Origin of the sequence: Rhodopseudomonas infernalis, from assembly GCF_022271405.1 — a bacterium.
GTDB classification, from domain to species: Bacteria; Pseudomonadota; Alphaproteobacteria; order Rhizobiales; family Xanthobacteraceae; genus Rhodopseudomonas; species Rhodopseudomonas infernalis.
The window spans coordinates 1-112,483 of record NZ_JAJNAL010000009.1 but is presented as its reverse complement, the minus strand read 5'-3'; the positions used below and the strand labels follow the sequence as shown (position 1 = coordinate 112,483).

The 112,483-nt window shown below is 66.9% G+C and carries 106 protein-coding genes, 1 tRNA gene and 2 riboswitches (1 of these 109 cut by a window edge); of the genes, 43 read left to right on the top strand and 64 right to left on the bottom strand.

Going from position 1 to position 112,483, the window contains the following annotated elements; translation table 11 throughout:
* Positions 1-1,697, bottom strand: the 5' portion of a protein-coding gene (gene ggt / locus LPW26_RS08770; protein ID WP_238734313.1) for a gamma-glutamyltransferase. 37 nt of this gene lie to the left of the window's left edge; only the first 1,697 of its 1,734 coding nucleotides appear in the window; its start codon is at positions 1,695-1,697; the stop codon falls past the left edge of the window.
* A gap of 109 nt (positions 1,698-1,806) precedes the next feature.
* Between ggt and LPW26_RS08765 the strand changes: the two genes are divergently transcribed.
* Together LPW26_RS08765 and LPW26_RS08760 are read left to right on the top strand one after the other, a co-directional pair.
* Positions 1,807-3,207: an MFS transporter gene (locus LPW26_RS08765; RefSeq protein WP_238734311.1), complete on the top strand. Its 1,401-nt coding sequence runs from the start codon at positions 1,807-1,809 to the stop codon at positions 3,205-3,207.
* Between the two features lie 214 nt (positions 3,208-3,421).
* Positions 3,422-4,516, top strand: coding sequence for a 3-deoxy-7-phosphoheptulonate synthase (locus tag LPW26_RS08760; protein WP_238734309.1), 1,095 nt, complete (start codon positions 3,422-3,424; stop codon positions 4,514-4,516).
* Between the two features lie 60 nt (positions 4,517-4,576).
* Here LPW26_RS08760 and purH read toward each other — a convergent pair whose 3' ends face one another.
* From purH to LPW26_RS08740, 4 genes are all read right to left on the bottom strand, one after another.
* A complete protein-coding gene (gene purH / locus LPW26_RS08755; RefSeq protein WP_238734307.1) occupies positions 4,577-6,169 on the bottom strand; it encodes a bifunctional phosphoribosylaminoimidazolecarboxamide formyltransferase/IMP cyclohydrolase in 1,593 nt (530 codons plus the stop codon).
* Positions 6,170-6,193: 24 nt separating this feature from the next.
* A riboswitch (ZMP/ZTP riboswitch) is annotated at positions 6,194-6,275 on the bottom strand.
* Between the two features lie 91 nt (positions 6,276-6,366).
* A complete protein-coding gene (locus LPW26_RS08750) occupies positions 6,367-7,536 on the bottom strand; it encodes a GAF domain-containing sensor histidine kinase (RefSeq protein ID WP_238734306.1) in 1,170 nt (389 codons plus the stop codon).
* A 79-nt stretch (positions 7,537-7,615) separates the two neighbouring features.
* Positions 7,616-9,370, bottom strand: coding sequence for a heparinase II/III family protein (locus LPW26_RS08745; protein ID WP_238734305.1), 1,755 nt, complete (start codon positions 9,368-9,370; stop codon positions 7,616-7,618).
* Between the two features lie 321 nt (positions 9,371-9,691).
* Positions 9,692-11,044 (bottom strand): RsmB/NOP family class I SAM-dependent RNA methyltransferase, encoded by a 1,353-nt coding sequence (locus LPW26_RS08740; protein ID WP_238734304.1) that lies wholly within the window; start codon positions 11,042-11,044, stop codon positions 9,692-9,694.
* Between the two features lie 162 nt (positions 11,045-11,206).
* Between LPW26_RS08740 and LPW26_RS08735 the strand changes: the two genes are divergently transcribed.
* The 3 genes from LPW26_RS08735 to LPW26_RS08725 all read left to right on the top strand — a co-directional run bounded on the left by LPW26_RS08735 (position 11,207) and on the right by LPW26_RS08725 (position 12,915).
* A complete protein-coding gene (locus LPW26_RS08735) occupies positions 11,207-11,419 on the top strand; it encodes a DUF1674 domain-containing protein (protein ID WP_238734303.1) in 213 nt (70 codons plus the stop codon).
* 231 nt (positions 11,420-11,650) lie between these two features.
* Positions 11,651-12,289 carry an Abi family protein gene (locus LPW26_RS08730; protein ID WP_238734302.1) on the top strand — a complete coding sequence of 213 codons (639 nt, stop codon included), beginning with the start codon at positions 11,651-11,653 and terminating at the stop codon, positions 12,287-12,289.
* A gap of 125 nt (positions 12,290-12,414) precedes the next feature.
* Positions 12,415-12,915, top strand: coding sequence for a thermonuclease family protein (locus LPW26_RS08725; RefSeq protein WP_406677255.1), 501 nt, complete (start codon positions 12,415-12,417; stop codon positions 12,913-12,915).
* A gap of 278 nt (positions 12,916-13,193) precedes the next feature.
* On the opposite strand, the gene LPW26_RS08720 is transcribed toward LPW26_RS08725, so the two are convergent.
* From LPW26_RS08720 to LPW26_RS08670, 11 genes are all read right to left on the bottom strand, one after another.
* Entirely contained in the window at positions 13,194-14,504 is a 1,311-nt protein-coding gene (locus tag LPW26_RS08720) for an MFS transporter (RefSeq protein ID WP_406677272.1), read from the bottom strand.
* Positions 14,505-14,592: 88 nt separating this feature from the next.
* Positions 14,593-15,543 (bottom strand): PDR/VanB family oxidoreductase, encoded by a 951-nt coding sequence (locus LPW26_RS08715; protein WP_238734299.1) that lies wholly within the window; start codon positions 15,541-15,543, stop codon positions 14,593-14,595.
* A gap of 7 nt (positions 15,544-15,550) precedes the next feature.
* Positions 15,551-16,045, bottom strand: coding sequence for an MOSC domain-containing protein (locus LPW26_RS08710; protein ID WP_238734297.1), 495 nt, complete (start codon positions 16,043-16,045; stop codon positions 15,551-15,553).
* Positions 16,046-16,055: 10 nt separating this feature from the next.
* Positions 16,056-16,442 carry a Rid family detoxifying hydrolase gene (locus LPW26_RS08705; RefSeq protein WP_238734295.1) on the bottom strand — a complete coding sequence of 129 codons (387 nt, stop codon included), beginning with the start codon at positions 16,440-16,442 and terminating at the stop codon, positions 16,056-16,058.
* A 64-nt stretch (positions 16,443-16,506) separates the two neighbouring features.
* Complete coding sequence (locus LPW26_RS08700) at positions 16,507-17,118, bottom strand: helix-turn-helix domain-containing protein (RefSeq protein WP_238734293.1); 612 nt, start codon at positions 17,116-17,118, stop codon at positions 16,507-16,509.
* A 134-nt stretch (positions 17,119-17,252) separates the two neighbouring features.
* Positions 17,253-18,590: an argininosuccinate synthase gene (gene argG, locus LPW26_RS08695; protein WP_238734291.1), complete on the bottom strand. Its 1,338-nt coding sequence runs from the start codon at positions 18,588-18,590 to the stop codon at positions 17,253-17,255.
* Positions 18,591-18,673: 83 nt separating this feature from the next.
* Positions 18,674-19,453: a phosphatase PAP2 family protein gene (locus LPW26_RS08690; RefSeq protein ID WP_238734289.1), complete on the bottom strand. Its 780-nt coding sequence runs from the start codon at positions 19,451-19,453 to the stop codon at positions 18,674-18,676.
* Positions 19,454-19,500: 47 nt separating this feature from the next.
* The gene (locus LPW26_RS08685; protein ID WP_238734286.1) at positions 19,501-20,016 is read right to left on the bottom strand and encodes a hypothetical protein; all 516 of its coding nucleotides are present in this window, start codon (positions 20,014-20,016) and stop codon (positions 19,501-19,503) included.
* An 82-nt stretch (positions 20,017-20,098) separates the two neighbouring features.
* Positions 20,099-21,289: a 23S rRNA (adenine(2503)-C(2))-methyltransferase RlmN gene (gene rlmN, locus LPW26_RS08680; protein WP_238734284.1), complete on the bottom strand. Its 1,191-nt coding sequence runs from the start codon at positions 21,287-21,289 to the stop codon at positions 20,099-20,101.
* Between the two features lie 247 nt (positions 21,290-21,536).
* On the bottom strand, positions 21,537-22,118 hold the full coding sequence (locus tag LPW26_RS08675; RefSeq protein WP_238734283.1) for an invasion associated locus B family protein: 582 nt from the start codon (positions 22,116-22,118) through the stop codon (positions 21,537-21,539).
* A 155-nt stretch (positions 22,119-22,273) separates the two neighbouring features.
* A complete protein-coding gene (locus tag LPW26_RS08670) occupies positions 22,274-23,110 on the bottom strand; it encodes an SDR family oxidoreductase (protein WP_238734282.1) in 837 nt (278 codons plus the stop codon).
* A 227-nt stretch (positions 23,111-23,337) separates the two neighbouring features.
* Here LPW26_RS08670 and LPW26_RS08665 point away from each other — a divergent pair, with 227 nt between their 5' ends.
* A complete protein-coding gene (locus tag LPW26_RS08665) occupies positions 23,338-24,312 on the top strand; it encodes an NADPH:quinone oxidoreductase family protein (RefSeq protein WP_238734281.1) in 975 nt (324 codons plus the stop codon).
* A 213-nt stretch (positions 24,313-24,525) separates the two neighbouring features.
* Here LPW26_RS08665 and LPW26_RS08660 read toward each other — a convergent pair whose 3' ends face one another.
* Complete coding sequence (locus LPW26_RS08660) at positions 24,526-26,694, bottom strand: phytoene desaturase family protein (RefSeq protein WP_238734280.1); 2,169 nt, start codon at positions 26,692-26,694, stop codon at positions 24,526-24,528.
* 152 nt (positions 26,695-26,846) lie between these two features.
* On the opposite strand from LPW26_RS08660, the gene LPW26_RS08655 reads away from it, so the two are divergent.
* Positions 26,847-27,467, top strand: a complete 621-nt coding sequence (locus tag LPW26_RS08655) for a TetR/AcrR family transcriptional regulator (protein WP_238734279.1) — start codon at positions 26,847-26,849, stop codon at positions 27,465-27,467.
* An 83-nt stretch (positions 27,468-27,550) separates the two neighbouring features.
* Here LPW26_RS08655 and LPW26_RS08650 read toward each other — a convergent pair whose 3' ends face one another.
* Positions 27,551-27,925, bottom strand: coding sequence for a YkvA family protein (locus tag LPW26_RS08650; protein ID WP_238734278.1), 375 nt, complete (start codon positions 27,923-27,925; stop codon positions 27,551-27,553).
* Between the two features lie 76 nt (positions 27,926-28,001).
* Positions 28,002-28,304, bottom strand: coding sequence for a 4a-hydroxytetrahydrobiopterin dehydratase (locus tag LPW26_RS08645; RefSeq protein WP_238734277.1), 303 nt, complete (start codon positions 28,302-28,304; stop codon positions 28,002-28,004).
* A 255-nt stretch (positions 28,305-28,559) separates the two neighbouring features.
* Between LPW26_RS08645 and LPW26_RS08640 the strand changes: the two genes are divergently transcribed.
* Entirely contained in the window at positions 28,560-29,900 is a 1,341-nt protein-coding gene (locus LPW26_RS08640) for a TAXI family TRAP transporter solute-binding subunit (protein WP_319942171.1), read from the top strand.
* A 12-nt stretch (positions 29,901-29,912) separates the two neighbouring features.
* On the opposite strand, the gene LPW26_RS08635 is transcribed toward LPW26_RS08640, so the two are convergent.
* The 4 genes from LPW26_RS08635 to LPW26_RS08620 all read right to left on the bottom strand — a co-directional run bounded on the left by LPW26_RS08635 (position 29,913) and on the right by LPW26_RS08620 (position 34,877).
* Positions 29,913-31,358, bottom strand: a complete 1,446-nt coding sequence (locus tag LPW26_RS08635) for a PepSY domain-containing protein (RefSeq protein ID WP_238734273.1) — start codon at positions 31,356-31,358, stop codon at positions 29,913-29,915.
* Between the two features lie 2 nt (positions 31,359-31,360).
* Entirely contained in the window at positions 31,361-33,631 is a 2,271-nt protein-coding gene (locus tag LPW26_RS08630; protein WP_238734271.1) for a TonB-dependent receptor, read from the bottom strand.
* Between the two features lie 110 nt (positions 33,632-33,741).
* A riboswitch (cobalamin riboswitch) is annotated at positions 33,742-33,939 on the bottom strand.
* Positions 33,940-34,242: 303 nt separating this feature from the next.
* A complete protein-coding gene (locus LPW26_RS08625) occupies positions 34,243-34,674 on the bottom strand; it encodes a DUF4440 domain-containing protein (protein ID WP_238734269.1) in 432 nt (143 codons plus the stop codon).
* Positions 34,671-34,877 (bottom strand): ParD-like family protein, encoded by a 207-nt coding sequence (locus LPW26_RS08620; RefSeq protein WP_238734382.1) that lies wholly within the window; start codon positions 34,875-34,877, stop codon positions 34,671-34,673. The genes LPW26_RS08625 and LPW26_RS08620 overlap by 4 nt, the downstream gene beginning before the upstream one ends.
* Positions 34,878-35,273: 396 nt before the next feature.
* Here LPW26_RS08620 and typA point away from each other — a divergent pair, with 396 nt between their 5' ends.
* From typA to LPW26_RS08595, 5 genes are all read left to right on the top strand, one after another.
* Positions 35,274-37,097 carry a translational GTPase TypA gene (gene typA, locus LPW26_RS08615; RefSeq protein WP_238734268.1) on the top strand — a complete coding sequence of 608 codons (1,824 nt, stop codon included), beginning with the start codon at positions 35,274-35,276 and terminating at the stop codon, positions 37,095-37,097.
* Positions 37,098-37,206: 109 nt separating this feature from the next.
* Positions 37,207-38,439, top strand: coding sequence for a flavin monoamine oxidase family protein (locus LPW26_RS08610; protein ID WP_238734266.1), 1,233 nt, complete (start codon positions 37,207-37,209; stop codon positions 38,437-38,439).
* A 174-nt stretch (positions 38,440-38,613) separates the two neighbouring features.
* Positions 38,614-39,123, top strand: coding sequence for a GNAT family N-acetyltransferase (locus LPW26_RS08605; protein ID WP_238734263.1), 510 nt, complete (start codon positions 38,614-38,616; stop codon positions 39,121-39,123).
* A gap of 95 nt (positions 39,124-39,218) precedes the next feature.
* Positions 39,219-39,764: an inorganic diphosphatase gene (ppa, locus tag LPW26_RS08600; RefSeq protein ID WP_238734261.1), complete on the top strand. Its 546-nt coding sequence runs from the start codon at positions 39,219-39,221 to the stop codon at positions 39,762-39,764.
* 28 nt (positions 39,765-39,792) lie between these two features.
* Complete coding sequence (locus LPW26_RS08595; RefSeq protein WP_319942170.1) at positions 39,793-41,277, top strand: M20 family peptidase; 1,485 nt, start codon at positions 39,793-39,795, stop codon at positions 41,275-41,277.
* Positions 41,278-41,409: 132 nt separating this feature from the next.
* Here LPW26_RS08595 and folD read toward each other — a convergent pair whose 3' ends face one another.
* The 3 genes from folD to LPW26_RS08580 all read right to left on the bottom strand — a co-directional run bounded on the left by folD (position 41,410) and on the right by LPW26_RS08580 (position 43,058).
* Positions 41,410-42,297: a bifunctional methylenetetrahydrofolate dehydrogenase/methenyltetrahydrofolate cyclohydrolase FolD gene (gene folD, locus LPW26_RS08590; RefSeq protein WP_238734256.1), complete on the bottom strand. Its 888-nt coding sequence runs from the start codon at positions 42,295-42,297 to the stop codon at positions 41,410-41,412.
* Positions 42,298-42,412: 115 nt separating this feature from the next.
* Complete coding sequence (locus tag LPW26_RS08585; RefSeq protein ID WP_238734254.1) at positions 42,413-42,739, bottom strand: DUF167 domain-containing protein; 327 nt, start codon at positions 42,737-42,739, stop codon at positions 42,413-42,415.
* Between the two features lie 28 nt (positions 42,740-42,767).
* Positions 42,768-43,058 (bottom strand): YggT family protein, encoded by a 291-nt coding sequence (locus LPW26_RS08580; RefSeq protein ID WP_054163027.1) that lies wholly within the window; start codon positions 43,056-43,058, stop codon positions 42,768-42,770.
* A gap of 202 nt (positions 43,059-43,260) precedes the next feature.
* Here LPW26_RS08580 and LPW26_RS08575 point away from each other — a divergent pair.
* Positions 43,261-43,336 (top strand) — tRNA-Ala (locus LPW26_RS08575).
* A gap of 266 nt (positions 43,337-43,602) precedes the next feature.
* On the opposite strand, the gene LPW26_RS08570 is transcribed toward LPW26_RS08575, so the two are convergent.
* From LPW26_RS08570 to LPW26_RS08540, 7 genes are all read right to left on the bottom strand, one after another.
* The gene (locus LPW26_RS08570) at positions 43,603-44,415 is read right to left on the bottom strand and encodes an enoyl-CoA hydratase (protein WP_238734252.1); all 813 of its coding nucleotides are present in this window, start codon (positions 44,413-44,415) and stop codon (positions 43,603-43,605) included.
* A 70-nt stretch (positions 44,416-44,485) separates the two neighbouring features.
* On the bottom strand, positions 44,486-44,986 hold the full coding sequence (locus LPW26_RS08565; RefSeq protein ID WP_238734250.1) for a nuclear transport factor 2 family protein: 501 nt from the start codon (positions 44,984-44,986) through the stop codon (positions 44,486-44,488).
* A gap of 141 nt (positions 44,987-45,127) precedes the next feature.
* Positions 45,128-45,907, bottom strand: coding sequence for an SDR family NAD(P)-dependent oxidoreductase (locus tag LPW26_RS08560; protein WP_238734249.1), 780 nt, complete (start codon positions 45,905-45,907; stop codon positions 45,128-45,130).
* A 194-nt stretch (positions 45,908-46,101) separates the two neighbouring features.
* The gene (locus tag LPW26_RS08555; protein ID WP_238734381.1) at positions 46,102-46,581 is read right to left on the bottom strand and encodes a tellurite resistance TerB family protein; all 480 of its coding nucleotides are present in this window, start codon (positions 46,579-46,581) and stop codon (positions 46,102-46,104) included.
* Positions 46,582-46,700: 119 nt separating this feature from the next.
* Positions 46,701-48,110, bottom strand: coding sequence for an adenylate/guanylate cyclase domain-containing protein (locus LPW26_RS08550; protein ID WP_238734248.1), 1,410 nt, complete (start codon positions 48,108-48,110; stop codon positions 46,701-46,703).
* A 50-nt stretch (positions 48,111-48,160) separates the two neighbouring features.
* Entirely contained in the window at positions 48,161-49,540 is a 1,380-nt protein-coding gene (locus LPW26_RS08545; RefSeq protein WP_238734247.1) for a cytochrome P450, read from the bottom strand.
* An 82-nt stretch (positions 49,541-49,622) separates the two neighbouring features.
* Positions 49,623-50,996 carry a hydrolase gene (locus LPW26_RS08540; protein ID WP_238734246.1) on the bottom strand — a complete coding sequence of 458 codons (1,374 nt, stop codon included), beginning with the start codon at positions 50,994-50,996 and terminating at the stop codon, positions 49,623-49,625.
* 151 nt (positions 50,997-51,147) lie between these two features.
* Here LPW26_RS08540 and LPW26_RS08535 point away from each other — a divergent pair, with 151 nt between their 5' ends.
* Positions 51,148-52,836 carry an MFS transporter gene (locus tag LPW26_RS08535; protein WP_238734244.1) on the top strand — a complete coding sequence of 563 codons (1,689 nt, stop codon included), beginning with the start codon at positions 51,148-51,150 and terminating at the stop codon, positions 52,834-52,836.
* Positions 52,837-52,841: 5 nt separating this feature from the next.
* Here LPW26_RS08535 and LPW26_RS08530 read toward each other — a convergent pair whose 3' ends face one another.
* The 4 genes from LPW26_RS08530 to LPW26_RS08515 all read right to left on the bottom strand — a co-directional run bounded on the left by LPW26_RS08530 (position 52,842) and on the right by LPW26_RS08515 (position 54,513).
* Positions 52,842-53,060: a hypothetical protein gene (locus LPW26_RS08530; protein ID WP_238734242.1), complete on the bottom strand. Its 219-nt coding sequence runs from the start codon at positions 53,058-53,060 to the stop codon at positions 52,842-52,844.
* A gap of 90 nt (positions 53,061-53,150) precedes the next feature.
* Positions 53,151-53,492, bottom strand: coding sequence for a phasin family protein (locus LPW26_RS08525; RefSeq protein ID WP_238734240.1), 342 nt, complete (start codon positions 53,490-53,492; stop codon positions 53,151-53,153).
* Between the two features lie 191 nt (positions 53,493-53,683).
* Positions 53,684-54,088, bottom strand: a complete 405-nt coding sequence (locus LPW26_RS08520; RefSeq protein ID WP_238734238.1) for a hypothetical protein — start codon at positions 54,086-54,088, stop codon at positions 53,684-53,686.
* An 80-nt stretch (positions 54,089-54,168) separates the two neighbouring features.
* Positions 54,169-54,513, bottom strand: a complete 345-nt coding sequence (locus tag LPW26_RS08515) for a hypothetical protein (RefSeq protein WP_238734237.1) — start codon at positions 54,511-54,513, stop codon at positions 54,169-54,171.
* Between the two features lie 614 nt (positions 54,514-55,127).
* Here LPW26_RS08515 and LPW26_RS08510 point away from each other — a divergent pair.
* Complete coding sequence (locus LPW26_RS08510) at positions 55,128-56,042, top strand: PepSY-associated TM helix domain-containing protein (protein ID WP_238734235.1); 915 nt, start codon at positions 55,128-55,130, stop codon at positions 56,040-56,042.
* 120 nt (positions 56,043-56,162) lie between these two features.
* Positions 56,163-56,573, top strand: coding sequence for a flagellar basal body rod protein FlgC (locus LPW26_RS08505; protein ID WP_238734231.1), 411 nt, complete (start codon positions 56,163-56,165; stop codon positions 56,571-56,573).
* A 74-nt stretch (positions 56,574-56,647) separates the two neighbouring features.
* Here the strand turns inward: LPW26_RS08505 and LPW26_RS08500 are convergent, their stop codons facing one another.
* The 7 genes from LPW26_RS08500 to LPW26_RS08470 form a co-directional block, all read right to left on the bottom strand.
* Complete coding sequence (locus LPW26_RS08500) at positions 56,648-57,703, bottom strand: ABC transporter ATP-binding protein (RefSeq protein ID WP_238734228.1); 1,056 nt, start codon at positions 57,701-57,703, stop codon at positions 56,648-56,650.
* A complete protein-coding gene (locus LPW26_RS08495; RefSeq protein ID WP_238734227.1) occupies positions 57,700-58,698 on the bottom strand; it encodes an ABC transporter ATP-binding protein in 999 nt (332 codons plus the stop codon). Before LPW26_RS08495 ends, LPW26_RS08500 begins: the two co-directional genes overlap by 4 nt.
* 2 nt (positions 58,699-58,700) lie before the next feature.
* Positions 58,701-59,612, bottom strand: a complete 912-nt coding sequence (locus LPW26_RS08490) for an ABC transporter permease (protein ID WP_238734226.1) — start codon at positions 59,610-59,612, stop codon at positions 58,701-58,703.
* Positions 59,609-60,589 carry an ABC transporter permease gene (locus LPW26_RS08485; protein WP_238734225.1) on the bottom strand — a complete coding sequence of 327 codons (981 nt, stop codon included), beginning with the start codon at positions 60,587-60,589 and terminating at the stop codon, positions 59,609-59,611. Before LPW26_RS08485 ends, LPW26_RS08490 begins: the two co-directional genes overlap by 4 nt.
* 24 nt (positions 60,590-60,613) lie before the next feature.
* On the bottom strand, positions 60,614-62,215 hold the full coding sequence (locus LPW26_RS08480) for an ABC transporter substrate-binding protein (protein WP_238734224.1): 1,602 nt from the start codon (positions 62,213-62,215) through the stop codon (positions 60,614-60,616).
* A 91-nt stretch (positions 62,216-62,306) separates the two neighbouring features.
* A complete protein-coding gene (locus LPW26_RS08475; RefSeq protein WP_238734223.1) occupies positions 62,307-63,269 on the bottom strand; it encodes a CobW family GTP-binding protein in 963 nt (320 codons plus the stop codon).
* On the bottom strand, positions 63,266-64,909 hold the full coding sequence (locus LPW26_RS08470) for an amidohydrolase (protein ID WP_238734222.1): 1,644 nt from the start codon (positions 64,907-64,909) through the stop codon (positions 63,266-63,268). Before LPW26_RS08470 ends, LPW26_RS08475 begins: the two co-directional genes overlap by 4 nt.
* A 202-nt stretch (positions 64,910-65,111) precedes the next feature.
* Here LPW26_RS08470 and pdxR point away from each other — a divergent pair, with 202 nt between their 5' ends.
* Positions 65,112-66,680 carry a MocR-like pyridoxine biosynthesis transcription factor PdxR gene (gene pdxR / locus LPW26_RS08465; protein ID WP_319942169.1) on the top strand — a complete coding sequence of 523 codons (1,569 nt, stop codon included), beginning with the start codon at positions 65,112-65,114 and terminating at the stop codon, positions 66,678-66,680.
* An 11-nt stretch (positions 66,681-66,691) separates the two neighbouring features.
* Here the strand turns inward: pdxR and LPW26_RS08460 are convergent, their stop codons facing one another.
* From LPW26_RS08460 to LPW26_RS08445, 4 genes are read right to left on the bottom strand one after another with little or no spacing between them, the layout of a single operon-like run.
* Complete coding sequence (locus LPW26_RS08460; RefSeq protein WP_238734220.1) at positions 66,692-67,900, bottom strand: ABC transporter substrate-binding protein; 1,209 nt, start codon at positions 67,898-67,900, stop codon at positions 66,692-66,694.
* 19 nt (positions 67,901-67,919) lie between these two features.
* The gene (locus tag LPW26_RS08455; RefSeq protein ID WP_238734218.1) at positions 67,920-68,960 is read right to left on the bottom strand and encodes a zinc-binding dehydrogenase; all 1,041 of its coding nucleotides are present in this window, start codon (positions 68,958-68,960) and stop codon (positions 67,920-67,922) included.
* A gap of 33 nt (positions 68,961-68,993) precedes the next feature.
* A complete protein-coding gene (locus LPW26_RS08450) occupies positions 68,994-70,742 on the bottom strand; it encodes a thiamine pyrophosphate-binding protein (RefSeq protein WP_238734216.1) in 1,749 nt (582 codons plus the stop codon).
* 39 nt (positions 70,743-70,781) lie between these two features.
* On the bottom strand, positions 70,782-71,570 hold the full coding sequence (locus LPW26_RS08445; RefSeq protein ID WP_238734215.1) for an SDR family NAD(P)-dependent oxidoreductase: 789 nt from the start codon (positions 71,568-71,570) through the stop codon (positions 70,782-70,784).
* 200 nt (positions 71,571-71,770) lie between these two features.
* Between LPW26_RS08445 and LPW26_RS08440 the strand changes: the two genes are divergently transcribed.
* Positions 71,771-72,442 carry a TetR/AcrR family transcriptional regulator gene (locus LPW26_RS08440; protein WP_238734214.1) on the top strand — a complete coding sequence of 224 codons (672 nt, stop codon included), beginning with the start codon at positions 71,771-71,773 and terminating at the stop codon, positions 72,440-72,442.
* Between the two features lie 48 nt (positions 72,443-72,490).
* Here LPW26_RS08440 and LPW26_RS08435 read toward each other — a convergent pair whose 3' ends face one another.
* Together LPW26_RS08435 and LPW26_RS08430 are read right to left on the bottom strand one after the other, a co-directional pair.
* The gene (locus tag LPW26_RS08435) at positions 72,491-73,279 is read right to left on the bottom strand and encodes a sulfite exporter TauE/SafE family protein (RefSeq protein ID WP_238734213.1); all 789 of its coding nucleotides are present in this window, start codon (positions 73,277-73,279) and stop codon (positions 72,491-72,493) included.
* 7 nt (positions 73,280-73,286) lie between these two features.
* Positions 73,287-74,798, bottom strand: a complete 1,512-nt coding sequence (locus LPW26_RS08430; RefSeq protein WP_238734211.1) for an aldehyde dehydrogenase family protein — start codon at positions 74,796-74,798, stop codon at positions 73,287-73,289.
* 213 nt (positions 74,799-75,011) lie between these two features.
* Between LPW26_RS08430 and LPW26_RS08425 the strand changes: the two genes are divergently transcribed.
* Entirely contained in the window at positions 75,012-75,416 is a 405-nt protein-coding gene (locus tag LPW26_RS08425; RefSeq protein ID WP_238734210.1) for a nuclear transport factor 2 family protein, read from the top strand.
* On the top strand, positions 75,416-76,810 hold the full coding sequence (locus LPW26_RS08420) for an NAD(P)/FAD-dependent oxidoreductase (RefSeq protein ID WP_238734209.1): 1,395 nt from the start codon (positions 75,416-75,418) through the stop codon (positions 76,808-76,810). The genes LPW26_RS08425 and LPW26_RS08420 overlap by 1 nt, the downstream gene beginning before the upstream one ends.
* Before the next feature lie 189 nt (positions 76,811-76,999).
* Here LPW26_RS08420 and LPW26_RS08415 read toward each other — a convergent pair whose 3' ends face one another.
* Positions 77,000-77,908, bottom strand: coding sequence for a LysR family transcriptional regulator (locus LPW26_RS08415; RefSeq protein WP_238734208.1), 909 nt, complete (start codon positions 77,906-77,908; stop codon positions 77,000-77,002).
* Between the two features lie 146 nt (positions 77,909-78,054).
* On the opposite strand from LPW26_RS08415, the gene LPW26_RS08410 reads away from it, so the two are divergent.
* The 14 genes from LPW26_RS08410 (at position 78,055) to LPW26_RS08345 (ending at position 92,718) form a co-directional block, all read left to right on the top strand.
* The gene (locus tag LPW26_RS08410) at positions 78,055-79,275 is read left to right on the top strand and encodes an amino acid ABC transporter substrate-binding protein (protein WP_238734206.1); all 1,221 of its coding nucleotides are present in this window, start codon (positions 78,055-78,057) and stop codon (positions 79,273-79,275) included.
* Between the two features lie 211 nt (positions 79,276-79,486).
* The gene (locus tag LPW26_RS08405) at positions 79,487-80,353 is read left to right on the top strand and encodes a branched-chain amino acid ABC transporter permease (protein ID WP_238734203.1); all 867 of its coding nucleotides are present in this window, start codon (positions 79,487-79,489) and stop codon (positions 80,351-80,353) included.
* Positions 80,353-81,288 carry a branched-chain amino acid ABC transporter permease gene (locus LPW26_RS08400; RefSeq protein ID WP_238734201.1) on the top strand — a complete coding sequence of 312 codons (936 nt, stop codon included), beginning with the start codon at positions 80,353-80,355 and terminating at the stop codon, positions 81,286-81,288. The genes LPW26_RS08405 and LPW26_RS08400 overlap by 1 nt, the downstream gene beginning before the upstream one ends.
* A complete protein-coding gene (locus LPW26_RS08395) occupies positions 81,281-82,030 on the top strand; it encodes an ABC transporter ATP-binding protein (RefSeq protein WP_238734199.1) in 750 nt (249 codons plus the stop codon). The genes LPW26_RS08400 and LPW26_RS08395 overlap by 8 nt, the downstream gene beginning before the upstream one ends.
* A complete protein-coding gene (locus tag LPW26_RS08390; protein ID WP_238734197.1) occupies positions 82,023-82,754 on the top strand; it encodes an ABC transporter ATP-binding protein in 732 nt (243 codons plus the stop codon). The genes LPW26_RS08395 and LPW26_RS08390 overlap by 8 nt, the downstream gene beginning before the upstream one ends.
* Positions 82,755-82,791: 37 nt before the next feature.
* Complete coding sequence (gene cnbZ / locus LPW26_RS08385; RefSeq protein ID WP_238734195.1) at positions 82,792-83,541, top strand: 2-amino-5-chloromuconate deaminase CnbZ; 750 nt, start codon at positions 82,792-82,794, stop codon at positions 83,539-83,541.
* 17 nt (positions 83,542-83,558) lie between these two features.
* Positions 83,559-84,377, top strand: coding sequence for an aspartate dehydrogenase (locus LPW26_RS08380; RefSeq protein ID WP_238734193.1), 819 nt, complete (start codon positions 83,559-83,561; stop codon positions 84,375-84,377).
* Positions 84,378-84,578: 201 nt separating this feature from the next.
* The gene (locus tag LPW26_RS08375) at positions 84,579-86,495 is read left to right on the top strand and encodes an FAD-binding monooxygenase (protein ID WP_238734191.1); all 1,917 of its coding nucleotides are present in this window, start codon (positions 84,579-84,581) and stop codon (positions 86,493-86,495) included.
* A 341-nt stretch (positions 86,496-86,836) separates the two neighbouring features.
* Complete coding sequence (locus LPW26_RS08370) at positions 86,837-89,689, top strand: monovalent cation/H+ antiporter subunit A (RefSeq protein WP_238734189.1); 2,853 nt, start codon at positions 86,837-86,839, stop codon at positions 89,687-89,689.
* Positions 89,690-90,037: a Na(+)/H(+) antiporter subunit C gene (locus tag LPW26_RS08365; protein ID WP_238734187.1), complete on the top strand. Its 348-nt coding sequence runs from the start codon at positions 89,690-89,692 to the stop codon at positions 90,035-90,037.
* Positions 90,034-91,575, top strand: a complete 1,542-nt coding sequence (locus tag LPW26_RS08360; RefSeq protein ID WP_238734185.1) for a monovalent cation/H+ antiporter subunit D — start codon at positions 90,034-90,036, stop codon at positions 91,573-91,575. Before LPW26_RS08365 ends, LPW26_RS08360 begins: the two co-directional genes overlap by 4 nt.
* The gene (locus tag LPW26_RS08355; protein WP_238734184.1) at positions 91,572-92,060 is read left to right on the top strand and encodes a Na+/H+ antiporter subunit E; all 489 of its coding nucleotides are present in this window, start codon (positions 91,572-91,574) and stop codon (positions 92,058-92,060) included. The genes LPW26_RS08360 and LPW26_RS08355 overlap by 4 nt, the downstream gene beginning before the upstream one ends.
* Positions 92,057-92,326 carry a K+/H+ antiporter subunit F gene (locus LPW26_RS08350; protein ID WP_238734183.1) on the top strand — a complete coding sequence of 90 codons (270 nt, stop codon included), beginning with the start codon at positions 92,057-92,059 and terminating at the stop codon, positions 92,324-92,326. Before LPW26_RS08355 ends, LPW26_RS08350 begins: the two co-directional genes overlap by 4 nt.
* Before the next feature lie 5 nt (positions 92,327-92,331).
* A complete protein-coding gene (locus LPW26_RS08345) occupies positions 92,332-92,718 on the top strand; it encodes a Na+/H+ antiporter subunit G (protein WP_238734182.1) in 387 nt (128 codons plus the stop codon).
* A gap of 159 nt (positions 92,719-92,877) precedes the next feature.
* Here the strand turns inward: LPW26_RS08345 and LPW26_RS08340 are convergent, their stop codons facing one another.
* The 3 genes from LPW26_RS08340 to coxB are packed head-to-tail and all read right to left on the bottom strand — an operon-like array spanning position 92,878 to position 96,460.
* Positions 92,878-93,228 (bottom strand): hypothetical protein, encoded by a 351-nt coding sequence (locus LPW26_RS08340; protein WP_238734180.1) that lies wholly within the window; start codon positions 93,226-93,228, stop codon positions 92,878-92,880.
* The gene (ctaD, locus tag LPW26_RS08335) at positions 93,225-95,759 is read right to left on the bottom strand and encodes a cytochrome c oxidase subunit I (RefSeq protein WP_238734178.1); all 2,535 of its coding nucleotides are present in this window, start codon (positions 95,757-95,759) and stop codon (positions 93,225-93,227) included. Before ctaD ends, LPW26_RS08340 begins: the two co-directional genes overlap by 4 nt.
* Positions 95,756-96,460 (bottom strand): cytochrome c oxidase subunit II, encoded by a 705-nt coding sequence (gene coxB / locus LPW26_RS08330; protein ID WP_238734176.1) that lies wholly within the window; start codon positions 96,458-96,460, stop codon positions 95,756-95,758. The genes ctaD and coxB overlap by 4 nt, the downstream gene beginning before the upstream one ends.
* Positions 96,461-96,481: 21 nt before the next feature.
* On the opposite strand from coxB, the gene LPW26_RS08325 reads away from it, so the two are divergent.
* Positions 96,482-96,964: a DUF2231 domain-containing protein gene (locus LPW26_RS08325; protein ID WP_238734174.1), complete on the top strand. Its 483-nt coding sequence runs from the start codon at positions 96,482-96,484 to the stop codon at positions 96,962-96,964.
* Here the strand turns inward: LPW26_RS08325 and LPW26_RS08320 are convergent.
* Both LPW26_RS08320 and LPW26_RS08315 read right to left on the bottom strand, forming a co-directional pair.
* On the bottom strand, positions 96,928-97,422 hold the full coding sequence (locus tag LPW26_RS08320) for a CopD family protein (RefSeq protein ID WP_238734172.1): 495 nt from the start codon (positions 97,420-97,422) through the stop codon (positions 96,928-96,930). The two genes, LPW26_RS08325 and LPW26_RS08320, sit on opposite strands and share 37 nt — an antisense overlap.
* A complete protein-coding gene (locus LPW26_RS08315; RefSeq protein ID WP_238734378.1) occupies positions 97,419-98,183 on the bottom strand; it encodes a cytochrome c oxidase assembly protein in 765 nt (254 codons plus the stop codon). Before LPW26_RS08315 ends, LPW26_RS08320 begins: the two co-directional genes overlap by 4 nt.
* A gap of 234 nt (positions 98,184-98,417) precedes the next feature.
* Here LPW26_RS08315 and LPW26_RS08310 point away from each other — a divergent pair, with 234 nt between their 5' ends.
* Positions 98,418-99,407, top strand: coding sequence for a Bug family tripartite tricarboxylate transporter substrate binding protein (locus tag LPW26_RS08310; RefSeq protein WP_238734170.1), 990 nt, complete (start codon positions 98,418-98,420; stop codon positions 99,405-99,407).
* Positions 99,408-99,425: 18 nt separating this feature from the next.
* On the opposite strand, the gene LPW26_RS08305 is transcribed toward LPW26_RS08310, so the two are convergent.
* From LPW26_RS08305 to hutW, 8 genes are all read right to left on the bottom strand, one after another.
* A complete protein-coding gene (locus LPW26_RS08305) occupies positions 99,426-100,271 on the bottom strand; it encodes a TonB family protein (protein WP_238734168.1) in 846 nt (281 codons plus the stop codon).
* Positions 100,268-100,702: a TonB system transport protein ExbD gene (gene exbD, locus LPW26_RS08300; RefSeq protein WP_238734167.1), complete on the bottom strand. Its 435-nt coding sequence runs from the start codon at positions 100,700-100,702 to the stop codon at positions 100,268-100,270. Before exbD ends, LPW26_RS08305 begins: the two co-directional genes overlap by 4 nt.
* A 3-nt stretch (positions 100,703-100,705) precedes the next feature.
* Positions 100,706-101,503, bottom strand: coding sequence for a tonB-system energizer ExbB (exbB, locus tag LPW26_RS08295; protein ID WP_406677229.1), 798 nt, complete (start codon positions 101,501-101,503; stop codon positions 100,706-100,708).
* Positions 101,496-102,023: a heme utilization cystosolic carrier protein HutX gene (gene hutX, locus LPW26_RS08290; RefSeq protein ID WP_238734166.1), complete on the bottom strand. Its 528-nt coding sequence runs from the start codon at positions 102,021-102,023 to the stop codon at positions 101,496-101,498. The genes exbB and hutX overlap by 8 nt, the downstream gene beginning before the upstream one ends.
* Before the next feature lie 15 nt (positions 102,024-102,038).
* Complete coding sequence (locus tag LPW26_RS08285; protein WP_238734165.1) at positions 102,039-102,371, bottom strand: antibiotic biosynthesis monooxygenase family protein; 333 nt, start codon at positions 102,369-102,371, stop codon at positions 102,039-102,041.
* Between the two features lie 68 nt (positions 102,372-102,439).
* Positions 102,440-104,788: a TonB-dependent hemoglobin/transferrin/lactoferrin family receptor gene (locus LPW26_RS08280; protein ID WP_238734164.1), complete on the bottom strand. Its 2,349-nt coding sequence runs from the start codon at positions 104,786-104,788 to the stop codon at positions 102,440-102,442.
* A 179-nt stretch (positions 104,789-104,967) separates the two neighbouring features.
* The gene (locus tag LPW26_RS08275; protein WP_238734163.1) at positions 104,968-105,630 is read right to left on the bottom strand and encodes an SDR family oxidoreductase; all 663 of its coding nucleotides are present in this window, start codon (positions 105,628-105,630) and stop codon (positions 104,968-104,970) included.
* A gap of 36 nt (positions 105,631-105,666) precedes the next feature.
* Positions 105,667-107,094 carry a heme anaerobic degradation radical SAM methyltransferase ChuW/HutW gene (hutW, locus tag LPW26_RS08270; RefSeq protein ID WP_238734162.1) on the bottom strand — a complete coding sequence of 476 codons (1,428 nt, stop codon included), beginning with the start codon at positions 107,092-107,094 and terminating at the stop codon, positions 105,667-105,669.
* 308 nt (positions 107,095-107,402) lie between these two features.
* Between hutW and hemP the strand changes: the two genes are divergently transcribed.
* The 6 genes from hemP (at position 107,403) to LPW26_RS08240 (ending at position 112,322) form a co-directional block, all read left to right on the top strand.
* A complete protein-coding gene (gene hemP, locus LPW26_RS08265) occupies positions 107,403-107,603 on the top strand; it encodes a hemin uptake protein HemP (RefSeq protein WP_238734161.1) in 201 nt (66 codons plus the stop codon).
* Positions 107,600-108,562: a heme/hemin ABC transporter substrate-binding protein gene (locus tag LPW26_RS08260; RefSeq protein ID WP_238734159.1), complete on the top strand. Its 963-nt coding sequence runs from the start codon at positions 107,600-107,602 to the stop codon at positions 108,560-108,562. Before hemP ends, LPW26_RS08260 begins: the two co-directional genes overlap by 4 nt.
* A complete protein-coding gene (locus tag LPW26_RS08255) occupies positions 108,559-109,638 on the top strand; it encodes a FecCD family ABC transporter permease (protein WP_238734157.1) in 1,080 nt (359 codons plus the stop codon). Before LPW26_RS08260 ends, LPW26_RS08255 begins: the two co-directional genes overlap by 4 nt.
* Positions 109,635-110,423, top strand: a complete 789-nt coding sequence (locus tag LPW26_RS08250; RefSeq protein WP_238734155.1) for a heme ABC transporter ATP-binding protein — start codon at positions 109,635-109,637, stop codon at positions 110,421-110,423. The genes LPW26_RS08255 and LPW26_RS08250 overlap by 4 nt, the downstream gene beginning before the upstream one ends.
* 351 nt (positions 110,424-110,774) lie before the next feature.
* Entirely contained in the window at positions 110,775-111,179 is a 405-nt protein-coding gene (locus tag LPW26_RS08245) for a DUF3024 domain-containing protein (protein ID WP_238734153.1), read from the top strand.
* Positions 111,180-111,206: 27 nt separating this feature from the next.
* Positions 111,207-112,322, top strand: a complete 1,116-nt coding sequence (locus LPW26_RS08240; protein ID WP_238734151.1) for a hypothetical protein — start codon at positions 111,207-111,209, stop codon at positions 112,320-112,322.
* Positions 112,323-112,483 lie beyond the last annotated feature (161 nt).

Here is a 112,483-nt window from a genome sequence, read left to right as displayed (position 1 = left end):
TCCGGGGCGCCGTGGAAACCCGCGGCGTCGATGAAGATCGTGTTGGTCGATGTCTGGCCGAGTGGGACGGCGATGCGGTGGCCCAGGGCGCGGAGTGCGTCGAGCGTGGCGTCGGGGAAGCCGGCCTCGACGCGGACTTCGTCCGGCATCCATTGATGATGCAGCCGCGGCGCAGCGACAGCCGCGACGACGTTCATGCGATAGTCGAGCACATCGACGATCACCTGCAGGGTCGCCGAAATGATCCGGCTGCCGCCCGGCGAACCTGTGACCAGCACCGGCCGGCCGTCCTTCAGCACGATGGTCGGCGACATCGACGACAGCGGCCGCTTGCCGGGCGCCGGCAGGTTCGCCGCGAAGCCGACCAGGCCGTAGGCGTTCGACGCGCCCGGCGCCGCGGTGAAATCGTCGAGTTCGTTGTTGAGCAGCACGCCGGTGCCGTCGGCGATCAGACCGACGCCGTAGCTGAAGTTCAGCGTGTAGGTGTTGCTGACCGCGTTGCCCTGGTCGTCGGCGACCGAGTAGTGCGTGGTGTTCTCGCCCTCCTTCGGCTGCGACACCGCGTCGGCCGCCGGCGTCGCGCGCTTCAGATCAATCCCCTTGCGCAGCGTCGCCGCGTAGTCCTTCGACAGCAGCTTCGCGGTCGGCGCGTCGCTGAACGCCGGATCGCCGAGATAGCGGGCGCGGTCGGCGTAAGCACGCTTCATCGACTCGATCAGCAGGTGCAGCGACGGGGCGCTGCCCTGCGCGTAGTCGTGCATCGCAAAACCTTCGAGGATGTTCAGCGTCTCGACCAGCACCACGCCGCCGGACGACGGCAGCGGCATCGCCACGATGTCGTAACCGCGATAGCTGCCGCGCACCGGCTTGCGCACCACCGCCTGATAGTTCGCCAGATCCTCCGTGGTGATCAGCCCGCCGGCACCGCGAATGCTCCGCGCGAGCTTGTCCGCGACTTCGCCGCGATAGAAGCCGTCCGGCCCCTTGTCGGCGATCGCCTGCAGCGTCATCGCGAGATCGGGCTGCCTCAGCCGGTCGCCGTCCTGCAGCGCCGAGCCGTCGGGACGAGCCAGCACCTTCTGGGTCGACGGCCAGCGCGACAGCCAGGCGTGCCATTGCGGAAACGTATCGGCGTTGTCGTCGGCAATGATGAATCCATCACGCGCCAGTTCGATCGCCGGCCGCAGCACGTCGCGCAGCGAGAACTTGCCCGAGCCGTATGTGTCCAGCGCCAGCGCCAGACCCGCCACCGTGCCGGGTACGCCGATGCCGAGCGCGGATTTGCGCGACTTGTCGGCGTCGGGCTTGCCGTCGGTCAGGAACATGTCCTGCGTGGCGGCCTGCGGCGCGGTCTCGCGATAATCGATCGCGACGTCCTCGTTCTTCGCCGCGGAGTGGATCACCATGAAGCCGCCGCCACCGAGATTGCCGGCGCGCGGATAGGTCACCGCCATCGCAAAGCCGGTCGCGACCGCGGCGTCGATCGCATTGCCGCCGCGCGCCAGAAACTTGGCGCCGATTTCGGCCGCGAGCTTCTCCTGCGCCACCACCATGCCGTGCCTGGCGACCACCGCCTTAGCGGAGGCGGGATCGCGCAGCGCGCCGCCGCGCATGTCCTGCGCGGTCGCCGCGATGGGCGCAAAGCTCAGCGCGGTGATGGTCCACGCCGTCACGATTGTGCGATGAAGAAACGTCATGCTGCTCATTTCGGGTTCCGGGGACGCGGGTGCAGGCTGCTCCGCGCCGGCGAATCCTATAGGGATTGGCCGGGCCGGCCAAATCCCGGCGCAGCAGGAACGGAACAAGATGGCGTCATCGATCGTCGCGGAGAGTGCACCGGACACTGCGCCGCGAACCTATCCGTCGCGCCCCGCGGTGCTCGGCTGGATCTTGTTCGACTGGGCGGCGCAGCCTTACTTCACGCTGATCACCACCTTCATCTTCGCGCCCTATTTCGTCACTTACGTCGCGCCCGATCCGGCCACCGGACAATCCTGGTGGGGCTTCGCCACCGCGGCGAGCGGCTTCCTGATCGCGCTGGCGTCGCCGGTGCTCGGCGCGGTGGCGGATGCCAGCGGCCGGCGCAAGCCGTGGATCGCGCTGTTTGGCGCGATGCTGGTGATCGGCTCGTGCCTGATGTGGTTCGGCCGGCCGAGCGATCCGCATATCATCCTGCCGCTGCTGATCGCCTATGCGCTCGCCACCGTCGGGGTCGAGTTCGCCACCGTGTTCAACAACGCGATGATGCCGAATCTCGTCCCGCCCGAGAAGATCGGCCGCTTATCAGGCACCGGCTGGGCGACCGGCTATATCGGCGGCATCCTGTCGCTCATTCTGGTGCTCGGCTTTCTCGCCGCCAGCCCCGACACCGGCAAGACGCTGCTCGGTGTCACGCCGCTGTTCGGGCTCGATCCGGCGATGCACGAAGGCGACCGCATCAGCGGACCGCTCACCGGCATCTGGTTCGTGGTGTTCGTGCTACCGATGTTTCTGCTGACGCCGGATTTTCCGGCTAAGCTGAAAGCGCGCGCCGCGGTGCGCGAGGGCCTGCGCGAACTGCGCGAGACGCTGCGCGACCTGCCGAACCGGCGCTCGCTCGCCGCGTTCCTGCTCGCCAACATGATCTACACCGATGGCCTGGTGTCGCTATTCGCGTTCGGCGGCATCTACGCCACCGGCACGTTCGGCTGGAACACCATTCAGATCGGCAGCTTCGGCGTGATCCTGGCGATCGCCGCGACCATCGGCGCCTTCGTCGGCGGACGGCTCGACGACGCGCTCGGCTCCAAGCGGGTGATCGCCGGCTCGATGGTGCTGCTGCTGATCGCGATCGCCGGCATCCTGCTGATCGATCCGTCGCACATCGTGTTCGTCGAGGTGACGCCGCCGCAACCCGGCGCCGCGCTGTTCGCCGCACCGGCGGAGCGCGCGTACTTGTTGCTCGGCTGCCTGATCGGCATCGCCGGCGGCCCGTTGCAGGCGGCGTCGCGCACGCTCTTGATCCGGATCGCGCCGCGCGACCGCATCGCGCAGTATTTCGGCCTGTTCGCGCTGACCGGCAAGGTGACGTCGTTCATCGGCCCGCTGCTGATCGCGACAGTCACGGCAATCACCGCGAGTCAGAAGGCCGGCATGGCGGTGCTGGTGGTGTTCTTCGTCGCCGGGCTGGCGCTGCTGACCCGGGTCCGGCCTTCGGCGGACGTCTGAAACCCGGTCCGTGGACAAAGCCGCCGGCGTGGTCTATATGAGCCCGCATGATCCGTCCGACCGCCTCGTACTGGTACTTCTATTTTAGCAGCTCGCTGGCGGCGGGAGGATTTCGCGCGATCTGAAGATTGCAGCATCGAAGTCCGAAAAGCCGCCAGACCTGGCGGCTTTTTCGTTTGAGCCGGCAGGTCTCCCTCACAAGGAGCAGACTGCCGTGTTGACCACCACCGACGACCTTCGCCTGCAGAAGATCACCGAACTGAGTACGCCCGACGAAGTCATAGGCGAGATTCCGCGTACGCTGACCGCGACACGCACAGTCGCGGCGAGCCGTAGCGCGATTCACGCCATCCTGACCGGTGCCGACGACCGGCTGCTGGTCGTGGTCGGCCCCTGTTCGATTCACGATCCGGCCGCAGCCATGGACTATGCCAGCCGTCTGGCGGCGCTGCGCGAGACCCTGGCCGACCGGCTCGAGATCGTGATGCGGGTGTATTTCGAAAAGCCGCGTACCACGGTGGGCTGGAAGGGGCTGATCAACGACCCCGACCTGGACGGCAGCTTCCGGATCGACAAGGGACTGCGGCTCGCGCGTCAGGTACTTGCGGCCGTGAACAATCTCGGCCTGCCGGCCGCGACCGAATTCCTCGACCTGATCACGCCGCAATACATCGCGGATCTGGTCGCCTGGGGAGCGATCGGCGCCCGCACCACCGAGAGCCAGATTCACCGCGAGCTGGCGTCGGGCCTGTCGTGCCCGATCGGCTTCAAGAACGGCACCGACGGCAACGTCCGGATCGCCGCGGAGGCGGTGAAGTCCGCGGCGCAGCCGCATCATTTCATGGCGGTGACCAAGCGCGGCCGCAACGCCATCGCGGCCACCACCGGCAACAGCGACTGCCACGTCATCCTGCGCGGCGGCGTGACGCCGAACTACGACGCCGCGAACGTCGACGCCGCCGCCGCGGTGCTCGGCAAGAACGGCCTGGCACCGCGTCTGATGATCGACGCCAGCCACGCCAACAGCAGCAAGCAGCCGGACAATCAGCCGAAGGTCACGGCCGATATCGGGCGTCAGCTCGCGGCCGGCGATGACCGCATCTGCGGCGTGATGATCGAGAGCAATCTGGTCGCCGGCCGGCAGGACGTCGTCCCGGGTCGGCCGCTGCAATATGGCCAGAGCATCACCGACGGCTGCATCGACTGGGCGACCACCGAGACGGTGCTGCACGAGCTGGCTGACGCGGTCGAAGCCCGGCGAGCGGCACGGCACACCGTGGGTAGCCGACAGCAAGGAGCTGCGGCCTGACAAGCCTGGGCGCGGGGCGGCGATTGTTCAAATCGCTGTCCCGCTGCCCGCAGCGCGTTGTCAGTGCCGGAAGTGCCGCGTGCCGGTGAATACCATGGCGATGCCGGCGTCGTCGGCGGCCTTGATCACTTCGTCGTCGCGCACCGAGCCGCCGGGCTGGATCACCGCGGTGGCGCCGGCTTCGATGCAGGCCAGCATGCCATCGGCGAACGGGAAGAACGCGTCGGAGGCGACCACCGAGCCCTTGGTCATCGGCGCGGCGAGCTTCATCACCTCGGCGGCGTCCTGCGCCTTGCGGGCCGCGATCCGCGCGGAGTCGACACGGCTCATTTGTCCGGCGCCGATGCCGACCGTGGCGAGGTCCTTGGCGTAGATGATCGTGTTCGACTTGACGTGCTTGCCGACCCGGAAGGCGAACTTCAGGTCGCGCAGTTCGGCCTCGGTGGGCTGCCGCTTGGTGACAACCTTGAGCGCCATGTCGTCCACCACCGCATTGTCGCGCGACTGCACCAACAGGCCGCCGGCGACGGTCTTGTAGGTCAGGCCCATGGCACGCGGATCGGGCAGCGCGCCCGCGAGCAGCAGCCGCAGGTTCTTCTTCGCCGCGACGATCGCGATCGCCTCGTCGGTGGCGTCCGGCGCGATGATCACTTCGGTGAAGATTTCGGTGATGGCGCGCGCCGCTTCGGCGTCGAGCGTGCGGTTGAGCGCGACGATGCCGCCGAATGCCGAGACCGAGTCACAGGCCAGCGCCTTGTGGTACGCATCGAGCAGGCTCGACCCTTCGGCGACGCCGCAGGGGTTGGCGTGCTTGACGATCACGCAGGCGGCGGTGCGCGCCGCGTCGAACTCGCCGATGCACTCGTAGGCGGCGTCGGTGTCGTTGATGTTGTTGTAGGACAGCTCCTTGCCCTGCACCTGGCGCGCCGTGGCGACGCCGGGGCGCTTCTCCGGCGTGGCGTAGAACGCCGCGGTCTGGTGCGGGTTTTCGCCGTAGCGCAGCGACTGGATCAGCCGGCCGCCGATCGCGCGGAAGTCCGGGGCGTCGGTCTTCAGCTGAAGCGCGAACCAGTTGGAGATCGCCGCATCATACGCCGCGGTGCGCGCATAGGCCTTGGCGGCGAGGCGCTTGCGCAAGCTCAGCGTGGTTGCGCCGTCGTTCGCAGCCAGCTCGTCGAGCACGGCCTGATAATCGCTGGCCTCGACCACCACCGCGACGTCGTCGTGATTCTTGGCCGCCGCACGGATCATCGCCGGGCCGCCGATGTCGATATTCTCGATGCAGTCTTCGTAGCCGGCGCCTTTGTCGACGGTGGCCTCGAACGGATAGAGGTTCACCACCAGCAGATCGATCTGCGAAATGCCGTGCGCGGCCATCGCCTGGGTGTGTTCGTCATTGTCGCGGATCGCCAGCAGGCCGCCGTGCACCTTCGGATGCAGCGTCTTGACCCGGCCGTCCATCATTTCCGGAAAGCCCGTCAGTTCGGAGACGTCCTTGACCGGGAGCCCCGCGGCCGCGATCGCCTTGGCGGTGCCGCCGGTGGAAACGAGTTCGACGCCATGGCCGGAAAGCGCACGGGCGAAATCGATCAGTCCGGTCTTGTCGGAGACGGACAGCAGGGCGCGGGTGACGCGGCGGGGAGTCGGACTCATGGGCAGGATCCTCTGGTTGAAGGAAACAAATGCCCAGGCGCGCGGCAGATCAATTTCGCGCTTCCCGATGGTGCTCCATCCTTGGTCGCCAGTCGCGCGAAACGCCGTCTCGTTAGCAGTTTTCACAGGTCGCCACAACGGCGACCAAGGTCGCTGGCGGCGCAGATCGGGCCTGCGCGGGACGCGGACGACCGGCTTCAGCGCACCGGCATGCTGAAGACGAAGCGGGTTTCCTGCGGGGTCGAGCTCGCCGAGAGTGTGCCGCCATGGGCGCGGGCGATCTCCGAGGCGATGTACAGGCCGAGACCCAGCCCCTGCTTGGCGGGTTCGATCTCGCCGCGATAAAATGGCTGAAACAGCCGCGTCAGCGCCGGCGCCGGGATCGGTTCGCCGGCATTGCTGACCGACAGTTCGAAGATTTGGGCGTCGGAGCGGGCGACGACCCGCACCGGCTGATCCGGCGCGCCATAGGCCACCGCGTTGGCGAGCAGGTTGGACAGCAGCTGCGCGATCCGGCCGGCGTCGCAGCTCACCGGCACGGCGAGATCGGCATGCAGCTCGATCGCGCGATCGGGCGCGGTCGTCCGCTGTTCCGACACCACCTGCTCGACCAGCGGCAGCAGCGGCTGCGCCGATCTGCTCCGCAGCGACAGCCCGTCGCCGAGCCGGCCGCGCGCGAAATCCATCACGTCGTCGATCAGCCCGGACATCCGCGCCACAGCGTTGCGCATCAGTCCGAGCACTTCCGGGGCACGCTCCGGCGCCTTGGTCAGCACGCGCGTGCCGGCGCTGATCGCCGCCAGCGGATTGCGCAAATCGTGGCCGAGCACCGCGATGAACTGCTCGCGCAGCTCGGCGGTCTGGCGTGCATCGAGCAGATGCGCCTCCGAGGCCTGCAGGCGCTCGAACGCATCCAGATGGGTCCCGATCAATTCGGCGAACAGCTTGAAGGTGATGGTGGTTTCCGGCGTGTTGAGACGGGCCGGCCGCGGATCGATGGCGCACAGCGTGCCGAACATCTCGCCGTTCGCCCGCATGATCGGCACCGAGATATAGCTCTGAAAGCCGTATTGGGCCGGCGTATGATGGTTGCGGAACACGATGTCTTCGGCGACGTGGTCGATCACAACCGCCTGCCTGTCCTGCCGGATCTCGTGGCAGATCGTGGTCTCGACCTGCAGCTCGCCGCCCGGCACCAGCCCGAACGAGATCTCGTCCCGCACCGCGCAGCACACCCACCGGCTCTCGGTCACGCGCGCGACGGCCGCAAACCCCATCCCGGTGGTGCGGCAGACGACTTCCAAGATCAGCGGGACGGCGTCGATCCGCTGCACCGCGTCGATATCGGCCTGAATGCCGTCTGCCATTGTCGCTCGCTTGCCGGCCGGAGCCCTGTCCTTTGGATCAACGGCTACCCCGGACCTTCAGGAAATGCCATCGCGAAATCTACAGCGGCAATTCCGGTTCGCGGCGGGCCGCGCGGCGGGCGCTGGTGGCTTGCGGCGAGGCGTTGGAACGAATGAAGCTCCAGCGCACGTTCGGGGCTTCGAGCGAATTCTGCCGGATCACGATCTGAGCCGAACGCCGCGGCCCGTCGTTACCGGCCAGGAACACGGTCTCCTCGAGATCGACAGTGTCGTCGGCGGCCTCGAACGTCCAGACCTCGCGATTGGGCAGCACCAGCATCACGCCCTTGGCGTCGCTGAGCCGGCTGGCTTTGACCTGCGGATGCAGATGGAAGCGCAACACGTAATCGGCCTGCGCGGCGCGGTGGCGGCCACCCTGCGCCGGCGCCAGCGTGTCCTCGCCGTCGACCCGGCTGCCGTCGTGCTTCACCATGATGACGCGCTGATGCAGCACGCCGAACCTGTCGCGATAGCCGTCGTGCGACGTCGTCAACAGCACGCCGTTCGCCACCTCTTCGCGGCGGTTCTCGACATGGTTCGGGCCGCTGACAATCGGCGCGCCCTGCAGCAGCTTCTTCATCGCCGAGCGCTCGACGAAGCCGCAGGACGAGGTGTCGTGACACACCACCGTCGAGTGCGCCGCGGTCGAGCGCGCGAAGCCGCGCCAGCTTTCGCGATTGGTGCCCGGCATGCCGCAATTGGTGACGATCCGGCACGCCCCGGAGGACAATTCGAACGACAGGCAGCCGGCATGCGCGTCCTGACTGACATTCGCCGGCGGCGGCGGGCCGACGTCGACGATTACCAGCGTCGAGCCGGCGTCGATCCGCTGATAGCCGGAATGCGGCATGCTCGACATCGGCGTGCCGTGGCTGTCGTCATAGGCCAGCAGCGTCGCCAGCAGATCCGATGGCGTCGCGCTCATGCCGTTGAACAACGCGATCGCGCCGTCGCCATGGCGGAAGAACCGCAGCATCGGCATCATCCGGTCGATCGCGTTCAGCAGCGCCGGCGGCGGAGCGATGTTTCTCGCCGCAAACGTCTGACGCAGCGGCAGGAGGTCGATCAGGAGTTCGATCAGCGCACCTGGATTGCGCGAGACGTGGCCGCCATCGGGCAGGACCTGGCGCTGCAATTCTTCGGACAGCCGCTTGGTGGCGCCGCGGATATTGCGCGCCTGGTTGGCGAGGCACAGCGCCGCGTAGCACAGCGCGATCGTCACCTGCAGCCGCGGCACGCCATCCGAGACGTCGAGCAGCGCGTAGCGTAGCGCCCGAACCTCGCGCGTCAGTCCCCGCAGATAGCGGCGATAGAACCGCCCGTCGGTGTCGGACAGCACCAGCGGCGCCTGCGACAACAGTGAGATCACCCGCCGCGCCATGACCTCCGGGCGGCGGCCCACCGGCCGGTGCCGTGCCATGTTGCCGAGCCAGTCGTCGACCAGCGAGCGGGCGTTGGCGCGGGTGATGGCGGTGTCGGCGGCGCGCAGATGGCGCAGCCAGCCGAAGCCGAACAATGCGGCTTCCCAATCGTCCGAGGGCGATTCCAGTTCGAAGATCGAGCGCCCATGGCAGGTGACGATCTTGCCGGCGAACACGAAGCGGCCCGCATAGACCTCGGCCGCACGGGTGGCGTCGGCGGTGCGCAGATCGTGCGGCGCGATGATCAGCCGATCGGTGCGGCCCGGCCACAGTCGCGTCAGCACCGCCGAACCGCCGGAGGCACGCGCCATCATGTTCCGCGCGAAGCGGCCAACGATCAGACTGGAGATTCGTCGGCGGTGGACGGCGGACACGCGTGCTAGGGCTCCCGGTTCGTGGATCGCGCCCGCCTGGCGCGACGGTCGACCAGCGGATTTCAGTTTCAGCAAGGCGTCGGCAGCCTTCGCGCGCCACGGCGCTTTCGATGCAGCCAGCTCTGAGTGAAACAGCTCTGAGGACATCTGCGCGCAAGCGGAAGGATGTTGTGAACCAAAGCAACCTCGGATTAACGAAAATTCGTTTCGAATCCTTTTAGTCCGGAATTGGCCACCGCACACCCTGCCGTTGGGCAGGGTGTGGACGGACAACTTCCGGGACTGTCGCGCCGCGCGCGCGGTATTAATTTATTGGTGGGATTACAGCGACTTCGTCAGCCGCGCCGCGTAAAAACCGTCGACCCCGGCAAGCCGCGGATCGGCGTGGGGCAAATGCGACGGCAGCGTGCGGACGTCGCCTTCCGGCGTGATGAACTCGGCGAGCCCGGCGACCTCCTCGGCCGCGACCGGAACGCGACGCATGACTGATTCGTCCGCAAGCAGCGTGGCGATCGCCTGCTCGCCCTCCTCGGGCTCCAGCGAGCAGGTGCAGTACACCAGCGTGCCGCCGGGCCGCAGCAGCGCCACCGCCTTGTGCAGCAGCCGGCTTTGCACCGCCGCCAGCGCGCCGATGTCGGCCTCCTGCTTCAGCCAGGCGACGTCGGGATGGCGGCGAATCGTGCCGGTGGAGGCGCACGGCGCGTCGACCAGCACGGCGTCGAAACTGCCGGGCGCATCGGCGCGCCATTCGGTGGCATCGGCAACGCCGGTCTCGGCCTGCAGCGACAGCCGCGTCAGATTCTCCCGCAGCCGGGCGACGCGGGCCGGCGAACGGTCGATCGCGCTGACGCGGGCCCCGGCCTGGGCGAGCTGAGCGGTCTTTCCGCCGGGCGCGGCGCAGAGGTCGGCCACCGCCTTGTCGGCGAGATCGCCGAACAGCCGCGCCGGCAGCGCCGCGGCGGCGTCCTGGACCCACCATTGGCCATCGTCAAAGCCCGGCAGCATCTTGACCGAGCCCTGCAACTGCGTCCGTACAGTGCCGGTCGGCAGCATCTCGCCGTACAAGCGGCCGGCCCAATGCTCCGGATCCGACTTCACCGTGATGTCGAGCGAAGGCTCGTGGCTGATCGCGACCGCGATCGCCCGCGCCGCTTCCTCGCCGTAATGCGCGCTCCAGCGCGCCATCAGCCATTGCGGCACATCCAGCGCCTGGCCGGAGACTTCATCGACCAGCGGCTGCCCCTCGCGGGCGCAGCGCCGCAGCACCGCATTGACGAGGCCGGTATATTTGGCTGCGCGGCGGTCGGACTGTACCAGCCGCACCGACAGATCGACGGCCGCATGATCCGGCACGTCCATCCAGAGAATTTGCGCGGCGCCGATCAACAGCGCGCTGCGCGCCCGCGGCGCATCGGTCGGCACGCCACGATCGAGCATCCGCCCCAGCAGATGTTCGAGCGTGCCGAGCCGGCGCAGGATCGTCGCCACCAGGCGCCGCATCAGCGCGCGGTCGCGATCCGCCAGCGTTTTCAGGCCGGGATGGGCGGCGGGGCCTTCGAGCTGTTCGTCGAGCGTCCGCCGCTTGCCGAGAACGCCGTCCAGAATGTCGGCGGCGATCCGACGCGCGGCGAGCCCCGGCACTTCGGATGGCTGAGCGAATCTTGGAGCAGGCATGGAGGGAGGGTATCACACTGGAGGAAGGATGCCGCGCGCGGAGCGATGCGGCGCCCGGGATCGATGGCAGGCGAATATGCCGATTCTAAGAATCCCGCCCCATACCATGTTGCGTCCGCGTGGCCCGCGCCTTAGATCGCGATGACGACGAAAGGCCGAGCCATGACCGACGCTGATCTGAAGATGCCCGCTCCCGAGCTGCCGCGCAAAGACTTGCCGGAGGCCGCCAAGCGCGCGCTGGCCGAAGCCGAAGCTCGCCGCGTCGAAGCCGCCCGCCACGCCGAAGCGCGCGCCAAAGAGTTTCAGGGCCCCAAGGGCCCCGAGCCGACCCGCTACGGCGATTGGGAAGTCAAAGGCATCGCGTCGGATTTCTGAGCTCCTGCTTTCAGCAAGTCAGGCTGGTCCGCCTGCTCCAGTCCTTCCGCGAAAGAAAATAAAAAGGGGGCCGCCATCGACGACCCCCTTCCTAAAGACTGACCCCAGGAGCTTGCCAGTTATGGCAGAGGCCGACCTGAGGTATACGGCCGCGAACTTAGCCTCTAGAAAGTTTCTGGCAAGTTAAAATTCAGGATTTTTTAAAAGTTCATAGAAGCGGCCAGCGCAGCAATGAGAACGCAAGAACTCAATGAACACCTCAAGAAGTCCATTTCGATCAAAAGGTTAGAGAAATATCTAGCAGCCGTAGGTGGCGACCTCGACAAGGCTCTCAAACTTTACGAGGAGAACATGCGATTGGCTGAGGCGTTCTACTCCCCGCTTCAGTGCCTGGAAGTATGCCTCCGAAACGCCCTCAATTCCCAAATGTGCACTGTTTTTGGAGACGACTGGCTTACCACCAACAAAGCTCCTTTGGGAGATGGAGCGAGGGTCAACATTCAAAAGGCGATAATCGAACTGCAAAGACACGGCCATAGCGCCACGCAGGACGATATCGTCGCTGAACTGAATCTTGGATTCTGGGTAGGCTTGTTAGGGCCCGCCTACGATGCAACCCTGTGGCGAATGACGCTGTACAAAGCATTTAATGCATCAGGAGGGCAGAAACGGTCAGTGGTTCATGGACGCTTCAACGCACTACGGCGGTTTAGGAACAGAGTAGCCCATCACGAACCGATTTTTCAAAAACCGCTAGAACAACTTCATACCGAGATCATCGGAGCAATCGGATGGATGTGCCGTCACACATCATCCTGGGCACTTTACCATAGTCGGTTCGAAATAGTTTCCACTACGGCTACGGATTGATCGCTCTTCAGTTTCCCAACTAATCGGGATCTAAAGCTTACCGCATGTTGCAAGCTTCACGTCGCAGGTCTACGCGAGCTTCGCGATCATTAGGACGAAGCAAGTATCGGGCGATTCTGCCGTGGGTGTTCGTGCTCGGTATCGCGGCCGGCACCATGCTGCCGGCGCGGCACTGGATCCACTGGCCGTGGACCAAGCCGCCTGTCTCGCAGGCCAACCCGCAAGACAGCGAGACGGTGTGGCGGCGCGCCGGCAATCCCACCGTCCGGCATCCGGTCGACGTGCTGTACACGATCGACGGCGACACCTTCGAGGCGCGGGTGCATCTGTTGCCCGGCCACGACCTCGTCACCCGCATCCGGCTGCGCGGCATCGACGCGCCGGAGCTGAAGGCGCAATGCGCCAAGGAACTGCAACTCGCCGAAGCCGCCACCGACGCGCTGCGCAATCTGCTGCGCCAGGGCGAGGTCGCGATCTACAACATCGGCCCCGACAAATACGAAGGCCGCGTCGTCGCCGACGTCGCGACGAAGCGCACGCCGAACGTGTCGGCGGCCCTGCTCGAAGCCGGCCACGCGCGAGCTTATGGCGGCGGCCATCGGGATCGCTGGTGCGGCAGCAAGTAAGCGCCGACGGTGTCACGGGCGATGACGACGGGGATGGGTGCGCACAGCACGTAGGGTGGGCAAAGCGAAGCGTGCCCACCATTAGCTCGCATCACACCCGCGTGGGCACGGCGCTTCGCGCCTTTGCCCACCCTACGGATCTACACCACGTCATCGTCCGGATCGACCGGGCGACCCAGTATCGCAGAGCGTGACCACTAAGTAATAATTACTCCTCGACACTGCATCACCCGCTTTCGTGGGTGATGCAGTGATGATGGACACCGAACAGGGCGGCCTCAGTCGATCTTCTTGCCGGCGGTCTCGGGCGCCGCGAAGGTCGCCGTGATGGTGATCAGCGCCAGCACGATCAGATACACCGAGATCGGCCAGGTCGCGCCGCTCCAGGCCAGCAGGCTCGCCGCGATGATCGGCGTAAAGCCGCCGCTGAGCGCGGCGCCGACCTGGAAGCCCAGCGACGCGCCACTGTAGCGCAGCCGGGCATCGAACAGCTCCGACATCCAGGCGGCGCCGATCGCGAACATGATGCCCTGGCCGAGGCTGAGCGCGATCGCCACCGTGATGGCGATGATGGTCGGATTGGCGGTGTCGAACAGCCAGAACAGCGGGAACGCGAACGCGATCGAGAACGTGCAGGCGGCAAAGAACATGATCCGCCGGCCGTAGCGATCGGCCATCCAGCCGAACAGCGGGATCGTGAACAGCTCGATGAAGGCGGCGATCATCAGACCGTTCAGGATCGTGCTCCGCGGCAGCCCGAGCTTGACGGTGACGTAGGAGATCGAGAACACCGTCACCACGCTGACGTAGGCGATCTCCGAAACCTTGAGGCCGACCGCCGTCAGGAAGGTCCGCGGATGCTGGGTGAGGATTTCCATCACCGGCAGCCTGGCCACGACGTTCTGCTTGCGCACCCGCTGGAACGCGGGCGTTTCGTGGAGGCGCAGGCGGATGAACAGCCCCACCGCGACAAGGATCGCGCTCGCCCAGAACGGCACGCGCCAGCCCCAGCTCAGAAATTCCTTCTCGGGCAACTGGGTCGCGAGCGCGAACACGCCGATCGATGCGATCACGCCGAGCGGATAGCCGAGCTGGACGATGCTGCCGAAGAAGCCGCGCCGTTTGTCGGGCACGCTCTCAACCACCATCAGCACCGCGCCGCCCCATTCGCCACCGATGCCGAGGCCCTGCACGAGTCGCAGCGCAACCAGCAGGATCGGCGCCAGGATGCCGATCTGATCATAGGTCGGCAGGCAGCCGATCAGGAAGGTGCCGACCCCCATGATGAGGATGGTCATCGACAGCATCGCCTTGCGGCCGAGCTTGTCGCCGAAATGGCCGAAGATCGCGCCGCCGAGCGGCCGGGCCAGGAACCCCACCGCGTAGGAGCCGAACGCCGCAATGGTCCCGACCACCGGGTCGAAGCTCGGGAAGAACAGCTTGTTGAACACCAGCGCGGCCGCGGTGCCGTAGATCAGGAAGTCGTACCACTCGACGGTGGTGCCGATGACGCTGGACCAGACGACCTTGCGTCGCTCGGCTGCGGACAGTGAGTTGGGTTCGGCCAGTGCCTCGGTATCGGCCGGCATCGCTGTGATCGACATCGCTTGCTGCACTCCATTTTGGTGGAAGAAATTCCATCAAAATGGAAAGCAAGCAGCATGCCAATCGTTCGCATCAGAGGTCGAGCGTCACCCCGACCCGGGCCCGGGACACGCAGGGCGTCATTTTCTCCTGCCGATCGGCCAAAGACAGCACGCTGTCGCGGTGAATCACGATGCCGTCGCGATAGCCGCAGATGCAGGCGCCGCACACGCCAAGCTCACAGGAGGACGGCATGATGAATCCATTGGCACGCAGCACATCGAGTGCCGAACGATCAGCCGGCACGCGTAGCGTCCGGCCGCTGGACGCGATGGTGATGTCGAACGGCTCGGGCTTGAAGTTCTCGTCGAGCGTCGCCTGAAATGCCTCGGTGTGGCGACGCTGCGTGGGCCATTGCGCCGCATCGGCCGCGGCGATGAGCGCGCCGGTCAGCCGCGGCGGGCCGCAGAAGTACAACTGCGCATCCGGCGCTGCACCGATCGAGGCGATGATCGTATCGACGTTGCCCGGGACTTCATCACTGAAGTAAGCCTTCAGCCTGTCGCCGAGGCTGTGCTGCAGATCGGTCAGCAGCGGCGCGTGGCTGCGGCTGCGCGCGAAGAAGTGTAGTTCGAAATCGTCGCCCCGCTCCGCCGCGTCCCGCGCCAGCGCCGCCATCGGCGTGACGCCGATGCCGCCCGCCACGAACACGTGCCGGCTGCCTTGCTTCAGGGCGAAGTTGTTACGCGGCGCCGAGCAATTCACCGCGTCGCCGACCGCGACATGGTCGTGAATCCAGCTCGATCCGCCGCGGCCATCCGGCGCGCGCTTGACGGCGATGCGATAGTGGCTGCGGTCGCGCGGATCGCCGCATAGCGAGTATTGCCGGATCTTGCCGTCCGGCAGATGCAGATCGACATGGGCGCCGCCCGTCCATGCCGGCAATTCGGGCCGCCGCGGATGACGCAGCGTCAGCACCACGACATCGGGCGTCTCCTCGGTGCGCGCGGTCACCTGGAGCTTCATGATCATCCGTGCGGTCATGACGGCCTCAATCGTCCAGCGGCTCGATCGGGTCGCCGGGCCTGATGACGCCGCCGACTTCGATCCAGCAATTGAGCCCCGACCGGTTGTAGAGCGGCAGGTAGACCGGCTCGCCCAGCAGTTCCTCGAGATATTTGCAGGGGAAGTTCAGCCGGCCGCCGCGCAGCACGGTTTCGCCGACCCGGAAGCGCTTGCCGACCAGGTGATTGAGCGGCACCCCCCGGGTGGTCAGGTTGCGGCGATGATCGATCGGGTCGAGCTTGATCGGGCCGCTCTGCAGCGGCGGATCGTTGCTGGCGAGCGCCTCGATCGCCTCGATCTCGATCAGCGTCACCTCGCGAATGTCGGGCTTCGGCGAATAGGTGCCGGTCCCGAGAAAATAACGATCCCCCTCGATGCCCTTCCCGGGCACCAGCCGCGCCTCCTGGCGCTCCTCCATTTCGTAGGAGGCCGCCGGCGCGGTGTGAATGTGCAGAAGGACGCCGCCTTTCCAGTCCGTCATCGCCGCCGCCTCAGGCCTGGTCCACCAGGGCGATGCACTCGATCTCGACCAGCACGTCGCGCGGCAGCCGGGCGACTTCGATCGTCGAGCGCGCCGGCAGCGAGCCGCCGAAGGTTTCCGCATAGATCGCGTTCATGGCCGCGAAGTCGTTCATATTCTTCAGGAAAACCGTGGTCTTGACGACGCTCGCCGGGGACGCGCCGGCGGCCGCCAGAACCGCCGCCACATTGGCCAGCGACTGCCGGGTCTGCGCCTCGACGCCGTCCGGCACTTTGCCGGCGAGATCCACCGGCAGCTGGCCCGCGACGAACACCAGACCGGCGCCGGAAATCGCCTGGGAATACGGACCGGCGGCCGGCGGCGCCTCGGGGGTGCGGATGATGGTGCGCGTGGTCATGGCTTCGCTCCTCTGGGAAAGGAGCGAATATTGGAATAATTTCTAATCTAGTGGAAGTCTGAAATTACCGCAGGCTGGAGCTGTTGATGATCAAAAAATACTCACACTCGGAATCGTCCGGATTGGTGAACTGGTGGGCCTCCTGGGCCTGGAAATAGATCGCGTCGCCGGTGTTCAGCATCACCCGCCGGGCGCCGAGCCGGACTTCGAGCCGGCCCTTGAGCATGTAGATGTATTCCTCAACGCCGTGGCGGTGGCCGACGAATTCGCCGGTGGTGCCGCGCGGCGGCACGGTGTTGAGCACCCAGTCCACACCGCGGCCGGGCAGCACCGGCGAGATGCAGCGGCGCTGATAGCCGGAGGTGGCGTCGCTCAGGATCGGCTGGCGATCGGCCGGGATCACGATGATCTCGCTCTCCACCGGATGCGCCATCAGCTGCGAGAACGTGGTGCCGAGCGCCTCAGCCAGCCGCGATAATGTGCTGGTCGACGGCACCGTCTCGCCGCGCTCGACCTTCGAGATCATCGATCGGCTGACGCCCGACAGCGTGCTCAGCGCCTCGAGCGACAACTGCTTGGCCTTGCGGTGACGGCGCAGCTCCTCAGCCAGAACCCGAAGCTGTTCGGAGACGCCTTCCTCGATGTCCACCCGCTCTGACAGCACGTCGCGATTCACAGCTGTGTCTCTCTTGCCGTCGTCGTTCGTAGGGTGGGTTAGCGCGCAGCGCGTAACCCACCGACTTACTTCCTCGCCGCGAAAGCTGGTGGGTTACGACGCAACAGCGCCTAACCCACCCTACGGCGTTGCGCTCAGCCCTTGTCGCTTTCCAGCTTCGGGATGTGGTGGCCCTCGCCGGCCGACAGCAGGCCGGACTTGGCGTAGAGGCCGAGCTTGGCACGGGTGTCGGCGATGTCGAGGTTGCGCATCGTCAGTTGGCCGATGCGGTCGGCCGGCGTGAACGGCGCGTCCTCGACCTTCTCCATGCTGAGCCGCTCCGGCGCATAAGTCAGGTTCGGGCTCTGCGTATTGACCAGCGAGTAGTCGTTGCCGCGGCGCAGTTCGAGCGTCACTTCACCGGTGATGGCGCGGGCGACCCAGCGCTGCGCGGTCTCGCGCAGCATCAGGGCCTGCGAGTCGAACCAGCGGCCCTGATACAACAGCCGGCCGAGCCGCATGCCGTTGATGCGATACTGCTCGATGGTGTCTTCGTTGTGGATGCCGGTGACCAGCCGCTCATAGGCGATGTGCAGCAGCGCCATGCCGGGCGCCTCGTAAATGCCGCGGCTCTTGGCCTCGATGATGCGGTTTTCGATCTGGTCGCTCATGCCGAGGCCGTGCCGGCCGCCGATGGCGTTGGCCTCGTAGAACAGCGCGACCGCGTCACTGAACGTCTTGCCGTTGAGCGCGACCGGCTGGCCTTCCTCGAACCGCACCGTGACCGCTTCGGCCTTAACGGCGCAATCCTCGCGCCAGAACGGCACGCCCATGATCGGGTTGACGATCTTGATGCCGGAATCGAGATGCTCGAGATCCTTGGCTTCGTGCGTCGCGCCGAGCAGATTGCTGTCGGTCGAGTACGCCTTCTCGGCGCTCATCTTGTAGGCGAATCCGTTGGCGGTCATGAACGCCGACATCTCGGCGCGGCCGCCGAGTTCGTCGATGAACTGCTGATCGAGCCAGGGCTTGTAGATCCGCAGGCTCGGATTGGTCAGCAGGCCGTAGCGATAGAACCGCTCGATGTCGTTGCCCTTGTAGGTCGAGCCGTCGCCCCAGATGTTGACGCCATCTTCCTTCATCGCCGACACCAGCATGGTGCCGGTGACGGCGCGGCCGAGCGGGGTCGTGTTGAAATACGCGATGCCGCCGGTCGACACATGGAAGGCGCCGGCCTGGATCGCCGCGATGCCTTCGTGGACGAGCTGGGTCCGGCAGTCGACCAGCCGGGCCTTCTCGGCGCCGAACTCCATCGCCTTGCGCGGGATGGCGTCGTAATCGGCCTCGTCGGGCTGCCCCAGGTTTGCCGTATAGGCGAACACCTTGGCGCCCTTCTGCTTCATCCACAGCAGCGCCGCGCTGGTGTCGAGCCCGCCCGAGAACGCGATACCGACATTGTCTCCTTTGGGCAGGCTCTTCAGAATCGTCGTCATGGGACTTCCAATCGGGTCAGGCGGGGGCTCGTTTGCGCTGCGCGAATATCAAACTTCGCGCCGGCGGGCACGCGTTTAATCGCCTAGACGGCCGCCGGAGCCGGTCCGACGTCGTGGCCGCGGCGCTTCTGCCGCCAGCGATACAGCGGCCAGAACGCCCTCGTCAGCGCCGCATCGACGCGTTCGTCCGTGGTGCGGCTCCAGGCCCAGCGATAGATCAGCGCGTAGAGCAGCCAGATCACCAGGAAGGTGACGAGACCCGCGATCGTCACGTCAGTGAAGAAGTGCCCGCCGAACGCCATCCGCAGCCCGCTGGTGACGGTGCCGAACACGAAGGCGGCCGCGTAGGCGTAGGGCCGGACCGAGAGCGGCGTCAGCGCCGCCGGTGCGAAGGTCCAGTAGGCGGTGGCGCCCTCGCCGGAGAAGAACGAGCAGTTCTTCGGGCAGGCGCCGCGCGGATCCCACCAAGCCTTGAACTGCCACGGCCCGTTGAACTCGGCGACTGCGGCCGGCCGTGGCCGGCCCCAATGAGTCTTGAACGTCAGATTGGTCAGGATTCCGGCCGCCAAGATGATGCTGATCAGCAGGAACGCCATGGTCCGGCCTTTGACCAGCAGCGGCTTGTCCGGCCGCACCATCTTGACCACGAAGGCGACCAGCGACGGCGCCGCAAACGCCCAGGCGATCCACATCGCCGCATCGCGCGAGAACGCCGCCAGGCCGACGGAACTCATCGGGAAGCGTTTGGTCGCGGGGTCGTAGAACAGCGCTGCCAGCTGCATGTCGAGCTCCGGATAGAGCCCGAACAGCAGGCCGATCACGGCAAACAACGCCAGTGCAATGACAAGTCCGGTCCGGTTCATGGCGCGGGTTTAGCCGAGGCGACGGGGGATGAAAAGCCGGCGCGACGCTACGCTGCAGGCGGCGGCGCGGCCGGGGGCGACGGCTGGGATCGCGCCGGGTGAGCCGCCAGCGGCGCACGCGGCCGCGGCGGGTCGCGCCACAGCCCGGCATTGCGGCCGGCGATCAGCCAGTACACCAGGCCGCCGACGATGCCGGCGCCGGTCATGATTTCGAGATGCCGCCGGACGATGCCGTCGAACCGCAGCGTGCCGGGATCGAACGGCACCAGCCCGAGATAGCAGCCGACCCCGACCAGGCCGCCGCCGATCGCATAGGCCAGCGCGCTGCGGATCGAGAACGCCTCGGTCACCAGCACCACGATCAGCGCCGGCACCAGCGCGAAACCGGACACGAAGATGAAGCCGAAACCAAGCACGATGTTCAGCGTGTCCTGATCGAGCGGCGCATCGGTGACGGCGCTCAGCTCAGGGAACAGCATCGCCCCGACCACGATGATTCCTGCGGCCAGCGAAGCGAACAGGAAGCCGAACGCGATCGCGAACAGGTGGCCGATCAGCGACATGATGCGCCTTCGCGTGCCGCCAAGACGTGGATGGCCGGGACAAGCCCACGCATGACGGCCGGGGATGAGGCCAAGCCGCTCATCAATCCGTCATCGCCATCGCGCGCAGGGCATCGCGCTCGCGGACGGACAGTTTTTCCGTCTCGGACTTGAGCTGACCACACGCCGCCAGGATATCGCGGCCGCGCGGGGTGCGGACCGGGGAGGAGTAGCCGGCGTTGAAGACGTACTCCGAGAATTTCTCGATCTGGTCCCAGTCCGAGCACTCGTATTTCGAGCCGGGCCACGGATTGAAAGGGATCAGATTGATTTTGGCCGGAATGCCTTTGAGCATCTGCACCAGCCGCCGCGCATCGTCGAGCGAATCGTTGACGCCCTTCAGCATCACGTATTCGAACGTGATGCGCCGCGCGTTCGAGGCGCCCGGATAGTCGCGGCAGGCCTGCAGCAGTTCCTTCAGCGGGTACTTGCGGTTCAGCGGCACCAGCTCGTCGCGTAGTTCGTCGCGCACCGCGTGCAGCGAGATCGCCAGCATCACGCCGATCTCGTCGCCGGTCCGCTTGATGTTCGGCACCACGCCGGAGGTCGACAGCGTCACCCGGCGCCGCGAAATGCCGATGCCTTCATTGTCGGTGACGATCAGGAGCGCGTCGCGCACTGCGTCGAAATTGTACAGGGGCTCGCCCATCCCCATCATCACGATGTTGGTGACCAGGCGGTTGCCGTTCGGCGTTTCGCGGTCGATCCAGTCATTGAGGCGGTCGCGCGCCACCATCACCTGGCCGACGATTTCGCCGGCGGTGAGGTTGCGGACCAGCCGCTGCGTGCCGGTGTGGCAGAACGAGCAGTTCAGCGTGCAGCCGACCTGGCTGGACACGCACAGCGTGCCGCGGTCGGTCTCCGGGATGTAGACGCACTCGACCTCGTGGGCCTTCTGGGCGTCGTTGCCGCTCGGCAGCCGCAGCAGCCATTTGCGGGTGCCGTCGGCGGAAATCTGCTCGGCGACCACTTCGGGCCTGTCGACTGTGAGATGCTCCGCCAGCATCGCGCGCAGATCCTTGGAGACGTTGGTCATCTCCGAAAAATCCCTGGCACCGCGCACATACATCCAGTGCCACAACTGTTGCGCCCGCATCTTGCGCTGCGGCGGCGCCACGCCGATCTCGCCGAGCTTGTCGGCGATCTCGGCTCGCGACAGCCCGACCAGCGACGGCTTGGCCGGCGGCACGTAGGTTTCGAGCGGTGTCTTTTCGAGCAGCGCGGCGCGGGTCATGGCGGTCCGGTTCAGGCGGGCCGGTCGGCCCGCAGCAAGCACAGCATCCTCGGCCTGAGCAGCGGCCGAACGCCGCGTCTCGAAGGATGAGGTCGGTCACAATCCCATGGTTCGAGACGCCCGCTGTTGCGGGCTTCTCACCATGAGGCACTGACGCGGCCATCCGCGTCTCAAAATCTTTTGTCAGATAAGGCTTTTTCGCCGTTCTGCAAAGCCGCGAATCGCGGCAGCCGGCCCGCGCCCCGGCTCAGCCGCCGCAGTTCTGCGCAACCTTGTCGAGCGCCTGGGCCAGGCCCTTCAGCGAAAACACGTCGGTGGTTGCGGTTCCCTTGGCGGAAACGCCTTTGACGGTGACCTCGCCGGACTTCCGCAGCGCCTCGACCAGCCGGTCTTCCTCGGCGGCGTTCTTGATCCAGAGGCCGTCGCCCTGCGTGTACATCGCGAACGACGCGCCGCCGACCTCCATGGTCGATTCGGACCCCGGCTTCAGCGGATAGCCGATCATCACCGAGACCTCGTTGGCCACCTTCTCGGCCGGACGGGTCGAGATGAAGGCGTAGGCCGGATCTCGCGGTCGGTTCGGCGGGGTTGTTCTGGACGACGACGGCTTGGCGAGTACGAAGCAGACCTTCTTGCCGCCCGGCGCCGCCATATAGGCGCCCCAGGAGCCGTACTGGCCGATCAGGCTCGGCTCGGCGCCCACGCTCGCGGGCTTGGCTTCCGAGCCGGATGACTTTCCCTTCGAAGCAGGAGCCGCCATCGCGGCGCTCGCCACGCCGCATCCCACCAGTCCCGCCATTGCGGCAATCAGCATTCGCCTCACGTTCATGGGCAAGTCTGGTCCCTTATCATTGTGACTGCAAAATGGCTGGCAGGCCTCGCCTCCACGCGCGATCCGGAATAACCGGGATGGCCGATTCTGGAAAGCCGCAAAAGCCTTGATCTGTCGCGGTATTCCGCATCCGACAGGTAGCTGCCGTACGCTCAGGATTTGGCGCGCGCCGCGCGGTGCGCGGCCCAGTCGGCCTCGCTCCAGGCGAGCAGATCTTCGGCGCCGGACGAGCGCAGATGGGCTCCGCCGTCCTGCACCACCATCTCGCCGGTGATGAAGCCGGCACGATCTGAAATCAGGAAGCTCGCCAGATCGGCAAGCTCGGCGTGATTGCCGACGCGGCCGACCGGCGCCCGCGACGCCGAATCGACGCTCCGCGCCTGCGGCTGCAACTGCGCGGAGGCGCCGGGCGTCGGAAAAGCGCCGGGCGCGATCGCCACGGTGCGAATCCGCTTCGGCCCCCACTCCACCGCGAGGCTCTTGGTCATCGCCAGCAGCGCCGACTTCGCCATCGCGGACGGCACCGTGAAGGCGCGGCCGGTGACGGTCGAGGTCGACAGGATGCTGAGCACCACGCCGGGACGCTCAGCTGCGATCCAGCGGCGGCCGGCGCCGAGCGTACAATACAGCGCGCCGTGCAGCGTCGGCCCCAGGATCGCATCGGCGGCGCGTGCGGACAGCTGCTCGGTCTGGGCGATGAAGGTCGCGGCCGCGTTGTTGACCAGCACGTCGACCGGCGCCTCGCGCCAGACCGCATCGAGCATCGCCTCGACCGCGTCGGCATCGCGAATATCGCAGCGATGCGTCGTGACGTTGGCGCCGCACGCGCGCAGTTCAGTGGCGACATCCTGCAGCAACTGTTCGCGCCGCCCGCACAGCACGAGCGAAGCGCCGAGCCCGGCAAACCGCCGCGCCATCGCGGCACCGAGCCCCGATCCGCCGCCGGTGATCAGGATACGCTTGCCCGCGAGCAAACCGGCTTCGAACATGACGCAACTCCCTGATTGACCGCGAGGCGGAATTATTTTGCTTAGTTGCACACTGCGTCATGCCCGGACGTGATCCGGGCATCCATCTTCTTCGAAACCGGATGGATTGACGGGTCAAGCCCGGCAATGACGGCGCAGAGACTAGCAGGGCCCGAAACCGATTGTCCCTCGCGCCCAAATCCGGCAGAACGGCACACAATCACAAACCTCGTACCCTGGGTGGATACATGAAGGCGATTCTCTGCCGGCAATACTGCGGTCCCGACGACCTCGAATACGCCGAGGTTCCTGATCCTGTGGCAGGCCCGGGCGAAGCGGTGATCGCCATCAAGGCGGCGGCGCTGAACTTTTTCGACATCCTGATGATCCAGGGCAAGTACCAGATCAAGCCGCCGTTTCCGTTCTCGCCATGTGCCGAAGTCGCCGGTGTGATCGAGAGCGTCGGTGAAGGCGTCACCGATCTGAAGCCGGGCGACCGCGTCGCGGCGTCCTGCGGCCACAACGGCGCGCGCGAAAAGATCGCGCTGCCGGCCGCGTCGATCGTCAAGATCCCCGACAATCTCGATTATGACCGCGCCGCCGGCATCTTCATCATCTACGGCACCGCGCTGCATGCGCTGGAAGACCGCGCCAGCCCGAAGCCGGGCGAGACGCTGGCCGTGCTCGGTGCCGCCGGCGGCACCGGGCTCGCCGCCTGCGAACTCGGCAAGCTGATGGGCCTCAAGGTGATCGCCTGCGCGTCGTCCGACGAAAAGCTGGAGTTCGCCAAGCAGCACGGCGCCGAGCTGGGGCTGAACTACGCGAAGGAAGACCTCAAGGAAGGCCTGAAGAAGCTGACCGGCGGCAAGGGCGTCGATATCATCTTCGATCCGGTCGGCGGCAGCTACGCCGAAGCGGCGCTGCGTTCGATCGCCTGGGAAGGCCGCTTCCTGGTAATCGGCTTTGCGGCCGGCGACATTCCGAAGATGCCGCTCAACCTCGCGCTGCTGAAGGGCTGCGACATCCGTGGCGTATTCTGGGGCGCGTGGACGCGGATCAATCCGGAGAAGAACCGCGCCAACCTCGAGAAGCTGGTGCAATGGGCCGCCGAGGGCAAGATCTCCTCGCACGTCGACCGCACCTTCCCGCTGGCGCAGACCGCCGACGCCCTGAAAGTGCTCGCCGGCCGCCAAGCCATGGGCAAGGTGATTCTGCATCCGTAAGTGATAAGTAGGGTGGGCAAAGGCGCGCAGCGCCGTGCCCACGCGCGCAAGACGTCAAAGCCTTTCGCGTGGCTCCGTGGGCACGCTTCGCTTTGCCCACCCTACAAATTACGACTGCGTTGAAACCCTGTGTCCCGGACAAGCGGCAGCGCGTCAGCGCTGGCGCACAGATCCGGGCCCCCGGTTTGAGGCCGAACGAACCGGGGCCCCGGATCAGCAGCGCACCGCTTCGCGGTCCGCTTTGTCCGGGGCACGGGTGGCTGGCGTAAGTGGACTGACCCGAGCGTTTGCGTTGCTGCCGGCTCGCGCCAGCAATCCCGGTACCAAGGCTTCGGCCGCGTGGGCGCCGGAGATGACCACGGCCTCCACGCCGGCGCCGATGTTGCCGCCGCCGGCGATCACCAGATTTGGCAACGGCGTCTTCGAGCCCTTGAGCTGGCCGGCGGTCGACATGCCGTAGATCGAGCCGGCGCTCGCCCAGTCGTAGCGCGCATAGGTCACCGGGCTGGCATCGGTGCGATACACGATGTGCTGCGACAGATTTGGGATCACCGTTTCGGCCGCGGCGATCATGCGATCACCGAGCTCGCGCTTGCGCCGCAAATAGTCCTCCGACTGCCGCCACGCTTTGTAATCGTTGCCGCCGCCCTCTGCCGGAAACCAGCCCTGCGCCTCGGCGTGCGGCACCAGCGCGATCAGCGACAGGATCGAATGGCCGGGCGGCGCGGCGGTGGAATCGCATGTCGACATCATCGCGATGCCGAGCTTCATCGGCGCATGCAGATGCGTCGACGGGCCGAGATCCGGCACGAAGTCGACGCCGAGATGCACGCTGAAGCAGGAGTTCGCCGGCGCGGCTTGTTTGATGTGGGCCCGGAAGGCGCCCGGCAGGGCCGCGGCTGGCACCAGCTCGAGCAGCGTGCGCTTGAGGTCCGCATTCGACACCACCGAACGGGCCCGGACGTTCTCGCCATTGGCGAGCACGACGCCGGCGGCACGCCCGTTCTCGACCAGGATTTGGCTCACTGCGGTCTTCAGGCGCACCTGTCCGCCGCGCGCCTCGATCGCCTCGACCAGCGCGTCCGAGACGACGCTCGAACCACCGCGCGGATAGAAGCCGCCGTTGAAGTAATAGCCGAAGATCGGCACCATCCGGGCGCAGGTGAACGACTCGTGGCCGTCACCGATATAGCCGGACAGGCCGTTGATCACCGCGACCGCCGCCGGATCGCGGACATGAGCGGCGACCAGCTCGGCGAATGGCCGGTTCATCCATTTATAGGCGTTCGGATGCTGCCGGGGAAATGCCAGCAACTCTTCGACGGTCGCGGGCGGACCCGGAATGCCGCCGCGGCGGTCGCCGGTGGCGAACATGTCGTCGAGGATCGCCTTGATCTCGGCGAACAGCGCCGCGATTCCGGCGGCGCTGTCCGGAAACCGCTCGCCGAGCACACGGACGTAGTCGCGCCAATCCGGCGGCACTTCGATCATGCCGGCCTCGGATTGGAAGCTCTGGGACACCCGTTCCCAGACGATGCGGTCGGCGACGCCGAGCCGCTCGAGCAGACGGCAGAATGGCCCGCCCGGATGCACACCGGAGAAATCGTGCGGGCCGGCATCGAACCGATACAGCACCGGCCGGCCGCCGTGATGCGCCTTGCGGAGATAGCAGTGGCAATAGCCGCCGGCGACGACGTGCTGTTCGAACACCCTGACCTTCAGCCCGGCGTCGGCGAGCAGCGCTGCCGCCGTGAGTCCGCCGATGCCGGCGCCGATCACCACGACATCACAGTCGGCCGGTTCATCGGCGGCAAACGACGGTGCGGGCCACCGATAGGCTTCCTGCGCGGCGGCCATCCGCTGCAGCACGAGGCGGATCGCGAGCTTCGGCCCGAAAATCGACACTACCGCGCCGAAGGTGACCAGCGCGGTGATCACTTCGGTGGGCGCGCCGGCGTAGCGGCAGGCCGCGATTGCGCCGAACAGCAAGGCCCATAGACCCGTGATGGCGGCATTGACAATGAAGAACTGCGGCGTGGCGGCGTTGGCCGCATAGGCGGCGCGAGAGTAATCGGCCGTCCACGGCCGTCGAGCCAGCAGGCTCGCCGCGCTGATCGCCGACAATCCTGCAAACGACAGCCACAGCGCGTTGGCTGCAGCCAGTTCGGGCGCGATCAGCAGCAGCACTGCGAGACCGGCAAACAGCGCGAGGCCACCGGCTTCGAGCACGAACAGCTCGCGGCGCCAGGCTCGCCACAGATTGCCGATCACCGACAACGCCAGCCCGCTCCAGATCGCGGCGCTTGGCTGATGCATCGCCAGCAGCGACCAGAACAGAGCGAACGGCACCAGCACCATCTTGACGGTCAGGAAGATCTTCATCGCAGCCTCCGGGTCTTGCGCCTCGGCCTGTGCCCTGCTGCACCACGGGTTGAATGCCCGCGGGCAAAGCGGTACCGTCCGGTACCGAGGTTGTAGCACAACTGGTACCGATGGGTACCGAAATCTTGAAATCTGTGACAAACGAAGCCAGGATGCTGAACGACAACGATAAAATCGATGATCCGCGGCGCGGCGCGATTCTGCAGGCGGCTTTCGACGTGTTCGTCGAAAAGGGATTCGAGGCCGCCACGACGGCCGAGATCGTCCGGCGGGCGCGGACCTCGAAGCGTACGCTGTACGGCTATTTTGCCAGCAAGCAGGACATCCTGATCGCGCTGGTGCGCTACGGCAGCCAGAGGATGCAGCCGTCACCCGATCTGCCGGAGCCGCAGGACCGCGTGCAGTTTCTCGCCCTGCTGGAGCTGTTCGGCCGCGGCTTCCTCGCCGAATTCCTGCATCCGGAGCGCACCGCCATGTATCGGCTGGCGATCGCCGAGGCCGGCCGCGGCGGCGGAGACGTGGCGCGCGAACTCGACATCCACGGCCGTCAGCCGGTGATGCGGGCGATCACGCAGTTCTTCGATCAGGCCGCGGCGCGCGGCATCATCCGCAGCGACGACAGCGGCATGCTGATCGGCGTGTTCTTTTCGGTGCTGATCGGATTCACGCAATTGCAGACGCTGCTGGGCACCGATCCTCCGCTCACCGCGGAGGCGATCGCCGCGCGCGCCGCGCTGGCAAGACGCGCGACCGAGCGGATGATGGCGCCGTAAATCAGTGGCCACTCAGCTGGCGCGGTGCGCGTCTCGGAGTGACGCGACTGAGCGAGCGCCTGGCAGTCTTACGCTTCGCGGCCTTACGCCTCGTGTTGCAGGCCGCGCTGGATCGCCGCGTGGGCGGCTTCGCGGTGGGCGGGGGTGATGTTGCTGGCGACCATGCGCAGCGCGGCCGCCAGGATCGCGGCGTCGTCGGTGAAACCCAGCACCGGCAGGATGTCCGGCACGAAATCGAACGGCAGCACGAAATACGCGATCGCGCCGAGCAGGGCGACCTGAACGTGCCGCGGCGTCTGGCGATCGAACGCGCAATAATACGCCGCCAGAATATCCTCGGCGAACGGCAGATGCACAGCGACGCGCTTGATCTTGTGCCAGAATTTCCGGCGCAGCGTTTCGGGATCCTGCGCGAGTTTGTCGGCCGGCTCGAACCCCACACTATGTTCCGTCGTCATCGCGTCCCCGCCTCCGCGGAATTTTATCAACGCTCCAGAATGTGGGGTTTCGCAGCGTCGATGCAAGCAGCCGGCGTCAGACGCCGAGCTCGCGCGCGATGGCATTCATCGCGGTCGCCAGCTTGACGTCGCGGCCGGTGACGCCGCCGGCATCGTGTGTGGTCAGCACCACCTCGACGGTCTTGTAGACGTTGCGCCATTCCGGGTGGTGATCGCTCTTCTCGGCGATCAGCGCCACGCGGGTCATAAAGCCGAACGCCTGGTTGAAATCGCCGAACACGAAGGTGCGGGCGATCGCGCCGCGGCCCGGCACCTCGCTCCAGTCCGCAAGACCGTCCAGCGCCGCACGCAGTCCGTCGCCCGACAACAGCTCCGTCATGAACCTTCTCCTCACGTCGTTGTTATCGGCCGCGTCGCGCGCGGACCGAAGCCGGCCACAAACGGCGGGCCAGATCACCGCCTGCGATTCACCATATGGTGGCTGCGGCCGCAAACCAGCAGTGCGGCGAGGGAGGGAACTGCTAGGATGGAGTTCCGACCGGGGACAACGACATTGGCCACTGCCCGGTCGACGGACGAGTCCGAGCCGTTGGATCCCTATCTGCACCCTGCTCCGCGCCCTGTGCGCCGACGAATGAGGCTGATCTCGCTCGCCACGATCCTGGCGCTGGTCGGCGCCCTCAGCGCCGCCTATTACTTCGCGATGCGCCCGGCGACGCTGAAGATCGCGGTCGGCCCGCAGGCCGGCGACGACGTCCGGTTGATCCAGGCGCTGGCGCAGGTGTTTTCCCGCGAACGCAACACCGTCCGGATGCGCCCGATCGTCACCGACGGCCCGGCGGCGAGCGCCTCGGCGCTGCGCACCAATGCGGCCGATCTGGCGGTGATCCGGGGTGACCTGCCGGTGCCGCGCAATGCCCGCTCGGTGGCGGTGCTGCACAAGAACCTCGCGGTGCTGTGGGCGCCCGGCAAGATCGTCGGCAAGCGCGGCAAAGGCACGGCAGCCATTTCCGAGATTACCCAACTGGTCGGCAAACGGGTTGGCGTGATCGGCCGCACCGAAGCCAATTCCGGGCTGCTGCGGGTGATCCTGCAGCAATATGGTGTCGATCCCACCAAGGTGGAAAATGTTCAGCTCGCGGTCGGCGACGTCGCCGACGCGGTGAAAACTCGCAAGGTCGACGCCTTCCTGGCCGCCGGCCCGCTCAACAGCAAGGTGATCAGCGAGGCGCTGGCCGCAACCGCTTCGTCCGGCCGCGAGCCGGTGTTCCTCGGGATCGACTCGTCAGAAGCCCTGGTGGCCAATCATCCGACCTATGAGGCGGCCACGATCCCGGCCGGCGCGTTCGGCGGCTCGCCGGTGCGGCCGAGCGACGACATCAAGACGATCAGCTTCTCGCACTACATCGTGGCGCGCGACGGCGTCTCCGACAGCACCATCGCGACCTTCACCCAGCAGCTGTTCACGGCGCGCCAGACCGTGATGACGGAGAATCCGCTGGCCGCGAAGATCGAGACGCCGGACACCGACAAGGACGCGGTGATCCCTGTGCAGCCCGGCGCCGCCGCCTATGTGGACGGAGACGAGAAGAGCTTCCTCGATCGCTACAGCGACCTGATCTGGTTCTCGCTGATGGGGCTGTCGGCGACCGGATCGATCGGCGCCTGGTTCGCCAGCTATCTGCGCAAGGACGAGCGCATCAGCAACGTAACCCAGCGCGACCGGCTGCTCGACATGCTGGCCAGCGCGCGCCGCTCCGACTCGTGCGACGAACTCGACGCGATGCAGACCGAGGCCGACGTCATCCTGCGCGACGCCCTGAATGGCTACGAAAACGGCGCGATCGACAGCGCGGCGCTGACCGCGTTCAGTATTGCGCTGGAGCAATTCCACAATGCGGTCGCCGACCGCAAGACGCTGCTCGCCGCGCTGCCGCCCGCGCCCGTGCGCCCGGCGCGGCCGCAGGCAGTGTGAGACGACGAGCGCTCAGCGCAGCAGCCGGCGCCAGCCGATCACCACGCCACTGACCGACACCAGCAGCCCGGCGAGCGACAGTCCGATCACCACGATATCCCAGGCCGGCCGATAAGCGAGCAGCGGCGGCAGGTCGAAGCTGTGCAGCGCGTTGAACAGCCAGCGGCGCACGCGCGCGCTGCGATCGCTCCAGCCAATGATCTCGCCGGTCGCGGGAGCAACATAGACCCAGCTTTGCGCCTCGTCGCCGAAACCGGCGCGCAGCACCGGGAGCAGCCGTTGCTGATGATGCGTGTACCAGTACAGATCCGGCTGCTCGAGCCGCTGCTGCAGCGTCATGGTCGCGTTCGGGATGAGCCGGCCGGCAGCCGCGAACAGACGATCCTCGGGCAGCGTTCGCGCAGCGCCGCTGATCGGATCGACCACGCCTTGCGATCCGTCACGATGCGCCAGCAGCATCAGGGCCGTGCCGTCGACCCACACGAACCGCGCCTCCACCACGCCGGGCCGATCGCGCGCCGGAAGCGCCGCCGTGATGGTCGGCGCATCGTGGCCGGCGTAGCGCTGTAGCGCTGCGCTACGATCGCCACGGCCGGCAAACAGGCCGAACGGGTTCATCGACAGCCAGCCCGAGAACATCCAGGTCAGCACCACCACGCCGGCCACCAGCCCGACGACATGGTGCCACGCCATCCAGCCGCGATACGGCGTGACGCGTCCGCCCGCGTAGCGCCGGCGCAGGCCGGCCCGCAGCAGGCCGATCCAGATTCCGCTGAATGCCGTGACCATGCAGATGCCGGAGATCCATATCACCACCTGCCGCCACAGCGGCGCGTCCTGGCGCAGCACGGTGAGATAGATCCAGTGCGGGATCGCGCCGAGCCAGTTCCAGACCCGCTCGTGCCGCGTGGTATCGAGCACGATCTCGCCGCTGCGCGACGAGACATAAAGCTCAGTCCCGGCGGCATCGCCGAGATCGACCAGATACAGCGGCCGGTCCGGATCGTAGCGCGCCGTCACGCTCCACTGGTCGCGCTCGACCGTCCCGAGCAAGCGCGGGGTCACGGCAGCGGGATGATGCCGCGCCGCCGCGAGCGCCTGATCTGGCGTGACATCAGCGATGGGGCGGCCGGTCACGGCGGAAATCGTCTGCCGCGGTCGTTTCCAGTCGGCGACCCGATACACCGGCTCGCCGTCCAGCATCGTCAGCCGCAGCTCGCGCGGGTAGCGCGACAGGCCGGCGGCGGCCATCGCCTGATCCGGCGACAGCGCGACGCGCGACAGGGCGAGATCGGGCAGCGCCGCGCGGCGCTCACTCGTGGTGAGAGCGGGGAAGGCGACGTACATCATCACCACGCCCGAGACGAACCAGATCGCGAACAGCACGCAGCTCGCGATGCCGAGCCAGCGGTGGCCGAGATACAGCCACCGCTTCAGCCGCCGCACGGCGGAGCGCATCGTCAGAACTTCACGTTATACGAAAGCTCCGCGGTCCGCGGCATGCCGAGCAGCCATTGGTTGGTGTTGCCCGACGTCGCGTAGACCGTGTCGAACAGGTTGTAGACCCGCAACGCGAAGGTCTGCTGCGCGTCCGGCTTCCACATCAGCCCGGCATTGACGACATTGTAGGCCGGCCGCACCAGCGTGTTGGCATTGTCAGCCCAGGTATCGCCGACCAGCTGCACACCGGCATTGGCCGACCAGCCCGGCGCGAACGCCCAGGTCGCCCAGATATTGCTGACCACCTGCGGCACGTTGGCCGGCACGTTGCCGGCGTAGTTCACCGCCTTGCCGCCGACCACCTGGGTGAAGTCGTCGTACTTGGCGCGCAGCAGCGCCACGTTGGCGTCGAGCCGCAGCGTGTCGGTGACCTTGAGGCCCGCCGAGGCCTCGATGCCGCGCGAGGATTGCTGGCCGATCTGAAGCGGGATGGTGTTGGCGGGGTTCTGCGGATCGCGCGCCAACAGATTGTTCTTGACGATCTGATACGCCGCCAGCGTCCATTCGGCGCGGCCGCCGGCGAGTTGCTGCTTGACGCCGATTTCGACCTGCTTGCCGGTCGACAGCGCGAAATCGCGGTTGACGCCCGTCATGGTGATCAAATTGGTGACCGGATCGACCGCCGTGGAATATTGGCCATAGAACGCCAGATCCTTGATCGGCGTGTAGACCAGGCCGGCGCGCCAGCTCGGCGCCGAGTAGGTCTTTTCGAAGCTGTTCGACGGCGTCAGGAAATCGGTGCGCTCGACGCTCGGATGATCCGAACGAATGCCACCCACCACCGACAGCTGATCGGTCAGGCTGAGGCGGTTCTCGGCGAACAATCCGTATTGCAGGGTCTGCGTGTGGAAGCTCGGCCGGGTCGGGCTGATGAACTGGAAGTTCCCGGGATCGAAATTGTAGGGCGACACCGAGGATGTGCCCGCATAGGGCGAGTTGTTGGTGTGAGAGAAGGTGATGCGGTTGATGTCGAAGCCGGCGACGAACTCGTTGGCAAGGCCGAACAGATGGCCGCGCAGCGTGGTGTCGAAGCGGTTGCCGATCTGCTCCTGGTCGTGGAAGATCTCGATATAGGAGCTGCGGTTGATCTTTCCGGTGGTCGGGCTGTAGGCGTAGCTCTCGACGTCCTTCCAATGCCGGTGCGTGCTGAGATAGTAGCTGACGTTCTTCACCGAGATGCCCTCGGCGACGTCCCATTCGGTCTTCAGCTGGGTCCAGTTGTCGCGATAGCGAATCGATGCATCGCCGACATTGTAGTTCTGGAAGCGCAGCGATTCGTCGAGCCGGCCGCTGACCAGCGGCGTGCCGAAATAGCGCGACGGGCTGCGGTCGGCGTAATCCTCGCTGAGCGTGAAGGCGAGATTGTCGGCGGCCTGCACCCGCACCGAACCCGAGACAGCGACGTTGGAAGTCTTGTCGCGATCGACCCAGCCGTCCGACATGTTGCCGATCGCGGCGAGCCGGTAGCTGACATTCGGATTGATCGGGCCGCCGCTATCGACGGCGAGCCGCCGCGTCAAATTGGTATCGAGCGAGATCTCGGCCTCGTTGCGCGGCAGCCAGAGCGGCTTCTTCGAGATCACGTTGATAGCGCCCCCGATCGCCCCCTCGCCGTACATCACCGAGGCCGGACCGCGCAGCACTTCGATGCGCTGCGCCGTCCAGGTGTCGAACGGATACGTCATGGTGCCGGAGCCGACATACATCCGGGTGCCGTCGTAGAGCGACATCACGGTGCCGTTGCCGGTGAAGCCGCGGGTGTTGAAGGCAAGGCCCCCATTGCCGGGCGCCGGGCTCGCCGTGAAGCCGGTGGCGTTCTGCGTCACCGCGTCGATCACGCTGTGCTGGCCGCGTTCGGCGATGGTGTCGGCGGTGATGATCTCGACGCTCGCCGGCGTTTGCAGCGGCGTCAGATTGAGGCGGCTGGCGCTGGAGGCCGGGGTGCCGAGATTGAACGTCGGAGGCGCCGCCGTGGAGGCCGCGGCCGCCTGGGTTGGCGAGGGGGCCGGCGTCGCGGCGGGACGGGCAGCGGCCCGGCGTTGACGCGACGATCCGGCGGTCGTAGACGCGCGCGGTTTCGACGGCCGGGCGCTCTGGCCTTCCACCACGACAGGATCGAGGCTGCGGGGAACGGTCTGGGCCTCGGCGGTGGCCGGCCAGATCAGGGCTGCAAAGGCGACGGACGACAGCAGGCGCCGGTTACGCCCGGCGGCATTCAGGAGGGGAGTCATTGTTCAGGCTCGCGGTAAACGTGGCACGTCACCGCGAACGAAGTCTTGCCGCGACCGGAGCTCCGGACGCAGTTCGACACCCATCAGGACACCCCGCCCAATGTGCTCGCGTGTGACCACGACTGACGGCAGGTCTCCTGGCTCGCGGGTCACCGCCTTTCGCCGCCTTCCCGGGCACGAGTCCCAGTGGCGCTTGGCGAAAGGCTCGCCGCTTACAGTTGCGGGGGCAGCTGCGGAATCGGATCGACCTGGATCCTCACCGCATTCCCTATTGATCCCTTGCGGGAACCGTCGGTTACCACCGTAGGGTGGCGGCAAGCGCTCTGTCAACGCGAACGGACTCGCGTTCCCCAGCCGACGATCCGTGGGAGTCGGAGTTCGCGAGGATTGGGACGCAGCGCGGAAAAAGACAGAAAGACCGGTGTCCGGTGGGAAAAGCATGAAGGACCTGGGGGACGGAGAGCATCGACGATATGTAATGTTATAACGTTGCATATACATGCGATGCAAGCGCCCCCCCCCCCGAGGTGGCCGCTTGTCAGATTTGGGACTGCCGCCCAGCCGCGATCAGATCAGCATGATCGCGGCTGTCTTGCACGGAAGCTCGGAGCCTACAGGCCGACACCCTTCGCCGCCCAGGCAGCCATCTCGCCGTCCGCGATCGTCAGCGACACCCGCCAGTGGTCGTCGTTCCGCCGCAGGATATAGACGTGCTCCCATGCGGCGACGGGTTGGCCGCCTTCTCCGAGCATGCGGTAAGCGATCCGCGCCTGCGCGACGTTCGGAAACAGTTCGGTCGCCGACAGCAGGCTACCTTCCGGCCGGACCACGCCCTGCAGGCGGTAGAACTCCATCAGCATCACGCAGTGCTCCCGAAAGCCCTGCCGATCCATCGCGAAGTTGCCGCTCGGCGCCGGAAACAGTCCGACCGGGTCCCAAAGCTCGCTCAGCGCGTCGGCATCATTGCGCGCAAATGCGCCGATGTAGCCGGCGAAGAAACTTTGAATCTCATCCTGAAACGTTCTGCCGATTCCGCCGCTCACGCCGCAATCGCCTTGGCGAAACCGACATTCGCCCCGACGAGCTGCGCTTTGACGATGTCGTTGAACGACAGGGTCGGATTTGCCTCGGCCAGCATCCCGATCTTCATCCAGAACTCGGCCTGCGCATTGATGGAGCGGCACATCACCGTGCTGGCGCGGCGCGCTTCTTCATGCAGTTCGTCGTCGATCTTGACGATCCCCATCGCTGCCCCCTCTTGTTCGATACGAAACGTATATGTTTCGTATCGAACTACGTCAATGTTCGCGGGACGCCCGCCGCCGTCGCGCGGTAGCGGACTAGTGATCGGGAAGGCTCTGCGCAGCCACCCCAGCAGGACGCCCGAACGGGCACCCAAGCCTCGGACCGCGCAGGAGAAATCGCCGAAGTCCCGATCGTCATTGTTTTTTCGCGATTTTTGAGTATATTGCGTCGCAACGCGTGCAAGTGCCCGGCCCCTCGATTGGCCGGGCCTGTTTTTTGGAATTGCCCCACGCGTTTCAGACATAGGCAGACTGCGGCGCGCCACCGGCGCCTCCGCTGGTGTGCCTGCAATCGCGCTGACGATTGGCAACCGGCCGCAGGACCCGACAGAGACAACATGAACCTTCGTAACATCGCCATTATCGCCCACGTCGACCACGGTAAAACCACCCTCGTCGACAAGCTTCTGCAGCAGTCCGGCACCTATCGCGACAACCAGCGCCAGGTCGAACGGGCGATGGACTCCAATGATCTGGAGCGCGAGCGCGGCATCACCATTCTGGCCAAGTGCACCTCGGTGGTGTGGGGCGAGACGCATATCAACATCGTCGACACCCCCGGCCACGCCGATTTCGGCGGTGAGGTCGAGCGCATCCTGTCGATGGTCGACGGCGTGATCGTGCTGGTCGACGCCGCCGAAGGCCCGATGCCGCAGACCAAGTTCGTGGTCGGCAAGGCGCTGAAGCTCGGCCTCAAGCCGATCGTCGCCATCAACAAGGTCGACCGCTCTGACGCCCGCGTCACCGAAGTCGTCAACGAGGTGTTCGACCTGTTCGCGGCGCTCGATGCCACCGACGATCAGCTCGACTTCCCGATCCTGTACGGCTCGGGCAAGAACGGCTGGATGTCGGACAAGCCGGACGGCGATTCGAGCGAAGGCATGAAGCCGCTGTTCGAGCTGGTGCTCAAGCACGTGCCGCCGCCGTCGGTCGAAGACGGTCCGTTCCGCCTGCTCGGCACCATCCTCGAAGCCAACCCCTATCTCGGCCGCATCATCACCGGCCGCATCGCGTCCGGCACGTTGAAGCCGAACCAGGCCGTCAAGGTGTTGTCGCGTGACGGCAAGCTGGTCGAGACCGGCCGTATCACCAAGATCCTCGCCTTCCGCGGCCTCGAGCGCGTGCCGCTCGACATCGCCGAAGCCGGCGACATCGTCGCGATCGCGGGCCTCACCAAGGGCACCGTCGCCGACACCTTCTGCGATCCGTCGGTCGACACCCCGATCCAGGCCCAGCCGATCGATCCGCCGACCGTGTCGATGTCGTTCATCGTCAACAACTCGCCGCTCGCCGGCACCGAAGGCGACAAGGTCACCAGCCGCCTGATCCGCGACCGCCTGATGCGCGAAGCCGAAGGCAACGTCGCGTTGCGCGTCGTCGAGGCCGCCGACAAGGACGCGATGGAAGTGTCCGGCCGCGGCGAATTGCAGCTGGCGATCCTGATCGAGAACATGCGCCGCGAGGGCTTCGAGCTCTCGGTGTCGCGTCCGCGCGTCGTCCTGACTCGCGACGAAGACGGCCAGCTGCTCGAGCCGGTCGAGGAAGTCGTGATCGACGTCGACGAGGAGTTCTCCGGCGTCGTCGTGCAGAAGATGAGCGAGCGCAAGGCCGAGATGATCGAGATGCGGCCCTCGGGCGGCAATCGTCTGCGTCTGGTGTTCTACGCGCCGACCCGCGGGTTGATCGGTTACCAGGGCGAACTGATGACCGACACCAAGGGCACGGCCATCATGAACCGGCTGTTCCACAACTACCTGCCGTATCGCGGCGAGATCCAGGGCCGCCGCAACGGCGTGCTGATCTCCAACGATCAGGGCGAGGCGGTCGCCTACGCGATGTTCAAGCTGGAAGACCGCGGCCCGATGATGATCGAGCCCGGCTGGAAGGTCTACAAGGGCATGATCGTCGGCGAGCACACCCGCGACAACGATCTCGAGATCAACGTCCTGAAGGGCAAGCAGCTCACCAACATCCGCACCACCTCGAAGGACGAGGCCGTCCGTCTCACCCCGCCGATCCGCATGACGCTGGAAAAGGCGCTGGCCTATATCGAGGACGACGAACTGGTCGAGATCACCCCGAAGTCGATCCGGCTGCGCAAGCGCCTGCTCGATGCCAACGAGCGCAAGCGCGCCGAGAAGAGCAAGCAGGCGGTCGCCTGAGGGGCGAATGGCGAAGTGGCGAGTGGCGAATAGGGAGTAGCGAATAGGGGGTGCAGGAACTTCACCAATCCCTGCTAGTCTATTCGCCATTCGCTATTCGCCGGTTCGTATGCCTCTCCCCTCCTCCATCGATGTCGCCATCATCGGCGCCGGCGCAGCGGGCCTCGGCGCCGCGCGAACGCTGGAAAACTCCGGCCTGTCGGTGATCGTGCTCGAAGCACGCGACCGGATCGGTGGCCGCGCCTTTACCAAACAAGTGACACCCGAGATCGCCTTCGACGTCGGCTGCGGCTGGCTGCATTCGGCCGACGAAAACTCGTTCGTCGGCATCGCCGGGCAGCTCGGCATCGCCGTTGATAAGACCGATCCGCCGTGGGGCAAGCCGAGCTTTCGCGACGCGTTTCCGCCGCGCGAGCGCGCCGCGTTCAATGCGGCGCTGGACGATTACTTCGAGCGGGTGTGGCAAGCGGCCAGGCGCAAGACCGATGCGGCCGCATCGACGCTGCTGGAGCCCGGCAATCGCTGGAACCCGATGATCGACGCGGTGTCGACCTACGTCAACGGCGCCGAGCTGGACCGCATCTCGATCCACGACGTCGAAGCCTATCGCGACACCAAGATCAACTGGCGGGTTCGCCGGGGCTATGGCGCGCTGGTTGCCGCCTACGGTGCCTCCTGCCCCGTGGTGTTGAACTGCGCCGTCGCGCTGATTGATCACAGCGGGCTGAGCGTGAAACTAACAACCACGCAGGGCACGCTCACCGCCGCCAAGGTGATCATCACGGTGCCGACCAATCTGATCGCCGACGAGGCGATCCGGTTCGCCCCGGAACTCCCCATCAAGCTCAAGGCTGCGCGCAACCTGCCGCTCGGCGTCGACGACAAGGTGATGCTGAAGCTGTCGGACCCGAACGGCTTTCCGGCCGACGGCAATTTGCGCGCCGCGACGATGCGGACCGCGATGGGCACCTATCACTTGCGGCCGTTCGGCAACGATTGCATCGAGGGCTTCTTCGGCGGCCGCTTCGCGCGCGAACTGGAGGAGGCCGGCGACGGCGCCTTCGCGGCGCAGGCGATCGACGAGATCGCCGGACTGCTCGGCAACGACATCCGCCGCAAGCTGTCGCCGCTCGCGGCATCCCGCTGGGCCCACGATCCATTTGCGCGCGGCGCCTACTCCCACGCGCTGCCCGGCCACGCCGGCGCCCGCGCGGTGCTGGCGACCCCGGTCGACGGCCGGCTGTTCTTTGCCGGCGAAGCCACCTCGCCGCATTTCTTCTCGACCGTCCATGGCGCCCGCGATTCGGGCGAGCGAGCCGCAAGGGAAGTTCTCGCGGCGTAGTTGCCGGCGCTGCTGTTAGCTGCCGCGCTGCACTGCGAAATGGAGACATTCCGGTCGCACCATCTGTCCGATTCCGGCACAGCTTCGTCCCGGGTGGTGCAGAAAATCCACATGTTAACCGATAATTAAGGTTGGACCTTGAAGCCGGCCCCGCGACTTGCTTTGATCGGTGTCATGAGCACAACGCTGATCGAGGTTCGGCCGGCCAAGCCTGCGGATGCGCCCGCGGTGGCCTCCACCCATGACGAGGCCTGGCGATCTGCCTATCAGGGCATCATCCCGGGCGCCGAACTGGAAAAGCTGATCAACCGCCGGGGGCCGACCTGGTGGGATTCGGCGATCAGCAAGGGCAGCCGCGTCAGCGTGCTGTGCTTCGGCGACAAGGTCGCCGGCTACGCCAATTATGGACGCAATCGCGCCCGCAGCCTGCATTTCGACGGCGAGATCTACGAACTTTATCTGCGTCCGGAATTCCAGGGCCTCGGCTTCGGCCGGCGGCTGTTCACCTCGGCGCGCCGCGACCTGGTGCAGAGCGGCCTGAAGAGCATGGTGATCTGGGCGCTGTCGGACAACGAAGCGGCGACCGAGTTCTATCGTGCGCTCGGCGGCCGGATGGTGGCGCGCTCTTCGGAGCGGTTCGGCCAGAAGTCGCTCGACAAGGTCGCGTTCGCCTGGAGCAGCTGAGGGTCCGGCCTGCGCCGCCGCTGATTTGCGCTGGCGAAGGACGCGGGCTCGCGCTATTCGAACCGCTCCCGTAATCAATCACCCCGGAGTACTCGATGCGCATTGACGCAATCCCCGTCGGCGTCAACCCGCCCCATGATGTCAACGTAATCATCGAGGTCCCGGTCGGCGGTGAGCCGATCAAATACGAAATGGACAAGGACGCCGGCACGCTGGTGGTCGACCGGTTTCTCTATACCGCAATGCGTTATCCGGGGAACTACGGCTTCATTCCGCACACGTTGTCGGACGACGGCGATCCCTGCGACGTGCTGGTGGCCAACACCCGCGGCATCGTGCCCGGCGCGATGATGAGCGTGCGGCCGGTCGGCGTACTGTTCATGAGCGACGAGGCCGGCCACGACGAGAAGATCATCGCGGTGCCGTCGTCGAAGCTGACCCAACGCTACGACCGCATCAAGACCTACTCGGACCTGCCCGAGATCACGCTGCACCAGATCCAGCACTTCTTCGAGCACTACAAGGACCTCGAGCCCGGCAAATGGGTGAAGGTGCTGCGCTGGGGCGGTGCCGAGGATGCCCACAAGCTGATCCTCGAAGGCATCGAGCGCGCCAACGCTGCGAAAGCCGCCAAGGCTTGAGGCGCCCGCAGCGGCCACCAGGGAGACTGTGATGCGCCGGCTGCTGAAATGGATACGCAACATCGTGGCGATCGCGCTGGTCGCGGTCGCCGCCCTCGCCGCCGCGCTGGCCTACAATGCCTTCCGGCAGCCGTCGCGTCAGCTTGCGGTCGAACCGGTGACGCCCGTCGAGATCGACGCACAGGGCACCGCGCAACGCCTCGCCGCGGCGATCCGCTTTCCTACCATCTCGAATTTCCTCAATCCCGAGCAGGACGCCGAGGCGCTGCGCGGTCTGCAGGCCCACATCGTCGCCAGCTTTCCGGCGCTGCACGCTGCCGCTCAGCGCGAACTCGTGGGCGGCAAGAGCCTGCTCTACACGTGGCAGGGCTCGGACCCGACCGCCAAGCCGATCGCGCTGCTGGCGCATCAGGACGTGGTGCCGATCGCGCCGCGCACCGAGCAGGACTGGCAGCACAAGCCGTTCGACGGCGTGATCGAAGGCGGCTACGTCTGGGGCCGCGGCTCCTGGGACGACAAGGGCAACCTGTTCGCCATCCTGGAAGCCGCCGAGCTGATGGCCCGGCACGGGTTCAAGCCGAAGCGCACGATTTACTTCGCCTTCGGCCATGACGAGGAAGTCTCCGGCCTGCGCGGCGCCAAGCAGATCGCCCAGCTGCTCGCCTCGCGCAATGTGCGGCTCGACTTCGTTCTGGACGAAGGCCTGCTGATCACCGAAGGCGTGATGAAGGGCCTCGACAAGCCGGCGGCGCTGATCGGCGTCTCGGAAAAGGGCTACGCCACGCTGGTGCTGACCGCGCGCGGCACGCCGGGCCATTCGTCGATGCCGCCGCGCGACACTGCGATCGGCATGCTGGCGGCCGGGCTGACGCATCTCGAGGACAACCGCCTGCCGATGCGGATCCGCGGCTCAGTGGCCGAGATGTTCGACACGCTGGCGCCGGAAATGCGCGGCTTCAACCGCATCGTGCTGTCGAACCTGTGGCTGTTCCGGCCGCTGCTGCTGCGCGAATTCGCCAAGAGCGGCGCCACCGCCGCCATGGTGCAGACCTCGACGGCCCTGACCGTTTTCAACGCCGGCGACAAGGACAATGTGCTGCCCGGCGTCGCCGAGGCCAGCGTCAATTTCCGGCTGCTGCCGGGCGACACCCAGGCCAGCATCACCGACCATGTCCGCACCAGCGTCGCCAACGACCGCATCGAGATCAAGCCGTTCGACGGCAATTTCGACCCGCCGCCGGTGACCGGCACGGCGGGCCCGGCCTACGCCACGCTCAATCGCACCATTCGCGAGATCTTTCCCGATGTGGTGGTCGCCCCGGGCCTGATGATCGCCGCGACGGACTCGCGACACTATGCGGACATCGCCGACAACATCTTCCGCTTCTCCCCGGTCCGCGCCAATAACGAAGACCTCAAGCGCTTCCACGGCACCAACGAACGCCTCAGCATCAGCAACTACGCCGACATGATCCGGTTTTATGTGCGGCTGATGCAGTCGACGGCGGGCTAGCCGACACGGCGACGCCGTCTCCGTCATTGCGAGGAGCGAAGTAGGATGGGTTGAGCGCGAGCGAAACCCATCACTCTCGTGCACGTCCTTTCGTGGGTTTCGCTGCGCTCAACCCACGCTACGGCACCCGGCCTACACCGCCGGCTTCGGCAGGCCGTGAATCGCGCTGGCGGCGCGGATGGTGTTGACCAGCAGGCAGGCCACAGTCATCAGACCGACGCCGCCCGGTACCGGGGTGATAGCGCCCGCCACCTCCTTGGCCTCGTTGAACGCGACGTCGCCGAGCAGCTTGTCCTTGCCGCCGTCGGGCGACGGGGTGCGGTTGATGCCGACGTCGATCACGGTGGCGCCCGGCTTGATCCAGTCGCCCTTGACCATCTCGGCCTTGCCGACCGCGGCGAACACCAGATCGGCTTGCCGGCACAGCGCCGGCAGGTCGCGCGAGCGCGAATGCGCGATCGTCACCGTGGCGTTTTCGTTGAGCAGCAGTTGCACCAGCGGCTTTCCGACCAGATTGGAGCGGCCGATCACGATCGCATTCATGCCCTCGAGCGATGCGTGGACCTGCTTGGCCATGATGATGCAGCCGAGCGGCGTGCACGGCGTCAGCGCGAACAGTCCGGAGGCCAGCCGGCCCGCATTGGTCGGGTTGAGGCCGTCGACGTCCTTGGCCGGATCGATCGCGTCGATCACCGCGGCCGAATCGAGCCCCTTGGGCAGCGGCAATTGCACCAGGATGCCGTGCACCGCCGGATCGGCGTTGAGCTTGCCGATCAGCGCCAGCAGTTCGGCCTGCGGCACGTCGGCGGGCAGCCGGTGCTCGAACGACGCCATGCCGGCTTCCTGGGTCTGCTTGTGCTTGGAGCGGACATAGACTTCCGACGCCGGATCGCTGCCGACCAGCACCACCGCCAATCCAGGCGTGATGCCGTGATCGGCCTTGATTCGCGTCACTTCCGCGGCCACGCGGGCGCGCAGATCGGCCGAGATGATTTTTCCGTCGATGATCTGGGCAGTCATGTGGTCCCCCTAACCGGCGCCGTGGCCAAGCGCTGCGCGGCCGCCGAAAAACAAAAACCTCCCCGGATGGAGAGGCGGTCGGATACGTCGTCGCCCTCGCGGGCCTCCCTGATCGTCAGCCGGCGGACTTGGCGGCCGTCAGGCTGCGCAACGCGTCGCCGAGTTTCTTCGGATCGCCGTCGATCGCGATCTGCTTCTGCCGCGAAGTCGCCCCCGACAGCAACCGGACGTCGCGCTTCGGCACACCGAGCGATTTCGCCAGCAGTTCGAGCACCGCCCGGTTGGCCTCGCCGCCGTCTGCGATCGCCCGGACCCGGACCTTCACCACGCAGCGGCCGTCCGCCAGCGTCTCCAGCCCGTCGATGTCGTCCCGGCCACCCCGCGGCGTGACCCGTACCGCCACGGCGACACCCTGAGCAGAATACCGCCAAGCCTCGGCCATGGACACTCCGGGGCTGTGCGTCAGTGGCTCAGAACACCGCTGGGTAGATGTAATAGGTGATCACCCGCTGCAGGAACATGATGATCAGGATCAGGATGATCGGCGAGATGTCGAGGCCGCCCAGCGACGGCAGCAGATTGCGAATCGGCGCCAGCAGCGGCTCGGTGATCCGGTAGAGGAATTCGGACACCGCCGAGACGAACTGGTTGCGGGTGTTCACGACATTGAAGGCGATCAACCAGGACAGGATCGCCGAGGCGATCAGCAGCCAGATGTACAGATCCAGAATGATGAGGATGATATCGAGAATGGCGCGCATGACGGGAAAAAGCTCGCGGGTTCGAACGCGGGACGGCTGTGCCGTAAATATCGGTTCGGCCCGGCCCAAACAAGGGAACTCAAAGCAATAAAGCCCGATGACAATGACGTGTCGGAAGCCGCCGCCACGTCCTTGACTTGGCGTTGGTGGCCACTGTAAATGGCGGCGTTCGCTGATCGGTGCTTCGCGCACCGACCGCGGAGGGGCCATAGCTCAGCTGGGAGAGCGCGTCGTTCGCAATGACGAGGTCGGCGGTTCGATCCCGCCTGGCTCCACCAGCCTTCGCTGGCTTTGCCAGCTTCGGCTCGGCAAGCCTGCCCATCGTGGCGAAGGCTGCCGCGGCGTAGCCCGAAGGGCGAAGACGAGCCGCTGATTTAGCCGGCCCCGCGCAGCAACAATCCCAGCACCGACGTTTTCCGATCCGTTTGGACTCACGCACAATCCTTCGTCATGGCCGGGCTCGTCCCGGCCATCCACGCCTTTGCTGAGGGGAACCGCTGGAAGGCGTGGATGCCCGGCACGAGGCCGGGCATGACGGGCGTGGTCACGCGCTTCGAAACTGCGGTGGGCGTTTTTCGACGAAGCTGGCGACGCCTTCCTTGAAGTCTTCGCTGGCGAGCGAGACGGTCATTTCGCGATTCGCCTCGATGGTGGCTTCGGCCAGCGTCTGGAACGGCACTTCGTAGAGCTGGCGCTTGATCACCCGCATCGAAGCCGGCGAAACGTTGTCGGCGAGGTCGCGCGCATACGCATAGGTCTGTTCGCGCAGCTGATCGGCCGGATACAGCCGGTTGACCAGCCCGATCCGCAGCGCCTCATCGGCCGAGACGCGGCGCGCCGACAGCAACAGATCGAGTGCGTTGGCATGGCCGACGATCCGCGGCAGCATCCAGGAAATGCCGTGCTCGGCGATCAGTCCGCGCCGCGCAAAGGCGGTGGTGAACACGGCGGTGTCGACCGCAAAGCGGACGTCGCAATACAGCGCGTGCACCAGGCCGATGCCGGCGGTGGCGCCGTTCAGCATGCCGATGATCGGCTTGCCGATCGCCGGATAGAACGCGTAGCGGGTCTGCCAGTCGGGCCGGCGGTTCATGTCGAACGCCGGCAGCGCCGAGGCGCGGCGGATATCGGCGGGATCGATCTTTTGCAGCACCTCCATGTCGGCGCCGGCGCAGAAGCCGCGACCCGCGCCGGTGAGCACGATCACCCGCACCTCTGGATCCGCCGCCGCGGTCTCCATCGCCTCGCGGACCTCGCGCTCCATCACCGGGGTCCAGGCGTTCATCCGGTCCGGCCGGTTCAGCGTGATGGTGGCGATCCGGTCGGCGACCTCATACAGGATGTGCTCGGTGCTCATCGGCGTGTCTTCCCTTCTTGCTCTTGTTGCGCCCTTGAGACGGGCCGTCTTGATGAAACCGTGTGGCTGATCAGCCGCGGCGTGAGCCCTTCGGGCGCGCCAGATAGGCTTGCGTCTCCGGGCGCTCCTGCAGCCAGCCGCTCCAGCGCCGAAACACCTTGGCCATCCGCTCCGGCGCGACGCCGAGCTGCTGCATCGCCACGCCGCCATTGACCGACTCGCGGTACTCGGCGATCAGCCCGTCCCGCAGCACGAAGCGGCTCATGCCGTCGATCACCACGCGCTGGCCTTTGAATTCCGGGACCGTGGAGGTGAAGCTGGACAGCGACCAGGCATAGCCCTGCGTGCCGTCGCAGACCGGATCGAACATCTCCCAGCGATAATCGGCGGCGTCGCGATGAAACAGCCCCTGCATCATGTGGGCGATGTCGGCGCGGCCGGTGTGCGGGCCGTAGATGTAGTCGTGATACACCGCGTCTTCGGTGAAATGCGCCGCGAACCGGCCGCCGTCGCCGGATTCGGCCGAGCGTGTGAACGCTTCCAACAGCCGCGCGAAATCCTCGCTGGTCATATCGCCTCCCCTGCCGGCACACCAAACGCAGATCAGCGTCGAAGCATGCGAGCTGACGCGCCGATCATGCTCCGCCGGCGCTTGACCGCGACTCTAGCAATCGCCGCGGGGGAAGGGGAAGGCGTTCGAGCCGGTGCGACGTCAGCGCCGCCGCAGCTGCAGTCCGCTGACGGCCGCGGCGACGAAGCCGCGCGGGAAGAAACGCAGCAGGAACGGCACGGCCTTGACGCCGAGCCCCGGAATCACCAGCCGCTTGTTGTTCATCAGGCCGCGATAGGCCTGCCGCGCGACCTCGGCGGGATGCACGTTGAGCACCATCGAGTCGAAGCCGGGTTCGAAGCCGGCACGGAGCTGGAATTCGGTCGGCACCGGGCCGGGACACAGCGCGGTGACGCGCACGCCCTTCTTGCCGAGCTCCTGATGCAGGGCTTCGCTCAGCGACAGCACATAGGCCTTGGACGCATAGTACACGGCCATGCCGGGGCCCGGCAGGAAGCCGGCGATCGACGCGACGTTGAGGATACCGCCACGCAGCGCCGAAATGCTGCCCGCAAACCGCAGCGACAGATCGGTGAGCGCCCGAATATTGACGTCGATGATGCCGAGCTGGTCCTCGCGGTCCATCTCGACGGCGTGGCCGAACAGTCCGTAGCCGGCATTGTTGACCAGATACTCCACCTCGACGCCTGCCGCGGCCAGGCTGGCCACGATGGCGTCGACGCTGTCGGGCTTGGCGAGGTCGGAGGCGATGATGATCGGCTCCGCCCCACCCTTGGCTCTGATTTCGGCTGCCAGCGCTTCCAGCCGGTCGGCCCGGCGCGCCACCAGGACAACCCGATGCGAGTTGGCGGCGAAGATCCGCGCCAATTCAGCACCGATACCGGCCGATGCCCCCGTAATCAAAGTCACGCGTTCAGTCACGATTCAGACTCATCAATGGAGGCCCGGTGAGGCCGGATCATTACTAGGCCTTAGGCAAGATGGAAGCAGCGTGCAAGACTGTTCGCTGGCGGACATGCCGCTTCAGTGAGCAGGACGCAAAAAAAGCCGGCGCAATCCGGCGCCGGCTCTGTCGAACATGACAATTCGGTAATAAGTAGCGGCCGGCCGTCGGCTTAGTTCGCCGGGTCGGTTTCGACCTGCTGCGCCGCCACCTGGCGCTTGAGGTTGATGCGATCGCGCGCCGAGACGGCGAGGAGATCGGCGGCCCGCCACACCACGTTCTCCTCGAACTCGGTGACGTTGCCATCGGCGAACACCAGCTCCCACATCATCTCGATGATGCGCAGCCGGCCTTCCTCGTTGACCGAACGCATGATCACACTGGTGAAGTGGTACAGATCGACGGCCTCGCCTTCGACCAACATCGCGTCCTCGATCAGCCGGCTCGCGGTGGCGGCGTCGAGACCGAACCGGGCTTCGAGCAGCGAATGCAACTTGCGGCGTTCGACCTCGGAAGGTTCGCCGTCGAGCGAAATCACGTGAATCAGCAACGCGGTAGCGGCGAGCCGATAGCCGCCATCGTCGAAATTCAATTCGTCGGGCGCACTCGGCGCAACCACGTCGGAGATGAATTGGCGTAGTTTTTCCAGCATCGGTGCGGGGCTTTCGGAAAGGCGGGAGCTCACGCTCGTTCTATACGTGGAAACGTAACGTCGGCAATCCAAGCCGGTTCCCCTGCGCCGAATGACACTTTGTCAACGTCGCCAATGCGTTAAGGAATCTCATAGACCAGCACCTTGTCGGCGATGCCGCGTAGCGCGGCGTGCTTCTCGATCGGTGCGATCGCCTGCTCGTCCAGGATCTTGGTCACCGCGGGCGTGGCGATCACCGCGCCGGTGAGATGGATCGCCTGCGTGGTGGCAAGGCCAAGCACGCGCGCGGCGATGTTGACGGTCTGGCCGAAGTAATCCTGCCGGTCGTTGAGCATCACCGCGAGGCACGGCCCTTCGTGGATGCCAATTTTGACCACCAGATCCTTGGTGCCGCGTTCCTGGTTGAGCGCGTCCATCGCCTTGCGCATCCGCAGCGACGCGGCGAGCGCGTGCTCCGGGCGATTGAACGTCGCCATCACGGCGTCGCCGATGGTCTTCACCACCGCGCCCTTCTCGGCCGCGATGATCTCCAGCAGCGCGCGGAAATGCGCCCGCACCAGATCGAACGCCGCGAGGTCGCCGACCCGCTGATACAACGCCGTCGAGCCCTTCAGGTCGGTGAACAGGAAGGTCAGCGAGGTGATCTTCAGCCGCTGATCGGCGGTGAGGTTATCGGCCTTGAACACGTCGCGGAAGGTCTGGTTGGTCAACATCCGTTTGGCGGTGAGGATCGGCTTGCGCTTGCCGAGCAGCGTATGCAGCGCGTCGGCCGCAACCCACACGGCCGGCAGCACGCGCGTCTCGGCGTTGTTGATCAGCGTCAGCCGTACGGGCCCCGGCTGCAACGACAGCGTCGGCGTCAGCGCATGGCTGCGGTCGTAGTTGAGCGCCACCGACCTCACCTCGTCGGTGCGCTCCCCCGCCACGTCGATGAACTGCGCCGCGTGCGTCACCGGCTCGAACACGATGATGAATTCGGCCGGCAGATCGAGTGACAGTTCGGCGGTTGCGCCGGGTGCGATCTCCACCGCAGCCAGCGTGTCCTGATCCGACAGCCGCGCCAGCACCTGTTCGTCGATCTCGATGCCGGAGCTCCAATACATCTGCCGTGTGTAGTCCCACATCGACAGATTGCCGGGATCGTGCGCGCCGATCCGGCGCACCGAGGGATGCACCGTGAAGGCGGCTTCGACCTGATCGTCGAGCGAGGCCTCGTACCCCTTGGCGCACAGCGCGCAGATATATTCCTCGTGGCGTAGCGCCTTGAGCGACGGATGGCTGTCGAGCACGCCGCTGCAGCCCGGGCACAGCACGTTCCAGCTCATGTCGAACAGCCCGAGCTGAGCCGCATGCAGGAAGCCGGAGATCACTTTCTCCTCGTCCAGCCCGGTACGGCTGGCGAATTCCAGCAGGTTGATGCGATTGAGGTCGTGATCCTGGCCGTCGGCGATCAGTTGGGCGATCGCATCGACGACGCGGGCGTCGGTGGTTTGGCGAAGCACGGCGTAGAGCGGGCGAACGTCGGTCATGGGCCTCATCTAGGTGGCGTCCGGCCCGCGGCCAAATGACGCCTGCTTGATCAACGGCGGGTGAGCCTGAATGCCGGCGAGCGGTCCGGCTGGGTGGTGACCACGCCGATCGGCATCACCGGCGCGCGGTCGATCAGTTCGACCCGGAAAGCAGACACGATCCGGGCCAGCGCCAGCGTCGCTTCGACCAGTGCGAAATGGGCCCCGATGCACACCCGCGGCCCGACGCCGAACGGCAGATAGGCAAAGCGGTCCGGCGGCGTCGCGCCGGGCAGGAAGCGCGACGGCATGAAGGCGTTCGGATTGTCCCACAGCTTCTCGTGTCGGTGCAGCAGCCAGGGCGCGATCAGGATCACGTCGTGCTTGCGGATCGGCTCGCCCGCAACACTGTCCGGCCCGGCGGCGGCGCGGGCGATCAGGAAGGCCGGCGGATACAGCCGCAGCGTTTCGTCCAGCACCGCGCGGGTGAAGGGGAGTTTGTCGAGCGCGTCGGTTTGGCCGGTGGCGCGGGCTTCGTCGGCGACGTCGTTCTGCGTCTCCGGATCGAGCGCCAGCAGATACAACGCCCAGAACAGCGCCGTCGCGGTGGTCTCGTGGCCGGCCAGGATCATGGTGGCGACCTGATCGCCGAGCTGATCGTCCGAAAAGGCTTCGCCGGTTTCCGGATCACGCGCCGCGACCATCAGGTCGAACAGATCACGCGGCGGCGCGCCTTCGGATTTGCCGGCGGCGCGGCGGGCCGCGATCAGTTCGCCGACAAACTTCGTCCACCGCCGCCGGAAGAACGCGCGCGAAATGTCCTGCGGGCTCGGCCAGCCGAGCGGCAGCAGCAGATCGAGGAAACGCGGGCTGGCGAGCTTCATGCCGTATTCGATGACGAAGTCGCGCAGCCGCTGGCCGTGCTGCCCCATCTCGAACGAGAACATCGTGCGCCCGGCGATCTCCAGCGCCAACCGCTGCATCGCTTCGCGCAGATCGACCGGCGTGCCGATGCTGTGCTCGAATTCGGTGACGATCTCCTCGGTCGCGGAGATCATATGCGGCACCAGCGTGCCGACCGCGCGCGGCGTGAATGCCGGCGCCAGCGTGCGGCGCTGATGCTTCCAGGCGCGACCTTCGGCGAGCAGCAGGCCCTGACCGAGGATCGGCCGCAGCACGCGGATGCCCGCCGCGGTGCGCGTGTAGTTCTCGTAATTGTCGATCAGCACGTGCCGGATGTCGTCCGGCCTGTTGAGGATGTAGCTGGCGTGATTGAAGAAGCGCCCCTTGATGACGTCGTCTTCGTAGGCGCGCTGGCCCCAGCTGGCGATCGCATTGTGGCGGATCGCGGCGAGCCGGCCGAGCGCGCCCATTCCCTCCGGCGCACGCGGCAGCGTCGGCGGCACCAGCGGCGCGCGCTCGGACAACTCATAAGCCTCGGCAATACTCACGTCGCGCTCCTGGCGTTCGGTTCCGCTCCCACACGAAGGTAGGGTGCAATCCGGGCGCCGGAAAGGCCGGCAGCCCCGCAGCTCAGAACGTCAGTTCCGCCACCGTGATGCGGTTTTCCCCCAGCGGCCACGCCCGCGCCACGATCCGCTCTTCGTTGAACAGACCGGCCACCGCACGGCCGACCTCGGCGGCCGGGATGGCGACGGTGGTCATCGCGTCGATCGGCACGCCGGGTTTGATATCGGCCGGCTGCTGGCCGTCGAGCAGCACGATATCGCGCGGCAGGCCGAAGTAACCGCGCGGCCGCGACAGCATCACCACGGCGCCGATGCCCGCAGCCGGCGGCTTCGCCGGTTTGGCGGCGCGCAGATGCACGACGTTGGACGAACGCGGGAACGGCGAGCGATAGATGTGGGTGGTGAGTTCGCCGGGTTGGCTCACGACGAACTCCAGCGGCCACGGCGGCTGGGTGTCGACCGGCCCCCAGCGTCCGTCCGGCCCGCTACGGCCCTCATACAGAGCGGCACCGATCCGCTCGCCGCTGTCCGGCGCGACGCGATAGACCTCGACCCGGGCTCCCTCGACGGGCCGGTTGGTCGGGACGCCGCCCGGCGTCGCGGTGACCAGCCCGCTGAGCTGCACGGTCGCTTCAGGTGTGATCGCAATCACATCCGGCTCGCGGCCGGCGATGAACTTGTAGATCTCGCGGAAGGCGCGCGGATGAAACGCGACCTCGCGATGATCGAGCGCGCCGAGCACCAGATTGGTGGCGCCGCGCAGCTCGGGCCCCTCGGCGGTGACGCCGGTCGGGGTGCCCGGCTTGCCGACGAACCGGCCGTCGGACTGGGCGTATTTGTCCTGACCGTCGCTGCGCAGGGTCAGGAAGGCGACGCCCTCGGTGACCTCGCTGTCGCCCTCATTCAGCCCGCGCAGGAACGGCCCCTTGCCGTTGAACTCGTTGCCGAGCCCGGCATCCGAGGCATAGACGCCGTGGTTGGGGGTGCCGCACAGCACCGCGTGGCTGACGTCGCCGTCGCCGCCGGCCTTGATGTAGCTGCGCACAGCGTTGCCGCCGCGCGAGCTGGCCACCAACGCCACCTTGGCGGCGCCGGTGCGCTGCTTGAGTTCCGCGATGGCGGCGCCGAGTTCGCGGCGCTGATCCTCGGTCGAGGACCGGTTGACCTGAGCGACGCCGTCGTCGTTGCGGGCCAGCGGATCGGTGAAGTCGAGCGCCGCCAGCCGCGCGCGCGGGATACCGTTGGATTCCATCCGCCAGATCTGGGTGACCCACAGCGCCGCGTGATCGCCGTTGCCATGGACGAACAGGATCGGCGGGATAGCCGCGCCGGCGTTGGGCGCAGCCGCGGTCTGCGCCAGCGCGCGCAGCGGTGCGGCGCTTAGCAGCAGGGGCACCGCGCCTAGCGACTTCAAAATGCTGCGTCTGGTCGTCGGCAAGGCGTCCTCCACGAATTTTTACGAAGCGTAGCAGGCGCTTGGCTTCGTTCAAGCGGCCGTTTGGTACTGGACAGGCGCGGAGGTTCGCAGGCATCACTGCACCAATTTCCCGCCGGCCCCGGCGAGGATAACGTCCGAAGGGAAGGCTTTGATGACGGCCAGATCGAAGCGAGGCGCATTTTCTGCCGGCGGCGTTGCGGCGCCGCTGCGCTATGCGCTGTTCCGGCGGATCTGGCTGGCGAGCCTGCTGTCGAACCTCGGCCTGATGATCAACGGCGTCGGCGCCGCCTGGGCGATGACCCAGATGACGTCCTCGGCCGACAAAGTCGCGCTGGTGCAGACCGCGCTGATGCTGCCGATCATGCTGGTGGCGATGCCGGCCGGCGCGATCGCCGACATGTACGATCGCCGCCGCGTCGCGCTGGTGTCGCTGACGCTCGGCCTCTCCGGCGCCGTTGCTCTCTCCGTCCTGGCGCATCTGCGCCTGGTGACGCCGGAGATCCTGCTCGGCTTCTGCTTCATCATCGGCATGGGCATGGCGCTGTTCGGGCCGGCTTGGCAGGCCTCGGTGTCCGAACAGGTGCCGCCCGACGCGCTGCCGGCCGCGGTGGCGCTGAACGGCATCAGCTACAACATCGCCCGCAGCTTCGGCCCGGCGGTCGGCGGCATCATCGTCGCCGCCGCTGGCGCGGTGGCGGCGTTTGCGGCGAACGCGTTGCTGTATCTGCCGCTGCTGGTGGTGCTGTTCCTGTGGCGGCGCGTCAGCGAGCCGCCGCGATTGCCGCCGGAGCGGATGAACCGCGCGATCGTCTCCGGGGTGCGCTACATCGCCAACTCGCCCTCGATCAGGATCGTGCTGGCCCGGACGCTGGTCACCGGCATCGCCGGCTCCTCGGTGCTGGCGCTGATGCCGCTGGTGGTCCGCGACGTCCTCAAGAGCGGCGCCGAAACCTACGGCATCCTGCTCGGCGCGTTCGGCGTCGGCGCGGTGATCGGCGCCCTCAATGTCGGCTCCGCGCGCGAGCGGCTCGGCAGCGAAGGCGCGATCCGCGGCTGTGCGCTGGTGATGGGCGTGGCGCTGGGGGCGATCGCGCTGAGCCACTCGGCGCTGCTCACCGCTGCGGCGCTGGTAATTGCGGGCGCAGTGTGGATGCTGGCAATCGCGCTGTTCAATATCGGCGTGCAGCTGTCGGCGCCGCGCTGGGTGGCGGGGCGCTCGCTGGCGGCGTTCCAGGCCTCGATCGCCGGCGGCGTCGCGATCGGCAGCTGGTTGTGGGGCCATGTCGCCGATCTCGCCGGCGTCGAGACCTCGATGCTGATCTCGGCCGCCACGATGCTGGTGTCGACGTTGCTCGGCCTGTTCCTGCGGATGCCGTCGGTCGGCACCCAGATCGCCGATGCGGATCTGTTGGCCGATCCGGAGGTCAAGCTGGCGGTGACGCCGCGCAGCGGGCCGGTGGTGATCGAGATCGAGTACCGGATCTCCGCCGAGGACGCGCGCTCGTTCTACGGCGTGATGCAGCAGGTGCAGCTCAGCCGGCAGCGCAACGGTGCCTATGACTGGTCGATCGCGCGCGACATCGGCGATCCGGAGCTGTGGACCGAGCGCTATCACTGCCCGACATGGTTGGACTATCTGCGGCAGCGCAATCGGTCGACCCAGGACGACCGGGCCCTGCACCAGCGCGCGATCGCATTTCACCGCGGGCCGGACGAGATCCGTATCCGCCGGATGCTGGAGCGCCCGTTCGGCTCGGTGAGGTGGAAAGAGGAATCGCCTGATCGCGCAACCGCGACCGAAGTCCTGCCGGTTGCCGGCGTCAGCGGCGGCTCGACCTGAGCGGCTTACTGGCCGTGATCGGCCAGTACCTTGGCGCAGGTCTTGCTGAGCCGGGAGCGGTTCTTCTGCAGGCACCCCAGAATGACGCCGTCGCCCTGATCCATCACGGCGCGGCAGAAGCGGGAGACGTCCCGGCCGCAGCCGGGATCGGGCCGCCCCGACTGCGCCTGCGCGGCGGAGGCAAGCAGCAGCAGCGAAATCACCGAAGCAACGACTTTCAACATGAGGCCTATCCAAGCTTTCAACGACGCGCGAAGCGTTGAGCAAGTCGCACGTCGCGAGTTGGTTCCGCTTGCCTGCGGGTCAGCGCGCGGCTAGCCGTCGCGCGGAACGATCACGGTCGGCTTGGTCATCTCGACCACGTCCTTGGCCTGATCGGTCAGCACACGGAACTGGGTCTGCAAGAACTCGGTCTGGATCCGGACGACGTCCTGAAAATCCTTGGCATGCAGCAATTGCTGCGAGAAGTCGAAGGTCGCCTGGACGTTGCGATCGACATAGCCCTTCAGCGTGGTGGCCTGGCTGCTATTGCCGATCGGCGTCACCGACAGGCTCTTTTCGATGAACTGCAGATAGTTGTTCATCGCGCCGCGCGCCTGTTCGAGGTTCTTCGACATCATGTTCAGAATGACATCGGACGAATTGTTGTCTGCCATCGCAATATCCTCCAGATCCGGGCGCCTTGCTTATTGATGTTCAAATCGCCCGCGCCGTCCAGCGGCAGCGGAGACGATTTGACGAAATGGCTAATTACCAATCGGACGACGATGCGGCGCGCCAACCGACGCTGCCGCACCCTTCTGCTCGCGTCGCCCCTCGGCCACGCGCGCCCTCGGCGCGACCAACGTCAGTTGAAGCGCGCCCGGTCGAGCTGATCGGTCGTCTTCTGGGCGCGGTAGATCTCGCTCACGTACCAGGCCAGCAGGATCAGCGTGGCGATCCGCACCACCGAGACCGGCAGCATCAGGCTGAAGGCGACGATCAGCAGTGCCACGGCGGCGGCCTTCAGCACCTTCAGGCGGTCGTCGAAGATCGGCAGGAACCAGACCTTGTTTTCTTCCGCCCAGAACGGCGGCTTGACGCGATGCAAGCCGTAGCGCGCCCAGGTATCCTTGAAGCCGAGCTCATAGGCCCACACCAGATACAGCGTGACCCAGAACGACAGGAAAGCGACGACGACAGACATCGGCCCGGCGGCGAAGCCGATCACGATCAGCACTGCGAGCGCGAGTGCGACGAACCATTTTTGCATCGGTTTGACCCTTGATACTGCAAGGGCTCCGCCGCCGGACATTCAGCTGCGCAGCCCTCGTTGAAACGTGCCGGCGGCGCTTATTTGCGGGCGCAGGACACCACGATGGCAGTCGAAGACGGTCCGCAGCTTGCCGTGATCTGCCCGTTCTCCACCAGAAGACTTTCGCTGAACTTCGCCCCGGTCGAGCCGATACAGATCGCCGAGATCAGTGCCTCGTCGGCCTCGCAAGTGGTCGGACAACCGTTCGCCGAGCACGACGACGATGTCACGGTGCGGAACGCGGGCGGCGGCGGCGGCGCCACCGGCGTCGCCGCGACGGCAGGCTCGATCAGGACAGCCCGCGGGCCGCCGACGCGGTCACTGACCGCGAGTGCAGCAACGAGGGCGACGGAGCCGAGTAGGATCATCGTCGAGGAGCGCATACTACCTCCATACCAATTTGGTTTGCACGATACCGGTCTTACTGAAGCATCGTAGCAACACAGAGGAAATTCAACAGGGACAAGTTTAGTCAGACTAAATGCCGGACGAGTGAAGACGGTTCGCAGCGCGTGAAGATTTCACGATGAGCAGCTGCTGCGCCGCGCCATCGATTGCTGAGCAGGCGCGATACCGACGCCTATCGGGCTGGAGACGCGGCGGTTTCTCGCAATGCGGGATGCATGCGAAATGCTCGGCGATCGCCGGTGGGAGCCACGGAGATCGGCGGGACGACATGAACCTTCGCGTCTGCTGATCGATTAGTTCGCCGCAATTCGTCCGGGATCTTCCGGACAACGCGCCGCGCTCCAACCGCGTAGCTCGGCACGCTCGTATCGAAAACGCTCCCCTGATTCGCGGTCGGACTGCGTGGCGCCGCCCCGGTCGGACCATGAGGATGCGGTCGGATGCTCTCGCCGGACGTCGTTTGTCACGCAACCGACAGCTTGGAAGGTCTAAGCAGCCCTGATGGTGGACCGCTGCCGACCGGTCGCGCGACCAAGCTCTGCCATGACAAGGCGGGCGCCCGAGCCTGCCGCTCCGATTGGAATTCCCGATGAACAACGTTCTTCTGCTCAAACTCCACCGCTGGATCACTTTCGTGTTCGCGCTGCCGCTGATCGCGCTGATCCTCACCGGCCTGATCCTGTCGGTGGAGCCGATCATCCAAAGCCGCGGGCTGCCCGCCGGCATGGCGGATGGCGATCGCATTGCCGGCCTGTTGCAACGCTACGATCCCGCCGGCAAGGCGCGCGGTCTCGCGATCAACGCCAGCGGACAACAGATGCGCCTGATGGGTGTCGGCGCGCCGACGATCGACCTCACCACCGGCAACGCCGCCGCCGCGCCGGACCGGCTCGGCGAGCTGATGCTGTGGGCGCGGCGCACCCACGAGCATCTGCTCGGCTACGACTGGCTGGTGATCGGATCGACCGTCGCAATGCTGGTGATCATGGGGATCGGCATCCTGATGGGCCTGCCGCGGCTGCGCAACAGCCTCGCCGGCTGGCACAAGGGCGCCGCCTGGTTCACGCTGCCGCTGCTGCTGCTCAGCCCGATCACCGGGCTTTTCATGGCGTTCGGCTGGACGCTAACCGGTCCGCCATCGCCGCCGCTGAGGCCGTCGCTGCCGCTCGCCGACGCGGTGCGCACACTCGCACAACAGCATGATGTGGCGCATCTGGCGATGCTGTCGCAACGCGGTCAGCGGATGATCGCGCGGATTTATGAAGACGGCGAGCTGCGCGCCTACAGCTTCACGGCCGACGGCCTCGCACCGCTGCCGCGCAACTGGCCGCGGCTGCTCCACGAAGGCAATTGGTCGGCGCTGATCTCCGGCCCCCTCAACGTCATCGTCTCGGTCATACTGGCCGGCCTGCTGATGACCGGACTGCTGCTGTGGGCACGCCGCAAGCTGCGCCGGCGGCCTGAACGCCCGGCCCGCGCGACGCCCGCGACCGGCACCGCCTGAGGGCGCGGCCAATCGCTAAGGCCGGGTTAATTCGACAGGCCCACTTCGCGGCCCAAGGTGAACGGATCGTTCTGTGCTGCGGACGTTAAGTGCCGGCAGCTTCACCGCCGCGAGCGCGCCATGTCCAGTATCTCGTCGATCGCCGTGTCCGGCCTCAACGCCGCGACCCGGCGCCTGGAAGTCTCGGCCAGCAACATCGCCAATCAGCAATCGACCGGCGCGTTGCCGGGGCCCAACGGCAGCCTGCCGCCCGGTGCGCCGCAGCCCTATCGGCCGCTGCAGGTGAATCAGACCGCCGTCCCCGGCGGCGGCACCCAGACCAGCGTGACAACGACTTCGCCCGCCACCGTCCCGGTCTCCGATCCGCAGGCGCCGTTTGCCAATGCGGACGGCCTGGTGGCGGCGCCGAATGTCGACCTGGCGCAGGAGTTCATCGGCCAGATGGTCGCGAAGTACAGCTACGCGGCCAACCTCGCGACGCTGAAAGCCGACCGCGACATGAGCAAGGCCCTGCTCGACGCGACGGCTTGAATCGTCAATCTGGATTGCTTCGCTTCGCTCGCAATGACGGCCGGCCGACGCTCGACCGAAACTACGGCTTTGAACTACTCGATCGGCCCGTTCGCCACGCGCGGCGTGAAGTCCGGGACGCCGAGATCGTCCTTGCGGTGGCAGGCGACGTAGTGATCGGGGCCGGTGGCGTCGAGGAACGGCAGATCTTCGCGGCAGCGTTCGATCACGAACGGGCAGCGGCCGGCGAAGCGGCAGCCGGGCGGCGGGTCGACCGGTGACGGCGGTTCGCCCTTCACCAGGTACTTCGCCTTGAGTTCGTCGCGCAGCGGACCCGGCGGCACCGCCGCCGACACCAGCGACCACGTGTAAGGATGACGCGGCGCGGTGAACAGCGTCGAGGCCGGCGCCTGTTCGACCACCTTGCCGAGATACATCACGGCGATCTCGTCGCAGAATTGCTGAATGACGCCGAGATCGTGCGAGATGAAGATGTAGGTCAGTCCGCGCTCGCGCTGCAGCTTCTTCAACAGGTTCAGGATCTGCGCCTGGATCGCGACGTCGAGCGCCGAGACGGCCTCGTCGCAGACGATCATTTCGGGCTCGGGCGCCAGCGCTCGGGCGATGCACAGCCGCTGCCGCTGCCCGCCGGAGAACTGGTGCGGAAACAGATCGGCGGCTTCGGGCGGCAGGCCGACTTCGGCCAAGAGCTGTTTGACCCGCGCATCGCGCTCGCTGCGGGTGCCGATGTTCAAGAGGTCGAGCGGCTCGCGGATCTGGTCGCCGGCGCGGCGGCGCGGATCGAGCGCCGAGAACGGATCCTGGAACACGATCTGCACATGCTTGCGCACCTGCCGCAGCGCCTCGCCGGTGAGCGGCATGATGTCTTCGCCGCGAAACACGATCTGGCCGGAGGTCGACGGCACCAGCCGCATGATCGCCTGCGCGGTGGTGGACTTGCCGGAGCCGCTCTCGCCGACGATGCCGAACGTGGTGCCGCGCTTGACGCGGAAGCTGACGCCGTCGACGGCGTGGACGAAGGACGGCTTGCCCCACGGGCGCTTCCGCCCGGTGCGGAAATGCACCACGAGGTCGTTGACGTCGAGCAGGATCGGATCGCCGCCCGGCGGATTGGGGCGCTGATGCATCATGCGGCGATCTCCTCGGCGCGCCAGCACGACACCGTGTGGCCGGGCGCGATGGCGCCGAGCGGCGGCTGCGGCCGCGACCGGCAGACCTCGCGGACGTTGGCGCAGCGAGCCAGGAAGGCACAATCCGGCCCGCGCTGGCCGAGCGACGGCACCATGCCGGGGATCTCGCCGAGATCGACCCACTCGGCCGGCTTGGCGACGCCGACCGCCAGATGTGGCACGCAGCCGAGCAGCCCGCGCGTGTAGGGATGGCGCGGCGTCGCGGCGAGCTGCTGCGACGGGCCGGTCTCGATGCAGCGGCCGGCATACAGCACGGCGATATCGTCGGCGAGTTCGGCGACGGCGCCGAGATCGTGGGTGATCAGCACGATCGCGGTCTCGGTCTCGTCCTGCAGCTTGGCCAAGAGATCGAAGATCTGCGCCTGCACGGTGACGTCGAGCGCGGTGGTCGGCTCGTCGGCGATCAAGAGCTTCGGCCTGCAGGCCAGCGCCATCGCGATCATCACCCGCTGCCGCATGCCGCCCGACATCTGGTGCGGATAGGCCTTGGCGCGCTGCTCGGCGGCCGGGATCTGCACCGCCTTGAGAAACTGCACCGCCTGCTCGGTCGCATCCTTGCGGCTCATGCGGCGGTGATAATACAGCACCTCGGCGATCTGATCGCCGACGGTGTAGAGCGGGTTAAGCGCGGTCATCGGCTCCTGGAACACCATCGACACCGCGTCGCCGCGGAGCGCACGCATCCGCCGGTTCCGCGCTGTCAGCAGATCCTCGCCTTCGAGCAGGATACGGCCGCCGGTGACGACAAAACCTTCCGGCAGCAGCCGCATGATCGCCAGCGCGGTCATGCTTTTGCCGCAGCCGCTCTCGCCGACCAGCGCGATCGTCCGCCCCTTGTCGATGGTGAACGACAGATTCTCCAGCACCGGCACCAGATCGCCGCGGCGATCGGTCATGCTGACGCTGAGGTTGTCGACTTCGAGCACCGGCGCCATCATCACCTCCGTCGCAGCCGCGGATTGACCGCATCGTTGACGCCGTCGCCCACCAGGCTGATCGCCAGCACCGACAGGAAGATCGCGGCGCCAGGAAATGTCACCGCCCACCAGGCGTCGAGCACGTAGTTACGGTTCTGTCCGATCATCAGGCCCCAGCTCATCGTGTTGGGATCGCCGAGGCCGAGGAAGCTGAGGCCGCCTTCGAACAGGATCGCGACGCCGATCGCCAGCGTCGCCGACACGATGATCGGCGGCAGCGCGTTCGGCAGCACCACCCGCAGGATGAGGTGCAGATTGCCGGCGCCGGCGGCGCGCGATGCCTTGATGAAATCGAGATCGCGCAGCCGCATGAACTCGGCGCGCGTCAGCCGCGCCGCCGACGTCCAGCTCACCGCGCCGATCGCCAGCGTGATCGTGGTCAGCTTCGGCCCGAACAGAGTCACCAGCACCATGGCGAACAGCAGCGGAGGCAGCACCTGGAAGAACTCGGCGATCTTGACCAGCAGGCTGTCGATCCAGCCGCCGAAGAAGCCCGCCAGCGCGCCGACCGTGACGCCGATCGCGATGGTGATCAGCGCCGCGACCGCGCCGACCGTCAGCGTCGCGCGACCGCCATGGACCAGGCCGGCCAGCACGTCGCGGCCGAGATAATCGGTGCCGAGCCAGGCATCGGCGGATGGCGGCGTGAACGGCAGGCCGACGATCTCCAGCGGATCGATCGAGTACACCCACGGTCCCAGCACCGTCATTGCCACCAGCACGATCAGCAGCACCGCGCCGGCGACACCGGACGGGCTCTTCATGAACTGGCGGAACGCGGCTCTTGCGGGCGACACCGCCGGCGTTGCCGGCAACAGCAACGCTGCAGACGTGGGCGGAGGCGCGATCAGGGTCTGGTCGAGCGTGCTCATCGGGCCCCCGCGCGGATCCGTGGATCGATCAGGCGATATACTAGATCGGTGATGATGTTGGCAGCGATGACCATCACGGCCGAGAAGAACAGCACCGCCATCAGGGTCGGATAGTCGCGCCGCAGGATCGAGTCGAACACCAGCCGCCCCATGCCGGGCCAGCTGAACACCGTCTCGACCAGCACAGCGCCGGCGAACAGATTGCCGAACTGCAGCCCGACCACCGTGACGATCGGGATCAGCGCATTGCGCAGCGCGTGCTTGAAGATCACCACGCTTTCCGGCAGGCCCTTGGCGCGCGCGGTGCGGACATAGTCGGCCGACAGCACGTCGATCATGTTGACGCGCGACAGCCGCGAGTATTGCGCGATGAACACCAGCGCCAGCGTCAGCGACGGCAGCACCAGATGGGTGGCGACGTCGAGCACATAGGCGAAGCCGCTTTTCGGATTGACCACGTCGGCCATGCCGTTGACCGGCAGCACCGGCCATACCGAGCCGAACAGCAGCAGCAGCATCAGCCCGGTCCAGAACACCGGAGCCGCGTAGCCGGCCAGCGACAGCACGGTGACGCCGTGGCTGAGCAGGCCGTTGGGGCGCCGCGCGCTGACCACGCCGAGCAGCGTGCCGATCATCACCGCGGCGAACAGTGAGGACAATGCGAGATACAGAGAGGCCGGCAGGCGCTGGGCGATCAGGCCCAGCACCGGCTGGTTGAAGTAGTAGGAGTAACCGAAATCGCCGTGCAGCACCTTGCCGAGATACGTGAACAGCTGCGTCAGCAGGCTCTGATCGAGGCCGTATTTGGCGCGCAGCTCGGCGATGACTTCAGCCGACGCCCCACCCATCTCGCCGGCGATCACCTGCACCGGATCGCCCGGGGCAAGATGGATCAGGCAGAAATTCAGCACCAGCACCGCGAGCAGCAGCGCCGCGGCGTTGGCGAGTTTTCCGAACAGATGGGTGAGAAGCGTCATGTGGCTCGTCCGCGCTCTGCTTGATCAGGTCTTCGGCGGCGTTGCCCAGTACACTTCGTCGAGCGGCGAGACGACACCCCAGATCGTCGTCGGCAGCCCGCCGAGGCCCTTGGCGAAGGCACTGCGGAACGGAACGGCGTTGATGAAGAAGATCGGCACCTCGTCGACGACGATCTTCTGGAATTCCGAATACAACGCCTTGCGCTTCTCGGGCGAGGTCTCGACCGCCGCCTTGCCGAGGAGCTCGTCGACCTTCGGGTTGGAATATTGCTGGGTGTTCGACCAGATGATGCCCTTGCGGATGTTCGACGTCAGGTAGGTGCGGTCGACGCCGATCACCGGATCGGCCCAGTTGTAGACCGAGTCCATCGTCAGATCGAAATCGAAGTTCGACACCCGCTGCGCCCAGGTCGGGAAGTCGGGCGCGGCGCGGACCTCGAGGGTGAGGCCGACGCGCTTCAGCGCCGAGCGCATGTATTCGGCGACGTTGCGCTGCTGCTCGTCATTGCCCGGCAGATAGTCGATCGTCAGCGTGGCGCGGACACCGTTGCCGTCCGGCTTCAGCCCGGCTTCGTCGAGCAGCTTGTTGGCCTTGGCGACGTCGAATTTGTACTGCTCGACGTTCTTCTCTTCGAGCGGCGAGCCCGGTGCGATCGGGCCGATCGACGGCATCGCCTTGCCGCCCATCAGCTTGCTGACGATGAAGTCGCGGTTCGCCGCATAGGCGATCGCCTTGCGGACGCGGACGTCGTCGAGCGGCTTCTTCTTGGTGTTGAAGGCGAGCCAGTTGAGCGCGCCGAGGCCGGCGAAGCCCTTGTCGATCACCACGAGATCCTTCGACTTCTCGAGACGGTCGATGTCGCGCACGCCGGACAGGAACGGCAGCGCGTGCACTTCGCCGCGTTCGGTCGAGACCATCAGGGCGTTCGGATCGGAGATCAGCCGCACCACGATCTTGTCGAGCTTCGGCCGGCCCGGGATGAAGAACTTGTCGAACTTCTCCAGCGTGTAGTAATCGCCCTGCTTGTATTCGCCGAGCTTGTAGGGACCGGAGCCGACCGGCTTGAGATTGGCCGGGTGGGTCTTGACGTCCTGGCCGTCGCCATAGACGTGCTTGGGCAGGATCGGCATCAGCGCCGGCGACATCGCCAGCAGCAGCGCGGGATGCGGGTGCGCCAGCTTGATCACCGCGGTCTTGGGATCGGGCGTCTCGACGCTATCGACCGCGGCCAGCATCGTCTTGAACGGATGGTTGGCCTTGATGGTCATGATCGAGAACGCGACGTCCTCCGAGGTGACAGGCTTGCCGTCGTGGAACACCGCGTCGTCGACCAGCTTCAGCGTGATCGACAGCCCGTCCGGCGCGACCTCCCACGACTTGGCGAGATAAGGCTGCGGTTGCCAGTTGTCGTCGAAGCGCAGCGGGCTGGCGAATATCTGCGTGCTCGGCAGCGCCGTGGCGATGCCGGACTGCACCGCGCCGTTGAAGTGACGCGGCACCTGCGTCGAACCGATCACCAGCGTGCCGCCGCTGCCGGCGGACTGCGCGCGGGTTTCGAACGGCAGTCCCATCAGGGCGGCGCCCCCGAGAGCGCCGATAACAAAGGATCGCTTCGTCAACTTCATCGATTTGAACTCCGGCATGAGGGTTCGAGACTACCAGCCATCGGCACGCAAGCGCTGCGCATCGACGAGACGAGACAACAGGGCGCGGCGCTCACGCCGCGGCTCCGGCCGCGAGCGCGCGGTCGAGGATCGCATCCAGGACGGCCGGCTCCGGCAGAGCGGCGGTGCCGACGCCGACCAGCACGATCCCCGCCGGCTCAGTGCGATCGGTCGCCGACGGAGCAGCCGCCGGCGACAGCGACCATACACCTTCGACCATCTGAAACACCTGCGCGGCGTCCTCGCCGTCGAGCCGGCACGAGCCCTTCAGCCGCAGCAATTCGGGCGGCAGCGCCGCCACTGCGCCGGCGATCCGGGCGCGATCGAAGGTGCCGTCGCGGCGATACGCGAAGCTGCGGAAGCTGGCGCCGTGATCGGAGGCCGCCGGCGAATCCGCCCGGAATGCGGAGGCTTTCGCCGGCGCATCCAGCGACGCGAGCGTCGGCATCGTGCCGGGCGCGGTCTCGACGATCCGAAGGCCGGGACGCAGCGTCCGCACCGCCGCATGCGCAGCGGTCAGGGCCGCGGCGTCGACCAGATCGGTCTTGCTCAACAGCGCGACGTCGCAGCGCTCGAACTGGCTGCGCACGGTGGCGCCGACACGCGCATCGTCGATCAGCGCGGCGATCCGGCTGGCATCGGCCAGCACGATCACGCGGTCGAGCCGCAGCGTCGGTTCGATCAGCGCGATCTCGGCGATCTTCCACGGGTCGCCGACGCCGGAGGCCTCGATCACGATGCGCTCGAACGGCACTTCGGCATCGAGCACCTTGCACATCGTTTCGATGAAGCTGGTGCCGATGCTGCAGCAGATGCAGCCGTTGGTGAGCGTCATGGTGGTGCCGTCATGGCCCTGGATCAGCGCCGCGTCGACGTTGATCTCGCCGAAATCGTTAACCAGCACCGCGGTCCGTGGTCCGCCGCCGGCCAGCAGATGATTGACGAACGTGGTCTTGCCAGCGCCGAGGAAGCCGCCGATCACCGTGACTGGAATGGTCGCGGTCGCTTTCCTCATGCGCGGGGCGCCTCCCGGACGACGCCACCGACCACGGTACCCCAGATCGCGACGTCCTTCAGCTTCTCCGGCGCCACGCTCAGCGGATCGTCTTCCAGCACGGCGAAGTCGGCGTATTTGCCGGTCTCGATGCTGCCGACCAGATGATCCAACTTCAACGTGTAGGCGGCATCGACCGTGATGGCGGCGAGCGCCTGCTCGACGGTGAGCGCCTCGGTGTCGCGGCCGAGCACACGGCCACCCGAGGTCACGCGATTGACCGCGCACCAGGCGGTGAACAGCGGCGCCAGCGGCGTCACCGGCGCGTCCGAATGGATCGCGAACGGCACGCCGATGCGGCGCGCGGTGCCGGTGGCGTCAATCCGCGATGCGCGCTCCGGCCCCATGGTGAGTTCGTAATGCGCATCGCCCCAGTAGTAGATGTGGTTGGCGAACAGATTGGCGCAGACACCGAGATTTTTCATGCGCCGGAACTGCGCCGCATCCGCCATCTGGCAATGCTGCAAGGTGTGACGATGATCCGGCCGCGGCGCCGCGATCTGCGCCGCCTCGATGGCGTCGAGCGCCGCTTCGGTCGCCTCGTCGCCATTGGTGTGGATGTGGAGCTGGGCGCCGGCGCGGTGATACTTGTCGACCAGCCGCGGCAGTTCCTCGGGCGCGATGTACCACAGGCCGTTGGCGGCGCCGTTGTGATAGCCGGGCCAGCGCAGCCGCGCGGTGAAGCCCTGGATCGAACCGTCAACCACCAGCTTGACGATGCCGTAGTGCAGCTTGGGATTGGCGTGCGCGCGCAGCGCCTCGAGCTTGGCGATCGCCTGCTCGGGCGTGTGCGACACTGCGGCGAGCGCCGGCACCAGGCGGACGCTGAAATCGTCCTGGCTGGCGACGCTGCGATATACCTCGATGGTCGGATCGTTGAGGTCGTTGTGCAGGTCGGTGACGGTGGTGACGCCCTGCACGCAGGACGATGCCGCGTAGCGCCGCACGTCGGCCTCGGTGATGGTGCCGGCCAGCGGGTTGTGGCCGAGCGCGCGGAACAGCCGCATCCGCGCCGGGATGCCCTGCAGTTCACCACTGGCGAGTCCGTCGGCACCGGCGACGACGCCCGAAATGTCGGTCGCGCGCAGCAGGTCGGCGAGTTCGAGCGTCGCGGTGTTGACGTTGTTGATATGAAACGACGCGTGGACCACCAGCACCGGCCGCTTGGTCGAGACGCGGTCGAGATCCTGCCGAGTCAGCATCTTGCCGCCGATATGCAGCGGATCGAAGCCCCAGGCATACAGCGGCGTGGCGTCATCCGGCATCGCGGCTTCGGCTTGCTGCAACCGCGAAACGATCGACTCGATATCCGGCACGCCGGCGACCACTTTGCCTTCCGGCGAACGTCGATCGAACGCGCCGACATAAGGCTGCTTCCACATCAGGCCTTCCATGATGTGGGCGTGGCCTTCGACGAAGCCCGGCATCAGCACCTTGTCGGCGAAGCGATTATCGAGCCGCGCGCCATTCACGCACAACTCATCGGCCGAGCCCGTCGCGACGATCCGCCCATCACGCACTGCAACATGCGTCGCGACCGGACGCATCGGATTCATCGTGATGATCTTGCGGGCCGAATAAACGACGGTGTCCTGATTCACGCTGCTGAGCCTTTCGAACTTACAGTTGCAAGCGTGAAGCGATCGACCGGACCGCACTAGCGCCAGATGGCCCGGACGAATGGAGCCAGCACCTATCCGCCCAGCGCCGGGCTCGATGGCAGACTTCTTGCTTCTTGGTTTCAAACAAACATACTTGGATTCCGCCCGTCGGGATCCGCCCGCGTTGAGTAGGTTATATCGTTTGGGAAAGCTCGCACAGCTCACTTACCCGCATGCGCCGCAAGGCGGCGCGCATGATCATTCGGCAAATGCCGCCTCATTAGGCAACAGCGACACGCTGTTCTGGGGCGCGTTGTTCCGTGGGATGGATCGCGGCGGCTCGTTTCTGCAATTGCAAATCCGCCAGATCATCGTCACCGCGATCGAAGACGGCCGGCTGCCGCTCGGCATGCGGATGCCGTCGAGCCGCGATCTCGCCGCGGTGCTGAAAGTGTCGCGCAACACCGTGGTGATCGCCTACGAGCAGCTGGTCGACCAGAACTTCCTCGTGTCGCGGCAGCGCAGCGGTTACTTCGTCGCCGGCCTGTCCAAGAAGATCGCCACCGGCGCCGAGCCGGCGGAAGCCGCCAGCCGCGACGATGCGCATTGGGCCGCGCGCTACGCGGTGCAGCCATCGGCGCACCGCAACATCGTCAAGCCGGCCGACTGGCAGGCGCAACCCTATCCGTTCATTTTCGGTCAGTTCGATCCGAGCCTGTTCCCGACCAACGACTGGCGCGAGTCCGCGCGCGCGGCGCTCAGCGTTCCGGAGATCAACAACTGGGCGCGGGACCTGATCGACGGCGACGATCCGGCCCTGATCGAACAATTGCAGCTGCAGGTTCTCCCTCGCCGCGGCATTCACGCCCGCTCCGACGAGATCATGATGACGATCGGCGCGCAGCACGCGCTGTATCTGATCGCCACGCTCTTCATCAACGACCGGACCCGCGTCGGCATCGAGGAGCCGGGCTATCCGGACGCGCGCAACATCTTTCGGATGCTGACGCCGGACGTGCAGCCGCTACGTTCCGACGCGCAAGGCCTGCTGCCGGACGAGACGTTCCAGAGCTGCGCACTGGCTTACGTCACCGCCAGCCATCAATGCCCGACCGCCACGGTGATGCCGCTGCAGCGCCGGCTCGAACTGCTGAAGGCCGCCGAGACCGGTGACGTCGTACTGGTCGAGGACGACTACGAAGGCGAGCTGATGCCGGAGGCGTCGACGCTACCGCCGCTGAAGAGTCTCGATCACGCCAGCAACGTGCTCTATGTCGGCAGCCTGTCGAAGGCGCTCGCGCCGGGGCTGCGGCTCGGCTACGTGGTGGCGCCGGCGCCGGTGATCCGCGAACTTCGCGCGCTGCGCCGGCTGATGCTGCGCCACCCGCCGCTCAACAATCAGCGCGTCGCCGCACTGTTTATCGGCCTCGGCCATTATCGCTCGCACCTGCAGCAGGTCGGCCGCGTGCTGCTGGAGCGCGCCCGGATGCTCGACCGGCTGCTGCCGCAACATCTGCCGGATTGCACGTTCTCGCGCGGCCCGGGCAGCACCAACTACTGGATCGCCTGCCCGCCCGGCACCGACACCACCGCGCTGGCGCGCGAGGCGCTGGCGCAGGGCGTGGTGATCGAGCCCGGCGCGGTGTTCTCGATGGACGAGACGGCGAGCCGGCACTGCTTCCGGCTCGGCTTCTCGTCGATCCGCACCGACCGCATCGAAGTCGGCATCCGGCGCCTCGGCGAAGTGATCGCGCGGCATCTCGGCCGTTAGCGCCCCCTCGACTACGCGCTGAGCACGTCGCCGAACCGCATCCAGGCCTTGCCGTCCCATTTCTGCAACTGAACCTGCGTCAGCGGCCGGTAATTGGTCGGACTGGTGTTGACCCGGATGCCGGGCAGCAGCGTCGGCAGCTCGACGTCTTTCAGATTGGTCGCCTGCGCCATGATGTTCTCGCGCGTGCAAGTGTCGCCGCACTGCGTCAGCACCTTCACCAGCGCCGACGCCACCGTGTAGGCGTACAGATTGTAGAAGTCGTCCTTGTTGCCTTCGGGGAAGTCGCTCTGCATGAAGGCGAGGAAATCCTTGATGCCCTGGTCGTCCTTCCAGCTCGGATCGGCGACGTCCTTGAGATAGGCCGACGAGATCACGCCGACCGCGTTCTCGGGGCCGGCCGGGCCGATCGTGCCCGCATAGGACGACGAGCCGCCGGTGATGTAGTGGCGAACCTGCCAGCGCGTCTCCGCGACCTTGCGGATCGCCTGCGCGGTGAATTTCGCCGTCGTGCCCGAGATCAGCGCGTCCGGCGCCGCAGCGCGGAGCTGAAGGATCTGCGAATCGATCGTGGGGTCCGACGTCTCGTGCGAGAGCATCACGAGCTGGCCGGCCTGCCGGTCGCCGAGCACATCCTTGGCGCCGAGCACGAAATCCTTGCCGAAATCGTCGTTCTGATAGAGCACAGCGAACTTCGCGTCGGGTTTCTCCGACAGCATGTGCTTGACGAAGATCGCGGCCTCGGTGCGCGCGCTGGGCGCGAAGCCGATGCTCCACGGATGGGCCTTGTAGTCGCTCCATTTGTCGCCGTTCACCGACAGGAACAGATGCGGGACTTTCTTGGCGTTGGCGTATTTGACGATCGCCGAGTTGGGAGCGGTGCCGAGATTGCTGAACAGCAGCGCCACCTCGTCGCTCTCGACCAGCTTGCGGGTCTGCTCCACGGTCTTGGCGGGATTGAATGCGTCATCGTAGTAGATGAAATCGATCTTGCGGCCGGCGATGCCGCCGCGATCGTTGATCATCTTGAAATACGCAGCCTGGCAGCGTGCCTGCACCCCATAGGCCGACACCGGGCCGCTCTGCGGCGACGTACTGCCGATGCGGATGCTGGTCGGCGTGATGCCGGTGGTGTCGGCGGCTTGCGCCTTAAATGATGTTGCCACCAGCATCGTGGTGGCGGTGCCGAGCAGAAACCGGCGGCGGTCCATGGCTTTCATTGGGCTCTCCCCCTTGTTGTTATGTGGCCGGTCCCTGACCGGCTCGCACCAGCACCTTGATCAGCGACTTTTCGCTGCGCAGCCGGTCGAAGATCTCGGGTAGTTCATCGAGCTTCACCACGCGCGACACCATCGCGGCGGCGGTGGCGGCGTGGCGCGACAGATAGCGGCCGACGTGATGGAAATCGGCCATGGTGTAGCCGAGCACGAATTTCAGCGTCGCTTCCTTGCGGATCGCCGCCCGCGGCAGCACCCGGTCTTCGGTCATGCAGACGCCGACGATCACGGCCCGGCCGCGCGGCGCCATGATGTCGATGGTCTGCTGCAGAAAGCCGGGCGCGCCGACGCATTCGAACACGATGCCGGGCGAGCCGACGCCGAGCCGGGTCAGCGCCGCCGACAGGCCTTCCGCGACCGGATCGATCACGGCGGCAGCGCCGACCTGCAGCGCACAGGCGCGGCGGTTTGGGTCCGGTTCGCTGACGATCACTTGGGCGGCGCCGGCGTCGAGCGCCATCAGCACCACACTCAGCCCGATCGGCCCGCCGCCGATCACCAGTACGCTGGCGCCCTGCATCGGGCCGCAGACGTCGACCGCATGACGCGCCACCGCAAGCGGCTCCATCAGCGCCCCGTCCTGCAGGCTGACATTGTCCGGCAGCCGGATCGCCTGCGCGGCGCGGATCCGGACGTAGTCGGCATAGGCCCCGGGTAGATCGGGCCGGAAGCCCATGAAGCTGCCGCTGCTGCAGGCCGCATCTGCGCCCCCCTCGCAACGGCCGCCGGCGGCGCAGGTGTCGCACACCCAATACGGATTGGCCGCGACGCGGGCGCCGACCGGCCAGTCGGGCGACGTCGACTGCACCACCACGCCGGTGAATTCATGGCCCATGATGGTGCCGGGCGGCAGCACGCCCGGCGTCTCGGCCGCGTGCAGGTCCGACCCGCAGATGCCGGTGAACGCCACCTCGAGCAGCAGCTCGTCGTCGCCGAGCACCGGCACGGCAACGTCGCGCACGACGAGGCGCTCCCCGGTTTTTTCAAACACCGCCGCCTTCATGACGCCCTCCCCGCTCGCACCGGTTCGCTACGCTCACGCCTGAGGCCGGATCGGGATGTTCTCGTAGTAGGGAATCATGATCTCGCGCTTCTCGTCGCTGATCGTGCCGAGCGCGGCGGTCGTGACCGGATGCACGACGTCCGGATCGATCATGATCTCGATGCAGGACGGCTTGCCCGACGCATAGGCGCGCGCGATCGCAGGTTCGATCTCGGCGAACTCGGTGACGCGCTCGGCATGACATCCGAACGCCGCCGCGATGCTCGCGTAGTTGGTGCCGCGCAGTTCGCTGATCGCGCTGTAGTTGGCGCCGTACATGATCTGCTGGCCGTGGATCGACATGCCCCAGATCTCATTGTTGAGCACGATGGTGCAGATCGGAAGCCGGTGCCGGCTCATCGTGTCGAATTCCTGGATGTGGAAGCCCATCGCGCCGTCGCCGGTGATCTGCATCACGCGCTTGTCCGGATCGACCACCTGCGCGCCGATCGACTGGCCGGGGCCGGTGCCGAGGCAGCCGAGATAGCCGACGCCCTGAACGTGGCCGGGCTTGTCGGCGCGCAGATGAAACGCCGCCCAGCTCGCCGCCTCGCCGCCGTCCAGCACGATCGCGGCGTCGGGGCCGGCGGCGCGGACCGCTGCCTCCGCGGCCCAGAACGGATGCACGCCTTTCGGCGCCTGCTTGTCCGGAAACGCGCTATGCAGCCTGGCCGGCGCCTTGGTCACGGCCTCGATCCACTCAGGCCGCTGCGGCCAGGATTCGGCCGCGGCGGCGGTCCGCAGTGTGGTAATCGCGGCGCCGACATCGGCGACGATCGGCAGTTCGACATGGCGCAGCCGGCCGAGTTCGGCGGCGTCGCTGTGCACCTGAATTAGCCGGGCGTCGGCAGGAAAGAACGCCGTGCTACGGCCGGCGAGACGGAAGCCGAACCGGGTGCCGAGCAGCAGCGCGGCGTCCGGCCGCTGCGCCGACAGCAGCGCCAGATTGCCGACCATCTGACCGTTGAGCGGATGGCTGCTCGGAAACACGCCCATGCCGCGGGTGTTCGACACCACCGGAATCTGCGTCGCCTCGGCCAGCGCCACCAGATCGTCCCGGCAGTCCGAATAGCGCGCCTCGCCGCCGACCACGATTACCGGGCGCTCGCTCGCTTTCAGGATCGCGATCGCCGCCTTGATCTCGTCCGGATGCGGCGCCGGGCGGGGATTGATAGTGAGGCCGTGCGCGGGACGGACATCGTCCTTGTGGGCGCGCATGTGCAGCACGTCGATCGGCAGGTCGAGCAGCACCGCGCCGCGCCGGCCGGTTGTGGCCTTGCGGATCGCGAGCGCGGTGAGATCGGGAATGCGCTCGGTGTTGGTGATGCGGTGCGCGTATTTCACCATCGGCAGCGCGACGGCGATCTGGTCGACGCCGCCCTGCAGCGCGTTGGTCTCGGCCTCGCGCAGCGGCGGCGAGCCGATGATGAACAGCGTCGGAATGCTGTCGAGATGCGCGTTGAGGATCGCCGTCACCGCATTGGTGAAGCCGGGACCGGCGGTGATCACGCAGACGCCGAGCTTGCCGGTGGCGCGGGCATAGCCGTCGGCGGCATGGCCTGCCGAGGATTCGTGCCGGAAGTCGACCAGGCGAATCTCGTTGGCGATGCAGCCGCGATAGAACGACTCGAGATGGCCGCCGTGCAGCGCGAACACGGTGTCGACGCCGGCGTCGCGCAGCGTGCGGGCCAGCAGCTCGCCGCCCTCGAGCCAGTCGCCGGCTGATGAAGTCGCAGCGGACATGGTGTTTTCCTTTGTGGTTGGTTGCACGGGTCGCGGGGCTCAGGGCGCGGGCGTCAGATGCCCCAGGAAATTCGGCTGGCCGGTGCGGGCGGTGACGCCGCCATCGACCGCGAAGTTGACGCCGGTGACGTAGGACGCATCATCCGAGGCCAGGAAGGCGATCGCGCTGGCGATTTCCTCAGGCGCGCCGGGGCGGCCGAGCGGGATCAGGCGGTCGTACTCCGCCATCACGGCGGGCTTGTCGCGCAGCTTCAGCGACAGCGGCGTCGCGATCAGTCCGGGACACACCGCGTTCACGCGGACATGGTCTCGGCTGTAGTCGAGCGCCATGTTGCGGGTGAGATTGACGACGGCGCCCTTCGCCGCGTTATAGGCGGAGAAGCCGTAGTCGCCGGCGAGGCCGGAGATCGAGGCGGTGTTGACGATGTTGCCGCGGGTCTTGATCAGATGCGAGATCGCGGCACGGCTCGCATAGAAGATCGAATCGACGCAGATCCGGAACACGCGGTGCCAGTCGTCCGGCGTCACGTCGGTAATGCGGCCGAACGCGCCCATCCCGGCATTGTTGACCAGAATGTCGAGCCGCCCCTGTTCGCGCGCGGCGGTTTCGATCAGCGCGGCGATCTGCTCGGGCACGGTGACGTCGGCCACCACCGTCGAGATCCGCGCGCTGATATCAGCGAGAGCCTCTGCCTGTCGCGCAAGACCATCCTGATCGATATCGGACAGATAAACGTGAGCGCCTTCGCGCGCGAATCGCGCAGCCGTGGCGGCGCCAATGCCCGACGCCGCAGCCGTGACGACTGCGACCTTGCCGTTGAAACGCATGAGACCGCGTCCTCCCGAGATCTGCGCCGTTGGGCGCAGCATGGCGTTGATCGCCATTTTTGATATAACGCGTTATATGCGTCGCCCGTAACGCACGTCAAGCGCGCTCGCAGGGGCCGGATCGTCGCAGGCGATTTCGCAATTTTCCGCGCAGGCGATTACAACGACGCCCTGATGTGATGCCTACAGGACCCCGACCTTTGCCCCCACGCGAGCAGGCACGCGAAGAGCTGCGCCAGAAAATCATCACCGGCGCCCGCGCGTTGCTGTCCGAAACCGAGTCGGCCGAATTCTCGATGCGCGCGCTGGCCGCCAAGGCCGACGTCGCGCACATGACGCCCTACAACGTCTTCGGCTCGAAACAGGCGGTGCTGCTCGCCGTGCTCGACGCCGACATGGCGGAGTTCGCGCGCGCGGTGCACGAGCGGCACGTCACCGATCCGCTGGCTGAGATCTACGAAGTCGTCGGCCTGTGCGTCGAGTTCTGGTTCTCCGACCCGGTGTTCTACAAAACGCTGTATCGCGAACTGCTCGACCTGAAGGGCGCGCCGCAACAGGGGCTGACGATGCCGCTGCGCGAGGGATTCTGGCGGCGGCTGACGCACGCTCTGGCCGAACGGGGCTATCTGCACGATTTCGTCGCCGAGGAGCCGCTCGCGATCAACCTCCGCCGCATCGCGCTGCAGGCGATCAGCGTCTGGATCGCGCGCGATCTGTCGAAGCCCGAAGTCGAGGCCGAACTCGGCTACAGCGTGTCGCTGGCGTTGCTCGGCGTCACCACGCCCGCCGCGTCGCTCCGCGTTCGCGAGCGGTTGCTGGCCTACCAGACCGTGATCGCCACGGCGGACGCCCGTAGCGGCGAGACCAACTAATACGGACCCTGCCTGATGGTGTCCGGCACGGCCACCGCATGAACCGCCTCACATCAGTTCGCTGAAGCCCTTCGCGGCGCTGATCAGCGCGATGATCCCGAGGCTGGCGATCGAGACGTGGCGGTGCAGCTTCTCGGTGCCGCGGCGAAAGCCGAGCTCGCCGATCCAGGTGCCGAGGAATGTCACCGGCAACGCGATCACCGACAGCCACAGCACCGTCGGCGTCGCGAGGCCGACCAGCGCGATGCTGACGAAGGCCGAAATCGAGGTGACGAGGAAGAACACCAGCAGCGAGGCGCGCGCCGCGATGGCGCGAAACGGGCCCGACATGTAGTACACGATCGCCGGCGGCCCGGGCATCGCCGCCAGACCATTGAACAGGCCGGCCAGCATGCCGACGCCTGCGGTCGCCGTCCGCGACGGCACCCCGGCGAGCGCGAAGCCGCGGCCGAGCATCAGCACCGCGATGGCGATGATCACCGAGATGACGATCCGCGCGACCGGCGCCGGCGCGACGCTCAGCGCCAGCACGCCGAGCGGCGAGCCGATCACCGCGCCGACGATCAGCCAGCGCAGCGACGGCCAGTGACAATCGCGCCGGTTGCGGCGCAGATCGTTGAGGCCGGTCAGCAATTGCAGCAGCACGGCGATCGGCACCGCGGTCGCGGGCGGCATGAACAGGCCCATCAGCGGCACCGCCGCCATCGCAAAGCCGAAGCCGGTGAAGCCGCGCAGCAGCGCCGCCACGGCCACCGCCGCCATCGTTTCGGCGATGATCCGCGGCGACGGCAGCGCGCCGGCGAGGCCGGCCTGCGCGGCGGCGATCAGATCCTGCATGGTGGGTTCACCGCATGTCGATGACGACGGTCTTCTTCTTGGTGAAGTGCTCGAGCATGGCTTCCAGCGAGGCCTCCTTGCCGAGGCCCGACTTCTTGAAACCGCCATAGCTCAGATTCGGCTGGATCGTCAGGTTCTGATTGACCTGGACGTAGCCGGCATCGAGCCGCTGCACCGCGCGCAGGGCCTTGCGCAGATCGTGGGTCCACACCGTCGCGGCGAGGCCGAAATCGCTGTCGTTGGCGCGCGCGATAACGTCGTCCTCATCGTCCCACGGCTGCACACACACCACCGGGCCGAAGATCTCCTCACGCATCAGCGGCGAATCCTCCGGCAGGCCGGTGACGATGGTCGGCTGCAGATACAGGCCGTCCTTGAGATGGCTGGCGCGAGGCATCTCACCGCAGCGCGCCACCTGGGCGCCGGCGGTGCGTTCGCCGAGTGCCAGATAGGATTCGATCTTCGCCTTCTGCCGCGCCGAGATCACCGTGCCGATATCGGTCACCTCATCGAGCGGATCACCGATCACCAGCTTGGCCAGCGCGTCCTTGAGCTGCGCCACGAAGGCATCGACGAGCGTGCTGTGGACGTAGATCCGGCTCGCCGCGGTGCAGCTCTGGCCCTGGCGGGTGAAGCGCATCCCGGCGATCGCGCCGGCGATCACGCGCGCCATGTCGGCGTCCGGATAGACGATCATCGGGCTCTTGCCGCCGAGCTCGAGGCTGACCGGAATGATCTTTCGCGCGGCGGTCTGGTAGATCAGTTCGCCCACGGCCTGCGAGCCGGTGAACGTCACCTTGGCGACCGCCGGATGCTCGACCAGCGCCGAGCCGCAATCGCGGCCGGTGCCGCAGATCACGTTGAGCACGCCGGCCGGCAGCAGCTCGGCCATCAGCCGCGCCATCTCGATGGTGGCGAACGGCGCTTCTTCGGACGCTTTGACCACGACCGTGTTGCCCGCCACCAGCGCCGGGGCGATCTTCAGCATCATCAGCACCAGCGGCACGTTCCACGGCAGGATCGCGGCGACGACGCCGAGCGGCTCGCGGCTGGTGTAGGTGAGGATCTGCGGATCGAACGGCAGCGTCTCGCCCTTCAGCTCCGACGCCAGCCCCGCATACATCGTGACGATATCGATCGCGGTCGTGACTTCGCCGCGGCATTCGGTGCGGATCGCCTTGCCGGTCTCCAGCGCCAGCACGGCGGCGATCACGTCGCTGCGCGCCGCGATGGCGCGCGCCGCTTCGGCGATCAGCTTGCCGCGCTGCCGCGCCGGCGTCGCCGCCCAGCCGGGGAACGCCGCGGCGGCGGCATCGACCGCGCGGGTGACGTCGTCGGACGTCGCAGCCGGCGCCTGACCGAGCACTTCGCCGGTGGCGGGGTCGAGTACGTCGAGCGTCGTTCCGGCCACGGCCGGAACCAGCGCGTTGCCGATCAGGTGACGGCCCTGCAGTTGCGTGAACACGTCCGACACGGCGGGCGCGATGGCGGGATTGATGCGGGTGGCGATGTTGATCATCGTATCACCTTGGCGATTGCGCCTCGCGCGCGAAGGTCCAGCCGGAGCCAAGCCGTTGGGCCAGTTGGCCGCTTCGATCTGGCCGCAGACATCACGGCATCTGGTTCTAAGCACGCCCTGCGGAGCGTGACAGCCTGTGCTCGAAGCTGCCGGCCGATCCGCGCCATCATCACGGAGACGCCCCTGCGCCCACCATGATGGAATGTGCTCGCTATGTCGGAACTTGATACTCAGCGCCTGCGCCAACTCGAACTTCTGTTCGCCGCCTTCAACCGCCACGACGGCGCCGGCGTGATGGCGGTGATGACGGATGATATCGTGTTCGACGCCGCTGCCGGCCCCGAGGCATGCGGCCGCCGTATCAGCGGCGCCGCCGACGTCCGTGCCGCGTTCGAAGGCACCTTCGCAACCTTCCCGGATGTGAGCTGGGAATGCACCCGCCACGCCGTGTTCGGCGACCGCGGCATCTCCGAATGGATTTTTCGCGCGACGGCGAAAGATGGTTCACGCATCGAGGCGGAAGGCGTCGACCTGTTCGGCTTCCGCGGCGACAAGATTTTCAGCAAGAGCGCGTTCCGCAAGGACCGCCCGGCGCTGCCCGCCAAGGGAGCCGCATGATGAACCGGCCGCTGAAGACGCCGCCGCTGGCTGCCTACGACCCGCATTACGATCCGCTGGTCAGCGACGGCCCCGGCCACAACCGCGACTACGCGCCGACCTATTGGCACGCCACCGCCGGCTCGCTGCCCGCCGATGATGGTCCGGTCACGTCCGATATCGACGCCGACGTGGCGATCGTCGGCTCGGGCTACACCGGCCTCGCCTGCGCGATCTTCCTGGCGCGCGAGCACGGGCTCAAGCCGGTGGTGCTCGAAGCCAACCGCGTCGCCTGGGGCTGCAGCACCCGCAACGGCGGCCAGGGCCAGAACGCCGCCGGCCGGCTGACGCGCTCGCAATGGATCGCACGCTGGGGCCTCGACGTCGCCAAGCAGCTCCACGCCGAAATCCGCGATGGCTTCGAGACTTTCGAGGAGCTGGTGCGGCAAAGCCCGATCGACTGCGAGCCGCAACGCGGCGGCCATCTCTACATCGCGCATCGCCAGCGCAACCTCGACAAGATCTCGGCCGAAGCCACGCTGCTGCGCGACACCTTCGGCGAGCAGACCCGGATGATCGGCGCCGATCAGTTGCGCCGTGAATATCTCAACGAGGCCGAAGCTGTCGGCGCGGTGCTCGAGCCGCTCGGCACCGGCGTACACCCTGCGAAGCTTGCCTTCGGCTATCAGCAGATGGCGCGCGACCTCGGCGTCAAGATTCATCCGGCGAGCCCGGTTGCGAATATCGAGCAGCGCGGCGGCAAGCTGCATCTGCGCACGCCGGGCGGCACGGTGCGGGCCCGCGCGGTCGGCATCGCCACCGGCGCCTACACGGCGCCCGGCCTGACCCCGACGCTGCGTGGCCGCTGCATGCCGATCCTGTCGAACTCGATCGTCACCCGGCCGCTCACCGCCGCCGAACTCGAGGCGACCGGCTTCCGGACCAAGCTGGTGCTGACCGACACGCGGACGCTGCGCTACTACTACCGCCTGTTGCCGGACAACCGCATCCAGATCGGCAGCCGCTCGTCGATCACCGGGGCCGACGCCGACGCGCCGAAGCACCTGCAATTGCTGATCGACGGCCTGCACCGCAAATTCCCGGCGCTGCAGGGTATCGAGATCGACTACTCGTGGTGGGGCTGGGTCGACGTCAGCCACGACATGATGCCGCGCATCTTCCGCCCCGATCCGCGGACGAACCTGTTCTACGCGCTCGGCTACGGCGGCAACGGCGTGTCGTATTCGGCGCAGGCCGGCCGCCGCATGGCGCAGATGATCGCGGGCCAGCACTTCAAGGGCCAGGACCTGCCGATCTTCACCTCGCCGCTCCCCACCCACACCTTCGAACCCTTCCGCCGCCTCGGCCAGCGCATGCTGTATCGCTGGTATCACCTGCGCGATGAGGCGGCGTAAGGCCGCTACCTGCTTAAGCACGACCTCTCCCCGTCATTGCGAGGAGCAAAGCGACGAAGCAATCCAGAGGCGCCGAACTCGGAGCTCCTGGAGAGCTTCGCCGAGCCTGTCATCGGGCGGCGCTTCGCGCCGACCCGTTGGCTCGCAATGACGATGGGGCGGGCGCCTCGCTTCAAAAACAGCGCGCAACTACTCCCGCGCGCTCTTCATCCGCGCGACCAGCAGCTCCGCCACCATCCGGCACGACGGCGAGATGTTGCGCGAGGCGAGCTGGACCAGCGTGACTTGCGTCGCCTCCAGCCGTGGATCGCGGAGCGGCACGACGACCAGACGGCCCGACGCGATCGCCGGCATCGCGGTGTCGCGCGGCAGGAAGGTGGCGAGGTCGGTGCGCGACGCCAGCATCTGGGCGAAGGCCAGCGAATTGGTCTCGCTGCAGATCTCCAGCCGCACCTTGGCGGTGGCGCAGGCGCGGTCGATCTCCTGGCGGATGCCGAACGACGGATCCGGCACCACCACGCGCAGCCCCGCGAGTTCCTTGACGGTGCACGACTCCCGCGACGCCAACGGATGGCCGGGCGCGACGAACAGGCACAGCGACTGCCGCATCCGCGCCAGCTCGATCAGATCGCGCCGCGGCGCGCGGCCGAACAGCAACCCGAGATCCACCTCGTTGCGGCCGACGATCTCCGCCACCGCGCGCGAGCCGAGCACCGTGGTCGAGACGAAGATGCCCGGATAATCGGCCGACAGCTCGATCAGGAAGTTCGACAGAAAGTTCGACAGCATGCCCTCGACGGTGGCGACCTTGATCTGGCCACGCCGCATCGTCTCGAATTCCTGCACGCGCGTGCGGATGCCGTCGAGCAGGCTGCGGTTGTCGACCGCGTAGCGATACACCAGCCGGCCGGCATCGGTCAGCACCATGCCGCGGGCGTTGCGTTCGAACAGTTTGACCGACAGTTCCTCCTCCATCGCCTGGATCTGCCGGCTGATCGCCGACGGCGCGATCCGCAGCGTCGCGGCGGCCTGCTTGATCGAGCCGGATTCTGTCACCTCGCGGAAATAACGGATCGCCGCCGACTCGATCATCGCCATCTTTCTCTTTGCGCCATTGCCGGAAATTCCGGCAGCGATTGACTAGTGTTCGAATTATTCGATCCGAGGCCTCGAAATTCAATGCTTTTATTCGAACGGCCTGTTTGGCACAGTCAGCCCCAGCCATCACCCTTGGAGACTTCCGCATGCTTCACACGTGGGTTGCTCGCTGCGTCCGCCTCTCTGTCCCGCTCGGTCTCGCCGCGCTGGCGTCCGGAACGCACATCGCCGCAGCGTCGGCCGACGACGTGATCAAGATCGGCGCACCGCTGCCGATCACCGGGCCGCTGGCGCCCGAAGCGATCAAGCAGCAGCAGGGCTACAATCTGTGGGCCGAGCAGGCCAACAAGGCCGGCGGCATCAATGTCGGCGGCAAGAAGTACAAGGTCGAGATCGTCTACACCGACTATCAGTCGAACACGCCGCGCGCCGTGCAGGCGAGCGAGCAGCTGATCACCCAGAACAACGTCAACTTCCTGTTCGGGCCGTTCGGCTCCGGCGCCGCCAAGGCCGCCAGCACCGTGTCCGAGAAGTACAAGGTGCCGACGCTGGCCGCGACCGCCTCCTCGGTCCAGGTCTACGACCAGAACTACAAATATCTGTTCGGCACCTTCACGCCCAACGACACCCTGACGACGCCGCTGACCCAGATGGTCAAGGCCAAGGTGCCGGACGTGAAGAAGATCGCCATCCTGGCCCGCAATGATCTGTTCCCGCTGGCGATCGCCCAGGAGATGGAGAAGTCCGCCAAGGCCGCCGGCTTCGAAGTGGCGTATTTCGAGAAATACGCGATCGGCACGCTCGACCATTCGGCGACGCTGTCGTCGATCAAGGCGCTGGCGCCGCAGTGGATTTTCGTCACCGGCTACACCAACGATCTGCTGCTGGTGCGCAAGCAGATGGCCGACCAGCAGATCAAGGCGCCGGTGGTGTCGATGATCGCCGGCCCGGCCTATCAGGAGTTCATCGATGCGCTCGGCAAGGGCGCCGAGAACGTGTCGAGTGCCGCCTGGTGGCACCCGGCCGCGCAATATGAAGGCAAGGACATCTTCGGCTCGACCGCCAATTTCGTGAAGCTGTTCAAGGAGAAGTACAATAGCGAACCGGACTATGCGCACGCCTCGGCGGCGCTGTGCGGCGCGCTGTTCCAGATCGCCATCGAAAAGGCCGGCTCGACCGACCGCGAGAAAGTGCGCGACGAACTCGCCAAGATGGACGTCGTCACCTTCTTCGGCCCGGTGAAGTTCGGTGCCAACGGCCAGATCAACTCGCTCGATCCGCCAGTCTTCCAGATCCAGAGCGGCAAGCCGGTGGTGCTGTTCCCGCAGGCGATCAAGCAGGGCGAATTCAAGATCGGCGTCGAGTAAGTCGCTCCGGATTCGCACTCTCCAAATCCCTCGGCCTCCGTCATTGCGAGGAGCGAAGCGACGAAGCAATCCATGCCACGCATGGGGCCCGCTTCGCTACGCTCGCAATGACGGGGTGAGGTTTCGCCCGAAATGATCTGAATCGGCGCTCCGGCTCCGCTTCATCCTAGCCATCGACATTTCTCGCCTCCAACCAAGCAAAGCCGCGCTCATGCAAGCCATCCAGATCCTGATCAACGCGCTGGTGCTGGGCAGTCTCTATGCCTGCATCGCGATCGGGTTTTCGCTGGTGTGGGGCGTGCTCAACGTCATCAACCTGATCCACGGCTCGTTCATCGTGCTCGGCGCCTATCTGGCGTTCGGGCTGTACCAGTGGCTGCATCTGTCGCCGTGGTACGCGATCTTCGTCGCCGCGCCGCTGTTCTTCGCATTCGGCTACGTCATCCAGCGGCTGGTTCTCAACCGGGTGATCACCGCGCCGGTGCTGGTGACGCTGACGCTGACCTTCGGGCTCGATCTGATCCTGAACAACGCGATGATCTATTTCTTCACCGCCGATTATCGCAAGCTGATCCTGAGCCCGCCGCTCGGCTCGCTGGCGATCGGCGGCGTGGTGGTGCCGGTCGACCGGCTGATCGCGACGGTGACGGCGCTGCTGCTCACCGCTGTGCTGTATCTTCTGCTGCGCCGCTCCAAGGTCGGCCGGGCCATCGTGGCGGTGCGGCTCGACCGTGACGCCGCGGTGCTGATGGGCGTGCATGTGCCGTCGATCTACGCGGTCGCGTTCGGGCTCGGCGCCGCGCTCGCCGGCTGCGCCGGCGTGCTGATGGCGCTGATTTTCCCGATCTCGCCGCTGACCTCCTCCACCTTCCTCGGCAAGGCCTTCGTGGTCTGCGTGCTCGGCGGCCTCGGCAGCGTTTCGGGAGCGCTCGCGGGCGGGCTGCTGCTGGCGCTGGTCGAAACCGTCGGCGCCACCTATCTCGGCCCGGCGCACGCCACCACGCTGTCGTTCCTGTTGCTGATCATCTTCCTCATCCTGCGCCCGCAGGGCCTGCTCGGCCGAAAGGGCTTCGAATAATGACCCGCAGCCATGTCGCTCTTCTGATCCTGATCGCCTGCGTGGCGGCGCTGCCGCTGTTCGGCGGCGCCTATGCGCTGCGGCTCGGCACCATTGCCTGCATGTATGCGGTGCTGGCGCTGTCCTGGAACATCGTCGGCGGCTTCGCCGGCTATCCGTCGTTCGCCACCGCGGCGTTCTTCGGCTTCGGCGCCTATTGCACCGGCGTGCTGATGGGCAAGGGCGTGCCGATGAGCCTGGCGCTGATCGTCTCCGGCGTGCTGGCGTTGCTCGCCGCCGCATTGCTGGGCGCGGTGCTGCTGCGGCTGCGCGGGCACTACTTCGCGATCGCCAGCCTGTCGCTCGCCGAGGTGCTGCGCGAACTGGTCAACAACGCCACCGACCTGACCGGCGGCGGCATGGGGCTGAACATTCCGCTCACCTCCGGCGCCGGCGTGATGGCGGAGGCGACGTACTACTTCTACACGATGTGGGGCGTGATGCTGCTGACCGCCCTGATGGTGATCGCGGTGGCCAATTCCAAGCTCGGCTTCGCGCTGAACTGCATCCGCCAGAACGAGACGGCGTCCAGCATGGTCGGCCTCAACACCACGCTGGCCAAGGCAGCCGCGTTCGGCCTGTCGGCCTGCTTCGTCGCAGTCGCCGGCGGCATCTACGCCGCCTGGGTGCACTACATCGATCCGTCGGACGTGTTCGACATCCTGTATTCGGTGAAGCCGATCGTGATGGCGCTGATGGGCGGGCTCGGTTCGCCGCTCGGGGTCGCCTGCGGCGCGTTCCTGTATCTCGGGCTCGAGGAATTGGTGTGGCGTAACTACACCCACATCCACACCGGTGTGCTCGGCGTGCTGATCGTAGTGCTGCTGTTGTTCCTGCCGCACGGCCTGACCTCGCTTCGCGCCGACCGGCTGTGGCGGAGGACCAAGCATGTCTGAACTGCTCCGCCTCACCGGCGTCTCGCGCCGCTTCTCCGGCCTGCAGGCACTGCGCGACGTCAATCTGTCGGTCGCGCGCGGCGAAGTGCTCGGCCTGATCGGACCGAACGGCGCCGGCAAGACCACGCTGGTCAACACCATCTGCGGCGTCACCCCGGCGAATTCCGGCAGCGTCGTATTCGACGGCCGGGACATCACCCGGATCAAGACCTATCAGGCCGCCCGGCTCGGCCTGTCGCGCACCTTCCAGATCGTGCAGCCGTTCGCCGAATTCTCGGCGCTCGACAACGTCGCCGCCGCGGCGCTGTTCTCTCAGCCGGGCGCCAGCCTGAAATCGGCCCGCGAAGCCGCGCGCGAGCATCTGGCTTTCGTCGGCCTCGAGGCCCAGGCCGAACAGTCCGCCGCAACGCTGACGCTGGCGATGCGCAAGCGGCTTGAACTGGCCAAGGCGCTGGCGATGAAGCCGAAGCTGTTGTTCCTCGACGAGGTCAATGCCGGCCTCAACAGCGCCGAGGTCGAGCGCGCCACCAAGCTGATTCACCAGCTCGCCGCCGGCGGCATCACCATCGTGATGATCGAGCATCTGATGAAGGTGGTGCTGAACGTCTGCACCCGCATCGTCGTGCTCCACAACGGCCATCCGATCGCCGACGGGCCGCCGCGCGAGGTGATCAGCAATCCGGCCGTGGTCGAGGCCTATCTGGGCCAGCAATACGCGCAACGGACAGCCCGCCATGGTTGAGAATCTGATCCTCGAAGCCAAGGGGCTCGACGCCGGCTACGGCGAAATCCAGGTGCTGTGGGGCATCGACCTCGCGGTGCGCCGCGGCGAGATCACCGCGCTGATCGGCTCCAACGGCGCCGGCAAGACCACGCTGATGCGGACGCTGTCGGGCCTGATCGCGGTCCGCGCCGGCGTCTATCGCTCTGAAGGCCACGACCTCGCCGGCCGCAGCGCTGCCGAGATCCTGTCGCACGGCATCGTCCACGTGCCGGAAGGCCGGCGGCTGTTCGGCGCCATGAGCGTCGAAGAGAATCTGCTGATGGGCGCTTACCTGCGCGAGGCGGGCCGCGCCGAGATCAAGCGCGACCTCGATCAGGTCTACAGCACGTTCCCGAAACTGCGCGAGCGTCGCAATCAGCAGGCCGCCACGCTGTCCGGCGGCGAACAGCAGATGTGCGCGATCGGCCGCGGCCTGATGAGCGCGCCGCTGCTGCTGATGATCGACGAACTCTCGCTCGGCCTGTCGCCGCTGCTGGTGGAGCAGCTGGTCGACGCACTGCGCGTACTCAACAAGGGCGGCACCTCGATCCTGCTGGTCGAGCAGGACGTCACCATCGCGCTTGATTTGTGCGACCGCGCCTTCGTGATGGACATGGGCCGCATTGTCCGCGAGGGCTCGGGCGAGGAGCTGCTCGCCGACCCGATCGTCCGCGACGCCTATCTGGGCGTGCTGCAGGAATGACACTCCCGAATTTCACTGCCTGATCGAAAGAGGAATCATGATCGAGACCGTCGAAGCCCCGAACAGCGGCTACCGCTACATGCCGGGCGTGTTCCAGTATTCCTGCGGCATCGCCGCGCTGCCGGGCTTTGCGATCGAGCGCGTGCGCTTCGCCAACCCTGTGCCGCTGAAGCAGGGCTTTGCGAAGATCGCCGAGATCCTGAAGGAAGCCGGCCGTCCGCTGACCGCGTTCGGCGCCTGCGAGCTGCGCTCGCCCGCGCCGTTCACCGAGTCCGGCTTCAAGGCATTCAACGAGATCTACATCCAGACGCTGGTCGACTGGGGCATCATGAAGGACGGCATCAACCCGATCGCCCGCAGCAACGTCTGCCCGCAGATCGATCCGCCGGCGGAGCCGAGCTTCTACGCGTTCTCCTACACGGTGCCGGCCGAGAACGCGCCGCCCTCCTTCGTGATCGCCGGCAGCGGCGAGGCGCCCGAGGGCAAGGGCAATTATCGCGACCACACCGTGGCGCTCGGCGACACCAGCGCGACCGGCCTGCAGCAGAAGGCGCAGTTCGTGCTCGGCGAGATGGAGCGCCGGATGAGCGCGTTCGGCGGCACCTGGGCCGACGTCACCGGCGCACAGCTTTACACCGTGCACGACATCCATCCGTTCCTGGAGAGCGAGCTCGGCAAGCGCGGCGTATTCCGCCACGGCCTGACCTGGCACTTCAACCGCCCGCCGATCGAAGGTCTCGACTACGAGATGGATTGCCGCAGCGTCCATCGCGAGCGCGTGGTCTGATCGGCAAAGACGGACCGATGAACAGCAGCCGGGCCCCGCAACGCGTCGCCATCGCCGGGCTCGGCGCAATTGGCGGCGCGATCGCACGTGAACTCGATCGCGGCCTGGACGGGCTGACGCTGACCGCCGTCGCCAGCGGCAGCCCCGAGAAACATCGCGATTTCCTCGCGACGTTTCGGACCCCGCCGCAGCTGGTAGCGCTCGATCAGCTCCACGCTCACGCCGACATCGTGATCGAGGCGGCACCCGCCAGGCTGCTGCACGCGATCGTCGAGCCGTTCGTCAGAAGCGGCAAGACCGCGATCGTGCTCAGCGCTGCGGCGCTGCTGCAGCACGAGGACCTGATCGACATCGCCAAACAGAATGGCGGGCAGATCATCGTGCCGACCGGCGCGCTGATCGGCCTCGACGCGGTGACGGCCGCCGCGGTCGGCACGATTCATTCGGTACGGATGATCACGCGCAAGCCGGTGGACGGCTTGCGCGGCGCGCCGTTCATCGTCGACAACGGCATCGACATCGACAACGTGACCGAGCCGCTGAAGCTGTTCGACGGCAGCGCCCGCGAGGCCGGCAAGGGCTTTCCGGCCAATCTCAACGTCGCGGTGGCGCTGTCGCTCGCCGGCATCGGCCCAGACCGCACCATGGTGGAAATCTGGGCCGACCCCGGCGTCACCCGCAACACCCACCGCATCGAGGTCGATTCGGATTCGGCACGGTTTTCGATGACGATCGAGAACATCCCCTCCGACAACCCCCGCACCGGCCTGATCACTCCGCTCTCGGTGATCGCCCTCCTGCGCAAGCAGGGCGCCGCGCTGCGGGTGGGGACTTAGTCGACTCAGCCCTTCCAGGCTGCACCGCATCGTCATCCTGAAGAGCCCGGGCATGACGGCGGAGAGTCGGTGCTGGACTTCTTGGCCGATTGCGCGTCGCGGGCCTCGAAGGATGACGCCAAGCTATTTTGCGATAAGTTTCAGCAGCCACCAATGAACAAAGACCGCCGCGGGCACCGCCCCGGCGGCGCGGGAGGATGCATGCAGTTTCATCTCGACGGCTTTGTGCTGGGCGATCCGTCGATCGCCGATCCGGCCGAGCGCAATCCGTCCTCCGACGCGAGCGGTGCTGTGCCCGCCGAGGTCGATGTGCTGATCGTCGGCTGCGGGCCGGCGGGGCTGACGCTGGCCGCGCAGCTCGCGCAATTCCCCGACATCACCACCTGCATCGTCGAGCAGAAGCCGGGCCCGCTGCAGTTCGGCCAGGCCGACGGCATCGCCTGCCGCACCGTCGAGATGTTCGAGGCCTTCGGCTTCAGCGAGCGCGTGCTGAAAGAGGCGTGCTGGATCAACGAGACGACGTTCTGGAAGCCCGACGACGCGCAGCCCGCGCACATCGCGCGCAGCGGCTGGGTTCAGGATGTCGAGGACGGGCTGTCGGAATTCCCCCACGTCGTGCTCAACCAGGCCCGCGTCCACGACTTTTATCTCGACATGATGCGGCGCTCCGCCAAGCTGGAGCCGTACTACGCCCGCCGCATGGTGGCACTGCAGCCGCCGCCGGACGACCATGATCCGGCGCAGCGCGTGACGGTGACGCTGGAGCGGCAGGACCCTGCGCATCAGGGCGAAACCGAAACCATCAAGGCGCGCTACGTGATCGGCTGCGACGGCGCGCGCAGCGTCGTGCGCGGCGCGATCGGCCGCGAGCTGCGCGGCGATTCGGCCAACCACGCCTGGGGCGTGATGGACGTGCTCGCGGTCACCGACTTTCCCGACATCCGCTGCAAGGCGCTGATCCAGTCGGCCGAGCACGGCAGCCTGCTGATCATTCCGCGCGAGGGCGGCTATCTGGTCCGGCTCTATGTCGAGCTGACCCGGCTCGACACCGCCGAGCGGGTCGCTAACCGGAAACTCGGCCTCGACGACCTGATCGCCAAGGCGCAGCGCATTCTGCATCCGTACAGGCTCGAGGCCAAGCAGGTGCCGTGGTGGTCGATCTATGAGATCGGCCAGCGGCTCACCGACAAATTCGACGACGTCCCGGATGATGCGGACTCGTCCCGGCTGCCGCGCGTGTTCATCGCCGGCGACGCCTGCCATACGCATAGTCCGAAGGCCGGCCAGGGCATGAACGTGTCGATGCAGGACGCCTTCAATCTCGGCTGGAAGCTCGCCGCGGTGCTGCGCGGCCGCGCCAAGCCGGCGCTGCTGCACAGCTACTCGGCCGAGCGCCGCGCCGTCGCCAAGGAGCTGATCGATTTCGACCGTGAGTGGGCCGCGCTGCTGGCGTCGGCCAAGCACGACGGCGGCAAAGCCGACCCGGCCGAGACCCAGCGCTACTTCGTGCAGCACGGCCGCTACACCGCCGGCACCGCCACGCACTACGCGCCGTCGCGGCTCACCGGCAGCGACAGCTATCAGCACCTCGCGACCGGCTTCGTGGTCGGCACGCGCTTTCACTCGGCGCCGGTGATACGGCTCGCCGACGCCAAGCCGCTGCAGCTCGGCCACGTCGCGCGCGCCGACGGCCGGTTCCGGCTGTATGTGTTCGCGAACGACCAGGACCCTGGCGATCCGTCGGCCCCGATTCATCGCCTGTGCGAATGGCTCGCCGACGCCCCGGCCTCGCCGCTGAACAAATATCGCAGGGCGAGCGAGGACATCGACGCAGTCATCGACGTCCGCGCGGTGTTTCAACAGCATCATCGCGCGCTGTCGATCGCCGCGATGCCGGCGCTGCTCCTCCCCGCCAAGGGCAAGCTCGGCCTGACCGATTACGAGAAGATGTTCTGCCCCGATCTGAAGACCGGCCCGGATATTTTCGCGTTGCGCGGCATCGACCGGAAGTCCGGCTGCATGGTGGTGGTGCGGCCGGACCAGTATGTCGCCCAGTTGCTGCCACTGGACGGCACCGCAGAGCTCGCGGCGTATTTCGACGGCTTTCTGCAGGGGTGATCCTGGCGGCAAACGCGAGCTTGGAAATCAGCAGTTTCGCCCCGTCATTGCGTTCGATTCTTGTGGTCAGGCTCTGGAGCGCTTGGGCGGCCGGCCGCGCCGATATGCCGCCTTTCCTCGCAAGGACCGCCGGGGGAAAATGCCCGGATATCCCAAAAGCCGTTTGGTGGCTCGATGCTGTTGTGCCGCCGGGCGGATCGCCAGGGAATGCCCCGGCGATGTCCTGCCCTTGCATCGCCGATGCAATCCTGCAAACCCTGCCTGACATCTTCGAAAGCCGGTCGCTGCCCCGCAGCTGTCGCTTTGTGCACACCGCCAGTCGCCTTGTCCGAAGGGAGTCGATGCAGCTCGCTCTGATTGTTCTGCTTCCGCTACTCGGCGCCGTGCTGCCCGTCGTCGCGATTCGGGCCGGGCGCAATGTCTGCGCGCTGGTGACGGGCGGAATCAGCCTCGCGGCGCTGGTTGTGCTGCTGGCACAGGCGCCCTCGGTGATCGCCGGCCAAACGGTACGCTTCAGCACCGACTGGGTGCCGGCGCTGGGACTGTCGTTCGGCTTCTTCCTCGACGGGCTCGGGTTGTTCTTCGCCGCGCTGATCCTCGGCATCGGCCTGTTGGTGATCATCTACGCGCGGTTCTATCTGCACCGCGACGACCCGATGGGGCGGTTCTTCGCGTTCCTGCTGCTGTTCCAGGGCGCGATGCTGGGCATCGTGCTCAGCGACAACATCCTGCTGCTGGTGGTATTCTGGGAGCTGACCAGTCTCAGCTCGTTCCTGCTGATCGGCTATTGGAGCCATCTGCCGGAAGGCCGCCAGGGCGCCCGGATGGCGCTCGTGGTTACCGGCGGCGGCGGGTTGCTGCTGATGGCCGGCATGCTGCTGCTCGGCCAGGCCGCCGGCTCCTATGAGCTGACCGAGATCCTGCAGCGCGGCGACGCCATCAAGGCCTCGCCGCTGTACATGCCGATCCTGCTGCTGGTGCTCGGCGCGGCGTTCACCAAGTCGGCGCAGTTTCCGTTCCACTTCTGGCTGCCGCACGCGATGGCGGCGCCGACGCCGGTGTCGGCCTATCTGCACTCCGCCACCATGGTCAAAGCCGGCATCTTCCTGCTGGCGCGACTGTGGCCGGTGCTGTCCGGCACCGAAGCCTGGTTCGCGATCGTCGCCACCACCGGCCTCGTCACGATGCTGATCGGCGCCTGGATCGCGCTGTTCAAGGACGACCTCAAGGGCATCCTGGCGCATTCCACCGTCAGCCATCTCGGGCTGATGACGATGCTGCTCGGCTTCGGCACACGCTTCGCCGTGATCGCCTGCATGTTTCACATCCTCAACCACGCAACCTTCAAGGCCGCGTTGTTCATGAGCGCCGGCATCGTCGACCACGAGACCGGCACGCGCAGCCTGCGCCGGCTCGGCGGGCTCGCACGGCTGATGCCGATCAGCGCGGCGCTGGCACTGATCGCCACCGCCTCGATGGCCGGCGTGCCGCTGCTCAATGGTTTTCTGTCCAAGGAGATGATGCTGGAGGCCGCCGCCGACACCACCGTGTTCGGCAGCATCTGGATCGTCCCGGCGGCGGCGACGCTCGGCGCGCTGCTGTCGGTCGCGTATTCGGCGCGGTTCGTGTTCGGAACGTATCTCGGCCAGCCGCGCGCGGCGCTCGACCACCACCCGCACGATCCGCCGTTCGGCATGTGGGCGCCGGTCGCCGTGCTGGTCATCCTCGTCGTGGCGATCGGCGTCGCGCCGCAATTCCTCGCCGGCGGCATCGTCGAGCGGACCGCGCAGGCGGTGGTCGGCGCCGCAAAGCTCGACTTTCATCCGCTGGCGATCTGGCACGGCCTGACCTGGCCGCTGCTGATGAGCGCGATCGCACTCGCCGGCGGCCTCACGCTTCTACTCGTTCATACACCGCTCGAGACGCTGCGCGGCGCGCTGCCGCGGCCCGACGCCAAGGCGATGTTCGACGCGGTGATCGCAGCGTCGGTCCGCGCATCGCGCTGGACGATCCGCCGGCTGCATAATGACTCGCTGTCGCGCTATCTGGCGGTGATCACGCTGACCATCCTGATCGTCGGCGCCGCCGGCTTCCTCAGCGGCCGTTATGAGCCCGGCACCCGCGCGATGCTGCCGGTCAATCTGCCGGCGCTGGTCGGCTGGCTCTTGCTGATTGCGGCCAGCATCGCCGTGATGGCGTTCCATGTGCATCGCCTGCTGGTGCTGATCCTGAGCAGCGTCGCCGGGCTGATCGTGTCGCTGACCTTCATGCAGTTCTCGGCGCCCGACCTGGCGCTGACGCAGATTTCGGTCGAAGTCGTCACCGTGATCCTGCTGCTGCTGGCGCTCAATCTGCTGCCGAAGCTGACGCCCGCCGAGCCGCTGCCGCAAAGGCTGCGGAGCGGCGTGATCGCCGGCGTCGGCGGCCTCGCGGCAGCTGCGCTGGCTTATGCGGTGATGACGCGCGACGGCGCCTCGATCTCGGCGTATCACCTGGCCGAATCCAAGCCGGGCGGCGGCGGCACCAATGTGGTCAACGTCATCCTGGTTGACTTCCGCGGCTTCGACACGTTCGGCGAGATCATCGTGCTGTGCATCGCCGCGCTGGTAATCTACGCGCTGCTCGCCAGTGCGCTGGAAGGCGCCGCGGCGCGCCGGCTCGACGCGATGCGCCAGCGCAACGATTCCGCCGACGCGCATCCGCTGGTTCTCGTCGTCACCGCCCGCGTGCTGCTGCCGCTGGCCATCACGGTCGGCATGTACATCTTCCTGCGCGGCCATAATCAGCCGGGCGGCGGCTTCATCGCCGGGCTGATCGTCGCCATCGCCATCATCATGCAGTTCATGGCGAGCGGCTACGCCTGGAGCGCCGAGCAGCGGCGGATCGACGGCCATCGGCTGCTCGGCGCCGGCGTGCTCACCGCCGCCGCGACCGGGCTCGGAGCCATGCTGTTCGGCACGCCGTTCCTCACCAGTTCGTTCGGCTATTTTCATCTGCCGCTGATCGGCGAGATCGAACTCGCGACCGCGATGCTGTTCGACACCGGCGTGTTCCTCACCGTGGTCGGCACCGTGGTGCTGTCGCTGTCGCAGATCTCGCGGGTCGAGCGCCGCGCCAAGCGCGGCCCGGCGCCCGTCGGCCCCTCCGACATCACGCTGGTGCGCCAGGGCGCATCGCCGGCGCAGGAGGGCTGAATGGAAATCCTGGTCGCGAGCGCCATCGGCGTGCTGACGATGGCGGGCCTGTATCTGGTCCTGTGCCGGCATGCCTTCCCGGTGATCATCGGCACCACCTTCCTGTCCTATGCGGTCAATCTGTTCCTGTTCGCGATGGGGCGGCTGGCGATCGACAAGGCGCCGATCATCACCAAGGACGTCACCGACTATGTCGACCCGCTGCCGCAGGCGCTGGTGCTGACCGCAATCGTGATCTCGTTCGGCATGACGGCGCTGGTGGTGGTGCTGGCGCTGCGCGGCTTCCTCGAAAGCGGCAGCGAGCGCGTCGATGCCGGCGACGAGCACGAGCACGAGGCCGGCCGATGACGGATCTGATCGTCGCCCCGATCGTGCTGCCCGCCGCCGTCGCGGCGTTCCTGGTGCTGGCGCTGCGCCACGACCTTGTCGCACAGCGCATCGTCTCCAGCGCCGCGACGCTGGCGCTGCTGGCCCTCGCGATCTGGCTCTACGCCTCCGCGGCGGATAGCGCGCCGCAGCCTTATCTGCTCGGGGACTGGCGCGCGCCGTTCGGCATCGTGCTGGTGCTCGATCGGCTCGCGGCCACCATGCTGCTGCTCACCGCGCTGCTTGCGGCCCTGGTGCTGATCTACGCGATGGCGGGCTGGGACAAAGCGGGACGGCATTTCCATCCGCTGTTCCAGTTTCAGCTGATGGGGCTGAACGGCGCGTTCCTCACCGGCGACGTGTTCAATCTGTTCGTGTTCTTCGAGGTGATGCTGATCGCCTCCTACGGGCTGATGCTGCACGGCGGCGGACCGCGGCGGCTGCGCGCCGGCTTCAACTACGTGGCGATCAATCTGATCGGCTCGACGCTGTTTCTGTTCGCGGTCGGCCTGATCTACGCCGTCACCGGCACGCTCAACATGGCGGACCTCGCCGGCAAGGTCGCGCAGATCGCGCCCGGCGATGAGGCGCTGCTCCGCGTCGGCGCGCTGCTGCTGCTGCTGGTGTTCGCCCTGAAGGCCGCTTTGGTGCCGCTGCAATGGTGGCTGCCCTCGGCCTACGCGGCAGCAGCCGCGCCGGTCGCGGCGCTGTTCATGATGATGACCAAGGTCGGCGCCTATTCGATCGTCCGGGTCTACACGATCGTGTTCGGCGCGAACGCCGGCAGCGTCGCCGACATCGCCATGCCCTGGGTGGTGCCGGCGGCGCTGGCAACGCTGCTGCTCGGCGCGGTCGGCGTGCTGGCGAGCGCGTCGCTGACCGGACTGGTGTGCTTTGCGATCGTGTGGTCGATGGGCTCGCTGCTGCTGGCGCTCGGGCTGTTCGATCAGGCCGGTCTCGCCGCGGGCCTGTACTACCTGCTGCACTCGACGCTGAGCGGCGCGGCGCTGTTCCTGCTCGCCGATCTGGTGATCGCGCAGCGCGCCGGCCCCGCCGACCGGCTGGTGCCCGCGCCGCCGCTGCCGCACGCGAATCTTCTTGCCGGCCTGTTCTTCGCCGCGGCGATCGCCATCACCGGCATGCCGCCGCTGTCCGGCTTCCTCGGCAAGCTGCTGATCCTCGACGCCGTCTGGCGCAGCCCTCTCGCGGTGACGAGTTGGTGCGTGGTGCTGGGCACCAGCCTGATCGTGATCATCGGCTTCGCCCGCGCCGGCAGCACACTGTTCTGGAAGGTCGCCCCGAAGCCTTCGGAAGCGACGACGTCCCCAGCCCCGCGCATCGCGCTGCAGGCGACCGTGATCTCCGCTTTGCTCGGCGCCACCGTGCTGCTGGCGCTGTTCGCCGGCCCGGTGACGCGCGACCTCGCCGCGACGGCGCGGCAGGCGCTCGACGTCACCGCCTATGTACGCGCCGTCGACCCGGCGTCGTGGACCGCCCTGACGCAAGGAGGCGCCCGATGACGCGCCTGCTGCCGCATCCGATGTTCACGCTGCTGATCGCCGCCGTCTGGGTGGCGCTGATCAATTCGGTCTCGCTCGGCACCGTGCTGTTCGGCCTGATACTCGGCGTCGCGATCCCGCTGTTCACCAGCCCGTATTGGCCGGAGCGCCCGAGGATCCGCCGGCCGCTCAAGATCCTCGAATATTTCGCGATCGTCGGCTGGGACATCGTGGTGTCCAACATCCAGGTCGCCATCTGGGTGCTGTTCTGGCGGGCGTCGCGGTTGCAGACCCGCTACGTCGTGGTGCCGATCGAGCTGACGTCGCCCGAGGCCATCGCGCTCTTGGCCGGCACCATCACCATGACGCCCGGCACCGTCAGCGCCGATCTCGCCGCCGATGGCAGCGCCATCCTGGTGCATTGCCTGCACACCAGCGATCCGGACGACACGGTGGCGCAGATCAAGACCCGCTACGAACGCCGGCTGAAGGAGATCTTTGGATGATCGCAACCGCGTGCCTGATCGCCGTCTCCATCATTGCCGTCGCGGCGCTGATGAACCTGTATCGGCTCGCCAAGGGCCCGGACGTGCTCGACCGCATCCTGACGCTGGAAACGCTGGTCACCAACACCATCGGCCTCGTGGTGGTGATCGGCATCTGGTACGGCACCAGTCTGTATTTCGAGATCGCGCTGTTGTTCGTCGCGGTCGGCTTCCTGTCCACCGTCGCGTTCTGCAAATATCTGCTGCGCGGCAACGTAATCGAGTAACCGCGATGGCGTGGCTCAGCGAAGTCCTGGTCTCGGCGCTGATCCTGATCGGCGCGCTGTTTTTGTTCGTCGGCTCGTTCGGGCTGGTGAAGCTGCCGGACATCATGCAGCGGCTGCATGCGCCGACCAAATCCACCACGCTCGGCATCGGCTCGCTGCTGATCGCCTCGCTGCTGTATTTCGCGCTGATCCGCGGCGACGTATCGCTGCACGAACTGCTGATCACGCTGTTTCTGTTCCTGACCGCGCCGATCACCGCCCACATGATCTCGAAGTCCCACATCCTGCGCAACCGCGCCGTGCAGGAAGAATTGCCGCAGCCGCCCGGCGGCGAAGGCTGGGCCACACTCAAGCAGCCGCGCAGTACGGCGGATCAGGGCGCGGATATTTAGCCGAGCATCAACCCCACCGTCATTGCGAGCGAAGCGAAGCAATCCAGAAGCGCAGTGCACGGAGCTGGATTGCTTCGTCGCGGAGCCTGTGCCCGGACAGCGCGCAGCGCTGATCCGGGTGCTCCTCGCAATGACGGCGGGGATGGGGCAACGGTCTTGTCACACACACTGCGACAGCGCCGGGATCGGCAGGCCGGTCCATACCGTGGCGACTAGCGCCGTCACGGTCGTGCCGATCGCGGCCTTGCGAGTGAAAGCTGGCGTCGTCTCGTCGGAGCGCGGCAGGCGGACGCAATAAATCAGCAAGCCGATCAGCGCGACAATATGCAGTCCCCAGATCGCCAGCAGCACGACGCGTAGCAAGCTGTTGCCGCCGATCATCTCGCTCTGCCAGCCGAATGCGCAGCCAACCGACAGGCCGCCATACAGCAGCGTGAACGCCAGGGCCCAGACGATGAAGCCGGCGCTGATCAGCAGCAGCGATGCCGGACGCGTCGGCGCGCGGGTCATCGAGGCGCTCCCATCACCAGCGGCAGGCCGTACACGATCAGCAGCGTGCCGACCGCCAGCGCAGCCGTGAAGGCGCTCCACAGCGCGCCGATCCGCAGATCGACGCTGCGCCGCGCCGAGACATAGCCGGTGCGGCTGCGCCAGATCCCGAACCCAGCCAACACCGCGCCGACCGCGAGGTGCAGCCCGACATACAGCAGGATCACCAGCGTGGCGGCCGCGTAGGCGTGTCGCGTCGGGTCCGGCACCGCGGCGACGACGAGCGCGAGCCCGGCCAGCGCCGCGCCCTGCCCGATCACCGCCAGCGCCAGCGCGCCCTCGCGCCGCGGTCCGCTGCCGATAACGCGCCGCGCAGTCGCTGCGACGCTGGCGAGCGCCGCGAGGAGCGCGCCGCCTGCGATCAGTGCCACGCCCACCGGCGCCCACGCGATCAGCGCCAGCGGCGGCCAGTTCGGCGCCACCACCCACAGAAACAGCAGCCCGAAGGCCAGCGACGCATAGGCGGTGGCATCCGCCGCCAGCGTCAATCCCATCGCCCACAGCGACGGCGGCGACGCGGCCTCGCTGTGCAGTATCGCCTGCGCGCCGTTGCCGATCGGCAGTTCGCCCCGGTCGCTGCGCTCGCCCGACACCGGCGTCCAGGCCAGGAACATCGCCACGATCGCCGGCAGCGCCAGCACCGCGAGCCAATACAGCTTGAACAGCACCGCGGCGAAGAACACGCCCGTCACCAACGCGGTGAACAGCGGCAGCATCGTCGGCGACGGCAGCCGCACGATCTGCTCGAGCCGGCCCGACATCATGTCGACACCGAGCGTCTCCAGCCAGCCATTGCGGACGAAGCCGAGGTAACCATCGCCGCGCGCCAGCCGGTTGGCGAGCCCCGGCTGATCCGCGAGCGGCGACCGGGTCGTGACGTCGGGCAGCGCGCCGAAATTGTAGCTCGGCGGCGGCGTCGCCATCGCCCATTCCAGCGTGCCGGCGCCCCACGGATTGCGCGGGCCGCGCTTGCCGTGCAGCCAGTGCATGACCACGTCGACGGTGAACAGCGCGAAGCCGATCGCCATCACGAAGCCTCCGATCGACGACACCAGATTGAGCCATTCCCATCCGGTGTCGGCGCCGTAGGTGCTGATCCGGCGCGGCATGCCGAGCAGGCCGGTCCAGTGCATGATCAGGAAGGTGAGATTGAAGCCGATGATGATCAGCCAGAATGCCGGCACGCCGAGGCTGTGGCGCGGCACGCGGCCGGTGAAGTGCGGCAGCCAGTAATACGCGGCCGCCAGCATCGGGAAGATGAAGCCGCCGACCAGCACGTAGTGCAGATGTGCGACGACGAAGTGCGTATCGTGGACCTGCCAGTTGAACGGCACGATCGCCAGCATCACGCCGGTGAGCCCGCCGATCACGAACACCGAGAAGAACCCGAGCAGATACAGCATCGGCAGCTTGAGTTGCGGCCGTCCGGCCGCGAGCGTGCCGATCCAGGCGAAGATCTGCACCGCGGTCGGCACCGCCACCGCGGTCGAGGCCGCCGAGAAGAACGCCAGCGCCAGATGCGGAATGCCGACCGTGAACATGTGGTGCACCCACAGCCCGAAGCTGAGGAAGGCGAGCGCCACGATACTCACCACGATCCAGACGTAGCCGATGATCTCGCGCCGCGCGAGCACCGGCAGGATGGTCGACACCATGCCGGCTGCCGGCAGGAAGATGATGTAGACCTCCGGGTGGCCGAACAGCCAGAACAGATGCTGCCACAGCAGCGAGTCGCCGCCGCGCGCCGCGTCGAAGAACGGCAGGTCGAAGGCGCGCTCGACCTCGAGCAGCACCGAGCCGAGGATCAGCGGCGGAAAGCCGAACAGCATCATGAAGGCGGTGACCAGCAGATACCACGCCAGCAGCGGCATCTTGTCGAGCGACATGCCGGGCGCCCGCATCTTGAGAATCGTCGCGATGATCTCGACCGCCGCCGACAGCGCCGAGATCTCCACGAAGGTGATGCCGATCAGCCAGATGTCGGCATTGATGCCGGGCGTGTAGGCCTTCGAACTCAGCGGCGTGTACATGAACCAGCCGCCGTCCGGCGCCAGGCCGAGCGCCATCGCGATCAGCAGGATCGAGCCGCCGAACAGATAGCACCAATAGCCGTAGGCGCCGAGCCGCGGAAACGCCATGTCGCGCGCGCCGAGCATCTTGGGCAACAGATAGATCGCCAGCCCTTCGAACATCGGGATGGCGAACAGGAACATCATCACCGTGCCGTGCATGGTGAAGATCTGATTGTAGAGTCCGGGCTCGAGAAAAGCGCTGCGCGGCGTGGCGAGCTGGGCGCGGATCAGCATCGCCAGCACGCCGCCGACGCCGAAGAACACGAAGGCGGTGAGGATGAAGCGGCGACCGACGATGGTGTGGTTGACGGCGGAGAGCCGGCCCCAGCCCGGCGCCGTGCCCCAGATCCGCTCGAGCTGCTTGTGCAGGCGGACCGCGCTGGTCGCGGCCGCCGGCGTCTCGTCGCGCGGCGCGCTCATGGTGTATCCTTCGGGAGCTTATCGAGCCGGGCTTCGAACGCGTCGCCGTCGTGCGCCTGCACGGCGAAATCCATCACGGTGTGGCCGGTGCCGCAGAATTCGGCGCAGACGCCGCGATAGCGGCCGGGCTGCGACGCCGACAGCCGCACCACATTGGTGTGACCCGGGATCGCATCGACCTTGCCGCCGAGCCGCGGAATCCAGAAGCCGTGAATGACGTCGGCGGTGGTGACGTGCAGATCGGCGGCGCAGCCGACCGGCAGATGCAGCTCGTTGACGGACACGCGCGTGCCGTCTGGCCCGGGATAGCGGAACGTCCACTCCCATTGCCGCACCAGCACGTCGATCCGCACCGGCGCATCGGCGCGCGGATGCGCGAGTAATTTCTCACCGATGTAGAAGCCGTAACCAAGCAGCGGCGTCAGCACCAGCGCCGGCAGCACCAGCCCGCCGCCGACCAGCCACAGTTTTGGCGAGGCGCTGCGATCTGACGCGGGCTTGATAAACACCCACAGCAGCAGAGCCATCACCAGACAGAACAGCAGCGTGGAGCCGATCAGCATCGCCCACCACAGCGACGCGATCGCCTCCGCCGAAGGTCCCGCCGGATCCACGGTCGACAGCGGGCCGGAGCAGCCGGCGAGCAACACGCCGCCGCTGCCGATGACGCCCGCTTTGAACCAAGCGCGGCGCCGGCGCATTAAGCTGACGCGAGGTGCACAATGCCGAAGACGGTTGTCGAAGAAATTCGTGCTTACGATACCAACTCCATCGTGGCGCTGGCCGGTCATCCGATCCATGCGATGATGGTGTCGTTCCCGATCGCGCTGGTGATCGCCACACTCGGCTGCGACATTTTCTACTGGTGGGGCGCAGATCCGTTCTGGGCGCGCGCCGGACTGTGGGCGAGCGGCTTCGCATTCTGGCTCGGCGTCGCCGCCAGCCTCGCCGGCACCGCCGAGCTGCTGCTGGTCGAGGGCATCCGCAAGCGGACGGCGAGCTGGATGCATGCGCTCGCCGGCGTCATGCTGGTGTCGATCGCCGGCGCTAATTGGGGGCTGCGCTTGGTCGATCACGAGAACATCCTGCCGGTGGGCCTGATGATGTCGGCGCTCGGCTCGGTGTTCGTCGGAATCGCCGGATGGCATGGCGGCAAGCTGGTGTTCGATCACGGCATCGGCCTGATGGTGTCGAGCAAGGATTGAAGCCCGCCGGGCTCGCGCATCCATTTCGGGACCGCGGCGTATTCGATCGCGGGCTTGTCCAGGATCAGCACCAGGATCACGCCGATCACCGCGATCGTGACCACGGTCATTGTCCAGCGCCGCCACGGCGCGTAGTGCCCTTCCGGTTCGAACAGGCTCAGGATCACGTAGCCGGCCCGCATGTGAATGATCACCAACAGACCAACCACGACCAGCTTCAGCATCATCCAGGTGGTGAAGACCTCGCGCAGAAACAACAACACCGTGCCGGCCACTACCGCCACGAATCCCGCCGGCGACACCAGGCTGATGAACAAGGTCCGGATGTAGCGATGCAGTTCGACCGCCTCGCGGCGGGACAGCCGGCTGCGCCGGACGAACAGGCCCGGCAACACCAGCAGACCGCCGCACCACACGATCAGCGCGGTGATATGGATCGCTTTCAGCCACGCGATCATCGCGCGGGTTCGTCGGCGACGCCCGCGCCGAACCGGCTGACCAGCAGCATCAGGGCCGCGATCAGATAGGGGATTGCGGCCGGCACCCACATGATCAGTCCTGCGAGCTGCTGATCCTGCAACGCGCCGAGGCCCCACGGCGTGGTGACGCCGAGATGCGCGTCGTAGAGCGGCGTCCGCGCGAAGGTGATGACGGCGCCGAGCAGCCCCATCTGCACCACCGAGCCGAGCAGCAGCGCCAGCGCGCCGCCGAGCCGCACCGCCGGCGCCAGCACCGCCAGCCACAGCAGCAGCGCGCTGCCGAGCAGGCCCAGCTCCATCACCCAGAACATCCGCGTGTCGGCGAGCGCGGCCGCATAGGGCGCAGGCGCATGCCACAGCCACAGCAGCACCATGTGCAGCAGGAACGCCGCGGTGCCGGCAAGGCCGGGCATCCGCAACGCCGCCAGACGCCTCGGCAGTGACAGAATGAGCAGCGGCGCGACGCCGGCGACAAGCACGACATGATGCGCGACCCGCGCGGAAAACAGCGCCGACGTCAGCGCGCATAGCGGCGACACGAACAGCAGCGCCATCAGCGTCCAGGCAGCACCGGCCAATATCAGCCTGGGATTGCGCCCGTCGCTGATACGCTCGCGCATCAGCGCGCCGAGATGCAGCGCAGCGGCGCCCACGATCGCGACGATCAGCACCGGATCGAGATTCCAGCGGCCCAGCCACTCGGCCGGCAACGGCGCCGCGCCGCAATACGGCACGATCATCGCGGCGCGCACCGGCGATCCGCCGGCATCCGCGCGGCGAGCGCTGCAAAAGCATGACGCTGTCGCGCCGGGGAGACGTGCAAGATCAGCTCCGAAGATTGAGATGTGCCCTAATCGCCAACGCGCGCCTGCGCTGCGGGATGCACACCCGCGTGGTGGCAAATGGTCACAGCATCGCTCCATGGCTGGGCCCCGGCCCTTGCGCTAGCCTGAGAAAAAATCAGGGAGGGGACCATGTCTGCGACGATCAATCGCCGTCACTTCATTGCGGCCGGCACCACGGCGCTGGCGCTGCCGTTCGTCGCGCGCGGCGCATCCGCGCAAACGCAATGGCCATCGCGGCAGATCCGGCTGATCTGCAGCTATCCGGCCGGCGGCCAGACCGATCTTTTGGCGCGCGCGTTCGGTGACTTCATCTCCCGACAGGTCGACAAGACCGTGGTGATCGAGAACAAGGCCGGCGCGTCGGGCTCGATCGGCACCGCCGAAGTCGCGCGCGCCGAGCCCGATGGCCATACGCTGCTGTGCTCGATCTCAACGACCTACATGATGAACCGGGTGATGATGAAGAACCCCGGCTACGACATGGACAAGGATCTGACGCTGGTCAGCGCCATCCCGGGCGGCGGCCTGCTGCTGATCGCCAATCCCAAGCACGGCATCAAGACGCTGGACGATTTCGTCGCTTTCGCCCGCAAGAGCGGCAGGGTGAACTTCGGCACCTACAGCGCCGGCTCGGCGCCGCACATGACGATCCACGAACTCAACAAGCAATACGGCCTGAATATCGAGCCGATCCATTATCGCGGCGAGGCGCCGATGTGGACCGGCATGCTCGACGGCTCGCTCGACGTCGCAATGGGTAGCTACACCGCCGCCAAACCGGTGCTGGAAAGCGATCGCGGCACGGTGTTCGCGGTCAACTCCAAGAAGGTCGACGCCCTGCCGCAGATCAAGACGCTGCCCGAACAGGGGGCGACCGCGAAGTTCTTCAAGGTCAGCGGCTTCACCGGCTTCGCGGTGCCGAAGGCGACGCCGCAGCCGATCGTCGAGCGACTCGGCGCCCTCTGCGTCGCCGCCAACGAGGATCCGAAGGTGAAGGCCGCGCTCGCCACTTTCTTGCTGGAGCCTGCGCTCGGCTCCAAGGAAAGCAACGCGCTGTATCAGCGCGAACTCCCCGTCTGGCTGGAGAGCGCACAGGCGCTCGGCCTGCAGCCGGCGTGAGCTCCCGACGCCGCGGATCTATCGGACCGAGAAACTGACCGGCACCGAGATGCGCAGCGACGCCTGGGTCAGCTCCGGCGGAAACGCCGGCAGCGGCTCGGCGCGGCGCACCATCGCCAGCGTCTCGGCGTCGAGCGCCGCATTGCCGGACGAACGCGCCAGACTCGCGCCGAGCACCTGCCCGCTGCGCCCGACGGTGAACACCAGCGTCGCGGTGCCCTGCTGGCCGGCAGCGCGGGCTTCGGCCGGATAGCGCTTGTAGCGCTGCAGATGCGCGGCGAGGCGCTGCCGATAGGACGGCAGCACCGCCGCCGCCATCGCACCGGCCGCCGCGGCCATCGCGTCGCGCGCGCGGCGCTCGACATTCGGCGCGGCACTCGTCCGCGGCGCTGGCGGCTGCTCGGACGGATGCAGCTTGGCGACGCGCTGCGGCTTCGGCTTCACCCGCTTCGGCTTGTCGGGCGCCGGCTCGAGCTTCGGCGGTTCGGCCTCGGCCTTCGGCGCCGGCTTCTGCTCCGGCGGCAGCGGCACCAGCGGCGCCTCTTGAATCGGGGTCGGCGCGATCTCCGGCGCTACCGCGGCCTGCGCGACCGGCTCGGGCTCCGGCTCCGCGCTCGGCGCTTCGGCCTCCTGCATGGTCGGGCCGGGCGCGAGATCGAGCGGGCTCGCCTGCGGTGCGGCGGTGATGGGGGCGAGGTCGATCATCACCACCGGCGTCGCTTCGCCCGGAGTCTGCTCGTGCGCATAGGTGGCGAGCGCGGCCGCGACGGCGGCGGCGTGGACGCCGACGATCACCGCGGCGCAGACCAGCCAGCGCGACACGCCGGTCCGTTCCGGGAAGGCATGCAGCGCACAGGCATTCATCGCTCCCCTCCTTCATCGAGCCCGACCAGCGCGACCTTGAGATAGCCGGCGTCGCGCAGCAGGTTCATCGCCGCCATCAGTTCGCCGTAACTCACCGCCTTGTCGGCGCGCAGAAAGATCCGCTCGTCCTTGTTGCCGAGCGTCGCCGCGGCGAGCGCGGAGCCGAGCCCGTCGCGCGGCACGCTGTCCTCGCCGATCGCCAGCGACAGATCGGCGCGCAGCGACACGAACACCGGCTTGTCCGGCCGCGGCTGCGATGCGGCGGTCGAGGCCGGCAGGTCGACGCCGACATCGACGGTGGCGAGCGGCGCCGCCACCATGAAGATGATCAGCAGCACCAGCATCACGTCGATGAACGGCGTGACGTTGATCTCGTGCGTCTCGGCGAGTTCGTCGTCGCCGGCGCGACGTGTGCCGAGCCTGGCGCCCATCTGCTATCTCACCGCACGTGCCGGCCGCGCCGCCGGGCGTGCGGCTTCGCGGCTGATCAGCAGCATCAGCTGTGCCGAGGCGTCGCCGAGCAGCGCCCGATAGGATGCGATGCGCCGCGACAAATGATTGTAGATCACCACCGCGGGAATCGCCGCGACCAGGCCGAGCGCGGTCGCCAGCAGCGCCTCGGCGATGCCCGGCGCGACGACGGCGAGATTGGTGGTGTTGGCCTTCGAGATTCCCACGAACGCATTCATGATGCCCCACACCGTGCCGAACAGCCCGACGAACGGCGCCACCGCGCCGATGCTGGCGAGCAGGCCGGTGCCGATCGCGATCCGCCGCGCGGCGGCGGCCTCGACACGCTCCAGCCGCAGCGCGACCCGATCGGCAAAACCCTCGTCCTGCATGCCGCCGGACAGACTGGCCTCCCGCGCGACCGAACGGATCATCTGCGACACCGCATCGGCGGCCTCACCGCATTCGGCTTCGACCTGCGCCAGCGAGGTGCCGTTCTCCAGCAGGCCGAGGCCACGCCGCGCCTGCACGGCGGCGCGGCGCAGCTCGATCGACTTCGACAGCCACACCGTCCAGGCCGCGAGCGAAGCCAGTGCCAGACCGATCATCACGGTTTTGACGACCACGTCGGCGCCGAGAAACATCCCCCACGGCGACAGGTCACGCGGCAGCGCCGCCATCTCGGCCGCCGCGGCCGCCCGGCCCGGCAGCAGCGTCAGCGCGGCGAGCAGCAACGCGGCGGCCCGAGCGCCGCGCCGCGCGATATGATGGCGACTAGTCAACCGGCTCCCCGCCAAGCTGATCGGCGAGCACGCGGAATCGCGCCATCTGGTCGGCGCGCAATTCGCGCTTCTCGTCGCGGCCGACGAACACCTTGAACATGACGCCGCCACTCTGGTTCAGGAACGCCACGAAGGCGCTCGACTTGCCCATGAACGGACGCTCGACGAAAGCGACGGCGCCGCAATTGTCGTGCTTCAAATGGCCGTGCAGTCCCTTCGGCTGCATCAGGTTGAAGTAGCCGCGGCCGATCTCGCCGCGTGGCACCTCTCCGGTGAATTCGAAGATCGCGTCGTCACTGTGCACGATCAGCGTCACCTCGCCCCAGGTCGCGAGCTCGGCCATCGCCGGAACGAATCCCTCGCCCGGCCCGAGCCGCGCCATGCCGGCCGGCAGCGCTTCGATCACCTCGCGCGGCGACACGCCCCATTGCCGCGCGACGTCCTCGATCACCGCGCCGGGGTTCTCCGCCAGATGCGCCTTCAGATCGGCGGCTGCGGATTTCACGACGGACATCGCCATGCTGCTCTCTCCTTGTCAGGCCGCGGCCGAATTGCGCTCGGTGCGCAGCACTTCGAAGCCCTCGAACCGGGGGTGGCCGAGATACAGGCTCTGCCCGGTGTCATTGCCGGCGCGCGCATGCGAGCGGCGGAACTGTTCGGACCGCGTCCAGGCTTCGAACGCGTCTTTGTCGGCCCAGGTGGTGTGGGTCGAATACAGCGTGTGATCGTCCGCAACCGGTCCCTTGAGGAGATGAAATTCGACGAACCCGGGCATCTCGCTGAGATAGGACTCGCGCGACTGCCAGATCGCTTCGAAGGCCTGCTCGGCGCCGCGTTTCACTTGGAACCGGTTCATCGCAATAAACATCTCGTCTCCCCTGCCGTTGATGGACTAATCGCCGCCCGCGCAATGCTTCCGTCGCGGGCGGTGAAATTCTACGCTCCGCCGAAATGCACCTTGAGGCCGCCCTTGTAAACAATGCCGGGACCGGGGCTGCTGAACAGCACATCGTTCTGCGTGGTGCCGTCGGACGACGAACCGGGGATCGCATACGGACGATAATAGCTGTTGAGCAGATTATCGACCGAGAAGCTCAGCGTCACGTCCTGCGTCGGCCGGTAGGCGACGTTGAGATTGACGAGGTCGTAGGACGTCGCCGGCAGATAGCCGGACGGCAGATTGGTGTTGGCCGCGTAGGACGCCCATTGCGCCGCGATCGTCAGTTGCCGGTCGAGCAGCCGCACGCCGCCCGAGGTGACGACCTTGCGCGACGGCACCGAGCCGAGGCCGAGGCCGGTGTCCGGATTGGTCCCGCGCAGCACCGAAGCTGACACGCCGACGAACCACTGGCCGGCATCGTAGGCGGTTTCCACCTCGACGCCATCGATCCGCGCATGCGGGATGTTCTGATACTGATAATACTTGCTGGACACGCCCGATATCGGGAAGCCCATGAACACGACCCTGTACACCTCGGGGGTCGAGGCGACGAGTTCGATGTAATTGTCGATGTCGTTGCGGAAGGCGTTGATCTTGCCGCGGAAGCTGTCGCCCGCCATGAACACGTCGTTGAACTTGAGATTGAGGCCGAACTCCTTGTTCTTGCCGACCTCCGGCCGCAGCCCCGCGTTCGGCAGCAGGCAGAACAGGCCGCCGCGGCCGTCCGCGCAGGTGAACAACGCCGGCCCGCCGCCGGTGGCGTGCGCGCCCGCGATCAGCGTCTCGGTGATCGACGGTGCACGGTAGCCCTCCGCATAGCTGACATAGGGCGTGACCCCCGCCAGCGGCGTGACGCCGATGGTGATCTTCGGCGACAGCCGGCTGCCGCTCGCCGTGGTGGTGGCCGAGGTCAGCTCGTAATGATCGAACCGCGCCGCGCCGATCACCTCCAGCCAGCTCGCATAATTGTTCTTGAACTGGACGAAGCCGCCGGAAACCGTGCGCTCGCCGCTCGGCGTGGTGACGTTGGAGTTGCCGCGCGAATCCCAGGTCGTGACCTTGTCGTTGAAGGCGTCGACGCCGTAGGTGACCGCCGTGCGCCAATCACCGAAATCGAACCGGGTGGTGTTGTTGGCGTCGATGCCGATGGTGTCGAGCCGGTAGCCGCGCTGGTCGCCGACGCAGCCGGAGATGTCGTTGCCGACATTGCCGGCGCCGCAATAGGCCGAGCCGCTGGTCGAGTTGTGATAGGTCTTGGTCTGGTCGTTGTCGGTGCGGTTGCCGTACAGGCTGATGTTCCAGTCGAACAGCATGTCGTCCGGCCGCGAATATTTCCAGCTCAGCGTGCCGGTCGAGTTGCGCACGTTGGAATCATACACCGACGAGCCCTGATACAGCGCGCGCTGCGCCGCGGTCAGCACCGGGCCGCGGTTGAACTGGCCGATATTGTAGTTGTAGTCCTGGAACAGGCCGCCGATCTTGATCTCGTGGCCCTCGGCCGGCCGCACCGTGACCTTCAGCAGGCCGCCGGCGATGTCGTTGCCGGTGTTGCCGATCTCGGTGCCGGCGCCGTCCTTGTAGTTGCCCTGCGTGCGATACAGCGCGCCGCCGAACACGTCGACGGTGGGATCGACGCGGACGCCGCCGAAGATCGAGCCGAGCCCGCGCGCATTGTTGCTGCCGTAGGAGCCGGTCATATCGACGCCCCAGCGTTCGCCGGCGCGCAGCACGTCCTCGATGTCCTTGGTGCGGAACGACACCACGCCGCCGATCGCGCCGGAGCCGTAGATATTGGCGCTCGGCCCGCGCACCACATCGACGCCGCCGATCAGTTCGGGATCGAGGAAGAACGAGCCCTGCGCGTTGTGGCCGGAGCGCTGATAGTTCTGCCGCGCGCCGTCGACCACGACGCCGACGCGGCCGAAATCCTGCAGGCCGCGGATGTTGATCGCAGTCGAGGGATCGTCGCCGCGGTCCTGGAACGATACGCCCGGCGTCGCCACGAAGATGTCCTGCAGCCGGTTCGGCTGCAATTGCTGGATCTGACCGGCGGTGATGGCGCTGGCCGGCGCCAGCGCATCGATTGCCCGCTCCTCGGTCTTGGTCGCCACCACGGTGATGGCGTCGAGCGACTGGGTAGAGACGCCGGCTTGCGCATAGGCGTCGCGCGGATTGGAAGCTGCGGCCTGCGGCGCCGGCTTGGTCGCCTGCCGGCCGGCGACCGGCTTCTGCTTTTTCGGGTCGGGCGATGGCGCCGCGGTTTGCGCCGCACCGGGCGGCGCCACCAACGCGACGAATGATACGGATAATAACAGCGCACAGATGCGCGACCCCAGCCCCACCATGACAGCCCCGATCGAATAATGTTGATTGCGGCTGGCGGGCTCGCCCGAAGGCAGCTGGCTGGCAGAACGCCGTCGGCCAATGCCAACGGATTGCAATTTGGTAACGAAGCCCAATCACACGGTCAACGCCGCGACCGCCGATTAAAGTGATTATAAAGAAGCGCCGGCCCGGACGCTTACTACGCGTCGGCGAATTCACGGATGTCAGCCGGCTCGGCCGGCAGCGTCGTGCGGTCGACGGCGGACAGGATCAGCCGCGCGGTCGCCGGCGACGCAGCGACGCGGAGCACCAGTTCGGCGAGGTCGGCGCGCGCGATGCGGCCGTGGACCCGCGGATCCGCGTAGAGCGCGCCGGAGCCGGTCGGCGCGCCGTCGGTGAGGCCGCCCGGGCGGATGATGGTCCAGTCGAGATCGAGCGCGCGCAGATGATCCTCGGCGCGGGTCTTGGCTTCGAGCACCGGACCGATCGCCGCAATGATGCGCTCGGAGGCGAACGGCCGGCTGTCGCCGCAGGCGAGCGAAGAGACCTGCACGAGACGGCGCACGCCGCAACCCGCCGCCGCATCCGAGATCGCGTCGTTGCCGGCTTCGTCCACCAGCCGCCCGTCCGGCAGCGCGCCGCCGACCGACGACACGATCAGATCCGGCGCCACCCGGCCGACCACCTCGGCGACCGCTGCCGCATCGCCGAGATCCAGAACGGATGAATCGGCGACCCCGCCCAGCTCACGCAGTCGCTGGGCATCGCGGCCAGCGGCGTAGACGGTCCAGCCCCGCGCGGCGGCCTGGGCCACGAGATGCCGACCGGTGAGGCCGGTCGCGCCAAACACTAGGATCTTCATGCCTTCGTCCCCAGCCTGATCGACGACACAGCGACGCTAGGCGATTCCGCATCCATGCGCAGCCTCGGACAGCGTGGCCGATTGCAGCCCCGCCAGCAAGCCGCTGGTCAGGTTGCTGATCCAGAACGAACCGGCGCAGCTCGGCCGAAACCCGTCGCCGCTGAGGTCCCCGAGCCCGGCCGCCGCCCAGTTGGCGAGCAGCGGCGCGACCGCCACGCGGAAGCCGGGACGCATGGTCTCGACCGCCGCGAGATCGAGCTGCCCGGATTCCAGCCCCGCGGCGATCATCGCGTGCGCCGCATGATGAGCCGGCACCAGCGCCAGCCCCTCGACCGGCTCCAGCTGTTGTTCGATCATCTGGCGGCGCTGCGCGATATCCATGACGTTGCGCCAGCGATGGCCGTGCGCCTGCCCGCCGGCGCCCGCGCCGAACGGCAGGCAGGTGACGCCGCGCTTGATCGCCGCGTTGTAGCGGTTGAACTCGCGCGCCGACCGAACCAGATGCGACTGCGACACCTGCAACCAGCCGAGGGCCGTCAGCCGCTCCACTGCGTCCGCATAGATGCGCGCCTGCTCGCCCGGCGTCGCGGGCGGCGGCAGCTTGCCCTTCTCGACCGCCATCGCCATCGGCGCGCCGGGAAAGATGTTGAGTGCGTAAAGCGTGACGCCGTCGAGCCCGATCTCATCGACGGTCTCGATATCGCGGCTCCAGTCGCTCCGCGTCTGGCCCGGCAGCCCGTAAATCAGGTCGCACACCACCGCGGTGCGGCCGAGCGCCATCAGCTCGGCGAGAAACAGCGCCACCTCCGGCCCCGCCAGCCGACGGCCGAGCCGGCGCCGCACCTGCGTCGAAAACGTCTGCACGCCGATCGACAGCCGCGTGACGCCGGCGTCGGCGACCTTGGCGCCCTTCGCAAGGTCGAAGCCGAACGAGCGGCCCTCCAACGTGATCTCGCAGTCGCTGGTCAGCGGCAGATAGCGATGCAGGCCTTCGATCAGCCGCGCTAGATCGTCGGCCGCCAGCGCCGAGGGCGTGCCGCCGCCGATATACACCGCGTCGATCGGCGCCGACGCCACCAGCGGGGTTTGCGACTTGGCGGCGAGTTCGGCCAGCAGGTCATCCACATAGGCCGGCCCTGCCTCCTGGCGCCAGACATTCTGGAAGAAGCCGCAGAACAGACAATGCGTCTGGCAGAACGGCACGTGCAGATACGCCACCGCGGTCTCGTCGCGCGGCGTCGCGAACACGCGCTGCATCACGGTGTCGACGTTCTCGGGATCGATCGGCCGGCTGCCGCGCCATGGCGGCGAGAACGAACGCCGCTCGAACGCCTCGGTCAGCGGATCGCAGCCGACGCGCACGAAGTAATCACTGACGCGCACCGCGGCGCCGTGCGCCGGATCCCGGCCGTGCCCGGCCTGTGACGATCGGCCGCCCATCTGAGCCTTCAACATCCGCGTCATCGTCCCCGCTCCGCCTTCATGACGCGCGGCCGCGTGACGCCCGCGCGCGCAGCGCAGGTGCTGGCCGGCACGACCATCCTGAATTCCGATACAACTTCAATGAGGAGCTGGCGGGCGCTGCTGGTGCAGGGGGCTGGCTGGCCGTACTAGCATGGCGACCGCCTGGCGGATCGCCGATGCGGCGAACTTGACGATGCCCCCGTCACCCGTCAAGCGACGCACCACGCGTTTAAAATGATTGTAAGACACATTCCCGCGCGATGATCCTATAACGGCCGCTGATAGTTCAATTGATCGACGGCGACCTCATGATCGAACGCGCGAATACCGGCAGCACGGCGCCAGCCGGTGCTCACACTCCATCGACCACGCGCGCCATTCGGATGATCGACAATCAGGTCGAGAGCAGCGACTTGTTTTCGCTCGGCCGCGAGATCGTGATCGCACATGGCGACGACAAGTACCGGCTGCGCCTGACGTCTCAGAACAAGCTGATCCTCACCAAATGACGCGCCCGGCCCTCCTTCGCGCGGCGTGCGCGCTGCTGACGGCGACCGCCATCGGGCTGTCGTCGCAGGCTCATGGCGGCGGGCCGGTGGTGCGCGACGCGCACGGCCGCGACGTGATGATCAACGACACGTCGCGGATCGTCTCGGTCGGCGGTGCCATCACCGAAGTGCTGGTCGCGCTCGGCTTCGAGCGGCGCATCGCCGGCCTCGATTCCACCAGCACGTTTCCGCCCGAAGCGGTGAAGGATAAACCCAACGTCGGTTACTTGCGCCAGCTGTCCGCCGAAGGCGTGATCGGGCTGAACCCGACGCTGATCCTGGCGATGGACAGCGCCGGCCCGAAGCAGACCATGCAGGCGATCGAGGCTGCGAAGATTCCGCTGGTGTCGATCCCCGAGACCTTCACCGAGCAGGGCCTGCTCGACAAGATCAGGCTGATCGGCCATGCGATGCAGGCCGACACCGGCGCGACGTGCCTCGCCAACGCTGTGGCGCAGGATTTCGACCAGCTCCGGCTGCTGCGCGCCAAGATCACCAGGCCGCTTCGCGTGATGTTCGTGATGTCGCTGGTCAACGGCCAGGCAATGGCGGCCGGCCGCAACACCGCCGCCAATGAGATCATCGAGCTGTCCGGCGGCGTCAACGCGATCGACGGATACGACGGCTACAAGACCATCAACGACGAGGCCATCGTCGCCGCGAAGCCCGACGCCGTGCTCACCATCCGGCGCAGCCGCGACACGTTCGAGGCCGACGCGTTCTATGCGCATCCGGCCTTCGCGTTGACGCCGGCCGGCGCCAACCGCGCCTTCCTGGCGATGGACGGGCTTTATCTGCTCGGCTTCGGGCCGCGCACGCCCGCTGCGGCGCGCGACGTCGCGGCGGCGCTGTATCCGCAGCTCGCGCCGCAAGCCGGCAGCTTCAGCCCGAAGGCGGCGAGCGCCGACTGCCGCTCATGAGCGTGATGGAGATCGGCCGCAGGCGCACCGCGCGGTCGTTCCGGCCGCGCTCCGGCGCGACGCTGGCGGTGCTGATCGGCCTGCTGCTCGTCGCCGCAGGCGCGGCGCTGACCGTCGGCGCCGCCGGCATTCCGCTGTCGCGGCTGCCCGCAGCACTATTCATGCACGATGCGCAAGGCCCGCTGGCGCTGCGCGACCAGATGGTGGTGTGGTCGATCCGTCTGCCGCGCATCGTGACCGCGGCGATCATCGGCGCGTTGCTCGCCGCCTCCGGCACGCTGATGCAGGGGCTGTTTCGCAATCCGCTCGCCGATCCGGCGCTGGTCGGCGTCGCCAGCGGCGGCGCGCTCGCGGCGGCGGTGTCGATCGTGCTGCTCGACCAGGTGCTCGGAGCGAATCTCCGCTTCCTGCAGGATCAGTTACTACCGATCGCCGCGTTCGGCGGATCGCTCGCCACCACCATATTGTTGTATCGCATCGCCAGCCGCGCCGGCCGCACCTCGATCGCGCTGTTCCTGCTCGCCGGCATCGCGATCGCGGCGATCGCCAATGCGGGCATCGGCGTGCTGGTGTTTCTCGCCGACGACCGCCAGCTCCGCGATATCACCTTCTGGATGATGGGCTCGCTCAGCGGCGCGAGCTGGGCCAAGGCGTCGTCGAGCGCGCTGGTGCTGCTGATCGCCCTGCTGGTGTTCGTCAAGGTCGCGCGGCATCTCGATCTCTTGGTCCTGGGCGAGTCCGAGGCGTACCACACCGGCGTCGATGTCGAGCGGCTGAAGCTTTTGTCGATCGTGCTGGTGTCGTCGATGACCGGCGTCGCGGTCTCGATCTGCGGCGTGATCGGCTTCGTCGGAATCGTGGTGCCACATCTGCTGCGGCTGCTGATCGGCCCGTCGCACCGGCTGCTGCTGCCGGCCTCGGCCTGCCTCGGCGCCGCCATGCTGGTCGCCGCCGACACCGTCGCGCGCACCATCGTGGCCCCGGCGGAGATGCCGATCGGCATCCTCACCGCCGCGATCGGCGCGCCGTTCTTTCTCGCGCTGCTGCTGCGGCAGCGCAAGCTGGTCGGCCTGTGAGCGCGCGGCTGCAAGCGATCGCGGCGAGCTTTGCGACCGGCGGCACCACGCTGGTCGATCGCATCGACCTCAACATCGCGCAGGGCGAACTGATCGCCATCGTCGGCCCCAACGGCGCCGGCAAATCGACGCTGCTGCGGCTGTTGTCGGGCGATTTGCGGCCGAGCGCCGGATCGATCCGGCTCGGCGCGCGCGAACTGGCGTCGTATCCGCCGCGCGAACTCGCCGAACGCCGCGCCGTGCTGGCGCAGCACATCGCCGTCAGCTTCCCCTTCACGGTGGACGAAATCGTCCGGATGGGCGCCGGTGAACTCGGCGGCCGGCAGGCGAATGACGCCGTCGAGGCCGCGCTGCAGGAGGTCGGGCTCGGCGATTTCCGCAGCCGCGACATCACCACGCTGTCCGGCGGCGAACAGCAGCGCGCGCATTTCGCCCGCGTGCTGGTTCAGCTCTGGACCAGCGAGGCGGCGCGCGGCCCCGGCATCCTGCTGCTCGACGAGCCGACCTCGAGCCTCGATATCCGGCATCAGCTCGATCTGGCCCAGACCGCGCGGCGCTGCGCCCGCAACGGCACCACGGTGATCGCGATCCTGCACGACCTCAATCTCGCGGTGCGATTCGCCGATCGCATCGTGATGATGCATGACGGCCACCTCGCGGCCGACGGCCCGCCCGCCGCCGTGATGCGGCCGGAGCTGATCGGCACGGTGTTCGACGTCGACCTCGCGATCCGCACCGACGCGTCGGGCAACCCGTTCGTGCTGCCGGAACTGGCGAGCCTGTAAGGGGCGGTCGACGTCTCGAAAAATGCGGCGCATCTGCCCCCCTCCCCCTTGCGGAGAGGGGTCGGGGGTGGGGGTCCACAGCGGGAGCCTTTCCCTGGGGCGCCGCCACCCCAGCCCTCTCCCGCAAGCGGCAGAGGGAGCGCGCCGGTGCGCGGGGCGAGCCGCACGATGTGATCCACCTGATCGAAAACGCGGCGCGTCAGCCCCTCCCCGGCGTCCGCTCAAGTGCCGCAGAACTCTGGGGAAAGGCTCGAACCCGGCAGCGGACCACGATGACGACGGCCGTCCTGCGCTATACTCGCGGCATCGTGTCTGCGCGCGGTTGCGCGCCGCGTTTGGTGGATCAGAACCATGGCCGTAGTCAGATCCTGGGATCAAACGCGCCGCCCAAGGCGGGCGGTGAGCGAGGCGGAGAAGCAAACCATCATCGAAGCGTGCGAACGCCTCATTGCGGACTATCTGAAGCCGCGCTTCCAGCCGAAGATCACGCCCACGGAATTCAACTATCCGGTCGATATCGGCGGGGCATGGTCCGGCGGACGATATCGCTTTTTTCAGCGGTACCGCTCCGGGTACGAGGACAATCGTGGCGAGGAGTTCAACGCACCCTTCGCCCGGCTCGATTGTATCGGACCCGACAGCTTCGATATCTACTGGATGCGGCACACCGGCAAATGGTGGAGACTGCATGCCGGCGTGACTCTGGAGGAGGCGATGCGCCTGCTCGAGATGGACGGACTGCTGCATCCAGACTGAAGGCACCGCCGACCGGACGACCGAGCGATGAGCGAATATCAGTATTACGAATTCCAGGCGATCGACCGCCCGCTGAGCACGGCCGACGTCAAGGCGCTGCGCGCGCTGTCGACGCGGGCACGGATCACCAATACGAGCTTCACCAACACCTATCATTGGGGCAATTTCAAAGGCGACCCCGCCAAGCTGATGGAACAGTGGTTCGACCTTCACCTCCATCTGGCGAACTGGGGCACGCGCTGCCTGATGATCCGCCTGCCCCGCCGGCTGGTCGAGCAGGATCAGGTCGAGGCCTTTCTTCGCGGCCATGACATTATGCGACTGTGGACCAACGGCGACAATTTGATCCTCAGCATCGGCATTGATGCCGACGATCTTGACGATGATTGGGACGACAGCAGCCGCTGGCTGGCGGAGCTGGCCCCGCTGCGAACCGCTTTGCTCGAAGGCGATCTGCGGGTGCTTTATCTGGTCTGGCTGATGGCCGTCGAGGCCGAGGCGGTGGCCCCCGACGAAACCGAGCCGCTGCCAGGGCTCGGGCCGCTGACGCCCGCACTCGAGGCCTTTGCGGATTTCTTCGCGATCGACGGCGATCTCGTCGCGGCCGCAGCCGAGCGCGACGCGCAGCCGGGCCCGACGGGCGCGGCGGCCGGACCGATCATCGCCGCCCTGACCGATCAGGAGAAGACCGGCTTTCTGAGCAGACTATTCGAGGGCGACGCTCTCGCCGTCAACGACCTCCGCAGGCTGGTCCGGACGCGCTTGCCCGCGACGGCGCCCGTGGCGGCGCGAAGAGCCGGCGACCTGCGCGCTCGCGCCGAGGCGATCCGGCAGGCCCGCGAACAGGCCGAGGCGAAGAAAATATTGGCGGAGCAGAAGCAGCGGGACAAGGCGGCCTCACGCGCGCTCCGTGCCAGACTGGACGAGATCGAGCGGCGCGGCGATCGGGTGTGGGCGGAGATCGAAACCGAGATCCAAAAGCGCAACGTCACCGGTTACGACAGGACGATTTTTCTGCTCGGCGATCTGAAGGCGATCGCAGAAGCAAAGGGCACGACCGACGCCTTCGCCCGGCGCATCGCCGATCTTCGCCAACGCTACGCCCGGAGATACACCTTCATCGAACGGCTCGACCGACTGTAACCGCAACGGGTCATGTGGATCCGCTTCACTCGAAACGCGACAGCGCGCCTGCTCCCCTCCCCCTTGCGGGGAGGGGTCGGGGGTGGGGGTCCCCGAGCACTGTGCCTGCGTGGGGGGGGGGGGGGCCCCCCCCCCCCCCCCCGGGGCGGGGGGGGGGGGGG

What these genes read in the sequence shown, in the direction of transcription:
- LPW26_RS08425 (WP_238734210.1), top strand. Translation starts at nt 75,012, where the DNA reads ATGTCGGAACTTGATACTCAGCGCCTGCGCCAACTCGAACTTCTGTTC.
- LPW26_RS08530 (WP_238734242.1), bottom strand. Translation starts at nt 53,060, where the DNA reads ATGTTGAAAGTCGTTGCTTCGGTGATTTCGCTGCTGCTGCTTGCCTCC.
- LPW26_RS08665 (WP_238734281.1), top strand. Translation starts at nt 23,338, where the DNA reads ATGAAGGCGATTCTCTGCCGGCAATACTGCGGTCCCGACGACCTCGAA.
- LPW26_RS08275 (WP_238734163.1), bottom strand. Translation starts at nt 105,630, where the DNA reads ATGAAGATCCTAGTGTTTGGCGCGACCGGCCTCACCGGTCGGCATCTC.
- LPW26_RS08380 (WP_238734193.1), top strand. Translation starts at nt 83,559, where the DNA reads ATGAACAGCAGCCGGGCCCCGCAACGCGTCGCCATCGCCGGGCTCGGC.
- cnbZ (WP_238734195.1), top strand. Translation starts at nt 82,792, where the DNA reads ATGATCGAGACCGTCGAAGCCCCGAACAGCGGCTACCGCTACATGCCG.
- LPW26_RS08340 (WP_238734180.1), bottom strand. Translation starts at nt 93,228, where the DNA reads ATGACCCGCGCGCCGACGCGTCCGGCATCGCTGCTGCTGATCAGCGCC.
- LPW26_RS08710 (WP_238734297.1), bottom strand. Translation starts at nt 16,045, where the DNA reads ATGACGGACTGGAAAGGCGGCGTCCTTCTGCACATTCACACCGCGCCG.
- LPW26_RS08420 (WP_238734209.1), top strand. Translation starts at nt 75,416, where the DNA reads ATGAACCGGCCGCTGAAGACGCCGCCGCTGGCTGCCTACGACCCGCAT.
- LPW26_RS08415 (WP_238734208.1), bottom strand. Translation starts at nt 77,908, where the DNA reads ATGGCGATGATCGAGTCGGCGGCGATCCGTTATTTCCGCGAGGTGACA.
- LPW26_RS08485 (WP_238734225.1), bottom strand. Translation starts at nt 60,589, where the DNA reads ATGACGCTTCTCACCCATCTGTTCGGAAAACTCGCCAACGCCGCGGCG.
- LPW26_RS08500 (WP_238734228.1), bottom strand. Translation starts at nt 57,703, where the DNA reads ATGATGCATCAGCGCCCCAATCCGCCGGGCGGCGATCCGATCCTGCTC.
- LPW26_RS08670 (WP_238734282.1), bottom strand. Translation starts at nt 23,110, where the DNA reads ATGTTCGAAGCCGGTTTGCTCGCGGGCAAGCGTATCCTGATCACCGGC.
- LPW26_RS08570 (WP_238734252.1), bottom strand. Translation starts at nt 44,415, where the DNA reads ATGAGCACCGAGCACATCCTGTATGAGGTCGCCGACCGGATCGCCACC.
- LPW26_RS08390 (WP_238734197.1), top strand. Translation starts at nt 82,023, where the DNA reads ATGGTTGAGAATCTGATCCTCGAAGCCAAGGGGCTCGACGCCGGCTAC.
- LPW26_RS08360 (WP_238734185.1), top strand. Translation starts at nt 90,034, where the DNA reads ATGACGGATCTGATCGTCGCCCCGATCGTGCTGCCCGCCGCCGTCGCG.
- LPW26_RS08480 (WP_238734224.1), bottom strand. Translation starts at nt 62,215, where the DNA reads ATGAAGTTGACGAAGCGATCCTTTGTTATCGGCGCTCTCGGGGGCGCC.
- LPW26_RS08490 (WP_238734226.1), bottom strand. Translation starts at nt 59,612, where the DNA reads ATGAGCACGCTCGACCAGACCCTGATCGCGCCTCCGCCCACGTCTGCA.
- LPW26_RS08445 (WP_238734215.1), bottom strand. Translation starts at nt 71,570, where the DNA reads ATGCGTTTCAACGGCAAGGTCGCAGTCGTCACGGCTGCGGCGTCGGGC.
- LPW26_RS08410 (WP_238734206.1), top strand. Translation starts at nt 78,055, where the DNA reads ATGCTTCACACGTGGGTTGCTCGCTGCGTCCGCCTCTCTGTCCCGCTC.
- LPW26_RS08645 (WP_238734277.1), bottom strand. Translation starts at nt 28,304, where the DNA reads ATGACGGAGCTGTTGTCGGGCGACGGACTGCGTGCGGCGCTGGACGGT.
- LPW26_RS08535 (WP_238734244.1), top strand. Translation starts at nt 51,148, where the DNA reads ATGACGGCCAGATCGAAGCGAGGCGCATTTTCTGCCGGCGGCGTTGCG.
- LPW26_RS08650 (WP_238734278.1), bottom strand. Translation starts at nt 27,925, where the DNA reads ATGACGACGGAACATAGTGTGGGGTTCGAGCCGGCCGACAAACTCGCG.
- LPW26_RS08365 (WP_238734187.1), top strand. Translation starts at nt 89,690, where the DNA reads ATGGAAATCCTGGTCGCGAGCGCCATCGGCGTGCTGACGATGGCGGGC.
- LPW26_RS08510 (WP_238734235.1), top strand. Translation starts at nt 55,128, where the DNA reads ATGAACAACGTTCTTCTGCTCAAACTCCACCGCTGGATCACTTTCGTG.
- LPW26_RS08505 (WP_238734231.1), top strand. Translation starts at nt 56,163, where the DNA reads ATGTCCAGTATCTCGTCGATCGCCGTGTCCGGCCTCAACGCCGCGACC.
- LPW26_RS08620 (WP_238734382.1), bottom strand. Translation starts at nt 34,877, where the DNA reads ATGGGGATCGTCAAGATCGACGACGAACTGCATGAAGAAGCGCGCCGC.
- LPW26_RS08245 (WP_238734153.1), top strand. Translation starts at nt 110,775, where the DNA reads ATGGCCGTAGTCAGATCCTGGGATCAAACGCGCCGCCCAAGGCGGGCG.
- rlmN (WP_238734284.1), bottom strand. Translation starts at nt 21,289, where the DNA reads ATGACCCGCGCCGCGCTGCTCGAAAAGACACCGCTCGAAACCTACGTG.
- typA (WP_238734268.1), top strand. Translation starts at nt 35,274, where the DNA reads ATGAACCTTCGTAACATCGCCATTATCGCCCACGTCGACCACGGTAAA.
- LPW26_RS08320 (WP_238734172.1), bottom strand. Translation starts at nt 97,422, where the DNA reads ATGATCGCGTGGCTGAAAGCGATCCATATCACCGCGCTGATCGTGTGG.
- LPW26_RS08370 (WP_238734189.1), top strand. Translation starts at nt 86,837, where the DNA reads ATGCAGCTCGCTCTGATTGTTCTGCTTCCGCTACTCGGCGCCGTGCTG.
- coxB (WP_238734176.1), bottom strand. Translation starts at nt 96,460, where the DNA reads ATGCGCCGGCGCCGCGCTTGGTTCAAAGCGGGCGTCATCGGCAGCGGC.
- LPW26_RS08285 (WP_238734165.1), bottom strand. Translation starts at nt 102,371, where the DNA reads ATGTTTATTGCGATGAACCGGTTCCAAGTGAAACGCGGCGCCGAGCAG.
- ppa (WP_238734261.1), top strand. Translation starts at nt 39,219, where the DNA reads ATGCGCATTGACGCAATCCCCGTCGGCGTCAACCCGCCCCATGATGTC.
- LPW26_RS08455 (WP_238734218.1), bottom strand. Translation starts at nt 68,960, where the DNA reads ATGAAGGCGGCGGTGTTTGAAAAAACCGGGGAGCGCCTCGTCGTGCGC.
- LPW26_RS08325 (WP_238734174.1), top strand. Translation starts at nt 96,482, where the DNA reads ATGCCGAAGACGGTTGTCGAAGAAATTCGTGCTTACGATACCAACTCC.
- LPW26_RS08345 (WP_238734182.1), top strand. Translation starts at nt 92,332, where the DNA reads ATGGCGTGGCTCAGCGAAGTCCTGGTCTCGGCGCTGATCCTGATCGGC.
- LPW26_RS08610 (WP_238734266.1), top strand. Translation starts at nt 37,207, where the DNA reads ATGCCTCTCCCCTCCTCCATCGATGTCGCCATCATCGGCGCCGGCGCA.
- LPW26_RS08640 (WP_319942171.1), top strand. Translation starts at nt 28,560, where the DNA reads ATGAGGCTGATCTCGCTCGCCACGATCCTGGCGCTGGTCGGCGCCCTC.
- LPW26_RS08350 (WP_238734183.1), top strand. Translation starts at nt 92,057, where the DNA reads ATGATCGCAACCGCGTGCCTGATCGCCGTCTCCATCATTGCCGTCGCG.
- LPW26_RS08730 (WP_238734302.1), top strand. Translation starts at nt 11,651, where the DNA reads ATGAGAACGCAAGAACTCAATGAACACCTCAAGAAGTCCATTTCGATC.
- LPW26_RS08605 (WP_238734263.1), top strand. Translation starts at nt 38,614, where the DNA reads ATGAGCACAACGCTGATCGAGGTTCGGCCGGCCAAGCCTGCGGATGCG.
- LPW26_RS08355 (WP_238734184.1), top strand. Translation starts at nt 91,572, where the DNA reads ATGACGCGCCTGCTGCCGCATCCGATGTTCACGCTGCTGATCGCCGCC.
- ctaD (WP_238734178.1), bottom strand. Translation starts at nt 95,759, where the DNA reads ATGAGCGCGCCGCGCGACGAGACGCCGGCGGCCGCGACCAGCGCGGTC.
- LPW26_RS08585 (WP_238734254.1), bottom strand. Translation starts at nt 42,739, where the DNA reads ATGGCCGAGGCTTGGCGGTATTCTGCTCAGGGTGTCGCCGTGGCGGTA.
- LPW26_RS08435 (WP_238734213.1), bottom strand. Translation starts at nt 73,279, where the DNA reads ATGCAGGATCTGATCGCCGCCGCGCAGGCCGGCCTCGCCGGCGCGCTG.
- LPW26_RS08660 (WP_238734280.1), bottom strand. Translation starts at nt 26,694, where the DNA reads ATGAAGATCTTCCTGACCGTCAAGATGGTGCTGGTGCCGTTCGCTCTG.
- LPW26_RS08765 (WP_238734311.1), top strand. Translation starts at nt 1,807, where the DNA reads ATGGCGTCATCGATCGTCGCGGAGAGTGCACCGGACACTGCGCCGCGA.
- LPW26_RS08555 (WP_238734381.1), bottom strand. Translation starts at nt 46,581, where the DNA reads ATGCTGGAAAAACTACGCCAATTCATCTCCGACGTGGTTGCGCCGAGT.
- LPW26_RS08525 (WP_238734240.1), bottom strand. Translation starts at nt 53,492, where the DNA reads ATGGCAGACAACAATTCGTCCGATGTCATTCTGAACATGATGTCGAAG.
- hutX (WP_238734166.1), bottom strand. Translation starts at nt 102,023, where the DNA reads ATGGCGATGTCCGTCGTGAAATCCGCAGCCGCCGATCTGAAGGCGCAT.
- LPW26_RS08315 (WP_238734378.1), bottom strand. Translation starts at nt 98,183, where the DNA reads ATGATCGTGCCGTATTGCGGCGCGGCGCCGTTGCCGGCCGAGTGGCTG.
- LPW26_RS08310 (WP_238734170.1), top strand. Translation starts at nt 98,418, where the DNA reads ATGTCTGCGACGATCAATCGCCGTCACTTCATTGCGGCCGGCACCACG.
- LPW26_RS08395 (WP_238734199.1), top strand. Translation starts at nt 81,281, where the DNA reads ATGTCTGAACTGCTCCGCCTCACCGGCGTCTCGCGCCGCTTCTCCGGC.
- LPW26_RS08460 (WP_238734220.1), bottom strand. Translation starts at nt 67,900, where the DNA reads ATGAAAGCCATGGACCGCCGCCGGTTTCTGCTCGGCACCGCCACCACG.
- LPW26_RS08630 (WP_238734271.1), bottom strand. Translation starts at nt 33,631, where the DNA reads ATGACTCCCCTCCTGAATGCCGCCGGGCGTAACCGGCGCCTGCTGTCG.
- LPW26_RS08240 (WP_238734151.1), top strand. Translation starts at nt 111,207, where the DNA reads ATGAGCGAATATCAGTATTACGAATTCCAGGCGATCGACCGCCCGCTG.
- folD (WP_238734256.1), bottom strand. Translation starts at nt 42,297, where the DNA reads ATGACTGCCCAGATCATCGACGGAAAAATCATCTCGGCCGATCTGCGC.
- LPW26_RS08375 (WP_238734191.1), top strand. Translation starts at nt 84,579, where the DNA reads ATGCAGTTTCATCTCGACGGCTTTGTGCTGGGCGATCCGTCGATCGCC.
- LPW26_RS08495 (WP_238734227.1), bottom strand. Translation starts at nt 58,698, where the DNA reads ATGGCGCCGGTGCTCGAAGTCGACAACCTCAGCGTCAGCATGACCGAT.
- LPW26_RS08430 (WP_238734211.1), bottom strand. Translation starts at nt 74,798, where the DNA reads ATGATCAACATCGCCACCCGCATCAATCCCGCCATCGCGCCCGCCGTG.
- LPW26_RS08405 (WP_238734203.1), top strand. Translation starts at nt 79,487, where the DNA reads ATGCAAGCCATCCAGATCCTGATCAACGCGCTGGTGCTGGGCAGTCTC.
- LPW26_RS08400 (WP_238734201.1), top strand. Translation starts at nt 80,353, where the DNA reads ATGACCCGCAGCCATGTCGCTCTTCTGATCCTGATCGCCTGCGTGGCG.
- LPW26_RS08750 (WP_238734306.1), bottom strand. Translation starts at nt 7,536, where the DNA reads ATGGCAGACGGCATTCAGGCCGATATCGACGCGGTGCAGCGGATCGAC.
- LPW26_RS08740 (WP_238734304.1), bottom strand. Translation starts at nt 11,044, where the DNA reads ATGCCTGCTCCAAGATTCGCTCAGCCATCCGAAGTGCCGGGGCTCGCC.
- LPW26_RS08550 (WP_238734248.1), bottom strand. Translation starts at nt 48,110, where the DNA reads ATGACCGACGTTCGCCCGCTCTACGCCGTGCTTCGCCAAACCACCGAC.
- LPW26_RS08635 (WP_238734273.1), bottom strand. Translation starts at nt 31,358, where the DNA reads ATGCGCTCCGCCGTGCGGCGGCTGAAGCGGTGGCTGTATCTCGGCCAC.
- LPW26_RS08260 (WP_238734159.1), top strand. Translation starts at nt 107,600, where the DNA reads ATGACGCGCCCGGCCCTCCTTCGCGCGGCGTGCGCGCTGCTGACGGCG.
- LPW26_RS08735 (WP_238734303.1), top strand. Translation starts at nt 11,207, where the DNA reads ATGACCGACGCTGATCTGAAGATGCCCGCTCCCGAGCTGCCGCGCAAA.
- LPW26_RS08720 (WP_406677272.1), bottom strand. Translation starts at nt 14,504, where the DNA reads ATGCCGGCCGATACCGAGGCACTGGCCGAACCCAACTCACTGTCCGCA.
- LPW26_RS08715 (WP_238734299.1), bottom strand. Translation starts at nt 15,543, where the DNA reads ATGACCGCACGGATGATCATGAAGCTCCAGGTGACCGCGCGCACCGAG.
- LPW26_RS08675 (WP_238734283.1), bottom strand. Translation starts at nt 22,118, where the DNA reads ATGAACGTGAGGCGAATGCTGATTGCCGCAATGGCGGGACTGGTGGGA.
- purH (WP_238734307.1), bottom strand. Translation starts at nt 6,169, where the DNA reads ATGAGTCCGACTCCCCGCCGCGTCACCCGCGCCCTGCTGTCCGTCTCC.
- LPW26_RS08475 (WP_238734223.1), bottom strand. Translation starts at nt 63,269, where the DNA reads ATGAGGAAAGCGACCGCGACCATTCCAGTCACGGTGATCGGCGGCTTC.
- LPW26_RS08580 (WP_054163027.1), bottom strand. Translation starts at nt 43,058, where the DNA reads ATGCGCGCCATTCTCGATATCATCCTCATCATTCTGGATCTGTACATC.
- LPW26_RS08255 (WP_238734157.1), top strand. Translation starts at nt 108,559, where the DNA reads ATGAGCGTGATGGAGATCGGCCGCAGGCGCACCGCGCGGTCGTTCCGG.
- hemP (WP_238734161.1), top strand. Translation starts at nt 107,403, where the DNA reads ATGATCGAACGCGCGAATACCGGCAGCACGGCGCCAGCCGGTGCTCAC.
- exbD (WP_238734167.1), bottom strand. Translation starts at nt 100,702, where the DNA reads ATGGGCGCCAGGCTCGGCACACGTCGCGCCGGCGACGACGAACTCGCC.
- LPW26_RS08280 (WP_238734164.1), bottom strand. Translation starts at nt 104,788, where the DNA reads ATGGTGGGGCTGGGGTCGCGCATCTGTGCGCTGTTATTATCCGTATCA.
- LPW26_RS08690 (WP_238734289.1), bottom strand. Translation starts at nt 19,453, where the DNA reads ATGAACCGGACCGGACTTGTCATTGCACTGGCGTTGTTTGCCGTGATC.
- LPW26_RS08305 (WP_238734168.1), bottom strand. Translation starts at nt 100,271, where the DNA reads ATGAATGCCTGTGCGCTGCATGCCTTCCCGGAACGGACCGGCGTGTCG.
- hutW (WP_238734162.1), bottom strand. Translation starts at nt 107,094, where the DNA reads ATGACGCGGATGTTGAAGGCTCAGATGGGCGGCCGATCGTCACAGGCC.
- LPW26_RS08655 (WP_238734279.1), top strand. Translation starts at nt 26,847, where the DNA reads ATGCTGAACGACAACGATAAAATCGATGATCCGCGGCGCGGCGCGATT.
- LPW26_RS08685 (WP_238734286.1), bottom strand. Translation starts at nt 20,016, where the DNA reads ATGTCGCTGATCGGCCACCTGTTCGCGATCGCGTTCGGCTTCCTGTTC.
- LPW26_RS08520 (WP_238734238.1), bottom strand. Translation starts at nt 54,088, where the DNA reads ATGCAAAAATGGTTCGTCGCACTCGCGCTCGCAGTGCTGATCGTGATC.
- LPW26_RS08450 (WP_238734216.1), bottom strand. Translation starts at nt 70,742, where the DNA reads ATGTCCGCTGCGACTTCATCAGCCGGCGACTGGCTCGAGGGCGGCGAG.
- LPW26_RS08515 (WP_238734237.1), bottom strand. Translation starts at nt 54,513, where the DNA reads ATGCGCTCCTCGACGATGATCCTACTCGGCTCCGTCGCCCTCGTTGCT.
- LPW26_RS08705 (WP_238734295.1), bottom strand. Translation starts at nt 16,442, where the DNA reads ATGACCACGCGCACCATCATCCGCACCCCCGAGGCGCCGCCGGCCGCC.
- argG (WP_238734291.1), bottom strand. Translation starts at nt 18,590, where the DNA reads ATGACGACGATTCTGAAGAGCCTGCCCAAAGGAGACAATGTCGGTATC.
- LPW26_RS08565 (WP_238734250.1), bottom strand. Translation starts at nt 44,986, where the DNA reads ATGACCAGCGAGGATTTCGCGCGGCTGTTGGAAGCGTTCACACGCTCG.